Source organism: Bradyrhizobium quebecense (assembly GCF_013373795.3).
Taxonomy (GTDB): domain Bacteria; phylum Pseudomonadota; class Alphaproteobacteria; order Rhizobiales; family Xanthobacteraceae; genus Bradyrhizobium; species Bradyrhizobium quebecense.
The window spans coordinates 7,603,457-7,717,686 of sequence record NZ_CP088022.1 but is presented as its reverse complement, the minus strand read 5'-3'; the positions used below and the strand labels follow the sequence as shown (position 1 = coordinate 7,717,686).

Annotated in this window: 107 protein-coding genes and 1 pseudogene (2 of these 108 running past the window's edge); 59 read left to right on the top strand and 49 right to left on the bottom strand. The window is 64.0% G+C overall.

Going from position 1 to position 114,230, the window contains the following annotated elements:
- A protein-coding gene (locus HU230_RS36920) for a sensor histidine kinase (protein WP_176533977.1) crosses the window boundary here: on the top strand, positions 1-308 show its 3' end. Its footprint begins 1,081 nt before the window's first position; only the last 308 of its 1,389 coding nucleotides appear in the window; the start codon falls outside the window, past its left edge; it ends in the stop codon at positions 306-308.
- Positions 305-1,417, top strand: coding sequence for an ABC transporter substrate-binding protein (locus HU230_RS36915; RefSeq protein ID WP_176533978.1), 1,113 nt, complete (start codon positions 305-307; stop codon positions 1,415-1,417). Before HU230_RS36920 ends, HU230_RS36915 begins: the two co-directional genes overlap by 4 nt.
- Positions 1,418-1,496: 79 nt before the next feature.
- On the opposite strand, the gene HU230_RS36910 is transcribed toward HU230_RS36915, so the two are convergent.
- Complete coding sequence (locus tag HU230_RS36910; protein WP_176533979.1) at positions 1,497-2,447, bottom strand: aminoglycoside phosphotransferase family protein; 951 nt, start codon at positions 2,445-2,447, stop codon at positions 1,497-1,499.
- A 113-nt stretch (positions 2,448-2,560) separates the two neighbouring features.
- Positions 2,561-3,799, bottom strand: coding sequence for a sn-glycerol-3-phosphate ABC transporter substrate-binding protein UgpB (gene ugpB / locus HU230_RS36905; protein ID WP_234633902.1), 1,239 nt, complete (start codon positions 3,797-3,799; stop codon positions 2,561-2,563).
- Between the two features lie 263 nt (positions 3,800-4,062).
- Between ugpB and HU230_RS36900 the strand changes: the two genes are divergently transcribed.
- The 6 genes from HU230_RS36900 to HU230_RS36875 all read left to right on the top strand — a co-directional run bounded on the left by HU230_RS36900 (position 4,063) and on the right by HU230_RS36875 (position 13,665).
- On the top strand, positions 4,063-5,052 hold the full coding sequence (locus HU230_RS36900) for a TRAP transporter substrate-binding protein (RefSeq protein WP_176533981.1): 990 nt from the start codon (positions 4,063-4,065) through the stop codon (positions 5,050-5,052).
- A 34-nt stretch (positions 5,053-5,086) separates the two neighbouring features.
- Positions 5,087-7,153 (top strand): sensor histidine kinase, encoded by a 2,067-nt coding sequence (locus HU230_RS36895; RefSeq protein ID WP_176535248.1) that lies wholly within the window; start codon positions 5,087-5,089, stop codon positions 7,151-7,153.
- Positions 7,123-8,871, top strand: a complete 1,749-nt coding sequence (locus HU230_RS36890) for an ATP-binding response regulator (RefSeq protein WP_176533982.1) — start codon at positions 7,123-7,125, stop codon at positions 8,869-8,871. Before HU230_RS36895 ends, HU230_RS36890 begins: the two co-directional genes overlap by 31 nt.
- Positions 8,868-9,605, top strand: coding sequence for a response regulator (locus HU230_RS36885; protein WP_176533983.1), 738 nt, complete (start codon positions 8,868-8,870; stop codon positions 9,603-9,605). Before HU230_RS36890 ends, HU230_RS36885 begins: the two co-directional genes overlap by 4 nt.
- 131 nt (positions 9,606-9,736) lie before the next feature.
- A complete protein-coding gene (polA, locus tag HU230_RS36880) occupies positions 9,737-12,790 on the top strand; it encodes a DNA polymerase I (protein ID WP_176533984.1) in 3,054 nt (1,017 codons plus the stop codon).
- 239 nt (positions 12,791-13,029) lie between these two features.
- Complete coding sequence (locus HU230_RS36875; protein ID WP_176533985.1) at positions 13,030-13,665, top strand: LysE family translocator; 636 nt, start codon at positions 13,030-13,032, stop codon at positions 13,663-13,665.
- A 161-nt stretch (positions 13,666-13,826) separates the two neighbouring features.
- On the opposite strand, the gene HU230_RS36870 is transcribed toward HU230_RS36875, so the two are convergent.
- Positions 13,827-14,453, bottom strand: coding sequence for a glutathione S-transferase family protein (locus tag HU230_RS36870; protein ID WP_176533986.1), 627 nt, complete (start codon positions 14,451-14,453; stop codon positions 13,827-13,829).
- Between the two features lie 202 nt (positions 14,454-14,655).
- Between HU230_RS36870 and pyrE the strand changes: the two genes are divergently transcribed.
- Both pyrE and HU230_RS36860 read left to right on the top strand, forming a co-directional pair.
- Positions 14,656-15,219 (top strand): orotate phosphoribosyltransferase, encoded by a 564-nt coding sequence (gene pyrE / locus HU230_RS36865; RefSeq protein WP_176533987.1) that lies wholly within the window; start codon positions 14,656-14,658, stop codon positions 15,217-15,219.
- Positions 15,220-15,626: 407 nt separating this feature from the next.
- Positions 15,627-16,425, top strand: a pseudogene (locus HU230_RS36860) (DUF2865 domain-containing protein).
- A 111-nt stretch (positions 16,426-16,536) separates the two neighbouring features.
- Here the strand turns inward: HU230_RS36860 and HU230_RS36855 are convergent.
- The gene (locus HU230_RS36855; protein ID WP_176533988.1) at positions 16,537-16,968 is read right to left on the bottom strand and encodes a hypothetical protein; all 432 of its coding nucleotides are present in this window, start codon (positions 16,966-16,968) and stop codon (positions 16,537-16,539) included.
- A gap of 239 nt (positions 16,969-17,207) precedes the next feature.
- Here HU230_RS36855 and HU230_RS36850 point away from each other — a divergent pair, with 239 nt between their 5' ends.
- From HU230_RS36850 to HU230_RS36835, 4 genes are all read left to right on the top strand, one after another.
- Positions 17,208-18,371, top strand: coding sequence for a tyrosine-type recombinase/integrase (locus tag HU230_RS36850; protein ID WP_176533989.1), 1,164 nt, complete (start codon positions 17,208-17,210; stop codon positions 18,369-18,371).
- A 205-nt stretch (positions 18,372-18,576) separates the two neighbouring features.
- Positions 18,577-19,167 (top strand): ComF family protein, encoded by a 591-nt coding sequence (locus HU230_RS36845; RefSeq protein WP_176533990.1) that lies wholly within the window; start codon positions 18,577-18,579, stop codon positions 19,165-19,167.
- Between the two features lie 3 nt (positions 19,168-19,170).
- Positions 19,171-20,475 (top strand): hypothetical protein, encoded by a 1,305-nt coding sequence (locus HU230_RS36840; protein ID WP_224943973.1) that lies wholly within the window; start codon positions 19,171-19,173, stop codon positions 20,473-20,475.
- Positions 20,476-20,764: 289 nt separating this feature from the next.
- A complete protein-coding gene (locus HU230_RS36835; RefSeq protein WP_176533991.1) occupies positions 20,765-21,331 on the top strand; it encodes a hypothetical protein in 567 nt (188 codons plus the stop codon).
- A 120-nt stretch (positions 21,332-21,451) separates the two neighbouring features.
- Here HU230_RS36835 and HU230_RS36830 read toward each other — a convergent pair whose 3' ends face one another.
- The gene (locus HU230_RS36830; RefSeq protein ID WP_176533992.1) at positions 21,452-22,183 is read right to left on the bottom strand and encodes an AbiU2 domain-containing protein; all 732 of its coding nucleotides are present in this window, start codon (positions 22,181-22,183) and stop codon (positions 21,452-21,454) included.
- Positions 22,184-22,195: 12 nt separating this feature from the next.
- Positions 22,196-23,257 carry a hypothetical protein gene (locus HU230_RS36825; protein WP_176533993.1) on the bottom strand — a complete coding sequence of 354 codons (1,062 nt, stop codon included), beginning with the start codon at positions 23,255-23,257 and terminating at the stop codon, positions 22,196-22,198.
- 103 nt (positions 23,258-23,360) lie between these two features.
- Here HU230_RS36825 and HU230_RS36820 point away from each other — a divergent pair, with 103 nt between their 5' ends.
- Entirely contained in the window at positions 23,361-23,891 is a 531-nt protein-coding gene (locus tag HU230_RS36820; protein WP_176533994.1) for a hypothetical protein, read from the top strand.
- A 1,153-nt stretch (positions 23,892-25,044) separates the two neighbouring features.
- Positions 25,045-25,320 carry a hypothetical protein gene (locus tag HU230_RS36815; RefSeq protein ID WP_176533995.1) on the top strand — a complete coding sequence of 92 codons (276 nt, stop codon included), beginning with the start codon at positions 25,045-25,047 and terminating at the stop codon, positions 25,318-25,320.
- A gap of 292 nt (positions 25,321-25,612) precedes the next feature.
- Here the strand turns inward: HU230_RS36815 and HU230_RS36810 are convergent, their stop codons facing one another.
- From HU230_RS36810 to HU230_RS36770, 9 genes are all read right to left on the bottom strand, one after another.
- Positions 25,613-27,145 (bottom strand): DNA primase family protein, encoded by a 1,533-nt coding sequence (locus tag HU230_RS36810; RefSeq protein ID WP_176533996.1) that lies wholly within the window; start codon positions 27,143-27,145, stop codon positions 25,613-25,615.
- Positions 27,142-27,792 carry a hypothetical protein gene (locus tag HU230_RS36805; protein ID WP_176533997.1) on the bottom strand — a complete coding sequence of 217 codons (651 nt, stop codon included), beginning with the start codon at positions 27,790-27,792 and terminating at the stop codon, positions 27,142-27,144. The genes HU230_RS36810 and HU230_RS36805 overlap by 4 nt, the downstream gene beginning before the upstream one ends.
- Positions 27,793-28,466: 674 nt before the next feature.
- Positions 28,467-28,826: a hypothetical protein gene (locus tag HU230_RS36800; RefSeq protein WP_176533998.1), complete on the bottom strand. Its 360-nt coding sequence runs from the start codon at positions 28,824-28,826 to the stop codon at positions 28,467-28,469.
- Positions 28,823-29,011, bottom strand: a complete 189-nt coding sequence (locus HU230_RS36795; RefSeq protein ID WP_176533999.1) for a hypothetical protein — start codon at positions 29,009-29,011, stop codon at positions 28,823-28,825. Before HU230_RS36795 ends, HU230_RS36800 begins: the two co-directional genes overlap by 4 nt.
- On the bottom strand, positions 29,004-29,912 hold the full coding sequence (locus HU230_RS36790; RefSeq protein ID WP_176534000.1) for a hypothetical protein: 909 nt from the start codon (positions 29,910-29,912) through the stop codon (positions 29,004-29,006). Before HU230_RS36790 ends, HU230_RS36795 begins: the two co-directional genes overlap by 8 nt.
- The gene (locus HU230_RS36785) at positions 29,875-30,366 is read right to left on the bottom strand and encodes a hypothetical protein (RefSeq protein WP_176534001.1); all 492 of its coding nucleotides are present in this window, start codon (positions 30,364-30,366) and stop codon (positions 29,875-29,877) included. Before HU230_RS36785 ends, HU230_RS36790 begins: the two co-directional genes overlap by 38 nt.
- 18 nt (positions 30,367-30,384) lie before the next feature.
- Positions 30,385-31,041, bottom strand: coding sequence for a hypothetical protein (locus tag HU230_RS36780; RefSeq protein WP_176534002.1), 657 nt, complete (start codon positions 31,039-31,041; stop codon positions 30,385-30,387).
- A 181-nt stretch (positions 31,042-31,222) separates the two neighbouring features.
- Positions 31,223-31,606, bottom strand: a complete 384-nt coding sequence (locus HU230_RS36775; RefSeq protein ID WP_176534003.1) for a hypothetical protein — start codon at positions 31,604-31,606, stop codon at positions 31,223-31,225.
- Positions 31,607-31,874: 268 nt separating this feature from the next.
- Positions 31,875-32,150: a hypothetical protein gene (locus HU230_RS36770; protein WP_176534004.1), complete on the bottom strand. Its 276-nt coding sequence runs from the start codon at positions 32,148-32,150 to the stop codon at positions 31,875-31,877.
- A gap of 454 nt (positions 32,151-32,604) precedes the next feature.
- Here HU230_RS36770 and HU230_RS36765 point away from each other — a divergent pair, with 454 nt between their 5' ends.
- On the top strand, positions 32,605-33,111 hold the full coding sequence (locus tag HU230_RS36765; RefSeq protein WP_176534005.1) for a hypothetical protein: 507 nt from the start codon (positions 32,605-32,607) through the stop codon (positions 33,109-33,111).
- Here the strand turns inward: HU230_RS36765 and HU230_RS36760 are convergent.
- From HU230_RS36760 to HU230_RS36750, 3 genes are all read right to left on the bottom strand, one after another.
- On the bottom strand, positions 33,088-33,687 hold the full coding sequence (locus HU230_RS36760) for a hypothetical protein (protein ID WP_176534006.1): 600 nt from the start codon (positions 33,685-33,687) through the stop codon (positions 33,088-33,090). The genes HU230_RS36765 and HU230_RS36760 overlap by 24 nt on opposite strands.
- On the bottom strand, positions 33,677-33,907 hold the full coding sequence (locus HU230_RS36755; protein WP_176534007.1) for a hypothetical protein: 231 nt from the start codon (positions 33,905-33,907) through the stop codon (positions 33,677-33,679). The genes HU230_RS36760 and HU230_RS36755 overlap by 11 nt, the downstream gene beginning before the upstream one ends.
- 409 nt (positions 33,908-34,316) lie before the next feature.
- Positions 34,317-34,502 (bottom strand): helix-turn-helix domain-containing protein, encoded by a 186-nt coding sequence (locus HU230_RS36750; RefSeq protein WP_176534008.1) that lies wholly within the window; start codon positions 34,500-34,502, stop codon positions 34,317-34,319.
- 449 nt (positions 34,503-34,951) lie between these two features.
- Here HU230_RS36750 and HU230_RS36745 point away from each other — a divergent pair, with 449 nt between their 5' ends.
- On the top strand, positions 34,952-35,242 hold the full coding sequence (locus HU230_RS36745) for a GIY-YIG nuclease family protein (protein ID WP_176534009.1): 291 nt from the start codon (positions 34,952-34,954) through the stop codon (positions 35,240-35,242).
- A gap of 287 nt (positions 35,243-35,529) precedes the next feature.
- On the opposite strand, the gene HU230_RS36740 is transcribed toward HU230_RS36745, so the two are convergent.
- On the bottom strand, positions 35,530-35,763 hold the full coding sequence (locus tag HU230_RS36740) for a hypothetical protein (RefSeq protein WP_176534010.1): 234 nt from the start codon (positions 35,761-35,763) through the stop codon (positions 35,530-35,532).
- Between the two features lie 209 nt (positions 35,764-35,972).
- Between HU230_RS36740 and HU230_RS36735 the strand changes: the two genes are divergently transcribed.
- From HU230_RS36735 to rocF, 3 genes are all read left to right on the top strand, one after another.
- Positions 35,973-38,519 carry a glycogen/starch/alpha-glucan phosphorylase gene (locus tag HU230_RS36735; protein WP_176534011.1) on the top strand — a complete coding sequence of 849 codons (2,547 nt, stop codon included), beginning with the start codon at positions 35,973-35,975 and terminating at the stop codon, positions 38,517-38,519.
- 176 nt (positions 38,520-38,695) lie between these two features.
- Positions 38,696-39,514, top strand: a complete 819-nt coding sequence (locus tag HU230_RS36730) for an acyl-CoA thioesterase (protein WP_176534012.1) — start codon at positions 38,696-38,698, stop codon at positions 39,512-39,514.
- Between the two features lie 167 nt (positions 39,515-39,681).
- Positions 39,682-40,659, top strand: a complete 978-nt coding sequence (gene rocF / locus HU230_RS36725; protein ID WP_176534013.1) for an arginase — start codon at positions 39,682-39,684, stop codon at positions 40,657-40,659.
- Positions 40,660-40,867: 208 nt separating this feature from the next.
- Here the strand turns inward: rocF and HU230_RS36720 are convergent, their stop codons facing one another.
- From HU230_RS36720 to HU230_RS36710, 3 genes are all read right to left on the bottom strand, one after another.
- A complete protein-coding gene (locus HU230_RS36720; protein ID WP_176534014.1) occupies positions 40,868-42,484 on the bottom strand; it encodes a phosphoenolpyruvate carboxykinase in 1,617 nt (538 codons plus the stop codon).
- Between the two features lie 180 nt (positions 42,485-42,664).
- Positions 42,665-42,982, bottom strand: a complete 318-nt coding sequence (locus HU230_RS36715) for a hypothetical protein (RefSeq protein WP_234633844.1) — start codon at positions 42,980-42,982, stop codon at positions 42,665-42,667.
- Between the two features lie 386 nt (positions 42,983-43,368).
- The gene (locus HU230_RS36710; protein WP_176534016.1) at positions 43,369-44,103 is read right to left on the bottom strand and encodes a HugZ family pyridoxamine 5'-phosphate oxidase; all 735 of its coding nucleotides are present in this window, start codon (positions 44,101-44,103) and stop codon (positions 43,369-43,371) included.
- 239 nt (positions 44,104-44,342) lie between these two features.
- Between HU230_RS36710 and HU230_RS36705 the strand changes: the two genes are divergently transcribed.
- The 5 genes from HU230_RS36705 (at position 44,343) to HU230_RS36685 (ending at position 48,339) form a co-directional block, all read left to right on the top strand.
- Positions 44,343-45,044, top strand: coding sequence for a response regulator transcription factor (locus HU230_RS36705; protein WP_016843287.1), 702 nt, complete (start codon positions 44,343-44,345; stop codon positions 45,042-45,044).
- Positions 45,045-45,154: 110 nt separating this feature from the next.
- Positions 45,155-46,963, top strand: a complete 1,809-nt coding sequence (locus HU230_RS36700) for a sensor histidine kinase (RefSeq protein ID WP_176534017.1) — start codon at positions 45,155-45,157, stop codon at positions 46,961-46,963.
- On the top strand, positions 46,960-47,400 hold the full coding sequence (locus tag HU230_RS36695; protein WP_176534018.1) for an HPr kinase/phosphorylase: 441 nt from the start codon (positions 46,960-46,962) through the stop codon (positions 47,398-47,400). The genes HU230_RS36700 and HU230_RS36695 overlap by 4 nt, the downstream gene beginning before the upstream one ends.
- A 214-nt stretch (positions 47,401-47,614) precedes the next feature.
- The gene (locus HU230_RS36690) at positions 47,615-48,016 is read left to right on the top strand and encodes a PTS sugar transporter subunit IIA (RefSeq protein ID WP_021076632.1); all 402 of its coding nucleotides are present in this window, start codon (positions 47,615-47,617) and stop codon (positions 48,014-48,016) included.
- Positions 48,013-48,339 (top strand): HPr family phosphocarrier protein, encoded by a 327-nt coding sequence (locus HU230_RS36685; RefSeq protein WP_173639261.1) that lies wholly within the window; start codon positions 48,013-48,015, stop codon positions 48,337-48,339. Before HU230_RS36690 ends, HU230_RS36685 begins: the two co-directional genes overlap by 4 nt.
- A 154-nt stretch (positions 48,340-48,493) precedes the next feature.
- On the opposite strand, the gene HU230_RS36680 is transcribed toward HU230_RS36685, so the two are convergent.
- The 3 genes from HU230_RS36680 to HU230_RS36670 form a co-directional block, all read right to left on the bottom strand.
- The gene (locus HU230_RS36680) at positions 48,494-50,107 is read right to left on the bottom strand and encodes a glycosyltransferase family 39 protein (protein WP_176534019.1); all 1,614 of its coding nucleotides are present in this window, start codon (positions 50,105-50,107) and stop codon (positions 48,494-48,496) included.
- A 174-nt stretch (positions 50,108-50,281) separates the two neighbouring features.
- Entirely contained in the window at positions 50,282-51,049 is a 768-nt protein-coding gene (locus HU230_RS36675; protein ID WP_176534020.1) for a M15 family metallopeptidase, read from the bottom strand.
- Positions 51,050-52,408 (bottom strand): YARHG domain-containing protein, encoded by a 1,359-nt coding sequence (locus HU230_RS36670; RefSeq protein WP_176534021.1) that lies wholly within the window; start codon positions 52,406-52,408, stop codon positions 51,050-51,052.
- 162 nt (positions 52,409-52,570) lie between these two features.
- Between HU230_RS36670 and lepA the strand changes: the two genes are divergently transcribed.
- From lepA to HU230_RS36650, 4 genes are all read left to right on the top strand, one after another.
- Positions 52,571-54,382 (top strand): translation elongation factor 4, encoded by a 1,812-nt coding sequence (gene lepA / locus HU230_RS36665; protein WP_176534022.1) that lies wholly within the window; start codon positions 52,571-52,573, stop codon positions 54,380-54,382.
- 201 nt (positions 54,383-54,583) lie between these two features.
- Positions 54,584-54,919 (top strand): hypothetical protein, encoded by a 336-nt coding sequence (locus tag HU230_RS36660; protein ID WP_176534023.1) that lies wholly within the window; start codon positions 54,584-54,586, stop codon positions 54,917-54,919.
- Positions 54,920-55,071: 152 nt separating this feature from the next.
- On the top strand, positions 55,072-56,298 hold the full coding sequence (locus HU230_RS36655; RefSeq protein ID WP_176534024.1) for an MFS transporter: 1,227 nt from the start codon (positions 55,072-55,074) through the stop codon (positions 56,296-56,298).
- Positions 56,299-56,445: 147 nt separating this feature from the next.
- Positions 56,446-57,618: an acyl-CoA dehydrogenase family protein gene (locus HU230_RS36650; RefSeq protein WP_176534025.1), complete on the top strand. Its 1,173-nt coding sequence runs from the start codon at positions 56,446-56,448 to the stop codon at positions 57,616-57,618.
- A gap of 56 nt (positions 57,619-57,674) precedes the next feature.
- On the opposite strand, the gene HU230_RS36645 is transcribed toward HU230_RS36650, so the two are convergent.
- Complete coding sequence (locus HU230_RS36645) at positions 57,675-58,199, bottom strand: DUF2867 domain-containing protein (RefSeq protein WP_176534026.1); 525 nt, start codon at positions 58,197-58,199, stop codon at positions 57,675-57,677.
- A 425-nt stretch (positions 58,200-58,624) separates the two neighbouring features.
- Positions 58,625-59,212 carry a YybH family protein gene (locus HU230_RS36640; RefSeq protein WP_176534027.1) on the bottom strand — a complete coding sequence of 196 codons (588 nt, stop codon included), beginning with the start codon at positions 59,210-59,212 and terminating at the stop codon, positions 58,625-58,627.
- A gap of 138 nt (positions 59,213-59,350) precedes the next feature.
- On the opposite strand from HU230_RS36640, the gene HU230_RS36635 reads away from it, so the two are divergent.
- The 4 genes from HU230_RS36635 to HU230_RS36620 all read left to right on the top strand — a co-directional run bounded on the left by HU230_RS36635 (position 59,351) and on the right by HU230_RS36620 (position 64,488).
- A complete protein-coding gene (locus HU230_RS36635; RefSeq protein ID WP_176534028.1) occupies positions 59,351-60,211 on the top strand; it encodes a LysR family transcriptional regulator in 861 nt (286 codons plus the stop codon).
- A gap of 195 nt (positions 60,212-60,406) precedes the next feature.
- Complete coding sequence (locus HU230_RS36630; protein WP_176534029.1) at positions 60,407-62,374, top strand: methyl-accepting chemotaxis protein; 1,968 nt, start codon at positions 60,407-60,409, stop codon at positions 62,372-62,374.
- 70 nt (positions 62,375-62,444) lie between these two features.
- The gene (locus tag HU230_RS36625; RefSeq protein ID WP_210284327.1) at positions 62,445-62,903 is read left to right on the top strand and encodes a DUF1801 domain-containing protein; all 459 of its coding nucleotides are present in this window, start codon (positions 62,445-62,447) and stop codon (positions 62,901-62,903) included.
- Positions 62,904-63,711: 808 nt separating this feature from the next.
- Complete coding sequence (locus tag HU230_RS36620; protein ID WP_176534030.1) at positions 63,712-64,488, top strand: hypothetical protein; 777 nt, start codon at positions 63,712-63,714, stop codon at positions 64,486-64,488.
- Between the two features lie 719 nt (positions 64,489-65,207).
- Here the strand turns inward: HU230_RS36620 and HU230_RS36615 are convergent.
- Complete coding sequence (locus tag HU230_RS36615) at positions 65,208-67,316, bottom strand: putative bifunctional diguanylate cyclase/phosphodiesterase (protein ID WP_224944269.1); 2,109 nt, start codon at positions 67,314-67,316, stop codon at positions 65,208-65,210.
- Positions 67,317-67,723: 407 nt separating this feature from the next.
- A complete protein-coding gene (locus HU230_RS36610) occupies positions 67,724-67,894 on the bottom strand; it encodes a L,D-transpeptidase family protein (protein WP_224943968.1) in 171 nt (56 codons plus the stop codon).
- Between the two features lie 249 nt (positions 67,895-68,143).
- On the opposite strand from HU230_RS36610, the gene mepA reads away from it, so the two are divergent.
- The 6 genes from mepA (at position 68,144) to HU230_RS36580 (ending at position 73,407) form a co-directional block, all read left to right on the top strand.
- Positions 68,144-69,091 carry a penicillin-insensitive murein endopeptidase gene (gene mepA, locus HU230_RS36605; RefSeq protein WP_176534032.1) on the top strand — a complete coding sequence of 316 codons (948 nt, stop codon included), beginning with the start codon at positions 68,144-68,146 and terminating at the stop codon, positions 69,089-69,091.
- Positions 69,092-69,238: 147 nt separating this feature from the next.
- Positions 69,239-69,748 (top strand): hypothetical protein, encoded by a 510-nt coding sequence (locus HU230_RS36600; RefSeq protein ID WP_176534033.1) that lies wholly within the window; start codon positions 69,239-69,241, stop codon positions 69,746-69,748.
- 191 nt (positions 69,749-69,939) lie between these two features.
- Complete coding sequence (gene modA, locus HU230_RS36595) at positions 69,940-70,725, top strand: molybdate ABC transporter substrate-binding protein (RefSeq protein WP_176534034.1); 786 nt, start codon at positions 69,940-69,942, stop codon at positions 70,723-70,725.
- Positions 70,726-70,729: 4 nt separating this feature from the next.
- On the top strand, positions 70,730-71,425 hold the full coding sequence (modB, locus tag HU230_RS36590) for a molybdate ABC transporter permease subunit (RefSeq protein WP_176534035.1): 696 nt from the start codon (positions 70,730-70,732) through the stop codon (positions 71,423-71,425).
- 2 nt (positions 71,426-71,427) lie between these two features.
- Positions 71,428-72,099 carry a molybdenum ABC transporter ATP-binding protein gene (gene modC, locus HU230_RS36585; RefSeq protein WP_176534036.1) on the top strand — a complete coding sequence of 224 codons (672 nt, stop codon included), beginning with the start codon at positions 71,428-71,430 and terminating at the stop codon, positions 72,097-72,099.
- Between the two features lie 93 nt (positions 72,100-72,192).
- Positions 72,193-73,407: a hypothetical protein gene (locus tag HU230_RS36580; RefSeq protein WP_176534037.1), complete on the top strand. Its 1,215-nt coding sequence runs from the start codon at positions 72,193-72,195 to the stop codon at positions 73,405-73,407.
- A 9-nt stretch (positions 73,408-73,416) separates the two neighbouring features.
- Here the strand turns inward: HU230_RS36580 and HU230_RS36575 are convergent, their stop codons facing one another.
- Positions 73,417-75,210 (bottom strand): potassium/proton antiporter, encoded by a 1,794-nt coding sequence (locus HU230_RS36575; RefSeq protein WP_176534038.1) that lies wholly within the window; start codon positions 75,208-75,210, stop codon positions 73,417-73,419.
- Positions 75,211-75,533: 323 nt separating this feature from the next.
- Here HU230_RS36575 and HU230_RS36570 point away from each other — a divergent pair, with 323 nt between their 5' ends.
- Complete coding sequence (locus HU230_RS36570) at positions 75,534-76,850, top strand: mechanosensitive ion channel family protein (protein WP_176534039.1); 1,317 nt, start codon at positions 75,534-75,536, stop codon at positions 76,848-76,850.
- A gap of 384 nt (positions 76,851-77,234) precedes the next feature.
- Complete coding sequence (map, locus tag HU230_RS36565; RefSeq protein ID WP_176534040.1) at positions 77,235-78,059, top strand: type I methionyl aminopeptidase; 825 nt, start codon at positions 77,235-77,237, stop codon at positions 78,057-78,059.
- Between the two features lie 12 nt (positions 78,060-78,071).
- Here the strand turns inward: map and HU230_RS36560 are convergent, their stop codons facing one another.
- A complete protein-coding gene (locus tag HU230_RS36560) occupies positions 78,072-78,791 on the bottom strand; it encodes a DNA-3-methyladenine glycosylase I (RefSeq protein ID WP_176534041.1) in 720 nt (239 codons plus the stop codon).
- Between the two features lie 124 nt (positions 78,792-78,915).
- On the opposite strand from HU230_RS36560, the gene radC reads away from it, so the two are divergent.
- From radC to HU230_RS36530, 6 genes are all read left to right on the top strand, one after another.
- Positions 78,916-79,629 (top strand): RadC family protein, encoded by a 714-nt coding sequence (gene radC, locus HU230_RS36555; RefSeq protein ID WP_176534042.1) that lies wholly within the window; start codon positions 78,916-78,918, stop codon positions 79,627-79,629.
- Between the two features lie 64 nt (positions 79,630-79,693).
- The gene (locus HU230_RS36550) at positions 79,694-81,058 is read left to right on the top strand and encodes a prenyltransferase (RefSeq protein ID WP_224943964.1); all 1,365 of its coding nucleotides are present in this window, start codon (positions 79,694-79,696) and stop codon (positions 81,056-81,058) included.
- A gap of 380 nt (positions 81,059-81,438) precedes the next feature.
- Positions 81,439-83,553, top strand: a complete 2,115-nt coding sequence (glgX, locus tag HU230_RS36545) for a glycogen debranching protein GlgX (RefSeq protein ID WP_176534043.1) — start codon at positions 81,439-81,441, stop codon at positions 83,551-83,553.
- 443 nt (positions 83,554-83,996) lie between these two features.
- Positions 83,997-85,862: a sigma-54-dependent Fis family transcriptional regulator gene (locus tag HU230_RS36540; protein ID WP_176535252.1), complete on the top strand. Its 1,866-nt coding sequence runs from the start codon at positions 83,997-83,999 to the stop codon at positions 85,860-85,862.
- A 231-nt stretch (positions 85,863-86,093) separates the two neighbouring features.
- A complete protein-coding gene (locus HU230_RS36535; protein WP_224943962.1) occupies positions 86,094-87,527 on the top strand; it encodes a hypothetical protein in 1,434 nt (477 codons plus the stop codon).
- A complete protein-coding gene (locus HU230_RS36530) occupies positions 87,527-87,931 on the top strand; it encodes a hypothetical protein (protein WP_176534044.1) in 405 nt (134 codons plus the stop codon). The genes HU230_RS36535 and HU230_RS36530 overlap by 1 nt, the downstream gene beginning before the upstream one ends.
- A 9-nt stretch (positions 87,932-87,940) precedes the next feature.
- On the opposite strand, the gene HU230_RS36525 is transcribed toward HU230_RS36530, so the two are convergent.
- From HU230_RS36525 to HU230_RS36510, 4 genes are all read right to left on the bottom strand, one after another.
- Positions 87,941-88,696, bottom strand: a complete 756-nt coding sequence (locus HU230_RS36525) for an SDR family oxidoreductase (protein ID WP_176534045.1) — start codon at positions 88,694-88,696, stop codon at positions 87,941-87,943.
- Positions 88,697-89,012: 316 nt separating this feature from the next.
- On the bottom strand, positions 89,013-89,567 hold the full coding sequence (locus HU230_RS36520) for a flavin reductase family protein (protein ID WP_176534046.1): 555 nt from the start codon (positions 89,565-89,567) through the stop codon (positions 89,013-89,015).
- Between the two features lie 79 nt (positions 89,568-89,646).
- Positions 89,647-90,747, bottom strand: a complete 1,101-nt coding sequence (locus HU230_RS36515; RefSeq protein ID WP_176534047.1) for an LLM class flavin-dependent oxidoreductase — start codon at positions 90,745-90,747, stop codon at positions 89,647-89,649.
- A 410-nt stretch (positions 90,748-91,157) separates the two neighbouring features.
- Positions 91,158-93,497 carry a mechanosensitive ion channel family protein gene (locus HU230_RS36510; RefSeq protein ID WP_176534048.1) on the bottom strand — a complete coding sequence of 780 codons (2,340 nt, stop codon included), beginning with the start codon at positions 93,495-93,497 and terminating at the stop codon, positions 91,158-91,160.
- 324 nt (positions 93,498-93,821) lie between these two features.
- Here HU230_RS36510 and HU230_RS36505 point away from each other — a divergent pair, with 324 nt between their 5' ends.
- The 4 genes from HU230_RS36505 (at position 93,822) to HU230_RS36495 (ending at position 96,148) form a co-directional block, all read left to right on the top strand.
- Positions 93,822-95,552, top strand: coding sequence for an ATP-dependent Clp protease adaptor ClpS (locus HU230_RS36505; RefSeq protein ID WP_176534049.1), 1,731 nt, complete (start codon positions 93,822-93,824; stop codon positions 95,550-95,552).
- 67 nt (positions 95,553-95,619) lie between these two features.
- Positions 95,620-95,802 (top strand): type II toxin-antitoxin system RelE/ParE family toxin, encoded by a 183-nt coding sequence (locus tag HU230_RS36500; RefSeq protein ID WP_338077326.1) that lies wholly within the window; start codon positions 95,620-95,622, stop codon positions 95,800-95,802.
- The gene (locus HU230_RS43895) at positions 95,781-95,870 is read left to right on the top strand and encodes a type II toxin-antitoxin system RelE/ParE family toxin (protein WP_338077325.1); all 90 of its coding nucleotides are present in this window, start codon (positions 95,781-95,783) and stop codon (positions 95,868-95,870) included. Before HU230_RS36500 ends, HU230_RS43895 begins: the two co-directional genes overlap by 22 nt.
- Positions 95,867-96,148 carry a helix-turn-helix domain-containing protein gene (locus tag HU230_RS36495; RefSeq protein WP_176534050.1) on the top strand — a complete coding sequence of 94 codons (282 nt, stop codon included), beginning with the start codon at positions 95,867-95,869 and terminating at the stop codon, positions 96,146-96,148. The genes HU230_RS43895 and HU230_RS36495 overlap by 4 nt, the downstream gene beginning before the upstream one ends.
- Before the next feature lie 36 nt (positions 96,149-96,184).
- On the opposite strand, the gene HU230_RS36490 is transcribed toward HU230_RS36495, so the two are convergent.
- On the bottom strand, positions 96,185-98,269 hold the full coding sequence (locus tag HU230_RS36490; protein WP_176535254.1) for a tetratricopeptide repeat protein: 2,085 nt from the start codon (positions 98,267-98,269) through the stop codon (positions 96,185-96,187).
- 322 nt (positions 98,270-98,591) lie between these two features.
- Between HU230_RS36490 and HU230_RS36485 the strand changes: the two genes are divergently transcribed.
- Both HU230_RS36485 and HU230_RS36480 read left to right on the top strand, forming a co-directional pair.
- On the top strand, positions 98,592-99,056 hold the full coding sequence (locus HU230_RS36485) for an Rrf2 family transcriptional regulator (protein WP_176534051.1): 465 nt from the start codon (positions 98,592-98,594) through the stop codon (positions 99,054-99,056).
- Positions 99,043-99,873 carry a class I SAM-dependent methyltransferase gene (locus tag HU230_RS36480; protein ID WP_224943961.1) on the top strand — a complete coding sequence of 277 codons (831 nt, stop codon included), beginning with the start codon at positions 99,043-99,045 and terminating at the stop codon, positions 99,871-99,873. Before HU230_RS36485 ends, HU230_RS36480 begins: the two co-directional genes overlap by 14 nt.
- A 34-nt stretch (positions 99,874-99,907) precedes the next feature.
- Here the strand turns inward: HU230_RS36480 and HU230_RS36475 are convergent, their stop codons facing one another.
- The 8 genes from HU230_RS36475 to HU230_RS36440 form a co-directional block, all read right to left on the bottom strand.
- Entirely contained in the window at positions 99,908-100,072 is a 165-nt protein-coding gene (locus HU230_RS36475) for a hypothetical protein (protein ID WP_176534052.1), read from the bottom strand.
- Between the two features lie 90 nt (positions 100,073-100,162).
- Positions 100,163-100,447 carry a hypothetical protein gene (locus HU230_RS36470; RefSeq protein ID WP_224943951.1) on the bottom strand — a complete coding sequence of 95 codons (285 nt, stop codon included), beginning with the start codon at positions 100,445-100,447 and terminating at the stop codon, positions 100,163-100,165.
- A 183-nt stretch (positions 100,448-100,630) separates the two neighbouring features.
- A complete protein-coding gene (locus tag HU230_RS36465; protein ID WP_176534053.1) occupies positions 100,631-101,044 on the bottom strand; it encodes a DUF3597 domain-containing protein in 414 nt (137 codons plus the stop codon).
- Between the two features lie 387 nt (positions 101,045-101,431).
- Positions 101,432-101,932 carry a Rab family GTPase gene (locus tag HU230_RS36460; RefSeq protein ID WP_176534054.1) on the bottom strand — a complete coding sequence of 167 codons (501 nt, stop codon included), beginning with the start codon at positions 101,930-101,932 and terminating at the stop codon, positions 101,432-101,434.
- Positions 101,932-103,683, bottom strand: a complete 1,752-nt coding sequence (locus HU230_RS36455) for an OmpA family protein (RefSeq protein ID WP_176534055.1) — start codon at positions 103,681-103,683, stop codon at positions 101,932-101,934. The genes HU230_RS36460 and HU230_RS36455 overlap by 1 nt, the downstream gene beginning before the upstream one ends.
- A 1-nt stretch (position 103,684) precedes the next feature.
- Positions 103,685-104,047, bottom strand: a complete 363-nt coding sequence (locus HU230_RS36450; protein WP_224924685.1) for a hypothetical protein — start codon at positions 104,045-104,047, stop codon at positions 103,685-103,687.
- Positions 104,048-104,206: 159 nt separating this feature from the next.
- The gene (locus HU230_RS36445) at positions 104,207-104,863 is read right to left on the bottom strand and encodes a response regulator transcription factor (RefSeq protein ID WP_176534057.1); all 657 of its coding nucleotides are present in this window, start codon (positions 104,861-104,863) and stop codon (positions 104,207-104,209) included.
- Between the two features lie 108 nt (positions 104,864-104,971).
- Positions 104,972-106,042 (bottom strand): sensor histidine kinase, encoded by a 1,071-nt coding sequence (locus HU230_RS36440; protein WP_176534058.1) that lies wholly within the window; start codon positions 106,040-106,042, stop codon positions 104,972-104,974.
- A 326-nt stretch (positions 106,043-106,368) separates the two neighbouring features.
- Between HU230_RS36440 and HU230_RS36435 the strand changes: the two genes are divergently transcribed.
- Positions 106,369-106,596: a hypothetical protein gene (locus HU230_RS36435; RefSeq protein ID WP_224943948.1), complete on the top strand. Its 228-nt coding sequence runs from the start codon at positions 106,369-106,371 to the stop codon at positions 106,594-106,596.
- Positions 106,597-106,633: 37 nt separating this feature from the next.
- Here HU230_RS36435 and HU230_RS36430 read toward each other — a convergent pair whose 3' ends face one another.
- Positions 106,634-107,587, bottom strand: coding sequence for an alginate lyase family protein (locus HU230_RS36430; protein WP_176534060.1), 954 nt, complete (start codon positions 107,585-107,587; stop codon positions 106,634-106,636).
- Positions 107,588-107,837: 250 nt separating this feature from the next.
- Here HU230_RS36430 and HU230_RS36425 point away from each other — a divergent pair, with 250 nt between their 5' ends.
- The 4 genes from HU230_RS36425 to HU230_RS36410 are packed head-to-tail and all read left to right on the top strand — an operon-like array spanning position 107,838 to position 110,454.
- Complete coding sequence (locus HU230_RS36425) at positions 107,838-108,290, top strand: MarR family winged helix-turn-helix transcriptional regulator (protein ID WP_176534061.1); 453 nt, start codon at positions 107,838-107,840, stop codon at positions 108,288-108,290.
- A gap of 40 nt (positions 108,291-108,330) precedes the next feature.
- On the top strand, positions 108,331-108,906 hold the full coding sequence (locus tag HU230_RS36420; RefSeq protein ID WP_176534062.1) for an isochorismatase family protein: 576 nt from the start codon (positions 108,331-108,333) through the stop codon (positions 108,904-108,906).
- Entirely contained in the window at positions 108,893-109,222 is a 330-nt protein-coding gene (locus HU230_RS36415; RefSeq protein ID WP_176534063.1) for a hypothetical protein, read from the top strand. Before HU230_RS36420 ends, HU230_RS36415 begins: the two co-directional genes overlap by 14 nt.
- A complete protein-coding gene (locus tag HU230_RS36410; protein WP_176534064.1) occupies positions 109,219-110,454 on the top strand; it encodes an MFS transporter in 1,236 nt (411 codons plus the stop codon). Before HU230_RS36415 ends, HU230_RS36410 begins: the two co-directional genes overlap by 4 nt.
- 153 nt (positions 110,455-110,607) lie before the next feature.
- On the opposite strand, the gene HU230_RS36405 is transcribed toward HU230_RS36410, so the two are convergent.
- The 4 genes from HU230_RS36405 to HU230_RS36390 form a co-directional block, all read right to left on the bottom strand.
- A complete protein-coding gene (locus HU230_RS36405) occupies positions 110,608-111,825 on the bottom strand; it encodes an acyl-CoA dehydrogenase family protein (protein ID WP_176534065.1) in 1,218 nt (405 codons plus the stop codon).
- An 88-nt stretch (positions 111,826-111,913) separates the two neighbouring features.
- The gene (locus HU230_RS36400; RefSeq protein WP_143046799.1) at positions 111,914-112,342 is read right to left on the bottom strand and encodes a phasin family protein; all 429 of its coding nucleotides are present in this window, start codon (positions 112,340-112,342) and stop codon (positions 111,914-111,916) included.
- A gap of 23 nt (positions 112,343-112,365) precedes the next feature.
- On the bottom strand, positions 112,366-113,316 hold the full coding sequence (gene phaZ, locus HU230_RS36395; protein WP_176534066.1) for a poly(3-hydroxyalkanoate) depolymerase: 951 nt from the start codon (positions 113,314-113,316) through the stop codon (positions 112,366-112,368).
- Positions 113,309-114,230, bottom strand: partial view of an alpha/beta fold hydrolase gene (locus tag HU230_RS36390; RefSeq protein WP_176534067.1) — the 3' portion only. 782 nt of this gene lie beyond the right edge of the window; the window shows 922 of its 1,704 coding nt (coding positions 783-1,704); the start codon falls outside the window, past its right edge; the stop codon is at positions 113,309-113,311. Before HU230_RS36390 ends, phaZ begins: the two co-directional genes overlap by 8 nt.

The window sequence follows — 114,230 nt, the reverse complement described above, 5'->3', positions numbered from 1 at the left end:
GCAACCTTCTGGACAATGCGCTGAAATATGCTCCGGGCGGCACCATCGATATCGATCTGCGCACGTCGCCCGATGGTTCGACCATCGAATTCGACGTGGCTGACCGCGGCCCAGGCATCCCCGACAGGGACAAAACCCGCGTGCTGGAGCGCTTTCAGCGCGGATTGGAGCAAACCCACGTCGCCGGAACCGGGCTCGGCCTAAACATTGCCAAGAACGCAGCCGCGGCCGCTGGCGGCAATCTCGCTTTGCTCGATCGCCCCGGGGGCGGCCTTCTGGCGCGGGTAATCCTGCCGAGGGCGACATGAGCGCCAAGCCGTCACCGCCCATCGCGCGAAACGCCATGCGATGCATCGCGCTCATCGTGGGGCTGTTTCTCGTCAGCGGCGGCTGCCGTGCCGACCAGTCAAAGTCGATCAACGAGCTGAACGTGTTCCACGCGCCTGCGAGCCCCACTGCTACGCTGCTCATTCATGGGACGGCGGATATCCTGGCTATGGGCCCCGTCATTGAGGGTTTCCAGAAGGAGCATCCGGACATCGAGGTCCAGTACCGCCTCTACGAGACGGTACCGCTTTATCAGGAGGGCGCCAGCGCGCCGAGCGACAGGCCCGTCGCCGATCTCCTGATCAGCTCGGCAATGGATCTCCAGGTCAAGCTCGCCAATGACGGGCATGTCCAGCGAGCCGCGATCGCCACACGCGGGCTGCCGGACTGGGCGGTCTGGCGCGACGAGATTTTTGGCTTCACCGTGGAGCCGGCGGTGATCGTCTACAACAAGGACATGCTCGATCGCGACGAGGTCCCGAAGTCGCATCAGGACCTGATCCGGTTGCTGGAGCGATCGCCGGAGCGATTCCGCCGGAAGATCGCGACTTACGACATCGGCGTCAGTGGCGTCGGTTATCTGTTCGCAACGACCGAGTCGATGCTGTCGGCCAACTTCTGGCGCCTGGCGCACGCACTTGGCACCACCAAGGCGAAGCTCTTCTGCTGCACGCAGGACATGCTCGACTCGCTCAGCCGCGGCGACACGCTCATCGCATATGACGTTCTCGGCTCCTACGCTCTGCGGCAGGCAGAGCGGCATCCGAACCTCGGCATTGTGGTGCCGGAAGACTATGTGACGGTCGTGTCCCGGACCATCGTCATCCCGCGACGGGCGCAACACCCCGCACTGGCCGGAACCTTCGTGGACTATGTGCTCTCCGAGCCCGGTCAGGCCGTGGTCGCCAACGGCTTCGGATTATCGATCGCCGGCGTGGGCACCGACCGCGAGCAAATGAAGACGCGATATGTCGCCGAGAAGCCCGGCTTGCTCAATTTTCCAACGCTCGGCCTTCCGGCGCTTGCCTATCTGGATCTTGTCAAGCGCGAGCAGTTCGTAAAGACTTGGCGCCAGATTGTGTCGCCCTAGAGCCGCTTCTTGACGCGGCTGCGTTGCGCGAAGGGGCATCCACTTCGCTCAAGACGCCTTGGCTCTCTGCGGCGAAAGATCACGGCCAGACCAACTCCTGCAACTGCACGAGATCGTCGACCCGGTCCGGCCAGCCCGCGACGCAGATGTGCCGGAGCGGATCGCTGGCCGAGTGCAGCATCAAGAGCGCCATCAACCGCCGCTTCAATACGAACGTCACCTCGCTGCGGGGGATGCCGAAGCCGTCGAACAGGCTGCGCACCCGGCGCGGATGCCCGGCGGCCATGAAGGCGCTCGGGCCGAGCAGATCATACTCGCCCCATCCGGTCCGGACGTCGCCGAAATCGAACAGGCCGGCGACGTGCCAACCGTCGGCCCGGCGGCCCAGCAGGAAATTCTCCGGGATGTACTCACCGGTCAGGATCACCGGCGGCGTGTGCATCGGGATCAATTCGGCGGCGTCACGCAGGAGATCATCGAGCGAGGTGAGCAATTTCGCCGGCAGGCCGAGCCGTTCATGCCGCGCCCGGCACTGCGCGATCTGCCCGCGCATGAAGGCCTCCCAGCGCGGCTCGATCGCAAGCAGGCGGCCGGGCGGCACGCGCTGCACCTCGGCGATCACGGCGCCGATCTCGGCGAGCACGCGCTCCCGCTCGGCCTCCGACAGCGATGGCCATACCTCCGAACCGACGGTGCCGGCGAGGTGCGTGATGACGAGATACGGCCAGCCGTCGCGCTCGCCCTCCGCGATGACGTCGGGGATCGGAATGCCGAGCCGTCCGCGCAGCTGCGCGAGCGCGCTGCGTTCGGACACGAATTGCGGCCGCAGAAACGGCGGGAACAGTTTCAGGATCAGGTCGCCGTCGAGCCCGACGACGAGGTTGGTGCCGGTCGAGAACACGTGCGGCGCGCCACAGGACAGCCCGTGGCGATCGGCAATATCGCGCACGACCGGCAGCCAGCGCGACGTGTCGCCGCGCCAGGCGCGGTAGGTGTCGTAGTCGGTGATGGGTGGCAAAAGCGCGGTCATATTTCAATCGTCATTGCGAGGAGCGAAGCGACGAAGCAATCCATGTTCGAAGCAGGCGGCGCGATGGATTGCTTCGCTGCGCTCGCAATGACGCAGGAGAGAGCGCACCACCCTCACCGATCCGGATTGGCGCGCTCGAACTGGCGCAGCAGACGGTTGCCACGTTCGACGGCGTTGTCCATCGCGGCCTGCGCCGAACGCTTGCCGGTGAACACCTGCTCGAGCTCCTCCTCGATCACGTCGCGGATCAGGACGAACGAGCCGAGCCGGATGCCCTTGGAATTGTCGGTCGGCGGCTTCAGCGTGACCTCCTCGATCGAGATCGAGGCACCGGGATTGCGCTCGTAGAATCCCTGCGTGCGACTGAGATCGAATGCGGCGCGGGTGATCGGCAGGTAGCCGGTGTTCTGGTGCCAGGCGACCTGCACCTCGGGCCGCGACAGGTAGGCGAAGAATTTCGCCACCCCGGCATATTCGGCGCGCGGCCGGTCGCGCAGCACCCACAGCGTCGCACCGCCGATGATCGAGTTCTGCGGCGCGCCCTGTACGTCGGGATCATACGGCATCATGCCGTAGCCGACCTCGAATTTCGAATTGGCCTTGATGTCGGCGCGGGTGCCCGACGAGCCGATGAAGATGCCGCACTCGCCCTTCTGAAAGCGCGGCTCGGCGGCCTGGCCGCGGCCGCTGTAGTCGAAGGTCTTGTCGGCCTGCCACTGCGCGAGCTGCGCGATGTGGCGCACCACCAGCGGGTTGTTGAAGATCAGCTGCGCGTCGAGCCCGGAGAAGCCGTTGGCCTTGGTCGCGATCGGCAGGTTGTGAAACGCGGAGAAGTTCTCGACATTGATCCAGGACGGCCATGACGTGGTCACGCCGCACATCGCACCCGCCGCACGCAGCCGCTTGGCCACGATGCCGAGCTCCGGCCAGGTCTTCGGAGGCTCGCTCGGATCGAGCCCGGCGGAGCGGAACATATCCTTGTTGTAGTACAGGATCGGCGTCGAGGCGTTGAACGGGAACGACAGCATGTTGCCGTCGACATCGGCATAGTAGCCCGCCACCGCGGGCAGATAGGCCGACGGCGCGAACGCCTCCGATTGATCCCGCATCAGCTCGAACACCGGATAGATCGCGCCGCGCGCCGCCATCATGGTTGCGGTGGCGATCTCGTTGACCTGAACGATCGCCGGCTGGCTGCGCGAGCGGAACGCAAAGATCGCCGCGGTGACGGTCTCGGTGTAGTTGCCCTTGTAGGCGGGCACGATACGGTAGTCGGATTGCGAGGCGTTGAAGTCGGCGGCGAGCTTCTCGAGCTGCTTGCCGAGCTCGCCCGACATCGCGTGCCACCACATGATCTCGGTCGCCGCTCGTGCCGGTGCCACAAGCAGAAGGGCCGCGACGACGAGGTGCAAGACATTCAAGGCGAGCTTCACAACCAACCGTTCCCGGATGCCAACACGCGGTCATAAGGCGCTACAACCATAGATTCAATCGACACCGCAGGTTGCAGCTCGGTTTTAATGTATGGCCGATGGGCGAACCATCGCCATTCTGCTAAAAGCGTTGAACCTTTTGCTCCCGCCCCGGACACAAATCACAAGGGGAATTGTAGCCAGTGTACCGCCGCGCCGGCCTTTCGCGGACAATAACGCTTGCCGTCGCGCTGTTATGCACAGCGGTCTCGGCGAGTGCTTTTGCGCGCGAATTCCGCACCGCCGATACCCAGAATGAAGACTATCCGACGGTCCAGGCGCTGAATTACATGGACCGCCTGATCGCCGAACGCACCGGCGGCCGGCATCGCATCGTGGTCTTCCATTCCCGCCAGCTCGGCGAGGAAAAGGAGACGCTGGAGCAGACCCGGGCCGGCGCCATCGACCTGAACCGGACCAATGTCGCGCTGATCGGAACCATGGTGCCTTCCGTGAACGTGCTGGCGATGCCGTTCCTGTTTCGATCCCTTGAGCACCTGCAGCATGTGCTGGATGGACCGATCGGCAACGAGATCCTGAACAGCCTCGAAGCCCACGGCTTCGTCGGGCTGACCTTCTACGATTCCGGCGCCCGCTCGATCTACAACAGCGTCCGCCCGGTGCGTTCGCTCGACGACCTCAAGGGGCTGCGGCTGCGGGTGCAGCAATCCGCACAGATGTCGGACATGATCCGCGCGCTTGGCGCCGAGCCAATCCAGATGGCCTACGGCCAGGTGCTGACCGGGCTCGCCAACCGGCTGATCGATGGCGCGGAGAACAACTGGCCGTCCTTCGTCACCACCGGCCACTACAAATACGCCGGCTACTATACCCTGACGCAGCACACCGTGAGCCCCGAAGTGCTGGTGATGTCGCGCAAGGCCTGGGCCAGCCTCACGCCGGATGAGCAGATCATCTTCCGCGAAGCCGCGCAGCGCTCCAGCATCTACATGCGCGAGAAGTGGCGGGAGCTCGAGGAGCGCTCGCGCAGGCAGGCGGAGCAGACCGGCGTCAAGGTCGTGACCGATTTCGACCGCAAGCCGTTCGAGGCGGCGATGGCCGGCATCTATGCCAAGGCGGAGCGCGATCCGGCGACAGCAGCGCTGATCGAACGCATCCGCAACATGGAGTGACCGGATCTTGGACGCGCCCAAACAGGACGGGACGATGCGACCGCGGGCGGCCTTTGGACCGCAGGGCCGCTTCCGCATCGTCCAGTTGCTGCGTGCGGTGCCGATCCGCTGGCGCATTCTTTCGATCGCGCTGCTCAATTCCGCCGTCGTGATCGTGCTCGCGGTGCTGATCTGGAACGGCTCGAAGGTGCTCGGCTCGGCCTGGGACGATGTCCGCCAGGTCCGGGAATCCGACAAGATCCTGGCCAAGCTCGAGAGCGAGACCAGCCGTCTGCAGAACCTGATCCATCGCTACATCAACCAGCCGAGCCCGGACCTGTTCGCGGAAATCCTGCTGCTGCGCGAGGCCGTGCTCGGCACGCTGACCAACCGAGCCTCGACCGACCCGATGCTGTCGGGCTCGGTCGAGCAGCTGGAGCGCGTCACCAGCCGCTTCCTCGACGGCTTCGGTGAATTGCGCACCGTGCAGACCAAGATCTCCAAGACCTATGACGAAGAGGTGCTGACCCCGACCAAGGACATGGCCGGGCTCTATTCGATCATCGAGGGCGCCACCGGCCATCGCGACGCGCTGATCTGGCCCGCGCTCGGCAAGTCGCGCGAAGCCTTCACCTCGCTCTTGGTCGCCGCCAACGCCTACTACCTCTCGCTTGCGTCCTCGTCGGCCGAGGAAGCCCGCCGCAACATCGATACGATCGAGAAGACGATTCCCGTCATGACCGATCTGGCCGAGAACGATCTGCAGCGCATGGCGCTGGCGCGGCTCAAGGTCAAGACCGCCGAGCTGCGCGACGGTCTCGGCAAGCTCAGCGAACAGCTCACCAACCGCACCGATCTGTTGCGCAACTCGATCGACGCCAGCCAGGCCGACGCGATCGGCGCGATCGACGAGCTCTCGGTGAAGATGCGCCAGCGCGAGCAGAAGGCGCAGGAGACGTTCGACAAGACGCTGACGTCGATCTCGCGCCGGGTGCTGTCGATCGCCGTGATCTTCCTCGGCGTCATCATGTCGGCCGGCGTCATGATCGCATTGTCGATCCGGCTGCCGCTGGCACAGATCATGGCCGCGATGCGCACCATCACCTCGGGCGACCTCGACCGGCCGGTGCAGGGCACATCGGCCAAGGACGAGGTCGGCGCCATGGCGCGTGCGGTCGAGGTATTCCGCGAAAACGCGATCGCCAAGCGCAAGACCGAGGACGAGCTGCGCACCGCCAAGGAGAAGGCCGAGAGCGCGCTGCTCGAGCTCAACGCCGCCCAGCAGAACCTGATCGATGCTGAGCGCCTCGCCGCGCTCGGCGGGCTCGTTGCGGGCGTCGCCCATGAGGTCAACAATCCGATCGGCATCAGCCTGACGGTCGCCTCGAGCTTTGCCCGCCGCAGCGAGATGTTCGAGAACGACCTGAAGACCGAGCCGCTGCGCCGCTCCAGGCTCGACGAATTCGTGCGTGCCTCGCGTGACGCATCGCAGCAACTAGTCTCGAATCTGCAGCGCGCCGGCGAACTGATCCAGTCGTTCAAGCAGGTCGCCGTCGATCGCTCGCACGCCGAACGCCGCCAGTTTGCCTTGAGCGAATCGACCGACCAGATCGTCGCGAGCCTGCGGCCGGTGCTGAAGAAGGCCGCGATCGCGCTGTCCGTCGACGTGCCCGATGGGCTCCTGATCGACGGCTATCCCGGCGCCTATGGCCAGATCTTAACCAATCTTTTCCTCAACGCCGTCAATCATGCCTTCGCCAACGGCCGCTCCGGCAACATCACGATCTCGGCGCGCGGTCGCGGCACCGATGATGTCGAGATCATCTTCGCGGACGACGGGGCTGGCATGACGCCGGACGTGCAGCGACAGGCGTTTGACCCGTTCTTCACGACCCGACGCAACGAAGGTGGTACGGGCCTCGGCCTCCATATCGTCTATAACCTCGTCACCCAGCAGCTCGGCGGACGCATGATGCTGGAGTCAAGGGTAGGACAAGGCACCACTTTTCGCATTATCATGCCCAGGATCGCCAAGGGGGCTGCCATGGGCGAGCCCACGATCACTGACGCAGCAGCCGACGGAACCAGTCAATGGCCGAACAGGACGATGTCCTCCAACTGATCGACGACACCGAGAGCCCCCCGGAGGACTCGCCGGTACGGAAATGGAAGATCGCCGTGATCGACGACGATCACGCCGTCCATGAAGGCACCCGATTTGCGCTCAGCGATTACAACCTGAACGGCGCGACGCTGGAGATCCTGTCGGCCTACTCCGCGGCCGAAGGCCGCACGCTGATGCGGGACAACCCCGACATCGCAGCCGTGCTGCTCGACGTCATCATGGAGACCGACGTCGCCGGCCTCGAGCTCGTCGAATACATCCGCAACGAGATCAAGAACGAGACCGTCCGCATCATCCTGCGCACCGGCCAGCCCGGCCAGGCGCCGGAGCGGCGTGTGATCGTGCAATACGACATCAACGACTACAAGGCGAAGACCGAACTCACCGCCGACAAGCTGTTCACCTCGCTGACTGCCGCGCTGCGCAGCTACCAGCAGCTCGAGCGCATGGTGCAGACAAGGCGCGGCCTCGAGATCATCATCGACGCGGCCTCGACGCTGTACGACTTCAAGTCGATGCAGCGGCTGGCCGAGGGCGTGCTGACGCAACTCGCCTCGCTGCTCAATGTCGACTGCGCCGGCATTCTGGTGCTGCGCGACGACGGCAACGCCGCTGCCGCCGATTTCTCTGTGCTGGCATGCTCGGGCTGCTACAGCCGCTTCATCGGCACGACGTCCTCGAAGGCGCTCGATCCCGACCTGCGGCACATGGTGGAGGAAGCGTTCCAGCGCCGCAAGAACGAGTTCGCCGACCACCGCAGCGTGCTCTATTCACGCACCGGCAGCGGCCGCGAGGTTGTGGTGCTGCTACAGGCCGAGCGCCAGCTCTCCGACACCGACCGCGCGCTGGTCGAGATCTTCTCGAGCCGGCTGTCGATCGCGTTCGACAACGTGATCCTCTACCAGCAGCTTCAAGAGGCCAACACCCAGCTCGAGGACCGCGTCGCGCAGCGCACCCGCGCGCTGATGCAGGCCAACCGGCGGCTGTCGGCACAATGGCTGCGGCTGCAGCGCGCCAACGGCTTCAAGAACGAAATCCTCGGCACCGTCGCCCACGATCTGAAGAATCCGCTCGGCGTGATCCTCGGCCGCACCGAGATGCTGACCGAATTGATCGGTGCCGGCTCGCCGAAGGAGAACGTCACCGCCCAGGTCGAGCACATCAGGGACGCCACCAAGCGGCTGACCTCGATGGTCGACCATTTGATCTCGGATGCGATGGCCGACGCCTTCGACATCACCATCCGACGCGAGGCGGTCGACGTCGCGGCCCTCGTCAACGAGGTCACCGAGGCCAACCTGCCCTCGGCCGTCAACAAGCAGCAGAGCATCTCGGTCTCGGGGCCGCAGCACTTCGTCACGATGTGCGATGGCGACCGGATCCGCGAAGCGATCGACAATTTGGTCAGCAACGCCATCAAGTACTCGCCGATCGGCGGCAAGATCACGGTCGCGGTCAGCCACGAGGGTGACGACACGGTGATCCGGATCGCCGACCAGGGCCCCGGCCTCAGCCCCGAGGACCTCGGCCGGCTGTTCGGCCGGTTCCAGCGGCTATCGGCCAAGCCGACCGCGGGCGAAAGCTCGACCGGCCTCGGCCTTTCCATCGTCAAGCGCATCATCGACATGCATGGCGGCCATGTGACCGCACAGAGCCCGGGCCCCGGACAGGGGTCGACCTTTACGGTTACACTGCCGGCGACAGAGACATCATGAACCAGAACCCGCATATCTTCATCGTCGACGATGAGGCGCCGGCCCGCGAGATGGTCGGCGATTACCTCAAGATGCACGGCTTCGGCGTGACGCTGTGCGATGGCGGCAAGAGCCTGCGCAAGGAGATCGAGAGCAGCACGCCCGATCTCGTGGTGCTGGACCTCAACATGCCCGAGGAGGATGGTCTGTCGATCATTCGCGACCTCAAGAGCAAGATCAACGTCCCCGTCATCATGCTGACAGCTACTGCCAGCCCGATCGATCGGGTCGTCGGGCTCGAGCTCGGCGCCGACGATTACGTGGCCAAGCCCTGCGAACTGCGCGAGCTGATGGCGCGCATCCGCTCGGTGCTGCGGCGGAGCGGGCCCGCGAAATCAGCTGCGCCGGAATCGGCGAGCACCAAGGCCGAAAAGGAGCAGCTGGTGCGATTCGGCACCAAATGGCTCGATCTCGAGGCCCAGGCGCTGCGCGACGACGAGGGCAATGAGCACCCGCTGACGGCCTCCGAATTCGGCCTGCTGAAGGTGTTCGCGGCCAATCCGAAGCGCGTGCTGTCGCGCGAGCGGCTGCTGGAACTCGCCAATGCGCGCGACGCGGAAGCCTTCGATCGCGCGGTCGACCTGCGCATCATGCGCATCCGCCGCAAGATCGAATTCGACCCGACCAAGCCGTCGGTGATCCGGACCATCCGCGGCGGCGGCTATCTGTTCTCGCCGACCGGGGACAAGGCGTAGCTCTCCTGATGTCGTCCCGGCCTAGTGCGCAATTGCGCACCGGGGCCGGGACGACGATTTGGTTGTGTGGCACCAGCCAATTCTATGACACTAAGGCTGTCAATCCGCGCAAAAATCCCTAAGTTTCGGCCATGCCGAAAACAGCCTCCAAAGACCCCGCCAAACCAGCCCCGAAGACCGCAACCATGCCCGTCGCCGCCAAGCCCGTGACAACCAAGGCCGCGGCGAAGGGCGACCACGTCTTCCTGGTCGATGGTTCGGGCTACATCTTCCGCGCCTATCATGCGCTGCCGCCGCTGAACCGCAAGTCCGACGGGCTGCAGGTCAATGCCGTGCTCGGCTTCTGCAACATGCTGTGGAAGCTGTTGCGCGACATGCCGGAGGACAACCGGCCGACCCATCTGGCGATCGTGTTCGACAAGTCGGAGGTCACGTTCCGCAACAAGCTCTATCCCGACTACAAGGCGCACCGGCCGCCGGCGCCCGACGATCTGGTCCCGCAATTCGCCCTGATCCGCGAGGCGGTGCGCGCCTTCGAGCTGCCCTGCCTCGAGCAGGCCGGCTTCGAGGCCGACGATCTGATCGCGACCTATGCGCGGCTCGCCACCGAGCGCGGCGCGACCACGACGATCGTGTCATCGGACAAGGATCTGATGCAGCTCGTCAACGACAAGGTCGTGATGTACGACACGATGAAGGATCGCCGCATCGGCCGCGACGAGGTGATCGAGAAATTCGGCGTGCCGCCCGAAAAGGTGGTCGAGGTGCAGGCGCTGGCCGGCGATTCCACCGACAACGTGCCCGGCGTCCCCGGCATCGGCATCAAGACCGCCGCACAACTGATCATCGAATATGGCGATCTCGATCAGCTGCTATTCCGCGCCGGCGAGATCAAGCAGCCGAAGCGGCGCGAGGCGCTGCTCGAGAACGCCGAGAAGGCGCGCATCTCGCGCCAGCTCGTGCTGCTCGACGACAAGGTCGATCTCGAGGTGCCGCTCGACGACCTCGCGGTGCACGAGCCCGACTCGCGCCGGCTGATCGCCTTCCTCAAGGCGATGGAGTTCTCCACCCTCACCCGCCGCGTCGCCGACTATGCGCAGATCGACCCCGCCGATGTCGATGCCGATCCCGGCAACAAGAGCGGCGCCAGCGTGTTCTCGCCGCTGCCGCCGTCGGATGTGACGCCGGCGCCGGGAGACGCTCCGACATCAGCCGCAGCACGACCTGCGAGGGCCAAGCCGACTGGCGCGCGCGACGACAAGAACTCCAGCCTGAAGGGCACGCCGGCAACGCTGGCCGAGGCCCGCGGCGAAGCGATCCGCAAGACCGGCTTCGATCGCAAGGCCTACCAGGCGATCGGCAGTCTCGATCAGCTCAACGCCTTTGTCGCGCGCGCGCACGACACCGGCTACATCGCGATCGAGGCGATGTCGGAATCGATCGACCCGATGCAGGCCGAACTGTCCGGACTGGCGCTGGCGGTGGCGCCGAACGATGCCTGCTACGTCCCGCTCAGCCACCGGCAGGCTGGTGGCGGCGCCGGGCTGTTCGATGCCGGCCTCGCGCCCGGCCAGATCAAGACCGCCGATGCACTGAAGGCCTTGAGGCCGCTGCTGGAGTCCGCCGGCATCCAGAAGGTCGGCTTCAACGTCAAGTTCACTTCGGTGACCCTGGCGCAGCACAGCGTCACGCTGCGCAACATCGATGACGCGCAGCTGATGTCATACGCGCTGGATGCCGGCCGCGGCTCGCATGCGCTGGAGGCGCTCGCCGAGCGCTGGTTCGGGCATGCGGTCGTCAGCTATGGCGGCCTCGTCGGCAGCGGCAAGGGCAAGCTGACCTTCGATCAGGTCACGATCGACAAGGCGACCGAATATGCGGCCGAGAGCGCCGACCTGATCCTGCGGCTGTGGCGGGTGCTGAAGCCCCGCCTCGTCGCCGAGCGGATGACGACGGTCTACGAGACGCTGGAGCGGCCGCTGGTGTCGGTGCTGGCGCGGATGGAGCGCCGCGGCATCTCGATCGACCGCCAGGTGCTGTCGCGGCTGTCGGGCGATTTCGCCCAGACCGCGGCGCGCGTCGAGGCCGAGATCCAGGAGATCGCCGGCGAGCCGGTCAATGTCGGCAGCCCGAAGCAGATCGGCGACATCATCTTCGGCAAGATGGGATTGCCCGGCGGCACCAAAACCAAGACCGGCGCCTGGTCGACCACCGCGCAGGTGCTCGATGAGCTCGCCGAACAGGGCCACGAATTCCCGAGGAAGATTCTGGAGTGGCGCCAGGTCTCGAAGCTGAAATCGACCTACACCGACGCGCTGCCGACCTACGTCAACCCGCAGACCCATCGCGTCCACACGACCTACGCGCTGGCCGCGACCACGACGGGACGGTTGTCGTCGAACGAGCCGAATTTGCAGAACATCCCGGTGCGGACCGAGGACGGCCGCAAGATTCGCCGCGCCTTTATTGCGACGCCCGGGCACAAGCTGGTGTCGGCCGATTACTCCCAGATCGAGCTGCGGCTGCTCGCGGAGATCGCCGATGTGCCGGTGCTGCGCCAGGCGTTCCGCGACGGGCTCGACATTCACGCCATGACGGCTTCCGAAATGTTCGGCGTGCCGATCAAGGACATGCCGAGCGAGGTGCGCCGCCGCGCCAAGGCGATCAATTTCGGCATCATCTACGGCATCTCGGCGTTCGGCCTCGCCAACCAGCTCGGCATCGCGCGCGAGGAAGCCTCCGCCTACATCAAGAAGTATTTCGAGCGCTTCCCCGGCATCCGCGCCTACATGGACGAGACCAAGGACTTCTGCCGCCGCAACGGCTATGTGACGACGCTGTTCGGCCGCAAGTGCTACTACCCCGACATCAAGGCGTCCAACGCCTCGGTGCGCGCCTTCAACGAACGCGCCGCGATCAACGCGCGCCTGCAGGGCACCGCGGCCGACATCATCCGCCGCGCCATGATCCGGGTCGAGGACGCACTCGCCGAGAAGAAGCTCTCGGCGCAGATGCTGCTGCAGGTGCACGACGAACTGATCTTCGAGGTGCCCGACAACGAGGTCGCGGCAACGCTGCCGGTGGTGCAGAAGGTGATGCAGGACGCGCCGTTCCCGGCCGTGATCCTGTCGCTGCCGCTGCAAGTCGATGCCCGCGCCGCGAACAACTGGGACGAGGCGCATTAGCTTTCTTCGCCTCTCCCGCTTGCGGGGGAGGCCGACGCGCTCAAAGAGCGCGGCGGGTGGGGGCTCTCTCCGCTCAAAGATTCTGCGCGGAGACACCCCCACCCCGCCCTCCCCCGCACGCGGGAGAGGGAGCCCTCGCATCTCGCTTGCCGAACCGCATTGCTCCGAGAGCAATTCCAACATGGCCGCGCGGCGGATGACACGCTAGACAGTGTGTGTATCCCCTTGCGAGACCCATCATGCCCCACACATCCGCGTTGCTCGGCTTTGCGCTCATCTGCCTCGGCATGGTGCTGACGCCTGGGCCGAACATGATGTATCTGATCTCGCGCTCGATCACGCAGGGGCCGGCGGCCGGCATCGTCTCGCTCGGCGGCGTCGCGCTCGGCTTCGTGTTCTACATGCTGTGTGCGGCGTTCGGCATCACCGCGCTGCTGTTTGCAATTCCCTACGCCTATGACGCGCTGCGTTTCGCCGGCGCCGCCTATCTGCTCTGGCTGGCGTGGCAGGCGCTGAAGCCCGGCGGCCGCTCGCCGTTCCAGGTCAAGGCGCTGAAGGTCGACGGCCCGCGCAAACTGTTCGCGATGGGCTTCATCACCAACCTGCTCAACCCGAAGATCGCGATGCTCTATTTGGCGCTGCTGCCGCAGTTCATCGATCCCGCCGGCGGCAGCGTGCTGACCCAGTCGCTCGCGCTCGGCTCGATCCAGATCGTGATCAGCGTCAGCGTCAATGCGCTGATCGCGCTAGCCGCCGGCTCGATCGCGGTGTTCCTCGGCACCCGCCCGACCTGGCTCCTGGTGCAGCGCTGGCTGATGGGCACGGTGCTCGCGGGACTTGCGATGAAGATGGCGCTCGAGGCGCGGCGGGCGTGACTTGCTCTCTTACCTCGCCCCGCTTGCGGGGAGAGGTCGGATCGCATCGTCAGATGCGATCCGGGTGAGGGGGAGCCACCGCGAATACAACTTCCAACTTCTTTGCCGAGAGAGCCCCTCACCCCGACCCTCTCCCCGCAAGAGCGGGGCGAGGGAGAAGATCAATCCAGCTTCGCCTCCATGCCCCGCTTCGTCGCCGGGCGGGCCATCAGCGCATCGTACCAGCGCTTGACGTTGGGGAAGTCGGCCAGGTCGACCTTGTGGCGCGGATGGCGCCAGGCCCAGCCGAGGATGGCGAAATCGGCCACCGACAGATCGCCGGCGACGAATTCACGGCCATCCAGCCGGCGATCCAGCACGCCGTAGAGCCGCCGCGTCTCCGCCATGTAGCGCTTGAGGCCATAGGCGCGGTCCTGCTCGTTCTCCAGCGCGATGAAATGGTGCACCTGGCCCGGCATCGGGCCGAAACCGCCCATCTGCCACATCAGCCACTCATAGACCGGGATCCGCTCCGCCAGCGGCTTCGGCAGGAACTTGCCGGTCTTCTCGCCGAGATAGAGCAGGATCGCGCCGGACTCGAAGATGCTGACCGGCTTGCCGCCGGGACCATCCGGATCGACGATCGCCGGGATCTTGTTGTTCGGGCTGATCGCGAGGAACGCGGGCGCCATCTGCTCGCCCTTGCCGATATTCACCGGGATCACCTTGTAGGGCAGCCCCATTTCCTCCAGCGCCACCGAGATCTTGCGGCCATTGGGCGTGTTCCAGGTGTGCAGCTCGATGGTCATTTCCGCTTCCCTCGCAAGTGTTTGGCGCTTGCTTTAGGGGGAAGCCGGGGGCCGCACAACCCGCGCTTTCCGCACACGGCTGCGCTGAAATGGCGGCGCGGGCACTGTTGACGGCGGGATTTACCCGCTGGAATGTGCGAGAGACCGCCGATAGATTGCCGGCCGCCTCAGAAGCCCCAAAAAACCCCCAAGGGAAAAGCCTTTGTCCAAATCAGCCTCCCGTGCCCGCCTCGCCGAGATCATCCGCAAGCGCTCGTTCGGCCGCGGCGAGATCACCTTGGCGTCGGGCCGCAAGAGCGATTTCTATTTCAACCTGAAGCCGACGATGCTCGATCCCGAAGGCGCAGCGCTGCTCGCCGAGCTCACTTATGATGCGCTGAAGGACGACCGGCTCGATTTCGTCGGCGGGCTCGAGATGGGCGCGGTGCCGCTCGCCGGCGCGATTGCACAGCTGTCATGGCTGAAGGGTCATCCGATCGCCGCTTTCTTCGTGCGGAAGAAGCCGAAGGAGCACGGCGCGCGGCTCGCCGTCGAAGGGCTCGCCAAGGGCGAGAGCCTGGCGGGCAAGCGCATCGTGATCGTCGAGGACGTCACCACGACCGGCGGCTCCGCGCTGAAGGCGGTGGAAGCCGTGCGTGAGGCCGGTGGCGAGATCGCACTGGTGTTCACCATGGTCGACCGCGAGGAAGGCGCTACCGAGACGTTCGCCGAAGCCGGGCTGCCGTTCCGCGCGCTGTACAAGGCCGGCGAGTTCTTGAAGGACTGAGGTCTTTTCTTCCCCCTCGCCCCGCTCTCTTGTCCGCCGAAGCCCGCCTTCGTGCGAAGGCGGATGCGGGGAGAGGGTCGGGGTGAGGGGCTGCTTCCATGAGCCGTGAACGCGGTGAGACCTGTACCCCCTCACCCGGATCGCATTTCGCTAATACTTCATGCGACATAGCCGAAGCCTTGCTTCGGCGTTCTTGAGGACGGCCGCCGGAGGCGGCCTATGCTCTCCCCGCAGGCGGGGCGAGGTGGAGAAGGTCCGCGCCATCTCGCCTTCCTGTGACGCCGTCACCCCTAATCAATCGCTCGTTTACCATCCCGCCTTAAGGTGAAGCCGCCGGGGCACCTTGTCGCCGCGGCGAGGCGCGTCGGGTGGAGTTGGCGTTGCGTACAGAGTTGAGTGATCGGCGCATGCGGCGCCGCGTGATGCTTGCCGCCGCTGCGTTTGCGGGTTCCGTCCTGGTCGTGCCCGCTCCCGTCTTGGCCGAAGGGCTGTTCGACTTCTTCTTCGGCGGTTCCCAGAGGCAGCAGGGCCGGCAGGCCCCGCCGCAAGCCAATTTCTTCGCCGATCCGTTCGGTCTCAACCAGCAGCCGGAACGGCAGACGTCCGCGCCGGTCTCGGCGCCGCGCGTGGCCGGTTCCGGGCCGGCCTATTGCGTGCGCAGCTGCGACGGCAAGTATTTTCCGCTGACGATGCGCGGCAACGCGACGCCGGCGCAGCTCTGCCAGGCGTTCTGTCCCGCGAGCGCGACCAAGGTCTATTACGGCGGCCATATCGACAGCTCCGCCTCGGCTACGGGTGAGCGCTACGCCGACAGTGAGAATGCCTTCGCCTATCGCAAGGCGCTGCGCGCCGACTGCACCTGCAACGGCCGCGACCCGGCCGGGCTCGCGCCCGTCGACCTCGCGCTCGATGCCTCGCTGCGTGCCGGCGACGTGATCGCGACCACCGACGGCCTCGTCGCTTACACCGGCGTCCGCGTCGGCAACGAGCAGTCCTTCGACTTCACGCCGATCGCCTCCTATCCCGGGTTGACCGCGGCGGTTCGCGCGCGGCTCGGCGAAATGAAGGTCGCTCCCGTCAGCGCCGAGATCGCCGGCGACGCCGCCGCTGCCGGAAACCAGCCGCGATGTCGCGCCATCGGCACCATCGCCCGGGGCGCCGAAGGGTAACGCCGCAAAGCCCGGCAAGCGGGCCGAGGCGAACTGACGGCTTGCGTTCGTCATTGCGAGGAGCTCGCGACAAAATTGCGAAGCAATCCACACTTGGGTTGCGGGACGCTGGATTGCTTCGCTGACGCTCGCAATGACGGAGGGATAGCTACCGCGCCACGATCACGCCGATCACATTCGGCGCGGCCATGTACTTCTCCTCGATCGCGGCCCGCGCGGCGGCGCGGTTCTCCGGATTGAGGAGGCCGCGCTTCTCGGCAAGGATCATCCAGCAATAGCCCCACCAGTCCGTCAGCATGCCGTGATCGTCGACGAGGTCGTAGCCCTGCTCGCCGGCGAATATGCGCGCATGCGCTTCATCGAGCGTATCGAGCCAGGCGTGATCCTCGTCCGAGAACAGCTCGTCGCTGAAATCATCCGTGGTGTAGCCCCAGATCGACATGCAGACCGCGTTGAACTCGCGGTCGAGCTGGTCATCGTCGATCGGCTGGCGCCGCGAGGCCTGGTGCAGCCGCGACAGCGACCGCGCGAAATCGGCAATCCGGGTCAGAGCGAATTGGTCAAAGGCGATGGTGGACATGTAGACCTCAGAACTTGATATCTCGGGATAACTCAGGATGACGCCGCACCACTAATCGCCTGATTTTGCTGTATTTTTATTCGTAGGGATTTGTTAGGATATCTCCAGATAGCTTGCCCGACGTAGGGAATTGCGTAGGGAAAAACGTATGGAGCACCCGATCTATCAGACCACCCACATGCGAACAAAGGGTAAACATTCTGAGTGCGTCGGGCGCGATTTGCAAGCGAGGATTTTCAATGCGTGACCATTTGCTCCCGACCGATAAGACAGGCGACAACGTGCATCCCTCACTGATGCGCGAGCCCGGCCGTCACTGCGACGGGGGCGGGCTCTATCTGGAGGTCGCCGCCCCGGGGCAGGCGTCTTGGATGTACCGCTACAAGGCCGGTTGGCGAAGCATTGGTTCCGCCAATGGCTACAGTATCCGGGAAGCCCGGGAGACGGCCGCCAAGCTGTGGCAGGCCGCCCGGCGCGGCGAAGACCCCTTCGCCCTCCTCGCTACTCTCCGGGCCCCCAAGTTCGCAGAGAAACCAAAAGGCAAGCTCTTCTCCGATGCGCTGGCCGAATACCTCGCCGCGAAGTCACCGCACTGGGCCGCCTCCAACCGGGCCCGGGAGCTTCGCCGCTACGAGTTCCTGTTCGACCAGATACCGGACTTCACGGCGCTGCGGCTGCCCGAGATAGATCAGGACGCCAAAAACAAGGCATTGGCGACATGGGACGGGCAAACCAAGGCGCGCCGGGATGTCGGCTTCTATATCGAGGCCGTCATCCGGTACGCCGAGACTGGCAAGCTCCGTGTGGTCAAGGTCGCCGATGAGCAAGAGCATCATGAGGCGATGCCGTGGCGCGACGTACCGGCCTTCTACGGTCGCATTGCTAAGCTCAACAGCGATGACGCTCACGCGCTGCGTTTCACCATCCTGACCGGCGCACGCACCGACGAAGTGATCGGCGCAGAATACAAGGGCAAGGAGACCAAGGCCCCGGCAACATGGCGAGAGATCAAAGAGGTTGATGGCGTGGTGACATGGGTTGTCCCGAAAGACCGGATGAAGGGCAAGCGCACACATCACGTGCCGCTCTCGCCGGCCGCCGTGTCGTTACTCGGCAAGCGCCGAGCCGACGATGTGCCACTGTTCAGCGTGAGCAGCCAGAACGCCATGCTCGACACCTTGAAGACCAACGACGGGAACGGTTTCACCGTGCACGGCTTCCGCTCATCCTTCTCCGATTGGGTCATTGACGCGACTAGCTACGGGGCCGATCTCGCCGACATGTGCATTGCGCATCTAACACGCGGCAAGGTCCGGGCGGCTTACCAACGGTCGCCACAACTGGAGAAGCGGCGCGAGATCATGGCCGCATGGTCGGACTTCGTGTGCGGCGGCCAAATATAGCGACTTCTGCATGAGCGCGGGCGTCTTCGAGACCACTCCGCATTGATCACAAAGTCTAATGCTCGCGATCCACCTCTCCCGAAAAGGTTGTGTCGCAACTAGAATGGGAGCCGACACACTGTCGGACAACATTGGGACTTTGTATAAGCACCCTTTTGAGGTTGCCTTCAAATACCCGGCAAAGCATTTGACAAGGACGCGCCGCATGAAAGTGCAGCTTAAGAAGCTCGAAGGCAGTTGGGACGGTGGATACGCGCTCAACAAACACACACTTTCGAGCGAGTTCATTGGGTATAACGAATACGGGCGTCCAATGTTTGACACGAAACGCTCAGAGCCCGGGGAGGCCTTGTTTCAATTGAAGTATCGCAACGATTGGTCTCAGGTCGCGCCGCTCGCCGCGCAGATCAAGGCGTCGCTGCTACCGATGTTCGGAACGGTCGGCCTCATAGTCCCTATGCCCGCATCAACGACGCGCGATCGGCAGCCCGTTAATGAAATCGCCAAAGAGCTTAGCAGAATTGCGGGCATGCCCGTATTCGACAACATCATTGTCAAAGCGCCAGCGCCGGAAGGTAGCCCGCAACTCAAGAATTTGAACACTCGTCAGGAGAAAGATGAAGCTCTAAACGGTCGCTTCAGCATTAATCCCGCCATCGCAAATGAAGGTTGTTGGAACGCCCTTCTGCTCGACGACTTGTTCGATACCGGCGCGACTATGGACGCAGTGGCTAAAACGTTGAAGACATACAAGAAGATTGGCAACGTGTATGCCGCTTCGGTAACTTGGAAATAGAGTATGACAACGGTCTTCATCGCTGGATCAATATCGATCAATCGCTTGCACAAAAAGGTGCAAGAGAGGATCGGTAGGATCGTATCTTCAGACCTCGACGTTGTGGTCGGAGACGCCGATGGGGCCGACACTTCGATACAAAAATGTCTGCATGCCTATCAAGCGGAGAAGGTCACCGTGTACTGCACCGGAGAATTGCCCCGAAACAACGTGGCCAACTGGCCAGTTCAAAACGTCACTTCGAAAGCAAAGCCCGGTAGTCGAGCCTATTTCACCGCTAAAGATTTGGAGATGGCTCGGACGAGCGACTACGGCTTGATGATCTGGGACTGCAAAAGCACGGGAACACTCAGCAACGTAATTGAACTTCTACGAGAGAGAAAGAAGTCGGTCGTTTTCGTAAATAAGAGTAGCGACTTCATCAACGTGTCAGACAAAGCTGGACTTCATCTCCTGCTCACGTTCATGTCGGCCCACGCCCGCGCGAAGGCCGAAGAGAAGATCAACCTCTCTTCGGTTATCGCAAGCATTTCGCAAGAGCAACTTTCTCTTGATGTCGCGGGCAACGCCCCTTCCTCGTCAAGCGAAAAGGCCAAACAACCGGGCAACGCGACTGGCCGCCTGCCGATGTCGCATCACGCCGTCCCCAAACTGTGGACCGAAGATTTAGCCGAAGCGCGACGGCTTGCCGCTGGTTTGAGCGCGAGCCTGCGGGACAAAATCGAAATTGCGGCGCTCGGCGTTCGGTCCAAGGCACCATTCCAACTTCTCACAGTTCGTGAAGCCCTAATTTGGCGCACCGAAGAGTTGGCGCGCGGTGCCTGCGATGCTCTTGAAAGGCAAGACTTCACGGTCGCAGCTTTACTCGTTCGCAGTATCGCCGAAAGCGCCGCGATGACGTGGTACTTGCTCGAAATTCTGGATAACCGGAAGGGCTACACGCCAGCCGCCCTCAATGACGCTCTCATGCGGATGTTCGCAGGTTCGAAAAATAGCTGGGCGGACGGGCCGGAGGCGATCAACGTCCTGACCTTTGTAAAGCGTTTGGACAAGAAGATACCGGGCTTTGAAGACGCCTATAACTCGTTGAGCGAGGCCGCGCATCCTAATTGGCTCGGCGTGTCGGGCCTATATTCGAGGATCGATCGTGAAAACTTCATTGTGCACTATGGTCGAGGCTTTCATACGGAGCGCAGCGGCAATCAATTGGTGAACGCGCTGATTGGGGGCCTGCTCACATTCAAAGATGGTTACAATAAGATCGCCGATGCGATGCCGGCGTTTCTAGCCGAGCTTGAAAAGCTGTGATGCCTTCTCTCGCCTCCATGCGAGTGCTTATCAGACTGCACTTTGGGGCCGCCACCGCTGCAAACAAACAAAAGCCGCCGCTACCGGGTTAAGAACGGCGCAACGGCGTCAGGCGGATACGCTGCCCCGCGGGAGTGCCGCCGAGACCGGTGAACAAACGGTATAGAGACAGCCTACACGAGCCACCGGCCTCTTGAGACTTAGGGGAAAGTTCGGCTAGGCTCGCTGCGCAATTGATCTCGTCTCTAACTGAGTGACCTAAATTCCTTCTGGGATAAAAGGACAGAACTTGACGCAAGCGGAGGTTTGGGACCTCTTACTGAAAGCGGCAGGCCTGTTCGGCGGCATTGGTGCTTTGACTGTTGCTGCGGCGGCGTTCGTTTCTAAATTGGTCGCAGACCGCTCTATCGAAAGCCATAAGGCCGAGCTTGGGCGAGAAACCGAAAAACTCAAAGGCGAGCTGGCCAAAAAGACGGAAACGCACAAACTCAACTTGAAGAAGCGTGAGATTTTGTTTCAGAAAGAGATCGAGGCCGCTTCTGCGTTTATTGCCCTACATCGAACTATCGAACCAGAACTCAACCCCCGCGTTTTATGGGAGGAAGCAATGGTTGCTGCTGCGCTGGACCTTGCCGGCATCGAACAAAAGCTACGCGACTACGTGGCTATGTTTGGAGCGGCACTAAGCTCAGAAAATCGACGCGAGATTGATGTTTGCATGATTTTGGCCGCGCGCCATAAATTCGCTGATCAGAAAGATGCGCAGGCAATCGATAAAGCTGCCGTAGTCGCTCACGATGTGCTCACTTCTCTAGGAGAGATCGAGCGGCGGTTCTTGGACGAGCTTCGAAGCTAGCGGTTTCGGTCAGTCGGGAAGAGCGACCAAGCTGCCAGACGGGCGCGTTCTCGTGACGCTTCTCGAACCGGCACGAGGTGCGCGACTTCAATCCGGCGCGCAAAGACGCCTCCGGGGCGGCTATCTCGGGTAATTTGGATGGCCTTCGGTTTGTTCACCACGTGCGCCAGCCCAAAAGAGTGTTGCATAATGCCGATAGACCCCGGCGAAGTCTTCGGGATCAAAAGCCGTTGCATTTACAAGCGAGCAAAGTACTTGGACTAGCTTCGCGCTATCCCGATAAAATTCCTCAATCTCGTTTTCGTATGGCGCGCTCTCGGCCGTTGCCGCAATTTGCCGATGAGCTAGCTGCTGATGCCGCAAGGTGGTGAGCTTTCTCCGTGCGGCGTGATGGGAGCCGCCCTCCATATACTTGCGCACGAGATTGATCACCTCGACCGCTTTCGCGTCAAGTTCTGCGCGCATGCCTTCAAATACTCCCGGCCAATGCCCAAAATTCTCCGCTCTAGCCAATGCTAGGGCGTCGATGACCTGTCTGTCGCCGACAGCGTCCGCGATCCAATCCATGCGAATATTTTTCTTGGCCTTGTCTTTGGATTTAACGTCCCAAAGGCGCATGAGCGCGAGCAACATCTCGCGACGGATGGCGGCTCGCGTGATGAGAAATGCGTGCGTGGCGAAGGACGTGCCCATACGAGCGTGAAGGTCCTTGTCGTCAGCGGCGATCTTCCACACTTCGTAGAACCTGACAGCCCAGTCGAATTCTTCCATCGCTGCGGTCACCATGGCTCGCAAAGTAACGATCTTAGGATCGTCAATCCTCATAGAAGTTACCGATTGCAGATCACTCATGTCAGGCTCTTTCTAACTGACCTTAATTTTCTGATCGTAGCGCCAACCTAACCGCCCGAGCCGATTTGCCGTTTGATCCGGCGAGCCAAGATTTTCAGTCCGTGCCACCGTTGGAGCAGGGATGAGCCACGGCTTTAGCTGAAAGAAGTGAGGGTAAGCCAGTGTCGTGATAGTCTTACCAGTCAAATGGGCGTCTTTCGACGGGCAAGGCAAGAATATCTGATAACTCACGTTCCCGAACGCGATGAAGAACGAAATGTAAGGAGCATCGATTTGAGAATTGCGTCTGAGCAAACAAACGACGGGTTGCTTGAATGGCTTGTGAGCTGGAACGAACGTTTTGTGCAAGATGTAAGAATTGCGGCCATAGACCATACCAGTCGTTACATCAGCCTGAAGAAGCCACTGTCGGAGTTCTTCGAAATTCATGAGCTCGTCATCGGGCAGCAGCGCGAATGCGGATTTGCATAGCGCCTTGTAAGCAGCGAGCGGACGATAGCGTTGCTCGTTATAGGTAAGCGTCAGCGTTTTATTCACCGGATCGTCAACGAGACCAACGTCGTCGCCAGCGTCATGTGAGAAGTTCAAGTTGCCGTCCTTGTGTTCCAAGGTGGGCTTCCGCATACCACTACGGCTTGCTAGCGGTATTTTCGGAATGCCATTCTTACCGATGACGCCACCGATGGCTCGCATTGGCAAAGTCATTTTGCCAAGGTCGTCTTCAAAGCCACCGAAGCGTTTGTTGCAGTCATCGCATTCGTAGAGCGACACTAAAATTCTGTTGCCGAGCAATTGCGAGACGGCATGAGCGGTTTTCTTGAACGTTTTTTCTGGAGGCTTTCCTCGACAATAGCGACACACAAAAGGTTTGCTCCCTAACACAATCCCCCTATTTTCCGATCCCAATCCAACAAACGTCAGCGCTGTGTAATTGCGCACGTAGAACTCCAACGCCTTAAAGGCCTCGGTTTCTACAAACATGCCATCGTTGGTGCTCGGCGGTTCGTCCATCACGATCTCCTGTCTCCAAGCCGTGCCGGGCGGCAGCACCACGAAGAGGGCGAGCGACTGCACGCAACATCACTTGGCCTTTTAGTCTGGGGCAACGTTGTGTCGTTGCGAATTTCCGATTTTACGACTAGCACCCGTAGCGTGAACAGTTGAAGGATCGATTTCAGTGCCGTGGGAGCCCTTTCAAACCGGAGACCAGACCTTCGACCTCAGTCATCTCGACGACCGTATAATTACGGTGCGGGTGGGCGACGCTGACGTTTCGATCTTCGTGACGTTTTCCGATCATTGCTTCACGGCGGACCCAGAGCCAGACGACAAGAGACCAGTTTTTCCCGGGTGCAGCCGGAAAGACGGACGCTTCTGCACGAAGCGATATGCCGCGTCGTTGGAGATGTGGGGATGCATCGAGCGCGCGATGCGCGGCAAAGTGTGGATGGGACAGGGCGACCGTTATCTAGTCATCACTGTGGATTTGGGTGAGGGCCGCCACCACGTCATTTCTTTGAGCTTAGAAAAACTGAAAGGCCGCGCAGACGCTAAACTGTGGATGCGGGTGCGCACAGGTTTCCATCGGACCGACGACAAGCACGTGGCCACCTATGGCGAAGTCCGCTTCGTTAACTTGGTTGGGCTGGTCTTGAAGGGAAAGCTTCCCCCACGCATCTACGCACAAAACCGCAGAACGCCGTGGTAGAAATAGAAACAGGCCCTTTCGGGCCTGCTCGACACCTAAGTGTCTCGGGGCGAACCTCTTGACCCCTTATTAGGGGGCTGCCCGTCTGTTCAGACGGTCCTAGTTTTCACTAGGCGGGGCTGGTTATGCTCACGCCCTATATCCAGCGATCTCTGGGAAAAATAGAACTTCCCCAGCCCTTTTGCAACGTTTTTCTAGGCTTCCGGTTCGATGGAACCAGCGATTTGACCTGAATTCAGGGCAAGTTTCTAGGCTATTTCCCGGGATTTTCTACGTGAGATTATGGACCTAATCAGCAGTAACAACGTGCCCTTGCGGGGGCATGGTGTTCTGGGCGATGTCCCAAAATGGGGCTCCTACCCGGTAGCTCCGCACCGCCGTTAACCATACCCCCCCCGTTCGCGTATGCGGTGTTATGACACATTTCCTGCATCGCGTTGATTACGCTGCACAATACGAGGTGGTAGCGAATACCTATGCAGCAGGGACATTAACCACGGTCCCACGTGGCGCATGCGCAGGTCATAGCATGTCAAGGGCGACCTAGCAGCGTAGTTAATCCCTCGGGAGAGCCCTAACGTGGGTTAGGGTTTAGAGTTTAGGTTAATACCGGCGAGGGCGAAGCGAGCGGCTTTAACACTTCATTAAGGTTAACAAAGAGTTAATCGCGCCTCAGACGAGCGATAAGCCTGAACTATTGGTCCCTTTGGTCCGATCTAGCGTGCAATTCGCGCTGAACCCCTCCCCGAGCCAACCGGCAGGGCAACATCATCGTGCCGGCCCGTGCCGGCGTGAGATCGATCCCTACCCCTCTTTATATTTCCTCCTAAAACGAACACTAACATAGGGGGAATAGACGGCACGGCCGGCACGGGCCTTGAGCGGAAGCCATGGGCCCCTCACCCCAATCAACATGTACACGGGACAAGCTCGCGCACGGTACAACGCGCTCGGCGTGGTTGTACCGTGCGAAATTTACCACATTAGCGGATATCGCTTCCAAGCCTCATTGCGCGCCGCGCTCGCTCGGCCTATCTCGCGGCCAAGTATCAAGACGCGGTCCCTAATTGGCATCGGCCGCGAGCGTCAGAGCATCCCGCTCAGTGCTGCCGACGATGCGAGCCGGAGAGCCGGCGACAATAGGGAGCTACCCGTGACTATGCAGGAGACGCTAAGCCGCTATCTCACGGAGCGCGAGGTCGATCATATAGAATTTATGCAAGCCGAGATGCAGCTCAAGGCTTTGGGCGGCAAGGGCATCGTTGATCTTGTCGCCATGGGATTTGCGCCCGATCGAGCATTGGAGGTCGCGGCCAACTTCTTCACCTCGATTGGCAAAGAAGGGAGCAACGAAAAAGTCCTCGATCACTACTCAGTTGGCGAACTGCGTGCCCGCTTCAATGCGATAGTAGACGAGGCGCGCCGATGACGAAGAAAACTTTGACGCGCCGGATTACCGGAGAAAATCTCATAAGGGCCGAGAGAGCTAGCCGCCCTCACCGTGGTAAGGCGGCTGACGATCCAAAGCTTATGCAGGCGATCGAGGAGCATCAAGCACAGCGTGTTATCTACCCGCCGCTTACGCGCCAGCCATACGACACTAAAAAGCGGCGCTGATCGACCGGGGCTTTTCGTATTCAGGAGGGTATCAGCCCGGAGCCGTCGCGCCGCCCCCCCCCGGCGCGGCGGCTTTTGTGCTCCTCGCGGACTATTGCGGCTCGTCAATACTCGAAGGCGGGCTCTCGGTCGTCTCGCAAGATCAGGTTGCCCGCCTCATCACGCAACAGCGGGTCGACGCCCAACTCGGCGAGCCCCGGATCAGTCTTGAACAACCGGGCCATCTCGGTGTCATTCAGCACGATGTTGCGATAGCAAGGCACCTTGCGCGCTGAGCCCGGCGAGTGCGTCCGTTTGCTCGCGTAGACGGAGGGGAAGAGGTCGGCGAGGCCTTCGGAGAAATCCTCCTTTGGCTTCGGTCTCACGCGGACATCGTCGCAATAGTCGAGATACCGGTCGTAGAGCACATCCTTGTCGATCGTCACTTCTCGCGCCACGGTGCAGCACTCGGCGACAAAGCCAACGATGGGGTTGCTCCGCAGCACGAGCCGCGCCTTCAACGTCGCGCAATCGGCGGGCTCGTCAAAGCGGCCTGTCAAGTTGAGATCGTCGAGGCCATCCAAGCACCAAAGGATGATACCGGCGCGCTCGGCGATAAGCTTCGCCGTCAAGTCGGCGTCCATACGATCTTGGAATGAGTTTTCGAACGGCACGATACGCAACCGGGTCGAGAGCGCCAACGTGTGTGCTCCGAAGTTCGGCAGGGCATTGGACACGAGCACGAAGCGCGTCGGCAGGTAGCCGCTCCACGGCTCGCGATACATGCGGCGGATCGTCTGTGGGTCTTCGCCGCTGATCGCGTTGATGTGTGACGCTGCGGCGCTGAGATGTTGCCGGTTGTCGGTCGCCATGTCTGTGATCATCGCGAGCGACTTTCCGATGAGACTTGACGGGCCGAACTCGCCAGCCAGGTTCTGCACTGTCGGTGCAGCCGTGTTTCGCTCACCGACGATAGAGCGCAACACGCGCAGCACCGTGCCCTTACCCGATCTGGGCTGCCCGTAGAAATGGAAGACCACTTGCTGCGAAGTATTGCACGAGATCAGATAGCCCATCATCTCCCGGATCAACTGCACAAGGGCGGGACGCGGAACGGGCTCGCCGTTCTCGCCCTTGCCGGCGGTGACCTCATCAAGAAACGCAAGCCATCGCTCTGGCTTCGCTGCGCCCGGATCGAAGTCGAACGGCAACGCCGAACGCGTGAAGAAACTTGCCGTTGCAGGGTAGAGTTTGCGCGTGGTGATATCGAGCAGTCCATTTTTGAATGCGATGATGTTGCGCGGGCTGAGCGCGGCAAGCTTTTTCGGCGCGCCGGGCAGCCATGACGGCGGAGCCATCGTGTTCGATGGAACATGACAGGCGTGCTTCAACAGCGTGTAGGCTTCTTTGACATCTTTCGACTTGGCGAAGTATGGAACGGCGATCAGATTGTTGCCCTGCGCTTGCCATCGCCTCGCGCCTTGCAAAAACTCGCTGATCTCACTCTCGATTGTCGCGTTCTCGATCGACTGATACACGCTGCCGTCCCACGAGAGCCATTCGTCTTGATGGTTGATCAACGTCGGATAGCGAGCGGCCTTGAACGCGCTCGCCGTCTCTGACGGCTTGCCCGGATCAATGATGCGATCATCGGTCATTGGATGTACTCCACGATTGGAATGCGCGCGCCGTCGAGGGACGTGTAACGGCCGGTGCGGTAGTAGGCGCGTCCATCGCTGTCGAATTGGACAGGACGCGAGCGGGGGCGGTCACGGAATGGTTTGCCTTGTCGCCGAGCGGCACGCGCGGCGCTGCGATACTTGCTCAGTGCGATCTCATAGAGATGTTCAGCGTGGATAGCCTTCGCCTTCGCGTCGATCGCCTCGCGCACGCTGGCGAAGTCTGGGCGACATCGTTCGATGATATCGAGGTGATAATTTGCATGAGCCATTGCCGTGAACAGCTCGGCGACGCGCTCGTGTGACGGCGTGCGCTTCGATTGTTCCGCCCTAACCTGCGCGAAATGGTCACGAGCGTTGACGGCGCGCGAGTATTCGATCTCCGCCTGATGCCGGCGGTCGCAAATCGCGTAGTAACGTTCAATGGGCATCGTGTCAGGTGAACCCCAATACGTTCCGCCGTCACCATCCCAGACGTGATCAGCGGCGTGCTCGGCGCGGTCCAGCACATCGCCAAGCTTCGCGATCGTCCTCGGCGTCGGCGGTCGCGGCAGCACAAAGTCGGGCTCGCGTCCAAACGGTGTCAGGCCGGCCGCTTCGAAAATCTGTTCGCTGATGTTAAGCATGGGGGGCCCTCCGGGTTGTGCTTCCGGGGGACGCGGTCGCGGTTGATTTTCGGTACTCGCTCCACAAAAGGCGAGCGGTCAGGATGGCTTCGTCGGATGCAGCATTGCGTCTCACGAGTGCGCGATAGAGATCGCACCACTCGACGATGCGAGGCGCGTTGTGCCGGCTCAGGATGTCACGGAGGGTTTCGAGAAGTCTGCCGCGCGGCGTCGTTTTATATGCGTGCAACGGCGCGATAAACGCGGCAAAGTCGCCGTGAGATTTTTCCAACTCGCACGAATGCGCGATTGAAGTCCCACGCTGGGTCGAGTAGATCGGGATCATGGCTGCCTCATACAGTCATCGCGCTGTCGGGCCTTGCCGGGCCGCGAGAGCACAATTTCGAACGGGCTGCCTTGTCGAGAGGCGGCCCGTTTCAACATCCGGTTGGGGGACAGCCGGGAACCGTAGACCGCACCATGGCGGGGAGTGGTTTGCCGACTGGCGCAGTTTTGCCTAAATAGTTAACAATGTCAATACTTTGACGGTACTATTGTCCTATAACATCGTTATCTGACGTAATCAGTCCGTTTCGGACTTATTGCAACCCTCTGAAAGCCTTTAGGAAGCCCGTGGAACGGCCTTCCGTTTGGCCGGTCCTTCCCTGCCGCGCTCCCGAAATAACGCACCATGCTCAGGATGCCGCGCCGGGGCCGTACAACCGAACCCACTCCCGATACTCGGCGACCGCGACCCGGTTAGCCTGCCACGCCGTGGCCTCTTCAACGGTCGGCGGCCGACCTTCCGGCCAGCCCATGGCAACCCGCCACCGTTCGGCGTGCTGCGCATCAGCCCAGTATTCCGCGCCGCTCTCATCGGTATCGACGAAAAGGCAGTCAATGAGCCGGCGGGCCTTACGCATGCGCTCCTCGTACTCCGCGACAGTGTCACCGGGCGACAATAACGGGACGACCAGCCCGGGCGCGCGCTGCGCTTCGAGCCCGGCCTCATCGTCGAGACTGAAAGCATCGTCGCTGTCGTCATCGTCAATCACTGGCGGACCTTATAGCGCTGCCACTCGGCAGCGTTCCGCTCCGCCGCGAACGCCGCACGACGCAGCGCGAGCGAGGTCGGCACGTCGAGATCAATTTCCGCGCAACGGTTGGCTTCGTCGTGAAGCTGGCGCGCTTGCGCTGTCCATGCCGCGACGCCGCGAGCTTTGAGGGCTCCATCAATCATATGCGGACCTCATCGGCTTCGTTGCCTTGATGCTCCCGACAGGATTGGCGGAACGCAACCCTACGGGACCGCGCAACCTAGTAAGCAAGTCCCGCGCCTGATCCGTCATCACAGGCTGATATTCCGGGGGCGGTGTTTCCCGGATCACGACCTCAGGCTTGGTCGGCTCTGGCATCGGTGCTGCGGCAAACTCTTCCTCAACCATCGGGGCCGTGTCGGCCGTCGCGTCCGGCTCACTGAATTCTGCATCAACGATCGCTTCCGGAACTGGCAGCGCTGCCGGCGGAGGCGTCACGTCAAGCACTGGGCGCGGAGGCGCGGGCGGGATGGCCGGCGGACCGTCCGCACGCGATGACATTCCAACGGCTTGAACACCGAGCGTGACGCCGCCGCGCAGGTTGATGTTCTGCTCAACGCGGTCCCCATATTGTTTGAAGTGTGCGGCGAGCACCTTAACGACAGCGGCGACAGGCGGCTGGATGTGCTGCTTCACCGGAATGCATTCGCCCCGCTCGTTGCGAAGATAGCCATCCCGATCGTAGCCAAGCATTTCTCTGATATCGGGGTCGAGCCCCACAGCACGCGGGTCCATTTGCCAAACAACCTGACCTTGGAAATGTACGATCTCGTCATGTCCGCGAAGTGCGCGAGCTTCAAATTCTGACCTGATATCGATCGCTGCCATCCGGCGAGCGCGAGCAATCGCGACATGGAAAGGACGCTTTTCATCGGTCGGAAACGCGATGAGGTACCGCTCATCTTCGCCGCGCTTGCTCTCCTCTAACCATTTCCAGAGGGAGCGCCGGGAGACGCCGTTCATCTCGGCAGCCCTCGACAACACGAGCACGCCGCTCGCCACGGTCTCACAAATCGCTACCATCATTTGTTCGCTGAGCAACATGGGTTTTGGTCCTGATTAGGTCATTGAGCAGTGCGGAATTCTGCCGTGCAACGTCGCGCCGTTCGTATTCGATCAGCGCACGACGTGCGGGAAACCGTCCGGGCCGATATCCAAACCGGGAATGAGCCGCCGCGACGTTCGCGACGTGCTTCTCTGGGGTGTTGTTACGGTGCGGGTAGACCGCGCTGAACTGTTGCGGCTCGGGAAGTCGTGGACGCATGACAGGCTTTGATGTGGTCTTTACACTCGCCCGACGTTTCGCGGCTTTAGCGCGTTGCTTCGCCTCGGCTCTGATGCGCTCGCATTCAACGCAACGCTGCCCACGACTGACATAGCGCGGAGATGCAGGATGATGCCAGCAAGGGCGGTCCGAGATGAATGTGCGCTCGCCGGCAGCGACAGCAGCCAAGCGCGCAGGATGATTTCTAAACATCGCCAGAACTTCGCGAGCCATCGGGACACCATCGCGAACTCAGCGAACGATGCTTCCGCGAACCGACGCGGCCGGCTGATAGGCGCGACGCGTCGAGCGTGCGACCTCCTTCTTCGCGGCGAATGCCTTCGCGATCGGAAGATCACGCGGGTCGGTGCTCGGCGGGCTGGCTTTCGCTGCGGCAAGCCGCTCTGCATTGGTGCGCTCGGCAGCGGCCCGGGCGAGATCAAGCTGTGTCAGCTTCCGAGTGTGGCGAGACCAAGCAACGATGGCGTCTGCATGGCGGGCGCGCACCGGATGAACAGCGGCCGACGCAGCGTAGTGCTCCGCGCGAATTTCGGCGAGCGCAACGACAGCGTCGTCATAGGTAGCCTGTGCGGCTTCGATCGCCTTGGCGCGCTCCAGTCTCACAAGAGCAGTCTTCAACTCCTTCCTGAGGTCGTGTTCTGCATCGAGCCCGGGACTGCCGGCCTTCTTCAACTCGGCATCGGCCTTCCGCGCCTTGGCTTGGATGGCAGCGTGCTCCGCTGTAAGCTCGGCGGTCGTGCTGTCGCGCTGAACCACGCCGAGATGCAGCATGGTGACTTTTTTGATGAGATCGACAGGATCGACAGGGCCGCGCAACGTATGAAGAGCGGCGAGAGCGGCGTCATGTTCTGCCGCTGTCGAAGCCATTTTCTTGCGGGCATCGATCACGCGCTGTTCTGCGGCCTGCACTGCGGCGTCCGTTTCGATGACAGTCGCGAGCGCAGTCCTCTCATCGGGCGTCAGCGCGTCGAGATCGGCCGCGCTGACAGCGGGATGGTCGATTGCGCCGAACTTATCGAAGATCACAAGGTCCGTCATTGGGACACTCCTCTGTCGAATTGGCGCGCCCTCACCACCGGGCATTTGGTGAGAGCGCTGCACTGATCGGTGTATGCGAGCACAGCGACCAATCTGGATTGAATGGCCGGACCGTCCGCGACGAACAATCGGATGACGGTCCGGCCTTGGTCCGCACGCCACGGACAACGGTTACGCACCGGACGCGGGTTAAGTGCGCGCCGAACTGATCAGCTTTGGTGCGAGCCGCGCGGAGCGATCTGCGAAACGGCCCGATTATTTCCCAGTGCGATACGCGCAGGATCGATGTTGCGATGACGCGCACCATGAGCTGCGGTTCCGGCTTGCCGGGCGTCGTGCTGAACGCGCCTTGATAGCCGTTCTGACCGAAAGAATTCTCAGGCTTGAATTTGCTTCCAACTACTTTGGTGGCCATGTGACCCTCCTATGATTGTGTTGATCAACAGCCCATCGGGCCGCCTGATGTGCCCGGCATCCAAGCCCCTGTGGTGGGCGGGCCATTGGCACCCGGAGCCGCACCGCTGCCCGGAGAGCCGGGAAGAACCTTTGCGGCCGGCATCTTCACGTCGAGCGGATGATAACGACCGCGACGGCCACGCTTTGAATGCGTGTGAACAGACTTCGCGTCAGCATGTCCGACAATTGGCTTGCGCGACCGCGACGCGGCGCTGATCTTGAGGTTCTTATGCGACATCTCGCTCTCCATTTTCTTGCGCACGCTTCACAAGCCACACCTTGCACGCGGTCGGACGATTTCCATCTCGGCATTCTGGAAACAGCGCGAACTTGACGTGATCGCCCTTGCCGAACGTATGCCGATCGATGGCGTTGCTATCGAGCGCGCCCTCGCCGAACCAAATCAACTCACCATCGGCGCGCCCAATGAAGCCCCAATATCGCCGTTTGGTCTTGTGCCGTTTCCATTGCACTATGACGCCGTCATGCGGTGTCCAATTCATCGGCTCGCCCTCGAAGCTTGCGCCCCCACTGCTCGACGGCCGGCGGCTTAGCTCCGTCAAGGATGATCCAAACTCCGCGTGCGTAAGCTGGCGCTTCTAGCTCGCGCACGATTTCAAACGACACACGATGACCCGCCAACGGCTCTGGGCGTCTGGGCATGTGGATGCAGTGCACATCGACAAGCTCACCACTGTCGGCCGTGATAATTCCGATCTCACCGTCAAATGCGGTCAACACACCCATGGTCATCGGGTAACCCGGATGTTGGACGCTCGTGTCCCTTGCGAAGTTACGATCCGTTCGTACTCGACTTCACGCCCAATGGGTCGCGCGCGTCCCCTACGAAATTCAGGCGGTAAATCATCCGCGTGAACGAAGCACGTCGGCTCTGAGCCGGATGTGGGCTCAATGAAGCCATGGTGGCCTTGCCACCGATTAATGATGCCGCGCGTCATGTCGTCACCGATCTCGACGAGCTTTCGACGCGGGCAGCGAAGCCGCCTTGCCGACCGTCTTCTGAACGAAGCTCGTGTCAAATTCGCCGACACGATCCTGTCGCCCGAGCACGCCTGCGGCGCGGAGATGACGACTGCCATCCTCGACATGAGCAACGATGCCGCGCTCATGTGCGGTTGCGCGATGCGTTCCCATGCCATCGTGGACGTTGACGCTGCGACCGTTGAGATGCAGCTTCACGTCCGTCTCGTCGTCGATCATCTGGCCGTGCAGATGAGGATGCAGCGCGCCTTGCGTCTGGCGCTTCATGCCCGGCTTGATCGGAGATGCAGCCATGTTCTTCGGCTTGCCGTCGGCTCGCGCAATGTCGGGCATGTTGGTTTGACGATATCCGGAGCCGTCGCCCATCACGTTGAGTTGTCCATGCTGAAAGATGTTACCGGTTGGCGTGCGGGTTCGGTGGGGATTGGGAGCCATTTGTTATTTTCCTTTCCGAAGTGGTGAACCATCGATCCGACAGCCGGCAGCCGCCGCGATCTCGGCAACGGTCTTCGCGCCCATTCCCTTGATCATGGAGGCGATCTTTGCGGAGCGGTCGCCCTTGAACGCTGGCGAGTACGCATTGTTGGCTTGATCGGCTTTGGCTTTCGCCTTCTCATCTACGGGACCGGGCTTGACGCCGGGCTTCGTTGATCCGGGCGTAGTGCCGTACAACGCGGCCTCCTCGGCAAGCGCGGCATTGGCGGCCTTGTCGTTGCCGAGGAAGCGCCGCAACTCGCGGAAGCGCTCGCCCTGCTTCGTCAAAGAGCCGCTGGTCCAGACATTATCAACGTCCTCGCTGGTCTCGACTGCCGGCACAAGCCAGTGCGGTCTAGTGCTTACAAGATGCTCTACGTACTCTTCGATGTTGCGGCCTTCGGGACCGATCGCGTTGGGACCATCCTGTATCCAGAGGCCCCGTGCGACCTCCTCGGAAATACGCTGGCTGAATTCCGCAATCGCGCTGTCTTGCAGACGCGGCACATAGGCTCTGGCCGCGTTGGTCGCGAGCCTCGGGATGTCGAGATACTCAAACGGCATGGGACGAGACTTTCTGTTTTGCTAAGGGGAAAGATTTAAACCACTGCTCGACGCCGCCGGGGCCGCCAATCCAGACGCGGCGTTTCCCGCGAACGTCGTGCACGATGAGCGCACCGCTCGCGATGCCCTCACGCACAGCGGCCGGGCTCACGCCGCAGGCTGTGACGATTTGCGTGGGGCTCAGCGCGAGCTTGAGAACTGGAGCGACGTGACGACGCATGCGAACTCCCGCGAGATCGGCGGAGAACGGTCGGCGCGCTCTTGGAAGAGCAGCGCCGACGTTGTCCTACTACGGAGATTTTCGAAAACCGCCATGCGGGTCGCGGACGGGCGGGCATGTGAAACACCGCGCGCCGGGATCGAAGATATTTACAGATCGGGGCGTCATCACCGCCGACCCTCGGGCCTATGTTCGATCGTGACTACAGGGTAGTCGAAGAAAATGTGGGGAACAACTAGCAATTGCGCCGGGGCGTATAGATCACGTGACCCGAAACGAAAAGGCCCGGTTGACCGAGCCTCTTCCGGATCATTTGCAGTGTGCGCGGCTCATCGGAAGTAGCTCTTGAGCGCGAGCGAGACCGCGCGGACAACCACTCGTGAATCTTTCGGGCCGAGTAGCTTCCGGCCTAAGAGGGGTTGACCGCGTTCGCATCGAGCATCCGTTCAATATCGGCGAGGCGAACGACAACGCGCCGACCAAGCTTCGAGGCTCGGAGCTTCTTTGCCTTGATCAGGCGATCAACGGTCTGGATATCAACGCTCAGCGCGTAGGCAGCTTCGTCACGAGAAACGGCAAGAGAGAGCTTAGACATGGGGCGGCGACCTTCCACCCCCGTGGCGGTTGATCGGTAGCGCGCTATCATCTGGTAGGTTCGTCCGACTGAGCGGCCGGGCGAGTGCTGTCCCGCGAGCTACGCCTCGCCCTCTCGCCCGTCAATGACCCTTAGCCGCGATATTTTCAGACGCTTCCCGATGGCTGGTGGACCGACGGACGTGGGGAAAGACGTAGGGCATGAAATCCGAAATTACAAAAACCCTTATGAAATGGGCACAACTTCTATTTTTGAGCGGACATGTAGCCCTCGCGGAGACTGAGAGACCATAGATATTGTGTCGGCGCAGGCGCCGAATCACAATGATATATCAAAGACTTGCTAAAGTGTTCTTAATTCGTTCTAGTATCATCGATGAGCGTCGCCCCGGCGAAGGCCGGGGCCCATAACCACCGCGATCGGACAGCTCACGTGATCGGTGCCCCGAAATGAATGCGGCAGTCTATTACGTCTACATTCTCGCGAGCCGCCGCCATGGAACGCTCTACATCGGCGTCAGCAACAATCTTTGCACTCGGCTTACGCTTCATCGCGCTGGACGCGGCTCACAATTCGTCAAGAAATACGGCGTCACGCGACTGGTTTACATGGAGGTCTACGCTTCACCACAAGAGGCGATCGCACGGGAAAAAGCGCTGAAGGAATGGCGCCGCGACTGGAAGGTGCGCCTGATCGAGCAAGACAATCCGGAATGGAGCGACCTGTCCCACCTTCTCTGACGGCTGTGGTTATGGGCCCCGGCCTTCGCCGGGGCGACGAATCGCGGTGACTGCCTTTGCCGCATAGGAAAAGCGGTCGCCATGTTCGCACAGCCCACAAAGCAATTCGGGCCGCTGACTAAGTCAGCGGCCCGTTGAAAAATTGCTTCGGAATGAAATGCGTCGGAGCTGGAAAAATGTGCCCGCCCCACGAGCGACAGCTGTGTTTGTAAAGAACTCGTTAAGCCTTGGAAATCCGTATCACCACGGTGTTTCCGATTGCGCGTGAAGGCGCGTTGTGCGGCGACCTAATTCGCTGCGGACAGCAGCTTGTCACCGCAAGCATTCGCGTCAAACTTGCCGCCGCATTGCCGCTTGATGGCGGCGCAGCGCGCGGCCGGCGAGGCATTCTGCGCCACGCTGAAGCTGCAGCTCAGGCCGTCGGCGCTGCGGCCAGGCTTGCCCGCCGCATAGGCTGCGCTGGTCGCCGTGATGCACACCATGAGCAACGCCGTGGCCGCGATCTCGATCAAGAGTCTCATCACGCATCCTCCGCCAAATTGCCGCAAAATCCCGGCCTTCACGGCCGATCGTAGCACCGGCTACGACGGTTCCGAAGGCATCTGAATCGGCCCGGTCCTTGCATAAAATGTCGGCAGCGCCAGGCACGGCAACGCTTCGGGCGGTTTCGATTGCCATGCAACGCGCGTATCATCGACTTGGGGCATGATCCGGACAATATGATCGCATCATGATCCGGAAGTCTGAACGGCAGGGATTGAGCGCTTTGCACGAACAAACAAACTACCCGGCATTGAACCAGCCGATCGACGAGCTGGCACTGACCGAGATCAAGGGCGCGATCCTCGCCAAGCTCCGGCTGGCGATCGGCAAGGACGCCACCGTTGCGACCAGGCGCGACTGGTACAAGGCGGCGGCGCTGGCGCTGCGCGACCGTATCGTGCACCACTGGCTGACGGCCGAGAAGCAGACCTACGACGCCGGCTCCAAGCGCGTCTATTATCTCTCGCTCGAATTCCTGATCGGCCGCCTGTTCACCGACGCGCTGAACAATATGGGATTGCTGCCGCTGTTCGAGGCCGCGCTCGGCGACCTCGGCGTCGATCTCTCCGACCTGCGCAAATGCGAGCCGGACGCGGCGCTCGGCAATGGCGGCCTCGGGCGGCTGGCGGCCTGCTTCATGGAGAGCATGGCGACGCTGGCGATCCCCGCGACCGGCTACGGCATCCGCTACGATTTCGGCCTGTTCCGCCAGATCATGAACCAGGGCTGGCAGCAGGAATATCCCGACGAGTGGCTCGCCTTCGGCAACCCCTGGGAATTCCAGCGGCCTGAGGTGGTCTACAACGTCCACTTCGGCGGCCATGTCGAGCATGTCGACGACCGCGGCCGCGACCGCGCCACCTGGCACCCGGCGGAAACCGTCGAGGCGATGGCGTACGACACGCCGATCGTCGGCTGGCGCGGCAAGCACGTCAACGCGCTTCGGCTCTGGTCGGCGCACGCGCCCGATCCGCTCCAGCTCGACGTCTTCAACACCGGCGACTACGTCTCGGCCAGCGCCGAGCAGGCGCGCGCCGAGGCGATCTGCAAATTCCTCTATCCGAACGACGAGAGCGCGGCCGGCCGCGAGCTGCGGCTGCGCCAGGAATATTTCTTCGTCTCGGCCTCGTTGCAGGATCTCGTGAAGCGGCATCTCGCCTCCGACGGCGGCCTGCGCAACCTCGCGCAGAAGGCGGCCGTGCAGCTCAACGACACTCATCCGAGCCTTGCGGTCACCGAGCTGATGCGCATCCTGGTCGACCTGCACAATTTCCGCTGGGACGAGGCCTGGAAGATCACGGTCGCGACGCTGTCCTACACCAACCACACGCTGCTGCCGGAGGCGCTCGAGACCTGGCCGGTCGAACTGTTCGAGCGGCTCTTGCCGCGGCATCTCGAGATCATCTACCGCATCAACGTGGCCCATCTCGCGCTCGCCGAGGAGCGCTTCCCCGGCGACATCGAATACCGCGCCTCGGTGTCGCTGATCGACGAGCGCAGCGGCCGCCGTGTGCGAATGGGCCAGCTCGCCTTCGTCGGCTCGCACCGCATCAACGGCGTCTCCGCGATGCATTCCGACCTGATGAAGGAGACCGTGTTCCACGACCTTCATCATCTCTATCCCCAGCGCATCGCCAACAAGACCAACGGCATCACCTTCCGCCGCTGGCTGATGCTGGCCAACCCGCGGCTGACCGCGCTGCTGCGCGAGACCTGCGGCGAGGCCGTGCTCGACGACTTCTCGCTGCTCGAACGGCTCGAGCCCCACTCGAGCGATCTGGAATTCCAGAAGCGCTTCCGCGACGTCAAGCATCACAACAAGCTGGCGCTGGCGCGGCTGATCGGCGAGCGCAACTACATCAAGGTCGACCCGTCGGCGCTGTTCGACGTGCAGATCAAGCGCATCCACGAATACAAGCGGCAGCTGCTCAACATCCTGGAGACGATCGCGCTGTACCACGCGATGAAGGACGAGCCGCAACGCGACTGGGTGCCGCGCGTGAAGATCTTCGCGGGCAAGGCGGCGGCGAGCTATCGCTACGCCAAGCTGATCATCAAGCTGATCAGCGACGTCGGCGAGGTCATCAACAACGACGCTTCGCTCGGCGGCAGACTGAAGGTCGTCTTCCTCGCCGACTACAATGTCAGCCTCGCCGAGGTGATCATCCCCGCCGCCGATCTCTCCGAGCAGATCTCGACCGCCGGCATGGAGGCCTCGGGCACCGGCAACATGAAGCTGGCGCTGAACGGCGCGCTGACCATCGGCACGCTCGACGGCGCCAACATCGAAATCCGCGACAATGTCGGCGAGGAGAACATCGCGATCTTCGGCCTCGAGGCCGGCGACGTCATGGTCCGCCGCAAGCAGGGGCTCGATGCCAGCGACGTGATCGGCAAATCGCCGCGGCTCGAGCGCGCGATCCGCGCCATCGAGAGCGGCGAGTTCTCGCCGGGCGATGCCGCGCGCTTCGCCTCGATCGGGCACGCGCTGCGCTACCTCGACCACTACATGGTCTCGGCCGATTTCGATTCCTACTACGACGCACAGCGCGGCATCGACGCGCGCTGGCAGGTGATGCCGGCCTGGACCCGCGCTTCGATCCTCAATGTGGCGCGCATGGCGTGGTTCTCCTCCGACCGCACCATCCGCGAATATGCCGAGGACATCTGGCATGTGCCGGTGCACCCGAGCGCCTCGCCGCAGCTCGGCAACCAGCGCGAGGCGAAGGGCTGACAGTCCCGGGACGTGGAAATCGATGACGTCCGACGTCATTGAATTCCGCCTCCTTGCCGGGATATTGCTTGTCCGGATAAGGGCGTCATTGCGAGGAGCAAAGCGACGAAGCAATCCAGACTTGCTTTGCGGCTTTGGATTGCTTCGCTTCGCTCGCAATGACGGAACCGAAGAATATGCTCACCAAGACCCCGCATTTGTTCGACGAAGCTACCGCCGTCACCGCCGGCGACAGCCGCTGGCAGGGACGAACCAGCCCGGATTACTGGGCGTTCGTCGGCCCGTTCGGCGGCTGCACCGCCGCGACGATCCTGCGCGCCCTGATGCAGCACCCGCAGCGCGCGGGCGATCCGCTGGCGCTGACCGTCAATTACTGCGCGCCGGTCGCCGAGGGCATGTTCGATCTCGACGTCCGCCTGGTGCGGAGCAATCGCTCGAGCCAGCACTGGTCGGTCGAGATGACGCAAGGCGGCGGCGAGGTCACGACCTTGGCGACCGCGGTGTTTGCCGAGCGCCGACCGTCGTGGTCGCATCAGCCCGCCGAGTTTCCCGGCGCGGTGCCGTTCGAAGAACTCCGGCCCTATCCGAAGCTCGCGATGACCTGGGCCAACCAGTATGATTTCCGATTTGCCGAGGGCGAACCGAAACTCGGCGGCGGCGCCGCGAAGCAGCCGTCGAGCCCCTATTCAAAACTCTGGATCGCCGACCGCGTGCCGCGCAAGCTCGATGCGCTGTCGCTGATGTCGATGTCGGACGCGTTCTTCGGCCGCGTGTTCCACGCGCGGCACGAACTGGTGCCGTTCGGCACGGTGTCGTTGACGACCTATTTCCACGTCGATGCAGCCGACATGGATGCGGAGGATACCACCCGCGTGCTCGCCACCGCCGACGCCAAGATCTTCCACAAGAGCTATGGCGACCAGCACGGCGAATTGTGGTCGCCATCCGGCCGCCTGCTCGCCACCACGACGCAGATCGCCTATTTCAAGGCCTAGCGCGTTTTCGAGCGAAGTGGGCACCGGTTCGCGGTGAAGAAAACGCGTCAAATCTGGACGCACAACTCAACTATCCACATGGCCGGATTGGACCGGGTTGCCTATTTCAAGGGTTGAGGGAACAGTGGCGCGTCGCTTCTGTTCCACGCCTTTGGGAGCCCTGCCGCATGTCCGAAGCCGACAACTCCAGACCCTCGCGCATCGCCCTGCTCGGCGTTCCCATCGAGATCGGCGCGTCGCAGCCCGGCCCGCTGATGGGCCCGGACGCGCTGCGCACCGCGGGCATCGCGCGCCTGCTCGAGCAGCTCGACTTCCGGGTTGACGACCACGGCAACCTTGCGATCCCCGCTGTGGTCGCCGACGGTCCGGCGCCGGCAAATACCAAGTTCTACGACGAGGTGAAGACCTGGACCCGCGCCCTCTCGGAGCGCGCCTACTGGCTGGCGCATTCCGGCGCGATCCCGATCTTCATGGGCGGCGATCACTCATTGTCGATGGGGTCGATCAACGGCGTCACGCGCTACTGGCAGGAGAAGGGCCGGCCGCTGTTCGCGCTGTGGGTCGACGCCCATGCCGACTACAACACGCCGGCCACCACCATCACCGGCAATATGCACGGCATGTCGGCTGCCTTCCTGTGCGGCGAGCCCGGGCTCGACGATCTGCTCGGCGGATTGCCGCGCGCCTCGATCCCGCCGGATCAGCTCGACCTGATCGGCACGCGCTCGGTCGATCCGCTGGAGCGAAAGCTGCTGCGGCAGCGCAACGTCTCGATCGCGGACATGCGCCAGATCGACGAGTTCGGCGTCGCGGTGCTCACCCGCCGTGTCATCGAGCGCGTCAGGGCCAAGAACGGCGTGCTGCATGTCTCGTTCGACGTCGACTTCCTCGATCCGGAAGTCGCGCCGGGCGTCGGCACCACCGTGCCGGGCGGCGCGACCTATCGGGAAGCCCATCTTATTATGGAGCTGCTGCACGATTCCGGACTGGTGCGCTCGCTCGATATCGTCGAGCTCAATCCGTTCCTCGACGAGCGCGGCCGCACCGCGCGCGTCGCGGTCGAACTGATCGGCAGCCTGTTCGGCCTGCAGATCACCGACAGGCAGACGCCGAGCAATGCGATGCTGCCCGAGATGGGCGAGTAGTCCCAATCCTGTCATCCTGAGGTGCGAGCGGAGCGAGCCTCGAAGGATGGACGGCCCCGGCTGGTGGCCGCCGACCCTTCGAGACGGCCGCTTCGCGGCCTCCTCAGGGGGACGGATTGAGGGAGTGTCGCGCGGATAGAGGAAGCGAGACTGCAACAAAAAGGCGGCCACGAGGGCCGCCTTTTCAAATCGCATACGCTTGCGCGAATTACTCGGCTGCGAGCTTCACTTCCGGCGCGGCGGCGCGGACTTCGGCGTCGACCTGCGCTTCGAACTTGGCGAAGTTCTTCTGGAACATGCCGACCAGCGCACGTGCGGTCTTGTCGAACTCGGCCTTGTCGGCCCAGGTCTTGATCGGATCGAGGATGTGCGGCTCGACGCCAGGCAGCGAGGTCGGCACCGCGAAGCCGAAATACTTGTCGGTGCGGAAGTCGGCATTGCGGAGCGAACCGTTCAGCGCCGCGGTGAGCAGCGCGCGGGTCGCCTTGATCGGCATGCGGCGGCCGATGCCGTACTTGCCGCCGGTCCAGCCGGTGTTGACCAGCCAGCAATCGACATTGTGCTTGGCGATCAGCTCGCGCAGCATGTTGCCGTAGACCGACGGATCGCGCGGCAGGAACGGCGAACCGAAGCAGGTGGAGAACTCCGGCTGCGGCTCGTTGCCGAGGCCGCGCTCGGTGCCGGCAACCTTCGCGGTGTAGCCGGACAGGAAGTGATACATCGCCTGCGCCGGCGTCAGCCTGGCGATCGGCGGCATCACGCCGAAGGCGTCGGCGGCGAGCATCACCACGTTCTTCGGATGCGGCGCGCAGCCGGTGCGCGAGGCGTTCGGAATGAAATCGAGCGGATAGGCCGAGCGGGTGTTCTCGGTCTTCGAGCCGTCGTCGAAATCGGGCACGCGATCATTGGCACCGAGCACGACGTTCTCCAGCACCGCACCGAAGCGCTTGCTGGCGGCATAGATTTCCGGCTCGGCTTCGCCTGAGAGCTTGATGCACTTGGCGTAGCAGCCGCCTTCGAAATTGAAGACGCCGTCGTCGCTCCAGCCATGCTCGTCATCGCCGATCAGCGTGCGCTTGGGATCGGCCGACAGCGTGGTCTTGCCGGTGCCGGACAGGCCGAAGAAGATCGCGGTGTCGCCGTCCGGGCCGACATTGGCCGAGCAATGCATCGGCATCACGCCCTTCTCGGGCAGGTAATAGTTCAGCGTGGTGAATACGCTCTTCTTCATCTCGCCGGCATATTGCGAGCCGCCGATCAGGACGATCTTGCGGGCGAAATCGATGGCGACGACGTTTTCCGACTTGCAGCCGTGGCGCTTCGGATCGGCGCGGAAGCTCGGCAGATCGATGATCGTGAGTTCGGGCACGAAGCTCGCGAGCTCCGACGTCTCGGGACGAATGAGCAGCGTGCGGATGAACAGCGAGTGCCAGGCAAGCTCGGTGAAGACGCGTGTCTTGATGCGATGCTTCGGATCGGCGCCGCCGTAGAGATCCTGCGCGAACAGCGTCATGCCTTCGGCATGCTTGAGGAAGTCGGCATGCAGCGTCGCGAACTGCTCCGAGGTGATCGACTGGTTGCCAGCCCACCACATGCTCTTGTCGGTGAGATCATCGCGGACCGTGAACTTGTCCTTCGGGCTGCGGCCGGTGAACACGCCGGTATCCGCGCAAAGCGCGCCATCGGCCGAGAGCACCGCTTCGCCTGATCGCAACGCGTGCTCGTAGAGCTGCGGCGCGCCATAGTTCCAATGCACGCCTTTGAGATTTTTTAAGCCGAATTTGTCGGCGCCGAAGGCACCGTTATGCACGCCCGTCTCTTGCACGAAGAACCTCCTCGAACCCGCGTATCCTTGTTCGCGCGAACATCGCTAGTCGCGCTCCGCCGCGGTGACCGTCATCAGAATAATATAGCCTCTCGGCCCCGGTCCGGCGACCTAATAGTGGGGATCGCCGGGCTTGCCAAGCCAGTCGAATGGCTTTTGGTTTATTCCAAGGCGGGCACATCATCGGGCGCAAATACCGCAGCGCGAAACGCTTTCGCTTTGCTTTCGCTTTCTCGTTGTTTTCGCGGCGATCGGGCGACGTTTCGTCGCCTTTCCCGCTGCGAGCAAGGCGTTGCAATGCACAAAGAGTGCCAGCGACTGGCGTGTATCCGCGCCGAGCAACGCGGCAGGCACGGAGAATGCCGGGTATGCGTTTCGCGCTGAGGATGTGTCGTTGCGAAGGACCGCCGCGAGTTGAAGCCGCGCTGCAGTGCCAGGCATGTCGTCCACGATCGTGTTGCACGCGGATTGCTCCACTGGGTCGGCATCGAGCTGCATGCGATTGAGCTCAACACCCGTCGTCGAAGCTGGATGACTGCAATGCCCGGCAGCAGCGAATGTTCCGCAACGCGGGCTGCGTTCGGCGGCAACACGATCACCGACCGTAGCGATCGATGGTAACGCAATCACCGCGTTGCACGTGCACGTCAGCGGTTGAAGCTCGCGATCCGAGCGATTCTCCGGAGCAGCAACGCCGGAAATTCTCGCAACCCGCATCGCGCCCATTGGCGATGATATCAGCGCCGGCACGAAATGATCGCGCTGTCAGAGACGCTGCGCCCGGCCTCGGCCAACGCGCGCGGAGCCGCACCGTGCGACACCATGCCTCGTCGCGCACAGCACCGCCGTTCGATGCCGACAGGTCGTCTCCCTATCCCTCCCCTCTATTCCTTGGCGCGCGCCTCGCCGGCGAGCCGCACCAACATCTTGCGCAGCTCGGTGCCGTTGCTGACCCGCTCGGGGAAATCGAGCCGCAGCGTGTCACGGCCGGCCTGCATGTCCATGCCGTCGGGGTCGCAGCCGGTGCACAGCCAGTCGGCACTTTCCGCAGCCAGCAGCCGCGTGGCGTAGAGGTTCATGGCCTCGCGGTGATCTTCGTTCATACGCGCCACCGCGCCCGGCTCGGCCTCCAGCAGCGCTTCGGCGCCGCCGAGGTCGGTCAGAAACTGCGCAGGCTTGAGGTCGACGATCCGGCCGAACCCGGCCACCAGATGGGCGCCGCTCGGCCGGATCACGAAAAACGAGAAATCCTTAAATTGTACAAAGGCTTCCGCTGACGGATGAGCGCCAAGGTAGCGCCGGCGGACGAGATCCTGCTCAGCCTCCGCGACCTCCTCCGCCCGGCCGGCCAGCATGATCCGGGCCCCCTCCAGTGGATCCCCCTCGGCGCGCTCGTCCAGCATCAGCGACACGCGGTTGTCGGCCAGGATATTCCTGGTGTGCAGCGCCAGCCGGGAAATCAGCAGGATCGGCGAGCCGTCGGGGTGGCTGGCCAGATTGACCAGTGAGCAATAGGGATCGCCGGAACCGGTCATCAGCGTGGCGAGCGCGCCCTGTCGGCTGCGGCGGAGCAGGGAGCGGGCAAGGTGGGCGGGGTCGAAGTCGGCGGTCGGTTGCATGGGCCTATCGGGTCATTTTGGAGGCGAATCGAGCCGGTTCCCGTTGAAAAAAGAGCCTTTTCTCACGGTCTCAGGGTGCTATATGGGGTTCAACGCGTGGGTCGCAGAGCGTTTTTTGCGGAACTCGGTCACACTTCAGCCCAGCTTGCATTGCTCGTTGACCGCGTTCGAAGCCCATATTCTACGGCGAGTCGCCAGAGTGCCCGCCGTCTAAGCCACTCTCATTGTGAAAGCAGCTCATGCCCACAATCGCCTTGGTCGACGACGACCGCAACATTCTCACGTCGGTCTCGATCGCGCTCGAAGCCGAAGGCTATCGCATCATGACCTACACGGACGGTGCGTCGGCGCTGGATGGGTTTCGCACGTCACCGCCGGATCTTGCGATCCTCGATATCAAGATGCCGCGCATGGACGGCATGGAAACGCTGCGCCGGCTGCGCCAGAAGTCCGACCTGCCGGTGATCTTCCTCACCTCGAAGGATGAAGAGATCGACGAATTGTTCGGCCTGAAGATGGGCGCCGACGATTTTATCCGCAAGCCGTTCTCCCAGCGCCTGCTGGTGGAACGCGTCAAGGCCGTGCTCCGCCGCGGCCAGCCGAAGGATCCGACCGCCGCACCGAAGGAGCCGGATGCCCGCGCGCTCGACCGCGGCCTGCTGCGGATGGATCCGGAGCGCCACACCTGCACCTGGAAGAACGAGCCGGTGACGCTCACCGTGACTGAATTCCTGATCCTGCAGGCGCTCGCCACCCGCCCCGGCGTCGTGAAGAGCCGCAACGCGCTGATGGACGCGGCCTATGACGACCAGGTCTATGTCGACGACCGCACCATCGACAGCCACATCAAGCGGCTGCGCAAGAAGTTCAAGGTGGTCGACGACGATTTCGAGATGATCGAGACGCTGTACGGCGTCGGCTATCGCTTCAAGGAAGCCTGATCTGCGCTTCCCGGGCGGCTTGTTAACTGACAGGCTCCGCACGGCTGGGGTAAGCTCGGGCGACTGTCTGCTTCGCGGGACGACATCCATACCAACCGGCAGCTTTGCCAGTGCTTGATCGAACGCAGCTCGAGCAGGGACTGAACACCGAGGACGCGTCACAGCTCCTCGATCAAGAGGCCGTGGCCGACGATTTGGCGCGGGACAAAGGCTGGCGCCGCCCGCTCGGCTGGGTGCGCCGCGCCGGTCAGTTCTTCTTCGCGCTGTCGTTCTCGAGCCTGACGCGCCGCATCGTCTCGCTCAATCTGGCCGGCCTCGTCGCGCTGGTCGCCAGCATCCTCTATCTCTCGCAATTCCGCGCCGGCCTGATCGAGGCGCGCACGCAGAGCCTCTTGGTCTATGCCGAGATCATCTCGGAGGCGATCGCGGCGTCTGCGACCGTCGAAGGCAACACCGTCACCATCGATCCCGATCGGCTGCTCGACCTCAAGCCCGGCGAGAGCTTCGGCCAGCCGGATGAATCGGCGGATTTCCCGATCAACCCCGAGCGCGTCGCGCCGACCCTGCGCCGCCTGATCGCGCCGACCAAGACGCGGGCCCGCATCTTCGACCGCGACGGCGGCCTGATCCTCGACAGCCGCAACCTGTTCGCGCGCGGCGACGTGCTTCGCATGGAGCTGCCGCCGCCGTCGGAGAAGACGTCGCTGTACGAGAAGACCAAGGCCACGATCAAGACCTGGCTCAACCGCGGCGACCTGCCGATCTACCGCGAGCTCGGCCCCGAAGGCGGCAAGGGCTATTCCGAGGTCGCGCAATCGCTCGAGGGCATGAAGGGCAGCGCGGTGCGCGTCACCGATCGCGGCGCGATCATCGTCTCGGTTGCCGTTCCGGTGCAGCATTTCCGCGCCGTGCGCGGCGCATTGATGCTGACCACGCAGGGCGACGACATCGACCAGCTGGTGATGTCCGAGCGCCTCGCCATCCTCAAGATCGGCGGGGTCGCCTCCGCAGTCATGATCATGCTGTCGCTGCTGCTGGCGAGTACGATCGCCGGCCCGGTGCGGCGGCTCGCCGACGGCGCCGAGCGCGTTCGTCACCGCATCCAGACCCGCGTCGAGATTCCCGACTTCACCGGACGCCGCGACGAGATCGGGCATCTCTCGGGCGCGCTGCGCGACATGACCAACGCGCTCTACAGCCGCATCGAGGCGATCGAGATGTTCGCCGCCGATGTCGCCCATGAGCTGAAGAATCCGCTGACCTCGCTGCGCTCCGCAGTCGAGACGCTGCCCTTGGCGCGCAACGAGAACAGCCGCGCGCGGCTGCTCGCCGTGATCGAGCACGACGTCAAGCGGCTCGATCGCCTGATCTCCGACATCTCCGACGCGAGCCGGCTCGACGCCGAATTGCAGCGCCAGGATATGGCACCCGTCGATCTGCGCCGGCTGCTGACCACGTTGACGAGCGTCGCCAACGAGACACGGCTCGGCCACGACGTCGCCGTCGAAGCCCGCTTCGAAGGCCGCGGACCGACCGACACGTTCTCGGTGCCCGGCCATGATTCCCGGCTCGGCCAGGTGATCTCGAACCTGCTGTCGAACGCGCAATCGTTCTCCAAGCCGGGCGACAAGGTGCGCATCATCTGCCGCCGCACCCGCGGCGAGGTCGAGATCGTGGTCGACGATGACGGGCCCGGCATCGGCGAGGACGCGCTGGAGCGGATCTTCGAGCGCTTCTACACCGACCGGCCGCACCAGGGCTTTGGCCAGAACTCCGGCCTCGGGCTCTCGATCTCCAAGCAGATCATCGAGGCGCATGGCGGCCGCATCTGGGCCGAGAACCGTCTGGGCCCTGCGGACGAAGACGGCAAGCCCACGGTCGCCGGCGCCCGTTTCGTGGTCAGGCTGCCGACCCTATGAGCGACAATTCAAGCGTGCACGCATCCGCCGTTCTGGTCGGCGAGCGTGCGGTGCTGATCCGCGGTCCGTCGGGCGCCGGCAAGTCGCGCCTGGCCTTCGACCTGATTCTCGCCGGGCGCACCGGAGCGCTTCCGCCGGCCATTTTAGTGGGGGATGACCGTGTCCATCTCGACACAGCCGGCGAACAATTGTGGGTTCGCCCGGCACAGCAATTGGCCGGTCTGATCGAGATCCGAGGCCTCGGAATCCGCCATTGTCCGTTCGCAGGTGAGGCCGTGGTCGGCCTGATCGTCGACCTTGCCGCCGACGATGCCGAGCGGCTGCCGCCGCCCGAGGCGCTCAAGATCCGCCTTAATGGTGTTTCAATACCGCGAATTCCTGTGCCGGCCGGCTTCCAACCCCTGCCGCTGGTTGTCGCTGCGCTGACAACAACCTGAAAGTTCATCCTCCCGTAATCTTGCGGACAATTGTGGGAAGGGAATTGGTAACCATATCACATCCACTATCGCGTCGGATTTTGCCGGCGCAGCCTCCCCTCTCTACCGCCAGGAACCGGGAGACTAGCCAAGATGCCCTCTTGCGCAGGGCCTCTGGATGGTCAAAGTGGCGCGTTCGTGCGGTGCACCAAAGGGCGCCCGCGAGGAGTTTCCGATGATTGGTCTAGTGCTGGTGACCCATGGGCGCCTTGCTGACGAGTTCAGAGCCGCGCTCGAACACGTCATGGGTCCGCAGAAACAAATTGAAGCAATTACGATCGGGGCCGAGGACGATTCCGATCTCTGTCGAAGCGACATCATCGAGGCGGTGAATCGCGTCGATAGCGGCGACGGTGTTGCGATCCTCACCGACATGTTCGGCGGCACGCCGTCGAACCTCGCGATCTCCTGCATGAGCCGCCCGAAGGTGGAAGTGCTCGCGGGCATCAATCTTCCCATGCTGGTCAAGCTTGCCAAGGTTCGCGAGGAGCGCTCGCTGCCCGACGCGATCGCGATGGCGCAGGAAGCCGGCCGCAAATACGTCACCATCGCCAGCCGCGTTCTCGCAGGCAAATGAGCGGCGAGGCCCCGGGCGAAAACCATGTCGGCCCGGGCGTGCCAGCGGGCGCCATTTCGCGCGAACTCCTGATCGTCAACAAGCGCGGCCTGCATGCGCGGGCGTCGGCCAAGTTCGTCCAGCTGGTCGAGCGCTTCAACGCCGAGATCTGGGTGACGCGCGGCGGCGAGACTGTCGGCGGCACCTCGATCATGGGCTTGATGATGCTGGCCGCAGGGCCCGGCACCACGGTCGTGGTCTCCGCGAAAGGCGACGAGGCGCAGCAGGCACTCGACGCGATCGCCGAGCTCGTCGCCAGCAAGTTCAACGAAGAAGGCACGTAAGTGCTGCCTCTCCCTGAGCGGCCGTGATCTATCCGTCCCGTCATTGCGAGCGAAGCGAAGCAATCCATCGCGCGGCAAGTACAGGGATGGATTGCTTCGTCGCTATCGCTCCTCGCAATGACGAGATGGCTAATTCGCGGCCTTTGAGGCGGCGCTACTCCGCTGGCGGCACCAGATAGACCTTCCACACCGTCGACGGGCCGGGATGGCCGTTGAAGAAGCGCATGGTGTTCATCACCAGCGGCTCGGCATCCTTGGCATGCTCCGCCATCCATGCCTCGCATGGCTGCAGGAACACCGGATCGGTGGTGTCGCAGACGCCGATGAAGCCGAGACGCTTGGCTTCGTCGAGCGACGTCAGCCCCGACGACCACGCTTCGCCCGGCACGAGCGAGGCCGGATGATCCGGACTGTAGAACGTCATCGGCTCGCCGATGTCGGAGCGTGCGACCACCACCGCCCAGCGCGAATGGAATCTGTCCTGCCAGGTCTGGGTGAGCTCGCGCGCCAATTCAGAGCGCGCGGCGTAGGTCGAGCCGCCGACACGGTTGGAGGCGATTTCCTGCGTGGCGATGCTGGGCGCGGCGATCAGCGTGACGATCGTGGCCACGAACCACACCGCCGTGATCGAGAACAGCGCCATGCGCGGGAAACGCAGCGAGGGGATCGCAACCAGCGCAAGCGGCACCAGGAAGAACAGAGGGATGCCCCAATCGGTCTTGATGTAGACGGTGAACGCCAGCGCGCCGAGCGGCGGCCCGATCGCGACGATCAGCTGGATGATCCAGATGTTGAGCGCCTGCGGAAGATTGACGGCCGGATTGGGTCCGCGCGACCAGATCCGCGCCAGCACGTCCGACGGCCGCCATGGCACCGACCCCAGCAGCAGCGCCACAAGGCCCAGTACGGTCGGAATCGCGAGCAGACCGAGATTGTGCACGATGTAGCCGATCACGAGCTGGACGTTGAGCTCACGGCTCGACAGCGCGTAGACGTCGCCGGCATAGGTGAACGGCACGAAGTTCACCTCCTCCAGCCACACCAGATGCGGGATCATCGTCACGATCATGGTGCCGATCGCAACCCACGGCGCCGGCGAGCGCAGGAATTGCATCCGCTGCGGATGGATCAGCGCGGCAAGGCCGACGGCGCCGATCATCGTCACCACCCAGTACTTGGTCATCAGCGCCAGCATGCCGGCAAAGCCGAGCCAGAGCCCCGATTTGAAGCTGCGCTTCTCGAACGCGTTCAGATAGGCCAGCACCAACAGCGGCAACGGCACCAGCTGCGCGAGGTCGGCGTTGTATTTGAAACCCTTGAAATTGAAGATCGGGTAGAGCGCGAGCATCACCACCATGAAGAACGCACGGCGGCGATCGACGACGCGCAGCGCGATCAGCCAGCACACCACCAGCGCGAAGCTGACGGTTGCCATCGCGAGCGCGTAGGTCGACCAGTTGGTGACGGGGAAGATCCTGAACCAGACCCCTGCAATCCAGCCCGACAGCGGCGGATGCTTGCCATAGCCGAGCAGGAAGCGCTGGCCCCAGGCATAGGCCTCCGCGACATCCATATGGACGTCCTGCGCAGCCTTGAGCTTGACCAGGATCAGCGTCCACAGCACCGCGTGAACCAATGCGAAGCCGATCACCAGCCACAGGCTGGTCTTGGGATCGGTGGCGCGCGAGGCAATCCAGGCGGCGATCCGCCGGATCGTCAGTCTGCGGGTCGTGCGCCTTGCGGCAGGGAGGGTGGTGGCGGTCGACATGGCCTGTGCCTGAGGCGTGACCCGGAAACGTGGAAAGCGGTTTCCCGGAAGGATCATGCCGAATGGAAGCGGAAGGGGCGATGAGTGAGTGCTCACCAGCATTTCATCGCGCTTTAGCGCGTTTTTGTGGCCAGTGTAATCAGCTTGGCGTGAGAACGCCTCCAGCCGGCCGGTTCATTTTTCGAGAAGCTCCGGCCGGTACTCGAAATGCATGGTATCGTAGTGATACCACTTGCCGCCCCAGATGAAGCCATGGCGCTCGAAAATGTCGACGATCTCGCGCGGCATCCGGTTCTTGTAGGGGATGGTTTTGCCCTTGCCCGCCCACAGCCAGTAATCCGAGACCTTCAGGTTGAGGTCGATCGCGGCCGCATAGCCATGCATGCTCATCCGCCCGGTATCGGCGACGGCGCGACAAGATAGCACACCCGCGATCGGAAAGGCCGCGGCGCGCAGCGCCGGATCGAGCGCGTCGATCTCGGCGGAGACCTGCTTGAGGCGCTCGGCGACGCCGTTGACCCGCGTGACCTGAACCGGCTTGGCCCAGGACCGCGGCAGCCAGGTGATGGTCACCAGGTTCCGCCTGACCTCCGCCGTGTTGCAATCGCCATACATCTTCTTGAAGAAGGCCTCGTTGCGGAAGCGGCCGGGATCGACGTTCGGGGCCGGTGGCGCCGATGGCCCGGACGGATAAGGCTGCCGCATCTGGTCGAAGATCGAGGCATTGCGCAGCATCTGATCGAACGGCTTGCCGGAGACGCCGTCATCGACCGGCATCACCGTGCCGTCGCGCCAGGTGATCGCGGTGTCGTCATGGCCGGACAGCGCATCGGGATAGGCGCGCACCAGGCGGTCAAGCAGCTCGCTTTTGCTCTGGGCGTGCGCAAACGGCGGCAGCAGCGCCAGCAAAGCAACAATGCAGGCCGTGCCGCGCGCGGCCATTCAGTGCTTTCCAGCCTGATCGATCAGCGCGACATTGGCCTCCTCGATCGCGTTCAGCTTCGGATTCCAGCTGTTCGGCGCATACCAGGGAAAGCGCGAAAAATACGCCTTGAGATCGGCGGAATCGAAATAGCGTCCCCTGCGGGCGAAGATCTCGTTGCGTGCGATCCGCAACTCGTCCCGCGACAGCCGCCGCAGATCGGCCGGGGTCAGCAGACGCCGGTCGGAATCCGGGAAGATGAAACCGCTCGGCGCAGCGCCGCCACCGGATTCGAAGCGATCGATCAGAGCGACATTCGCGCTCTCGATCGCGTTGAGCGGCGGATCCCATGAGCGGGGCACGTACCACGCGAACCTGCTGAATCGCGCGGTCAGGTCGGGCGCGTTGAAGTAGCGCCCGCGCCGCGCGAAGATTTCATTGCGCGCGATCCGCAGATCGTCCTTGCTGAGCACCCTGAGATCGCTCTCCGACAGCAGGCGGCTGTCGGAATCCGCAATGATGAAATCCGATTGCGTGCGCACCACCGGCGGCGCCGATGGCGGCAGATTTTGCTGCGGCGGGATCACCGTCGCCGGCGGATCGGCGGTCGCAACCTGAGCCGGCGCGTTGCCGGCGAAATAGAACGAGCCGTCGATCGGCGAGGTCGAGACCCAGGGCTGCTGCGCGCTGCCGGTCGCGCGTTTGACGACGAGGCCGACCTGATTGAACGCCTGCAGCACGTCGAGCCCGGGCTTCTGCATGGTGTCGACGAGAGCGCGTGTGTAGGGGCTGTGGCCGTCATCGCCGTCGAGCGCGACGTTGCCCGGCTGGGTCGCGTAGGACAACAGCGTGCCCTCCGGCGCGCGGATCTGGGCAAGGCCGCCGTCGGCGGCGCGCAAGCCGCGCCCGCCGAACGGATTGTTCCGGCAGGCGTCCAGGATGACGATGTTGAGCCGCGTGCCGGCGCCTTCCATCTGCCGTAGCACCAGGCCGACATCGACCATCTGGAAATCGACATCGGCCTCGCGCACAGGGTTCGCCGAGACCGGCACCAGATAATTCGTTCCGCGCACCTGGATGCCGTGGCCGGCGTAATAGAACAGCGCGACGTCCGCGCCCATCAGCTGGCTGCCGAAGCGCTGGATCGCGGCATCGAAACCGACCTTGTCCAGATCGACCTGGGCCTGTCCGCCGACCAGTGCAAAGCCGAGCCGCTGCAGCGTGTCGGCCACGAGCTGCGCATCGTCCTTCGGATTCTGCAGCCGCGACACGTTCTGATAGGTCGAATTGCCGACCACCAGCGCGACACGCTTGTCGGCGGCTGCGGGCGCTGCGAACAACACGGCGAGCAATCCGGCGGCGAGAAGGGTCCAGCGCATCGTCAGGTCCACGGTTTTGGGGCCGAAACACCTAGCAGAAACGTGCCCTAAAATCGATCATGGCGAATCTGACTGAAACACGGCCGTGATTCGCCGTCACATCCCTGCAAAATACCGCAATATGGTTGCCCGCGCGGGGGTGCGGATGCTATCCCGCGCCCCATGACAACTGCCCCGATTTCGAACATCCGCAACTTCTCCATCGTCGCCCATATCGACCATGGCAAATCGACCCTTGCCGACCGCCTGATCCAGATGACGGGCGGCCTGTCGGATCGCGAAATGGCGGGCAAGGAGCAGGTGCTCGATTCGATGGATATCGAGCGCGAGCGCGGCATCACCATCAAGGCGCAAACCGTCCGGCTGAACTACCGCGCCAAGGACGGCAAGGATTACATCTTCAATTTGATGGACACGCCCGGCCATGTCGACTTCGCCTACGAGGTCTCGCGGTCGCTGGCCGCCTGCGAGGGTTCCCTGCTCGTGGTCGACGCCAGCCAGGGCGTCGAGGCGCAGACGCTCGCCAACGTGTACCATGCGCTCGACGCTGGTCACGAGATCGTGCCGGTCCTGAACAAGGTCGACCTGCCGGCGGCCGAGCCCGAGAAGGTCAAGCAGCAGATCGAGGACGTGATCGGCATCGATGCCTCCGACGCCGTGATGATCTCGGCCAAGACCGGCCTCGGCGTGCCCGACGTGCTGGAGGCGGTCGTCACCCGCCTGCCGCCGCCGAAGGGCGACCGCGACGCGACCTTGAAGGCGCTGCTGGTCGACAGCTGGTACGACGTCTATCTCGGCGTGGTCGTCCTGATCCGCGTCGTCGACGGCGTGATGAAGAAGGGCAGCCGCATCCGCATGATGGGCACCGGCGCGGCCTATGACATCGAGCGCGTCGGCTTCTTCACGCCAAAGATGCAGCAGGTCGAGGAGCTCGGCCCCGGCGAGATCGGCTTCATCACCGCGGCGATCAAGGAAGTCGCCGATACGAGAGTGGGCGACACCATCACCGACGACAGGAAGCCGGTCACCGAAATGCTGCCGGGCTTCAAGCCGGCGATCCCGGTCGTGTTCTGCGGCCTGTTCCCGGTCGATGCCGACGATTTCGAGACGCTGCGCGCGGCGATGGGCAAGCTCAGGCTGAACGACGCCAGCTTCTCCTTCGAGATGGAAACCTCCGCCGCACTCGGCTTCGGCTTCCGCTGCGGCTTCCTCGGGCTGTTGCATCTGGAGATCATCCAGGAGCGGCTGTCGCGCGAGTTCGACCTCAACCTGATCGCGACCGCGCCGAGCGTGATCTACAAGATGAAGCTGACCGACGGCACCGAGCTCGAAATCCACAACCCGGTCGACATGCCCGACGTGGTCAAGATCGCCGAGATCGAGGAGCCGTGGATCGAGGCCACCATCCTCACGCCCGACGAATATCTCGGCAGCGTGCTGAAGCTGTGCCAGGACCGCCGCGGCGCGCAGAAGGAGCTGACCTATGTCGGCTCCCGCGCGATGGTGAAATACGACCTGCCGCTCAACGAGGTGGTGTTCGATTTCTACGATCGCCTGAAGTCGGTCTCCAAAGGCTATGCCTCGTTCGACTATCATCTGACCGACTACAAGCCGGCCGACCTGGTCAAGATGCAGATTCTGGTCAATGCCGAGCCGGTCGACGCGCTGTCGATGCTGGTGCATCGGACCCGCGCCGAGGGCCGCGGCCGCGCCATGGTCGAGAAGATGAAGGAGCTGATCCCGCCGCACATGTTCCAGATTCCGATCCAAGCGGCGATCGGCGGCAAGGTGATCGCGCGCGAAACCGTCCGCGCGCTGCGCAAGGACGTCACCGCGAAGTGCTACGGCGGCGACATCACGCGCAAGCGCAAGCTTCTGGAGAAGCAGAAGGAAGGCAAGAAGAAGATGCGGCAGTTCGGCAAGGTCGACATCCCGCAGGAAGCCTTCATCGCCGCGCTTAAGGTAGACAGCTGAGTCGACGACACGGACTGTCGCCAGCTTGACGACAGGCGCGCCGGCCCGGTCCTAGTCGAAAATCTCGAAAACAACCCCATGCAAAGTAGCCCGATAGCTGACACGCTGTCGCAGGCGCGCTTGTTGCCCATTCTTGTCCCGGCAACAAAACGCACCATGATTTGAATCGCCACGGCGCAGCGCGCCGACTAAGCTCCCATCATGTTGCGCATCCTGTCCCTTTCGATCGTCATCCTCGCCCTGCTGCAGCCTGACCTGAGCTCGGCCGCCTCCTCGAAGAAGCGGCACGGCTCTAGCCGCTGGCACGGCTATGGCTTCCTGCCCGGCTACCGGCAGCCGCCCAACGAAACCATTCCGGTGCTCGGCCCACGCGGCGCCGCCCGCGGCTACCCGGACTTTTCGCCGGAATATTACTATGGCGGGGATTGGCACTATTTCGGCCGCCCCGGATTCCACGGCGGCGGGCGCTACAATGGCGGCAGCTACGGCCCGTGCTGGAGCTGGACACCGATCGGACGCGCCTGGAACTGCGGCTAGCCGCGCGTCGCTGCGACGTCTTGCGCATGCAACGCACAATCCGCTTGATCCCGGAATAAGAGGCATGTTGCCCGTCATATTGCCCCTGGACCTCGGATAGGCCACCATCCTCCCTGCGCGCACCACAACAAACAACAGCGCCGGGGAAACGCATGAGCAAGGACGCTCGGTTCGACTATGGCTGGGTCGTCGTCGGCGCGGGCGCGCTGATGACCTGCGTCGGCTTCGGCACCATGCTGTCGCTCGCGGTGTTCCTGCAGCCGATCTCGGATGCGATGGGCTGGTCGCGCGCCGGCGTATCGGCCGCCGCGACGCTGGATTTCCTCTGCATGGGTTTTGCAGCGTTCGCCTGGGGCACGCTGTCCGACCGCTTCGGCACCCGAATCGTGGTGCTGGCGGGCAGCCTGCTGCTCGGGCTTGGCCTCGTGACGGCAAGCCAGGCGCAGAGCCTGTGGCAATTCCAGCTCTGCTTCGGCGTGCTGATCGGGATCGCCGCCGGGAGCTTCTATGCGCCGATGATGGCGCTTGCGAGCGCCTGGATCGACAAGCATCGCAGCCTCGCCGTCGCGCTGGTGTCGGCCGGCATGGGTGTATCGCCGCTGACGGTCGCACCATCCGCCAGCTGGCTGATCACGGCCTATGACTGGCGCTTCGCGATGCTCGTCATCGGCATCGCCGCATGGGCGCTGCTGATCCCCGCAGCGTTCCTGGTACGCCCGGCACCGCAGGGAACGACCGTCGCGATCCCTACGGCTGGCAATGCGCCGCAAGCGGAATGGACCGTAGCGCAGGCGCTGCGCACGCCGCAATTCATCACGCTGGCGTTGGCCCATTTCGCGTGCTGCGCGGCGCATTCGGGCCCGATCTTCCACATGGTGTCCTACGCCATGGTGTGCGGCATCGCGCCGCTCACCGCGGTCACGGTCTACAGCCTCGCCGGCTTCTCCGGGCTCGGCGGACGCCTGCTGCTCGGGGTGCTGGCCGACCGGCTCGGCGCCAAGCCGGTTTTGGTCGGCGGCCTCTTGGTGCAGGCGCTGTCGATCGCGACTTATCTTGCGGTGGCGCAGCTCGGCGAGTTCTACGCGCTGTCGGTGGTGTTCGGGCTCGCCTATGGCGGCGTGATGCCGCTCTATGCCGTGCTGGTGCGCGAGTTCTTCGGCGCGCGCATCATGGGCACGGTGTTCGGCGCCGTGTCGGCCTTTGCGAGCCTCGGCATGGCGCTCGGGCCGTGGGCCGGCGGTTACGTGTTCGACACGTTCCATGGCTACACGTGGCTGCACGCCGGTTCCTTTGCGATCGGCCTTGCCGCGGTCGCGGTGGCGCTGAGTTTCTCGACCAAGCGCCAGCCGTCGCTCGATCTCGGCCGCGCCGCCGCCTGAGCGCGGATGCATGCGTCGATCGCGCGCGCGACCGCGATGGATAGCTGATCTGCGTCGGCGCCGCCCCGCCTTGCCCTCTCCTGCCGGATGGGCCACCATCGCCCGCCCCGCCCAACAAGAACGTCAGAAGGGGCGCCGAGGACACGCATGAACAAGCCGCAGGCAGTAGACCTTGTCGAGCGGGCGCGCGCGCTGGCGCCGCTGATCATGAGCGAAGCCGACGAGATCGAACGGACGCGGCGGCTGACGCCTTCCGTCACCGCGGCCCTGGTCGAGAACGGGCTGTATCGCGCGCTGCTGCCGAAGCGCTTCGGCGGCGCCGAGGCGACGCTGGACGCGTTCATGCAGATGCAGGAGGAGATCGCCAAGGCCGATGCATCGACCGCCTGGTGCCTCGGCCAGTGCAGCGTCTGCGCCATGACCGCGGCCTATCTCGAGCCCGACGCGGCCCAGGAGATATTCAACACCGCGCCCGGCATCCTGGCCTGGGGCGCGATCGCCCATGAGGTGCGCGCCGAGCCCGGCGGCTACCGCGCCAGTGCGCGCTGGGATTTCGCCTCCGGCTCGCGGCAGGCAAGCTGGCTCGGCGCCCATGTCCGCGTCGTCGAGGCCGACGGCTCGCCACGCAAGAAGGCCGACGGCTCGCCGGAAATCCGCACCATCCTGTTTCCGGTGTCGCAGGCTGTGATGTACGACGTCTGGGACGTGATCGGCCTGAAGGGCACCGGCACCGATTCCTATTCGGTCGACAACCTCTTCATTCCGGAAAAGTTCGCCGCGTTGCGCGACGACCCGGCCGCGTGCCGCGAGCCGGGGCCGCTCTACACGCTCTCCACCAACATGGTGTTCAGCATGGGCTTTGCCGCCACCGCGCTCGGCGTGGCGCGCGCCATGCTGGATGCGGCAACCGAGCTTGCCCGCGCTAAGACCCCGCAAGGCCTCAAAGCGATGCGCGACAACAACGCCGTGCAGGGCCAGATCGGCCGCACCGAGGCGAGCCTGCGCGCCGCGCGCGCCTATCTGTATGCGACCGCCCACGACGTCTGGAGCGATCTCGCCCGCGGCGATCCGATCAGCGAGGCACATCGCATCGCGATCCGCATCGCCTCGACCTGGACCATCCACCAGTCGGCCGCCGTGGTCGACATCGCCTATCACATGTCGGGGGCAACGGCGGTGTTTGCGAAGAATCCGTTCGAGCGGCGGTTTCGTGACATGCATGCGATCGCGCAGCAGATCCAGGCCCGCGACACCCAGTATGAGGACGCCGGCAAGGCGATCCTGTCGGGCAATCTCTCCGTGCCCCCGACGACGCGCTAAAGCGCGACGACGTCAGATTGAACCGGGGCGTGTACTCATGAATCCGCCATGCAGCTCTACTGCAGTTGTGTTTGTGCACAGCGTGCCAGGTTGGCCCTGACCACGAGGTGATGAAAAGGCCTGATCGCGTTGAGATAGGTGAAGCCCAGGGCATTGTGGGTATGCACAACGGTTGTCGCGATGAGCAACGTGCCTGTTGGAGAATGGCGTCGGAGCAGCGATAGCCGGAAGTCCAGGTGCCGGTCATCCGTACCGAGCACAATTTCGTCCTTGCCCTCCCAGTGCACCGGGAAGAAGTCCACCCGTTCATGGCTGTCGGGGTACGTCCTGACGGTATCGGAGGTTTTGATGCCAAAGGGCGTAACCATGGCGTCGCGCAGCGCGATCAACGTCTTCTGCCACGCGGGTGGATTGACGAGTGTCCGCGTCGCCAGCTCGCGCATGCTCGGCTGTTCCGATGCACTCAAGTCGATGCTGTAGCTATCGAGTAAACTGGCGTTCTCGTACCAGCTCGCAACGACACTTTCCGACGGCGGCGTCGTCCGGCGTACCCGCGGTTTGCGGTCTAAACCCATGCTCATGACGATGTCACCTATGCGAGGGGGCAATAGGAAAAGCTATTCTCAATTCTAGACGCGGTGATTTCCCTACGCTGAGTTCGCAACTCGTCACCGGTTTGCAGGTCTTCAACTCTACGGTGATCGGCGCGGGGTCTCAAGGCCGATCTACGCGTCAAAGAATTGATGCCACGAACGATAGAGGGGTCAATGTGCGAGGCTTGTTCACACTCAAATCGCGAAGGACTGATTGCGGCTGGCCGCATTGAGAAGGACGCCCGCTTTGGATCAAAAGCCGTCGATCGCGACCGAACCCAGGGACTTCCGGTTCACTTCGGAGAGCCGACGTTCTCGAAGGTCATTCAGACCGTCAGCTACGGGCCAGAAGCGATCATCGAGCCATTTCTGGCCTAGTTAGCGCGAATAATTTGAGGCGAGTGCCGGCCCCGTTAGTGGATTTTCGCCGCTGCGGATCGTATTGCGCTTTGATAATCACCGAGAAGTTTGGAATCTTCGATTGATCCGTGATGATGCATCTGCCGCCAGCGGCCATCTACCAGTTGATAGATGCGAGTCGTGCGAATGTTGAGATCTTTTACGACATCACCCTCGCGATAGGTACCGCGTTCACGTCCAACGGCCCAAAATACATCGCCCGCGCGGTGTATGGTGTAGTCCCAAAATACAACATGAACGTCCGCCGGACTCTTGAAGACTCCCTCATACATCACGTGTGGCTGATCTGCTCCCCGCCGAATGCCTCCGAGAGGATTATCGATCGCGACCTCATCGGAACGAGCAAAGTTTTCGTCGATCATCTTGAGATCACGGGTATTGAAGCCGCGGTAGAATTGAGCCAATGCCTGTTGGGGTTGGCTCAGGTCTCCCAGATCTTCGTCACCTGTGATGGGATCTTGCACTGGTTTTTGCCCTCCGGATACGGCGGCACTGAGAGGCGTCGAAAACAATGCCAGGTTGGCTGCCAGGCCGAAAATGGCCGGGGTGAGTAGGGTCCCTTTGTATGGAATAGCCGACATAGCTCTCTCCTGCGTGGGTCCTTTCCGATACTTTCCAGAGATTTCCATTTCCGCCGGTCGCTGCGACGGCGCCTCACCGAACCTACAGCCGACAAAAATGCTGCTGGAGCGACAAGTTTGCTGTATTAAACTGCAAAAATGCAGGACCTGGATTGGAATGACCTGCGTTACATTTTGTTGCTGTCGCGCACGGGCCGCATTGCTGGCGCGGCGCGCGAGCTTGGGGTTAATGAGACCACGGTGGCCCGGCGAATTGCGCGCCTTGAGCGGCTGCTGGGCGTCCGCTTGTTCGAGCGCAATGCAGGTCATCTGACGCCGACCGACAGAGGGCACATCGTCATCAGTCGGGCCGAGCGCATCGAACTCGATGTCGAGTCTGTCAAGGACAGCGTAAGGAATGCGGACAGACTCGAGGTCGGCAAGGTTCGCGTGACGGCTGTGCCGCTGGTGCTAAATCATATTCTGATTCCGGCGTTGGCAGCCTTTCTCCAATCGCATCCGGGGTTGCAGATCGAACTGGTTGCCGACCCTCGCAATCTCAGTGTCACAAACCGGGAAGCCGATATCGCACTGCGTATGACCCGGCCCGAAAGCGAGCATCGCGTGATAGCTCGACGCGTCGGCACCTTCGAATTTGCGGTGTATGCCGCGTCAACGCAGCAGCGCGGCTTGCCATGGATTACCTATGATGCCTACTGGTCTAACTTGCCGCAGGCACGCTGGATGGCGGAAGCGATAGCCTCCGATCCGACCTCGGAAACGTTTGTCACCGTCAACGACTCGGAGTTGGCTTTCAATGCCGTCCGAGCCGGCCTTGGCCGGTCGCTGCTTCCATGCCGTATTGCGGATGGCTTTCCCGGACTTTCGCGCTTAAGCGGCGCAAAATCGATTCTCTCCCGTGAAATGTGGATGATCGTCCATCCTGACCTTAAGCATCTGGCGCGGGTCAGGGCGGTTATATCGTGGATCGAGCAGATCATGTCGGAGCGGCCGATCTAGTCGCATGTCAGGTAACCGTTCCTCGGGCGGCGGTCCGACTGCTTCAACCCAGTCTCATCGCGCTTTAGCAAACAGTACGAAAGTAGCACCGGCGACAACGATCGCGGTTCGGATACCGGCGGCAACAACATCCGGTTGTTAAGCTTTTTCTGGGACTTTGCGGCCGGCGCTAATGCCTGGAGTTCCACTGGCCCCATGTTCAAGCTTCGATCGATTGCCGCCCGCCTGATCCTGGCGATTTCACTGACCGTTGCAGTCGCCTGCGCCATCCTCGGCAGCTTCTGCATCAGCCAGCAGCGCACGCTGACGCGGCTCGCGCTCGATCAGCAGCTCAAGCTGCAATATGACAGCGTGATTGCAGCGATCGAATACGAAGGCCGCGCCGCGCTGGCGGTCTCGGCCGTGATCGCCGCCCTGCCGCCGGTCGAAGATGCCATCGCCAAAGGCGACCGCGAGGGCCTCGGAAAGCTGCTCGGTGCGCCCTGGGCCGCGATGAAGGCGCAAGGCATCCCGCTGATCTCGTTCTGGCAGGCGCCGGCGACGAGCTTCTACCGGGTCCATGCGCCGAAACTGTTCGGCGACGACGCCTCCACCCGGCGGACGACGGTGGTGGAATCGATCAAGGCAGGCAAGCCGATCGTCGGCGTCGAGCCCGGCCGCGAAGCGCTTTCGATCTTCGGCATGACCCCGGTCATGCATGACGGCAAGACGCTGGCCAATGTCGACGTCGGCGCCGCCTTCGGCAAGGAATTCGTCGACCGCGCCAAGAAGCGCTTCGGCATCGACCTCGCCGTGCATTCGTTCGACGGCCAGAGCTTCAGGCGGCTGTCCTCGACCTTCGGCGACACCGTGGTCGCGAGCCCGGACGAACTCAAGAGCGTGATGAACGGGGCGGCACTGCTGCGCGACGCCACGCTCGATGGCCATGCGGTGGAGCTCTATCTCGGGCAGATCAGGAACTATGCCGGCGAACCGGTCGCCGTGCTCGAGATCATCAAGGACACCAGCGACTATGAAGCCGCCGCGGCGAGGGCGCAGCGCAATCTGATCCTCGGCACCGTCGCGATCCTGGCCGCAGCCGTGTTGCTGGCGTTCCTGCTCGGCCGCGGCCTGTCACGGCCGCTCACCGCGATCACCGCGGTCATGAACCGGCTGTCCAGCGGCGACACCAGCGTCACGATCCCCGGCAGCGAGCGGCGCGACGAGCTCGGCACGATGGCCAAGGCGGTCGAATTGTTCCGCCGCGGCATGCTCGAAACCTCCTCGCTGCGCGATGCACAGGAGGCCGACAAGGTGAAGGCTGCGGCCGACAAGCAGGCGCTGCAGCGGCAGATGGCCGACCGCTTCGAAGCCGACGTCAAGGGCATGGTCGCCGCCGTCGCACAGTCGTCGAGCGCCATGCAGCGCGTCGCCAACGAGATCACCACCAGCGTCAACGGCACTTCCGAACGGACCGCAGCGGCGGCCGCCGCGTCCGAGGAGGCGTCGGCCAGCGTCAATGCGGTCGCAGCCGCCACCGAAGAGCTGGCCTCCTCGATCACCGAGATCGGCCGCCAGGTCAGCCATTCCAGCCGCGTCGCCGACAACGCCGTGGCCAAGGCAATGGAGACCACCGAGATGGTGACGAGCCTGGCCGCATCCGCGGAGAAGATCGGCGACGTGCTGCGCCTGATCAGCGCGATTGCGAGCCAGACCAATCTGCTGGCGCTCAACGCCACCATCGAGGCGGCGCGCGCCGGCGAGGCCGGCCGCGGCTTTGCCGTGGTCGCCGCCGAGGTGAAGGGGCTGGCGAGCCAGACCGCAAAGGCGACCGAGGAGATCGCCGGCCAGGTCGGCGCGATCCAGTCCGCCACCGGCAACTGCGTCAGCGCGATCGGCGACATCAGCGGCACCATCCGCGAGATTTCGGGCATCGCCACCGCGATCGCGGCGGCCGTCGAGCAGCAGGACTCGGCGACGCGGGAGATCGCCCGCAGCGTGCAGCAGGCGTCTTCCGGCACGGTCGAGGTCTCCGCCAATATCGCGGGCGCCAGCGAGGCCGCCGGCCAGTCCCGCGCCCTCACCGGCAACGTGCTGGATACGTCCAGCCAGCTCGGCGATCACGCCTCCGCGCTGTCGCACAGCGTCGATACGTTCCTCGCCGGCCTGCGCAACGCGGCCTGAACGGCGCGCCATGTGACGTTCAAGACGCTATGGTAGATTGGCGCGATACGTCGTCCTCGCGGAGCCCTCCATGCGCAAGCCGGCAACATCGACCAGCAAGGTGGCACGACGCCCGCAAGCGAAAGCGACGGATGCGCTGTTCGACGCCTACCCTGCCCCCGTCAAGGCCAAGCTGCTGGCGCTACGGCGCCTGATCTTCGAGACCGCGAAGGCCACGAGGGGCGTCGGCGCGCTGGAAGAGACGCTGAAATGGGGGCAGCCGAGCTACCTCACGCCGGAGACCGGCAGCGGCAGCACGGTCCGGATCGATCAGGTGAAGCCCGCCGCCGACCAGGTCGCGGTCTACTTCCACTGCCAGACCAATCTGGTCGAGACCTTCCGCGAGCTCTATCCCGAGCTCAGCTACAGCGGCAACCGCGCGATCCTGCTCGATGTCGCGGGCAGGCTTCCGGAGCCCGCGCTGCGCCACTGCGTGGCGCTGGCGCTGACCTATCATTTGAGGAAGCGGACGACAGATAGCGGAGCCTAGCTCCACGTCATTGCGAGGAGCGAAGCGACGAAGCAATCCATCTAGCCGCGCGTGAGGCTAGGGCGCGTATTTATCATTCCGGGATGTCCGCTTTCGAGAGGTAAGCGGACACGCGGCGTAGACCGCGGGGGTGTCGCCTTGTGACCCCGAAGCTGACGAAAGACGCTACAACTTGAAAAAGACGAACCAAAACGTCCCGGCGCAGAGCAAGAACGAACCGATACTAATTAGCGGAGCCAAGTACGCACCTCGTGTGCGCCGGTAGAACCAGAAGATCGGGGAAGCAACCTGCCCTATAACGAGCGCAGGAATTCCACCAAAATATGAGACGGCGAAGGCTGTGAAGGCAATTTTCCTAGTCGTCGGATCAGTCGGCCCAGCCTGAAAGCCAAGGCCTAGTGGGGACACAAACCAAACAAATGCGCAGACGCTCGCGAGCAGCGTAGTGACCACCAAGAAGCCTAAGTATAGCTGACGAGCCGCGGGTGCCGGGTCCAATTCCATCGTCTCCGTTGGCGTCTCTCGCTATCAAGCCAAGGGAAAATGTCAGTTGAGCACCACCTTGGTTTGGTTGCATCTTATCAAATCAAACTGCGGATGTCGCTGGTGGCCCATCGCGTCCGTTGACGCACTGCAGCGACATGTCCGAAGTTGAGGGTCGACCGGAAGTAGCTGGCCGGCTGTAAAGACGACGCGATTGACCCAAAGCGGAAACCGAACCCCGCCATTATTCGAAGTTTATCCCTCTGCGTTAAGAGTTGCTTCGGCTGTTTCATGCAACCTAAAGACGGTTTAACGAGTTCCGTCGATGAGCCCACGAACCAAGCGCGCTCTTACTATCTTGCTGACGGTTGTCGCCTTGTTGGTGTTGGGCTGGCAAATCAAGACCGGCTTCTTCGTCCACGACCGCTCCTTACGCTTACGACTAACGCTCACGGTGGAAACGCCGGAAGGGGTCCGAACGGGCTCAAGCGTGACTGAGCAGACTATAACTTTTGGTCCCTTTCAGTTGAGGTATGGTTCTGGAGGATGGGACATAGGATCGTTTTTGAGCGGCGAAGGTGTTGTTGTCGATCTGGGACAACGAGGACTGCTCGTTGCGACACTGGTTGCCCCTGGTTGGATACGCTCGCGCGGCTGGGGTGGAGGCGGCGGCTACGCAGTGGATCCATTTTTGGGACTGGTCACTTACATCAGCAACCCACCCGACCGATTATCAGCCGCCGAGAGGTACATGGTCCATCTTGATGAAGTAAAGCGACTGAAGCCGAAGGCGGATGTTTCTCTCAAACAGCTTCCGGTTCTCGTAGGATTTAGTGATCCAAACAACCCGACAAGCATATCCGTGGTTGACCCGTCGAATTTAGCTGGTGCTTTTGGTTCAGGTGTTAAGCTCAAAACAGCGACGGTTGAGGTTACCGACGATCCTGTCACTCACTCAATCGAGGTTCACTTGCCGTGGTTGAAGCAAAACAAATTGCCCAAGCTTGACGATCTGATTTTTCCGCCTCCACCGCCGGGATATGAATGGGTCGATCCTCACCCCCCGAATTTCCGCTACAGCGTTTTCGTTAAGCCGCAGTGATGCAAAATCTAGTGACGACTACTTGTGGCCCATAGCGACAATTGTCGCGGCGCAGCGGCATGTCCGGAGTTGTGGGTGAGGCAGCAGCTATGCCAGGGAATGGTTCGTCTATCGACTTGACCGGATCACGCGTAACGCTTGTTGCGAACGTGGGTGCGTTGGCAGTGGCACTAGTGGTCTTGGTGGAGGTAGCCATTATTGAGAACAAGCACTTCGGGCATGTCTTGGCTGCTGACCCGTTCCTTTGCTTATTCCCGGCCATGGTGATGTTTGCCGTTCGGAGTGAGCCATTCTCGTGCTTTTTCCTATCTTTCTATTTCCTTATTTCGATCCGATTACTGTTCGTAGCGTACGATGTAGTAGAGGGCGCCGACAGGATCGGGAAGGGGGACAACCCCCTTTTTGTGCTCGTCCTGTTCGGAATGGCGACGATTGTTTGCTTTGTTGTGTATGTCGTTGTTGCTCTAATTAGGTTGCTATTCACACGTGTCTCGTCAGAGGAATGAGGCAGGTGATGTCGCCTTTTGGCCCTTTGCGGCCATTCACTTAGGCATCGTCGATGTCTGCTTTTGAGGGCAACCAGGACCTCGCTATTCTCGCGCACGCGCGTACCGGCTTTGTGAGTACACGCCCTGGATGGATTGCTTCGCGGAGCCTGTCATCCGGCGGCGCTCGGCGCCGACCGGGTGGCTCGCGATGACGCGGTGGAGGCGGCTTCGCTACGCCGCCGTGGCGACGCGCTGCGCCTTCAGCAGGCTGATGACCTCGGTGTTCGGCCGCGCGCGGCTGAACAGGAAGCCCTGGCCCTCGTGGCAGCCCTCGGCGCGCAGGCAGCTCAGCTCCGCCTCGGTCTCGACGCCCTCCGCGGTGATGGTGACGCCGAGCCCTACGCCGAGGCTGACGATCGAACGCACGATCGCCTGCGCGTCCGGGTTCGCGCCGAGGTCGCGCACGAACGACTGGTCGATCTTGATCTTGTCGAACGGAAAGCTGCGCAGATAGCTCAGGCTCGAATAGCCGGTGCCGAAATCGTCCATCGACATCCGCACCCCGAGCGCGCGCAGCGCATGCAGCGTTGCCAGCACCTGGCTGCTCTTCTCAAGCAGCAGCGTCTCGGTGATCTCGAGCTCGAGCCGGCGCGCCGGCAGGCCGGATTGCCGCAGCGCGTCGGTGACCAGCGCCAGCAGGTTGCCGGTGCGGAATTGCAGCGGCGACAGATTGACCGCGACGCGGACGTCGTCGGGCCATTGCGCCGCGTCCATGCAGGCGCGACGCAGCATCAGCGCGCCCAGCGGATTGATCAGGCCGGTCTCCTCGGCCACCGGGATGAACTCGCCGGGCGAGATCATGCCGCGCTCCGGATGCGGCCAGCGCACCAGGGCCTCGAAGCCGGTGATGCGTCCGCTGGTGAGATCGACCAGCGGCTGGTAATGGGGCCGCAGGCCCTCATTCTGGATCGCGCCGCGCAGATCGATCTCGATCTTGCGGCGGCTCTGCGCGCGCGCATCCATCTCGGCCTCGAAGAAGGAGAAGGTGCCGCGGAATTCGCTCTTGGCGCGCGACAGCGCCATGTCGGCGCTCTTCAGGAGCTTCTCGGAATCTTCGCCGTCGCCGGGCGACATCGCGATCCCGATGCTGGCGCCGACCACCACCGAATGGCCATCGAGCAGATAGGGCTCGCCGATCGCATCCAGGATCCGCCGGGCCAGCAGCACCGCGTCCTCGGGCCGCATCACGCCGCCCTGCACGATGGTGAACTCATCGGAGTTGAGCCGGGCCAGCGCGTCTTCCTCGCGCAGCGTCGAGCGCAGCCGCTTGGCGACCCCGCGCAACAGCTTGTCGCCGATGCCATGGCCGAGCGTGTCGTTGACCGCCTTGAAATTGTCGAGCCCGAGCATCAGCACCGCGACCTTGTCGGTCGAGCGGCGGGTGTGCTGCAGCATATCCTCCATCTGCTGGCGCAGCAGATTGCGGTTCGGCAGGCCGGTGAGGCTGTCGTGCTGGGCCATGAAGGCCAGCCGCGCCTCGGCGCGCTTGCGCTCGGTGATGTCCATCAGCGCGAGCAGCATCGCCGGCTGGTCGCCATGCATCAGCTGACGCGAATAGATCGCAAGGTCGATCAGCGTGCCGTCCGCGCGCACATGCTTCCAGGTCCGCGCCGCCTGCTCGTCGCTGCTGCGGCCTGCGGCCCAGGGCAGTTCGGCATCGAACGCCTGCAGGCTCTTGATCGTCATCTTCTCGAATTCGGCACGAACATAACCATAGTGCGCGATCGCGGCGTCGTTGACCGCGAGGATCTTCTCGCCGTCGAGCGCGCACAGGATCATCGGCACCGGATTGCCGTCGAACAGCAGGCGGAATGACGCCTCGCGCTGCTTCAGTTCCGTGATGTCGACGCGCAGGCCGACGATGCCGCCATCCGAGGTCAGCCGCTCCTCGATCAGCACCACGCGGCCATCGGCCAGCACCTGCTCGTGGCGCTCGCCCGGCCGGTACATCCTCTCGAGCCGCTCGGCGATCCACTCTTCCTCGCGCCCGGCAGCCTCGGGATAGTCGCCGCGCGCGACGCCTACCCTGATGGTGTCTTCCAGGCGCGCCCCCTGCTCGAACAGGTCGGAACTGCGCTTGTAGATTTCCGAGTATTTCTTGTTCCAGAGGGTGTAGCGGCCTTCGGGGTCCAGGAACACGATGCCTTGCGGCAGGATGTCGATCGCCTCACGCAGCCGCGCATTGGACTTGCGGGCCTCGGCGATCGCGGCATCGGCCTGCGCGCGCTGGCGCACCAGTTCGCCGATCTCGACGGCGGTACGGCGCGAACTGCCGGACATCTTCGGCATCGGCCTCACCCGGCGGCCCCGAGGACCGGACAGTTTGGCCTGCTTCGGCTTCTTGGTCTTTTTCGGCCGCATCATCGGTATCGCACGCCCCACGCGCATTCCAGTTCGGCGACATGTCTGCGATAAGTGTCTGAAAAATTAGTATCTCTCGGCGAATAGCTGCGCTGCCTGAGAAAGCCGTATCTGCCCGCTTTGGAGGCGAGCTCACGCCGAACGCGAGTAGCTCGCGGTGCGCACGCGGCGAACAGCGCAGATTTGCGGCGTGGAAGCGCCGGAGCGTGGTGAAGGAAGGGTAAACCAACGTCCGCCTGCACAGGGAATGCACCGAAAACGCGGCAAGCGCATCAATGTTTGCCAGCGTGTGACAGGGTTATCACGAGGTAAAGGCACGACCGGATTCACGCCGTGCTGCGACGCCAGTTGGTGATCTCGATCCGCGTGCCGTAGCCGCGGCGTCCGGTCAACACCGGCCAGTTATAGCGCGTCGCGCCGTCGACGCTGACCGCCATGCGCTGCGATGATTTGTCGATATGAACGACGATGTCGGCTTGCGCCGGAGAGAGTGCCAATGTCGACGCGGCAATCACGGCGGCACATACCAGCCGTACGCAACATACGCTCGTCACAATAACGCCTGCCCTGAAATTATGCGCGCATGATGTCGCGAGCTGCGCGGTTGTAAAGTGGCGTAGCTCACATGCGAGCCGGGAAGCCGCAGGTCATCTTGATCCGCCTTGTGGGCGATCAAGCAAATGGGATGAAAGCGCGGTTGGCCTGCCTCGAATCCATGTTAGCCTTGCGCAGACAGAGTGATCCGAATGACACCCCGCCTGCGTCTGATCCCGCTCCTGATCTCCGCCCTCCTCGCCTGCACCATCTCCGCGCGTGCGCAGGACAAGGGCTCGCTCAATCCGCAGCCATTGCCGCCGCTCGCTAACCCCGACGATCCAAAGATCGGGGCGAAGCAGCTGTTCGCGCGCAAGGTGTTGCCGGCGGCGCTGCCGACCCAATCGATCGGTGGCTACACCAAGGGCTGTCTCGCCGGCGCCGCGCAGATGCCGCTCAACGGCGACACCTGGCAGGTGATGCGCCTGTCGCGCAACCGCTATTGGGGTCATCCCGACATGATCGCGCTCTTGAAGCGGCTGGCGGCTCACGCGCACAAGGACGCCGGCTGGCCCGGCATCCTGGTCGGCGATATCGGCCAGCCGCGCGGCGGTCCCGCGCTCTCCGGTCATACCAGCCACCAGATCGGGCTCGACGCCGATATCTGGCTGACGCCGATGCCCGATCGCAAATTGTCGCGCGAGGACCGCGAGGAGATGTCGGCGGTGATGATGGTGCGCGACGACCGGCTCGATATCGATCCGCGCGTGTTCACGCCGGCCCATGTGCTGGTCCTCCGCGACGCGGCGCGCGAGCCTGCCGTGCAGCGCATCTTCGTCAACCCGGCGATCAAGAAAGCGCTGTGCCGCGAGGCCAAGGGCGACCGCGGCTGGTTGTCAAAGATCCGGCCGTGGTGGGGCCACGACTACCACTTCCACATCCGCATGCGGTGTCCGTCCGGCAGCCCGGCATGCGAGGGGCAGAAACCGCAGAGGGAAGGCGAGGGCTGCAAGCCGTCCGATCTCGCCTTCTGGTTCAAGGACTCGGTGCTGCATCCGAAGCCTCCACCAAAGCCGCCGAAACCGCGCCCGCCGATGACGCTGGCGCAGATGCCGGCGGCCTGCAAGACGGTGCTGAACGCAGCCGACGCCAAGCAATAATATTCAGGGCAATAACACCTTCGTAGGCGGCTTTTCCGGCCGGCTCGAACTGCGTTATGTTCTCGCGTCGTCGCGCCGTAAGCGCGTTCGCGCGATGGATCGGGGCCGCTGATCTCTTTCATCCGTCACAATTGCATTGGACCAGTCATGCGCAAATCGCTCCTCGCCGCATCGCTCCTGCTTGCCTCAGTTCCCGCCTTCGCGGCGGAAGAGCCGAGCGGCTGCGACAAGTTCAAATGGTCGATCGACCGCGCACGCGCCGCGCTCACCGCGCCCGATCGCGCCAAGCTTGCTTCGGGCAGCGAACAGGCCGCACTGCCGCCGACCGCCATCACGCTGGCGCTGGTCGCGCCCGGCGAGGCCAAACTGCCGAGCCCGCCGGAGCGCGCACCGAAGGACGGCACGTTCGCCGGCTTCACCAGCTTCAAGGCCGCACCGAAGGCCGGGCTCTACACCGTCAGCCTGTCGGCCGGGGCCTGGGTCGACCTGGTGCAGGACGGGCATTTCCTGAAGCCGAAGGCGTTCAGCGGCGCGACCGATTGCGACGGCATCCGCAAGACCATGAAATATGACCTCACTGCGAGCCCGTTCGTGCTGCAGGTCAGCGGCTCAAAAGAGAACTCGCTGTCGATCGCGATCCAGCCGTCGGACGAATAGCACGACCGGTTAGACAAACGGTCGCCTTTACCGTAAATCCCAGCCTGCTATGTTTGCAGTGCGATATCCCCGAGGACCGTAAGTCCTTCGGGGACCCGCGGAACAGCGCTTTCCGTCCGTCGCGCCCAGAACCCACCCAACGCCTGATTCGCGCGCGCCCGTTTGCGCGCGAGCTCGCACGGAGCGCTTCCATGTCACGACTTGCCGGACTTTTCACTGCCTTCGTCATCCTGCTCGGCGCGATCCATTCGCCCGCGAGCGCCGAAGACAAGACGCTCACCGTCTTTGCCGCCGCCTCGATGAAGAACGCGCTTGACGAGATCGATGCGGCCTACACCGCCAAGACCGGCGTCAAGATCAACGCCAGCTATGCCGCGAGCTCGGCATTGGCAAGACAGATCGAGCAGGGCGCACCGGCCGACGTGTTCGTCTCCGCCGACACCGACTGGATGGACTATGCGATCAAGCAGAAGAACATCAATGAGCCGACCCGGGTAAACCTGCTCGGCAACTCGATCGTGCTGATCGCGCAGAAGGATTCCATGATCGGCAATGTCAGCATCGGACCCGGCTTCGATCTCGCCAAGCTCGCCGGCGACGGCAAGATCGCAACCGGCGACGTCAAGGCGGTGCCGGTCGGCAAATACGCCAAGGCCGCGCTGGAGAAGCTCGGCGCCTGGCAGGCGGCAGAGCCCAAATTCGCGATGGCCGAGAGCGTGCGCGCGGCATTGACGCTGGTGGCGCGCGGCGAAGCCGTGCTCGGCATCGTGTATTCGACCGACGCCAAGGTCGAGCCGGGCGTCAAGATCATCGGCACCTTCCCGGCCGACACCCATCCCGCGATCATCTACCCGGTTGCGGCGACCACGACCGCCAAGCCCGAGACCGCTGAGTATCTCGCCTTCCTGCGTTCTTCCGCGGCGAAGACGATCCTCGAGAAGTACGGCTTCAAGTTCCTGATCAGCCCGACGACGTAAGCACGTGCTGGAGATCTCGCCGACCGAATGGACGGCGATCCTGCTGTCGCTGCGGGTCGCCGTCATCGCAACGCTGGTGGCGACCCCGTTCGGGGTAGCGCTCGCCTGGCTGCTGGCGCGGCGCGATTTCTGGGGCAAGTCGCTGCTCGATGCCGCCGTGCATCTGCCGCTGGTGCTGCCGCCCGTCGTCACCGGCTATCTGCTGCTGCTGACCTTCGGCAAGCGCGGCCTGGTCGGCGGCTGGCTGGCCGATCATCTCGGCATCGTGTTCGCGTTCCGCTGGACCGGCGCTGCACTCGCCTGCGGCGTGATGTCGTTTCCGCTTCTGGTGCGCCCGATCCGGCTTTCGATCGAGGCGGTCGACCGCCGCCTCGAACAGGCCGCCGAGACGCTCGGCGCCGCGCCCTGGCGGGTGTTCGCAACGGTGACACTGCCGCTCGCGCTGCCGGGCGTGCTGGCCGGCATGGTGCTCGGCTTTGCCAAGGCGATCGGCGAGTTCGGCGCGACCATCACCTTCGTCTCCAACATCCCCGGCGAGACCCAGACCATTTCATCGGCGATCTACTCGCTGATCCAGACGCCAGACGGCGACACGGCCGCAGCGCGGCTCGTGATCATCTCGATCGTGCTCGCGGTTGGCGCGCTGGTCGCAGCCGAAGTGTTCGCGCGCCGCGCCACCGCCCGCCTGCACGGACAATAGCGATGCTGCGCGTCGACATCACCAAGCAGCTTGGAGAGTTCTCGCTGGCGGCATCGTTCACCAGCGAGGGCCGCGTCACCGGCCTGTTCGGCGCGTCCGGCTCCGGCAAGACGTCGCTGATCAACACCATCGCCGGGCTGGTTCGTCCTGATCGCGGCACCATCGTGATCGACGGCGAGACGGTCGACGATACGTCGGCCGGCATCCATGTCCCGACCTACCGGCGGCGCATTGGCTACGTCTTCCAGGACGCCCGGCTGTTTCCGCATCTCGATATCAGGCAGAACCTCGATTACGGCCGCCGCATGAACGGCCTCACCGAGGATCCTGCGCAACACAAACGCGTCGTCGATCTGCTCGACATCGGCGCCCTGCTCGACCGGCGCCCCGGAAAGCTCTCCGGCGGCGAGCGCCAGCGCGTCGCGCTCGGCCGGGCGCTGCTGTCCAAGCCGCGGCTGTTGCTGCTGGATGAGCCGCTGGGCGCGCTCGACGAGAGCCGCAAGCTCGAGATCCTGCCCTATCTGGTGCGGCTGCGCGACGAGGCCGGCGTCCCGATGGTCTATGTCAGCCACGACGCGGCCGAGCTTCGCCAGCTCGCCACCCAGATCGTGATGCTGCGCCGCGGCCAGGTCACCGCGTTCGGCGGTGTTAAGGTGTTGACGGGCGGCGCGTAGCTGGCCGTTTTTCCGAAAGTCGGCATAAGATAGCCCATCTTGTCTGCTAGGCCCCGATCGGGACATCCGATCGGGCATGGGGAAAGGTGCACTTTGCGACTGACTGGCTGGGTATTGCTGCTGATCGGCGGGCTGCTGTGCGCCACGATTTCGTGGGCGGCGCTCGGCTTCCTGCTGATGGGCATCGGCCTGATCTCGCTGCAGGTCGCCGAGCGCCGCCGACGCCTCGGTGATGACGCCGTGCCGGCCGCGGCTGGGGGATTTACCCCACCACGCCTCAGTGCCGGGCTACAGCCGCCGACCCTCGACCCGGTCAGCGGCCAAGACACCGGCCAGGACACCGGACCGCAGCGCCAGCCGCGCCGGGTGGCCTGGCCCGACAAGAACGGCGACGCGCCCTATGACCGGCACGCCTGGCGCCGGCTGGTCGAGAGCGATCCCGATCTCGCCCAGCTTGCCAAGGTGCTGGCCGATTACGGCCCGCAATATGTCGATGAGCTCGCGGCCAGCTATCTCGCCGCGCCCGACAAGAGCCGCCTGGGCGCGATCGTCGACGGCATCATCGCACGCGCCCGCGACGGCCAGCCGGCCCCGCCGCCCGCACCGGTCGAAGCGTCGCGGCCACTGCCGCCGCCCCGGCCGGAGCCAAAGCAGGTGGCCGCTCCGGCCGCCAAGCCGGCGACTTCGCCGAGCAATCCCGCCGATGCGCTGGAAGCGTCCCTACTCACCACGGTCGAGGAGGCTTCCGCCAGGATCGCCGCCGAACGCGCGGGTCTCTTCAAGCCTGCCAGGGAGCCGGGCAAGGAGCCGGGCAAGGCCACCGACACCCGGCCGTCGACGGCGAGCCAGCGAGAACCGCTGTTCGGTCGCGCACCCCGGGCCGCGAGGCCTGCCGAGCCGCCGCCAATGCCAGCGGCACCGCCACCGGTCCCGACCGAGACGCCCGCCGACCTCGAAGCATCGTTGATCGCCGCCGTCAGCGAGGCCGCCGCCAGACGGGCGGACACATTCAAGCCGGTGGCAGAGCCAACGCCGACGCAGCGCGAGCCCGAGATCCGCGCCGTCGCCCCGCCGAAGCCCGTTGCGCCTCCGCCCGCCAACACGCCACCTGCGAAGACACCGCCCGTGAAGACGGCGGCCGATCATCTCGACGAGACGCTGCTCGCAGCGCTGGCCGAGATTTCCGGCCAGAAGTTCAAGGACGAGCCGAAGCCGGACGCTGCGTCCAAGGGCCCGCCGGCGGAGGACGGCCTGTCCGACATGATCAAGAAGTTCGCCCCGGATTCGAGCTTCCTGCGCAAGCAGTGACGGCGCGGCTCACACGCCGGCGACCGACGCCCAGATATCGGCGAGCTTGCGCCGGACGGTCTGCATCCGCGTCTGCGGTGCGACCTCTTCGTCTTCCTCCGGCAGGCGCAGACCGACGACATTGACGCGGCCGCCGCTGATGCTGCGCGCCACCAGCACGATCTCGTCGAGCGCAAGCTCGGCGCCTTCCTTCGGCGCGCGGTCGAGATTGATGTCGAAATAATCCGCCAGCGTCAGCTTGGCCTGGTGCTCGTCGACCTTGACGCCGTAGATCTCGGCGAGCTCACCGAGCGTATGCTCGCCCGACACCATGAAGTCGCCGAGCAGATGCGGATCGGGCGCGCTCGACGGCGCCATGTCGACAAAGAAGCGATCGAGTGCCTCGGCGCGCTCCGGCGGCGCCAGCAGGTAGATGTAGTCGCCGGGCGCGACCGGATCGGCCTCGACAGGCGTCAGGATCCGCTCGTCGCGGATCACCAGCGTCGGCTTCGACCAGGACGGGATCAGCCCGCGGCGGAAATACAGGCTCTTCGGCCGCACCGGATAACCGACCAGCTGCTGCTCGAGCTGGCCGGGCAGGTCCAGTTCGACGCGGCGTGGGCCGCGTTCGGCGCGCGGCAGCGCGACGTGCAGCCGCCGTGCCGCCGGCGCCAACGTCCAGCCCTGCAGCAGCAGCGAGATGATGACCACGACGAAGGCGACGTCGAAATAGAGATAGGCCTTCGACAGGCCGACCAGCATCGGGATCGAGGCCAGGAAGATCGCGACCGCGCCGCGCAGCCCGGTCCAGGCGATGAAGATCTTTTCCCGCCAGTTGAACTTGAACGGCGCGAGGCAGATCAGCACCGCCAGCGGACGCGCCACCAGCATCAGCGCGAATGCCACCAGCACCGCGCCGCCGGCGCTGGAGAGCAGGCGATGCGGCGACACTAGGAGGCCGAGCAGCACGAACATCACGATCTGCGCCAGCCAGGTCGCGGCATCGAGGAACGTCACCACCGAATTATGCGCGCGGGTCGGCCGGTTGCCGATGATGATACCGGCGAGATAGACCGCGAGGAATCCCGAGGCATGCACGATCTGGGAGCCGCCGAAGATCACCAGCGCCGCCGTCGTGACGAACGGCGCATGCAGGCCCTGCGGCAGCGCGACGCGATTCAGCGCGATCACCACCAGCCGGCCGCCGATCACCCCGATGATGGCGCCGAGCACGGCCTCCTGGATGAACTCCAGCGCGATGTGCGAGGCCGAGCTCTGGCCGATCGAGATGAACTCGACCAGCATCAAAGTGAGGAAGATCGCGAACGGGTCGTTGGTGCCGGACTCCGCCTCCAGCGTCGCGCCGACGCGCGGCCGCAGGCGCAGGCCCTGGGTGTGCACCAAAAGGAAAACCGCCGCCGCATCGGTCGAGGCCACGACGGCGCCGACCAGAAGCGACTCGGTCCAGTTCAGGTCGAGCACATAGCGGGCGACCGGCGCCGTGATCAGCGCGGTGAGCAGCACGCCGGCGGTCGCCAGCATCATCGAGGGCGCCAACACCGTGCGGATGCTGGCAAACCGCGTCTTCAGTCCGCCGTCGAACAGGATCAGTGCCAGCGCCACCGAGCCGACCAGATAGGTGGTGCGGACGTCGTCGAACTGCAGCCGGCCCGGGCCGGAATCGCCCGCCAGCATGCCGACCAGCAAGAACACCAGCAGCAAGGGGGCGCCGAACCGCAGCGCCAGCAGGCTGGACAGGATGCCGGCCATGACCAGCACCGCACCGAGCAGGATCGCTATACTGACGGAGTCGAGGGATGCCATGCGCCTTCGGAGGTCTCAAATACTTGCAATTGCATCCTTATCGTCGCCACACTGGGACGCCAACCGATTTCTGCCCTAAGCGGCAATGTGCCCGGTCCCATCAGCCCCAAGAGCCTTTTCCGTTCCGATAAATCGGAACGGGGCTCTCGATTCTCGTTTTGACGCGTTTTCTTCACGCGAACCGGTGACCACTTCGCTCGAAAACGCTCTAACTCGCCCCGACACTGTGGTGTATCGATGGTCGCGCGCGCGCCTTTGTGGGAATCTCCCTGCATCTTCGAATCACATTTGCCTGACCCGCGCTTCAAGTTGAGACTTTGCCGATGGACATGAGCTGGAAGGACGTCCTGGAATCGATCCAAATGGCGGCGCGCTCGGTCGGCGCCGAGATCGCCTCGCCCTGGTTCTATCTGCAGTTCGGCATCATCCTCGCCGCCGCAGGCCTCGCCTACGCCGCCGATACCGCCATTCATGCGCGGGTCAACATGTCGTCGCTGGCGAGCCGCTGGCCGTTGCCGCTCCGGCACTTCGCTCGGGTAATGGTGACGAGCGCCTCCACCGCCGTGTTCGCGATCCTGATGGTGATCTCGCGCATCGTGATGTGGCACGCGACCTGGCCGAGCCGCAGCTATCTGATCGCGGTCTCCGCCAAGCTGGCGCTGGCCTGGCTCGTGATCCGCCTCGTGACCTCGGTGATCGACAACGCCTTCATCGTCAAACTGGTCTCGGTCGCGGCCTGGGTGGTCGCCGCCCTCAGCATCATCGGCCAGCTCGACTGGGCGGCCGATACGCTGGATTCGTTCGCGGTCGTCGTGGGCGGCCTGCGGCTGAGCCCGCTGCTGCTGCTCAAGGCCGGCGCGGTGCTGATCCTGGCGCTGTGGCTGAGCAATATCGCCAGCAATTTCATCGACGGCCAGATCACCCGCTCGACCGACCTGACCCCGTCGATTCAGGTGTTGTTGGTCAAGATCATTCGCATCGGCCTGATGGTGGTCGCGGTCGCCATTGCCTTGAGCGCCGTCGGGATCAATCTGTCGGCGCTGGCGGTGCTTTCCGGCGCCGTCGGCGTCGGCATCGGTTTCGGCCTGCAGAAGATCGTCGCCAATTTCATCTCGGGCATCATCCTGCTGGTCGACAAGTCGGTGAAGCCGGGCGACCTCGTCACCATCGGCGACAGCCAGGGCCGCATCAGCGCGATGAAGACCCGCTACATTTCCGTCGCCGCCGGCGACGGCCGCGAATTCCTGATCCCGAACGAGGACCTGGTGACGCAGAAGGTCACCAACTGGACCTACACCGACAAGAACACACTGGTGAAGATCGCTTTCGCCGCCAATTACGACGCCGATCCGAGGCTGGTCTGCAAGCTCGCGATCGATACCGCTACGGCCCACGCCCGCGCGCTCAAAGGCAAGCCGCCGAACTGCATCCTGACCGAATTCGCCGAGCTCGGCATGAAGTTCTCGCTGACCTTCTGGATCGCCGACCCCGACGGCATGGACAATGTGAAGAGCGACGTCATGCTGTCGCTGTGGGATGCCTTCAAGCAGCAGGGCATCAAGGTGCCCTACCCGGTGCGGGAACTCCGGATCCGCGGCGGCGCGCTGCCGGTAGAGAGCGCGGTCGAGGTCTCCAGCTAGAGCCTGGAGAGATCAAGCAGCGCTGGAACGGCGTCGGACGTTCACCTCTCCCTTGGGAGAGGTCGATTTGCGCAGCAAATCGGGTGAGGGGTTGCGGTCTAACGAGAGAGCAAGAGCCCTCACCCGGATTGCTTCGCAATCCGACCTCTCCCCAATGGGGAGAGGTGAACCAAGACCGCACCAAGCCGATTCAAACAAAACTCATCTGCTTTATGGCGCTTCAGAGGGACCTTTTTTGGGGTGACGGCGGCTGCTGTTCGGATTTGGCCGGAAAATCAAGCCGTTTGAGCATTGTCCCCATGCCCAACCTTGGCTTGCGCCGGGCGCGCCGATCATTAAATTAGAGCCTGAAATCAGCCCCCTGCCCGCAGAAACATCCCGACCATGAGCTATATCGACGCCACCGACACCTCGCTTCGCAAGACCGGCCAGATCAAGCTGCACGGACCGAGCGGCTTTGCCGGCATGCGCAAGGCAGGCGCCCTGGTGTCGAAATGCCTCGACGCACTCACCGACATCGTCAAGCCCGGCGTCCCGACCTCCGTGATCGACGACTTCGTCCGCAAGTTCGCCTTCGACCACGGCGCCTATCCGGCGACGCTGATGTATCGCGGCTATCGCTACTCGACCTGCACCTCGATCAATCACGTGGTCTGCCACGGCATGCCGGGCGACCGGCCGCTGAAGGAAGGCGACATCGTCAATGTCGACGTCACCTTTATCGTCGACGGCTGGTACGGCGATTCCAGCCGCATGTATGCGATCGGCGCCATCGCGCGGAAGGCCGAGCGGCTGATCGAGGTGACCTATGAGGCGATGATGCGCGGCATTGCCGCCGTCAAGCCCGGCGCCACCACCGGCGATATCGGCCATGCCATCCAGAACTTCGTCGAACCGCAGGGCATGAGCGTAGTGCGCGACTTCTGCGGCCACGGCCTCGGCCGCCTGTTCCACGACGAGCCGAACATCATCCATATCGGCCGCCCCGGCGAAGGCGCTCCGCTGAAGCCCGGCATGTTCTTCACCATCGAGCCGATGATCAATCTCGGCAAGCCGCATGTGAAGATCCTGTCCGACGGCTGGACCGCGGTGACCCGCGACCGCTCGCTGTCGGCGCAGTTCGAGCACTCGGTCGGCGTCACCGCCGACGGCGTCGAGATATTCACGCTGTCCGAGCGCCACGGCGAGAAGCCGTGGGTTCAGGTGTAAGCGGCGGCGCGATCAATAGTCGCTCCGGGTGCGCTCGATGATCTCCTCGGGCGTGTGGTTCTCGCCGATCGACATCGCGCAGATCCGCGACAGATGCAGATAGGACAGCCCGGTCTCCTCCGCCCAGGCGTTGAACTGCGCCTGCACCTTGGCGAGATCGCGCTTCGACTTGACCTCCTCGGCGATATCGAGGCCTGCATCGCGCAGGCAGGCGACGACGTCGCGCGAGGTGACGAAACCGTCCCAGCCGAGGAAGCGCAGCAGCATCTGCCCGGTGTTGCCGCCGAGCCGGCTGCCGCGCTTGGTCAGCAGATCGAGCAGCCCGATCTCGTTCGACGGCGGCCAGGCCGCGAGGAACTTGCCGAAGCTGCCGTGCTCGCGCGCGATCTCCTGCACGAAGCGGCCATTGTCGCGCACCGACATGATCTTGGCGCCGTTGCGCACGATCCTGGTGTCACCAGTCAGCTTCTCCCAATATTCGTCCGGTTTGAATGCGAGCTTGGCGGGCTGGAAGCCGAGAAAGGCGTCCTCGAAGCCGGGCCATTTGGCGTCGATCACGCTCCAGGCGAAGCCCGCGCAGAACACGCGCCTGGTCATTTCGGCCAGCACGCGGTCGTCGCCGAGCTTTGCCAGCGCCTTGGCGCCCGCCGGCGGCCGCAGCAGTTTCTCGAGCGCCTTCGGCCCGCCCTTGCGCTTCTCTGCGCGCGAGCGGATCACCTTGAATGATGTCATGCCGCCCTCCCCCTCTTCGATCCTGAACGTTGCAGCCGACGCTAATTCGCCCGTCGCATGGTGGCAAACCGGGACATTGCATCGCCCCTTGCAAAACGCAGCAGGCACGGCATGGTTGTGGCCGATGCCCGCCAAACCCGACGCCAGCAACGACGACACCGACGAGACGCCGCATTATCACGGCCATCGCGAGCGGCTGCGCGAGCGCTTCTACGCCGCCGGGCCGGACGCGCTGACCGACTATGAGCTCTTGGAGATGGCGCTGTTCGCCGCGATCCCGCGCCGCGACACCAAGCCCTTGGCCAAGGCGCTGTTGAAGAAGTTCGGCTCCTTCGCCGAGGTCGTGCATGCGCCGGTGGCGCGGCTGCGCGAGGTCGACGGTGTCAAGGATGCCTCGATCAATCAGCTCAAGCTGCTCGCCGCGGCAGCGGGCCGGATCGCCAAGGGCGAGATCAAGCGCAGCATCGCGCTGTCGTCCTGGAACGACGTCATCGACTATTGCCGCACCAGCATGGCGTTCGCCGACAAGGAGCAGTTCCGCCTGCTGTTCCTCGACAAGCGCAACCAGCTGATCGCCGACGAGGTGCAGCAGACCGGCACCGTCGATCACACCCCGGTCTACCCCCGCGAGGTGATCAAGCGCGCGCTCGAACTGTCCGCGACCGCGCTGATCCTGGTGCACAATCATCCCTCCGGCGACCCGACCCCGTCGCAGGCCGACATCCAGATGACCAAGGCGATCGTCGACATCGCCAAGCCGCTCGGCATCGCCGTGCATGATCACATCATCGTCGGCAAGAACGGGCACACGAGCTTCAAGGGGATGAAATTGATGTAGTCTCGCTGCATTGAGACCATCGCCCATTCCCGCCCTCCACCGAAGCGTCGACACGGAGAAGCCGATGATGTCGAAAGGTCCCAGCGCGATCCTCGCTTCCGATGAGGTCGACGCGATCGCACGTGGCGCCGTTGCAGAGGGAGAGGCGGGCCTCACGCAGGCGGCATCGCAAAAGATCCAACCGCTGCGAAAGGCCCAGCGCCACCAGGCTGAGGCCGCGATGGCATTGCTGTGGATCGTCGACAGGCGAAGTCTCACGAGGGAAGAGGCGGCCGACATTCTTGCGGAGATAGCCGACGCCCACGATGACAACATAGCTATCCTCTCGAGGCTCGGCCTGTGCCTCGAAGCCGTCCGCGACATCGACGATCTGAACGCACCACCGCCGGAGCACCCGGTATTTCGGGCGATGGTCGCAAAGCTGAGCCGCCTGGCCAGGCGCTACGAGGGGCAGCCTGAACAGGAGCAGGTCCTGCGCGGGCTCGCTACGGCGGCGCGAATGATGGCGCGCCAGCACGATGCGATCGCCGAGGACAGTCTTCAGAGACTGATCGAAATCGATCCGCAAAAGAGCGCACATCATTACAATTTGGGGCTGTTCTACAAGACGCGCGGCAGATTCGCAGAAGGCGTGGCGGCAAACCGCGCCGCTGCAAGCCTGTCAGAAGAGGCTGTCGACAGCACCGAATGGAACCTCGCCATCTGCGCCACGGGCGCAAGGGACGCTGCGACCGCGTTGGGCGTATGGAAGCGCATGGAGCAGAAGGTCGAGCCTGGACGCTTCGGGTTGCCGGAGGGTGGATATCCGGCTTGCAAGGTGAGGCTTGCCGCGCGTCCCCTCGCTGAGCGGACGGCGGATCGTGATGACCCAGGCGAAGAGGAGACCGTCTGGATCGAACGACTGAGTCCGTGCCATGGCATTGTCCGCAGCGTGCTGTACGGCAATCTCGGCGTCGACTATGGCGATGTCATCCTCATGGACGGCGCCCCGATCACGCATCACACCTACGGTGACGAGCAGATCCCGGTCTTCCCGCATCTGGCAACGCTGCTGCGCCGGAACTACCAGTTCTTCGCCTTCGCGGGCACACAGGAGACGGCACGGCAATTGGCCGACATCAGCGGAGAGTTGGACGGGGACGCCGTGATCTATTCGCACTCGGAGAGCCTCAAGATCATGTGCGCAAATTGCTGGCGCAACCCAGAGATCGATCACGCTGAGCACGAGACAATGGAAAAGCACGTCGTCGCCGGTCGCATTGCCGCGTCTCCCGACATCGCGCCTGCCCAGCTTCTGGACATGATCGACAAGGCGATCGCAGAACGCGGAAGCTGCCAGCTTTATGCACCCGATCTTTGCGCCGCAGCGGGACAATTGGCGCGCGAGCGGATCGACCGACGGCGGTTTGCGCTGCTGGCGGGCAACTAGTGCGATCATCCTGGCACGAACAGGCATGCGAGTTTGAAGGGGGTGCGGTTGATGCAAGCGCCGCCGTCGGCCTGGCGAAAGCCAGGACCCATTACCACCGCATTCGGTGATGAAGCGGATCTTGGTCCCGGCGTCGTGCAACAATTCAGATTTGGGGTAATGGGTCCTGGCTTTCGCCAGGACGACACCGAGTGTGTCGAACGGCCTGTGGATCAAACATCGGAATTCTCGCGACATGCCGCCCTCGGCCTGCCCTTGCGTCACACGATCCATGACAACTGCCACTGAACTAGCCAATGCAACGTTTTCCGCGCGGCAGCGTTTGTTGCAGGTTGATTTGCCAGTTCCAGGATGGCTTTGTCGCAAGCCTTGGGGGACCGATGTCCGATTTCGTGATCGAGGAAGGGCTGCCCTATCCGCTGGGCGCCCATTGGAGCGGCCACGGCACCAACTTCGCGGTGTTTTCCGCGAACGCCACCAAGGTCGAGGTCTGCCTGTTCGACGGCGAGCGCGAGACCCATCGCTTCGAGCTGCCGGAATATACCGACCAGGTATTTCACGGCTTCATCAACGGCGTGCAGCCCGCCACGTTCTACGGCTATCGCGTCTACGGCCCCTACCAGCCGGATGGCGGCCACAGGTTCAATCCGAACAAGCTGCTGCTCGATCCCTATGCCTGTGCCCATGCCGGCAGCCTCAGCTGGAATCCGGCGGTGTTCGGCTACAAGATGGAAACGGGTGACGATTTGACCTTCGACGAGCGCGACAGCGCGCCGTTCATGCCGAAATGCGTGGTGGTCGATCCCAATTTCGACTGGGTCCAGGAGGCGCAGCGGCAGGACGTGCACTGGGACGAGACCGTCGTCTACGAGACCCATGTCAAGGGTTTTACCAGGCAGCATCCGGGCATCCCTGAGAACCTGCGCGGCACCTATGCCGGCTTCGGCGCGGACGCGGCGATCGATCATCTGAAGGCGCTCGGCATCACCTCGGTCGAGCTGTTGCCGGTGCATTCCTTCATCAACGACAGCAACCTGCTGGACAAGCACCTCACCAATTATTGGGGCTACAACACGATCGGCTTCTTCGCGCCGGACCCCCGCTACGCCGCCGATGTGCCGAACAGCCTGCGCGAATTCAAGGAGATGGTGTCGCGGCTGCACGGCGCCGGCCTCGAAGTCATTCTGGATGTCGTCTACAACCACACCGCCGAAGGCAATGAACGCGGCCCGACGCTGTCGTTCAAGGGCATCGACAATGCGAGCTATTACCGGCTGCTGCCCGACAAGAGGCGCTACTACATCAACGACACCGGCACCGGCAACACGGTGAACCTGTCGCATCCCCGCGTGATCCAGCTGGTGATGGACAGCCTGCGCTATTGGGCCGGCCACATGCATGTCGACGGCTTCCGCTTCGATCTCGGCACCATCCTGGCGCGCGAGGTCTATGGCTTCGACGAGCAGTCCGGATTTCTCAAGGCGATGAACCAGGATCCGCTGCTCGCGACCGTCAAGCTGATCGCCGAACCCTGGGACTGCGGCCCCGGCGGCTATCAGGTCGGCGGCTTCCCGCCGGGCTGGGCGGAATGGAACGACAAGTACCGCAACACCGTGCGCGATTTCTGGCGCGGCGAGGCTGGGCCCGGCGCGCTGGCGCCGCGGTTGCTCGGCTCGCACGACGTGTTCAACCGCGAGGGGCGCCGCACCTGGGCCAGCGTCAACTTCATCACCGCGCATGACGGTTTCACGCTGAACGACTGGGCGAGCTACAACAACAAGCACAACGAGGCCAACGGCGAGCACAACAACGACGGCTCGTCCGACAACCATTCCTGGAATTGCGGCGCCGAGGGCCCGACCGACAATCCCGAGATCCGCACTCTGCGCGAACGCCAGAAGCGCAACATGCTGGCGATCCTGCTGGCCTCGCAGGGCACGCCGATGCTGCTCGGCGGCGACGAGTTCGGCCGCACCCAGCGCGGCAACAACAATGCCTACTGCCAGGACAACGACATCTCCTGGTTCGATTGGAATTTTTCCGACGACGCCAACAAACTGCTCGCCTTCACCACGCGGATGATCAAGCTCAGGCGCGACTATCCGATCCTGCGTCGCAGCCGCTTCCTTTCCGGCGATCGCGATTCCCAGCTTGAGATCCGCGACGTGGTCTGGATCAACAGTTCGGGCGTGGAGATGACGCAAGCCGACTGGACCACCGGCTGGATCAAATGCTTCGGCGTCGTGCTCGACGGCCGCGCCCGCAAGACCGCCATCGCGCGCAAGGGTGAAGACGACACCGTGCTTGTGATCCTCAACAGCTATGAGGGCGAGGTCGACTTCAAGCTGCCGGCGACGTCCGCGGGGCCGCAGTGGTCGCTGCTCGTGGATACCAATGCGCCGGAGAAACCGGCGGGCGCGCCGTTTGGGTTCGACAGCACCTGCAAGGTGGCCGGGCGTTCGTTCGTGGTGCTCACGGCGGGTGAGGTCAAGTAGCTCCGTAGCCCGCACGAGCGATATGCGGGGCCGGCACGCCGCAAGCTCCCGCATGTCGCTTCGCTCATGCGGGCTACGAAGCCACGCCTTCATCTGGGCTACAAGCCCGCCTTCTCCTTCCCCTTGAAAGGGGGAAGGTCGGGATGGGGGTCAGCCACAGGCGACGCTCAATGTGGAGAGAGCAGATCCCCACCCGCTTTGCTCTGCCGAGCAAAGCGACCTCCCCTTTTCAAGGGGAGGTTAGAGCCGTTCGTCTCTACTCACACCGTGCAGCCTGAATGATCTTCGCCAGAACCGCACGCGGAATGGCGGATTACGCTTCGCTAATCCACCCGACGCTCCCCACGTCCACCCAACCTCCCTTCCCCGCGACCCCGTCGGCCAATTGACATTCGCTGTCGGGGTGCCAGACTTCGCGGAAAATTAGGGGTGGAGACCTCTGGATAGCCAATCTTTCGGCCTCGAATCACGTCGCCCGTGTTTTATCGGCGGCCAATCAGGTGGCCGGCGTCGACACCGAGGCGCGGATTGCTGCGTCCTGGCGGCGCTGCGTGGTCAATCACAACCTCGATCCGGCCCGGCGCGGGCCGCCGCAGACCCTGACCGAAGCCGAGGTCCGGCACATCGCCGAACCGATGGAGGATTTGATCCAGGTCGCGATCCCGGAGCTCGAGGATCTTGCCCGCCTGCTCCACGATAGCGGCTACTGCGTCAACCTCGCCGATCCCAACGCCACGATGCTGGTGAGCCGCCTGCCCGGGGGCGACTACGCGCGGATGTTCCTGGAGTGGAAAATCTACACCGGCTCGAACTTCGCCGAGACCTTCGAGGGCACCAACGGGCTCGGCACCGCGCTCGCCGAGCAGCGGCCGATCATCGTGCATGGCGACGAGCATTTCCGCGAGCAGTGGCACATGTTCACCTGCGCGGTGTCGCCGCTGTTCGACCATGCCGGCCGGCTCGCCGGCGCCGTCAACATCTCCTCCTGCCGCAGCGATCTCGGCCGCAGCGCGCATGAACTGGCGCTCGCCGTCACCGCGGAGGCGACGCGGCGGATCGAGCAGTCGTTCTTCCGCCGGCGCTACCGCGCCTCCTGGATCGCGACGCTGCCCGGCGACGGGCATGGCATGCTCGCCTATGACGACGACCGCCGCGTCGTCGGCGCCTGTCGCACCGCGCGCGGCGAGTTCGGGCTGACCGATGCGATGATCGATGACGGCATCGACCTGTCGCATCTGATTCAACTGGACGATCGCGCGGCGCGTTCCGCGGACGAACCGGTCACGCTGCGCCGGGCCGACGGCACGCCATGGGGCCGCGGCCGCGTGGCGCCGCCGGTGCGCGCGCGTGTCTCCCGCCCGCTGCCGGCACCGTCGCGCGAGGCGCCGGCCGGACAGTTTTCCGGCCTGCACCGGCTGGCGGGGCGCGATCCCGTGCTGACCAAGGGCGTGAAGCGGCTGATGACGGTCGGCAATCTCGATCTGCCGATCCTGCTGCGGGGCGAGACCGGCGCCGGCAAGGACGTGTTCGCGCGCGCCATTCACGCGGCCAGCAATCGCGCCGGCCGCAACTATGTCGCCCTGAACTGCGCGGCGATGCCGGAGAGCCTGATCGACGCCGAGTTGTTCGGCTACGAGGCCGGCGCCTTCACCGGCGCGCGGCGCGAGGGATCGAAGGGGCTGATCGTGCAGGCCTCTGGCGGCACGCTGTTCCTCGACGAGATCGGCGACATGCCGCTGTCGCTGCAAACGCGGCTGCTCCGCGTGCTGGAAAATCGCGAGGTCTGGCCGCTCGGCGCGCTGAAGCCGGTCGCCGTCGACATTCGCCTGATCAGTGCGACCCATCGCGACCTCGCGCGGATGGCCGAGGACGGCAGCTTCCGCTCCGATCTGTATTACCGGCTGCGCGGCATGGAGATCCGGCTGCCCGCCTTGCGCGAACGCGCCGACCGCAGGGACATCATCACGCAGATCGCCGACGAGGAAGCGCCGCACTGCCGCATCTCGGCCGATGCCTGGGCACAGTTGATCGCCTATCCGTTCCCCGGCAACATGCGCCAACTCCGCCACGTGCTGCGGCTCGCAGGCGCCACCGCCGAGGGCGGCGTCATCACCGAGGCCGATCTCGACCTGCCGCCGGTCGGCACGCGCAACGTGGGGGCCGATCATGCGGCGGCCGAGCGTACCGCGATCGTCGAGGCATTGCGCACCAATGACGGAAGAGTGACGGACGCTGCCAAGGCGCTCGGGCTCAGCCGCGCGACGTTGTACCGGAAGATCAAGGCGTTAGGGATCGAGCTGGACAGCTAGACCGGAAGCGCACCTCCTGTTCCGGCGGCGCGGGAACGGTGTTATCATACGCCTTTCATTCAACGCCACGGAGCGGGTCCCATGACACGGTTTCCCCTCGCTGTGGTCGTTGGCTTGGTTGCCGCGACCATTTCGCAGCCTGCCGCCTCGGATTCTACTGAACAACGATTGGGCAAAGTCCATTTTGCGACATCCTGCAAACCGGAAGCGCAGGAGGCGTTCGATCGCGCCATGCTGTATCAGCATTCGTTCTGGTACAGCGCATCGCGACGCACCTTCGAGGAGGTGCTCGATGCCGACCCGCAATGCGCCATCGCCTATTGGGGGATCGCGCTCAGCTATCTCTACAATCCACACGGGCCGCCGCCGCCGGAGAACCTTCCGCTCGGCCTCGAAGCCGTGAAGAAAGGCCAGGCGCTGGGTGCGAACACCCCGCGCGAGCGGGAATACATCGACGCGATCGCCGCGATGTATGTCGACTATGACAAGGTCGATCACCGCACCCGCGTGCAGCGATTCCTCGCGGCCGAAGAGCAGGTCGCGACGCACTATGCCGACGATGACGAGGCCCAGATCGCCTATGCGATCACGCTCAACGTCGCAGCATCCCCTACCGACAAGACCTATGCCAACCAGCTGAAGGGCGCGGCGCTGCTCGAGCCGATCTTCAAGCGCCAGCCCGAGCACCCCGGCATCGCCCATTATCTGATCCACCTCTACGACTATCCGGCGCTCGCGGAGAAGGGTCTCCCCGCGGCGATGCGCTATGCCAAGATCGCCGAACGCGCGCCGCATGCACAGCACATGCCGTCGCACATCTTCACGCGCGTCGGCTACTGGAAGGAGTCGATCGCTTCGAACAAGGAATCCGCGCGCATCGCCAAGGAAGACGGCGAACAGCAGGATCAGGCGCACGCGATGGACTATCTGGTCTATGCCTATCTGCAGCTGGGGCAAGACAAGGAGGCGCGCGCGGTGGTCGACGAGCTCGGCAAGCTCGAGTTCAAGCAGGATCGGTTCGCCGGGCCTTACGCGGTGGCGGCAAGCCAGGCCCGCTATGTGTTCGAACGCGGCGACTGGAAGGGAGCCGCCGCGCTTGAAGTGCGTCCGACCAAATACGCCTATGCGGACGCCATCACCTATTTCGCGCGGGCGGTCGGCGCCGCGCGCTCCGGTGATCCGGCGGCCGCCAAGGCCGATGTCGCCAAGCTCGCCGAGCTGCGCGACAAGCTGAAAGACGCCAAGGATGCCTATTGGTCCAACATCGTCGACATCCAGCAGCAGATCGCGAGCGCCTGGGTGCTGTACGCCGAAGGCAAATACGACGAGGCGCTCGGCGCGATGAATGCCGCCGCGGAGGCGGAAGACAAGACCGAGAAGCATCCCGTCACGCCCGGGCCGCTCGCGCCGGCGCGCGAGCTCTACGCCGCCATGCTGCTCGATCGCGGCAAGGCCGCCGACGCGCTCGCCGCCTACGAGGCCGTGCTCAAGAAGGAGCCTAATCGGCTCGCGGCCTATGTCGGGATGATCAAGAGCGCCAGGGCGGCCGGCGATCAGGCCAAGACCCGGGAATGTGCTGATCAAATCGCCCGGCTCACTGCGGATGCGGATCTGTCGAGGCCGGAGCTGATCGAATTGCGCCAGACAACCGGAAGCAAGCTGTGATGCCGCGGACGACATGGCGCAACGGTGGTGCGGCGCTGCTCGGCGCCGTTGCGCTCTGTCTTTGCCACGTGCCGCCGCTCGGTGCGATGGAGATCCTCGGCCAGGCCGGCGTGCTCGGCGAATGGGAGCTGACCGGGCATCTCACCGAAAGCGGACCGGATGCGCGCAAGCAGTTCTCCGGACCGCTGAAGATGAAGCATGTCGGAATCTGCGCCCAGGATGGACCCGAGGAACGCGCCGGAGAGATCCGGCTGCAACTCACGGGTGCGGATTCGCAGGTGACGGCCGAACTCGTGCTGGACGGCGCGCCCTGCACCTACAGCGCCCGCAAGACGCACAACTACGAGGGCACGCTGTCCTGCGAGGGCCGCGCGCCCGTCCCGCTGCTGGTGTGGCTCAAGTAGCTGCTCCCGTCAGGCTGCCGGCCGCGAGCGGCGCAGCCATTCGCTTAGATCGATGCGGCCGAGGCGCGCCTCGCCCAACGGCACCAGCGAGTGCTCCTCGACCCGGCCGCCCCAGTAGAGCGCGTCAGGGTCTCGCACCACCTGACGCGGGTCGCCGATCGTCTTCAGGTAGCGGGCGACGATTTCGTTGAATGGCGCGCGTTCCGGTCCGGCAATCTCGACGATACCGTTGCGTGGCGGCTCGAGCGCCACATCGGCCACAAGGGCGGACACATCCTCCGCCGCGATCGGCTGGAACAGGCCGGGCGAGAGCCTGATGGTGTTTCCAACTGCACCCGCATCGGCGATGGCTCCGACGAATTCCATGAACTGCGTCGCGCGGATGATGGTGTAGGGGATGCCGGACGCCTCGATGAGTTTTTCCTGGGCGACCTTGGCGCGGAAGTATCCGTTCTCGGGCGTGCGGTCGGTTCCGACGATCGAGAGCGCGACATGGTGCTTGACGCCGGCCGGCGCCTCCGCCGCCAGAAGGTTGCGTCCGGAAGTCTCGAAGAACGCCATCACCGCCTTGTCCTCGAATGATGGCGAGTTGGCCAGGTCGATCACGACAGCCGCGCCGGCCAGTGCCTCCTTGAGCCCCTCGCCGGTGATGGTGTTGACGCCGCTCTTGGGCGAAGCGGCGACAACGTCGTGGCCGCGTTGACGCAGAATGGCAACGGTCCTGGAGCCGATCAGTCCGGTGCCGCCGATCACAACGATCTTCATGATTTGGTCTCCCTTGTCGATGACTAGAGATTTGGCGATCTCGGGACGCGCTTGTGCTTCAAGCTTGCTGGCGGCAAGCGCGATGAGCGCAGCGGTTGATCGACATATCGACGAACGTTGCGGGCTCGCAAAGCGAGATCGCGCGGACGTGCGGCTGACGAGGAGAGTTGAAGAACTCGCGCCGCCGTATCGATCGCTCCTGCATGCGCGACGGCAATTATATCATGCCGCTCGCATTGATGGCGCGTTCGTGAAGTTGATCAGGATTGGTCAGCAGTGCTGATTGACTTGGGGAGCCGTGCCGCTCGTCGCGGCTTCAGGAAAACTCGTTCCAGCTCACGCGCCGCGCGTCGACGTCGCCAAGCGTGATCGGATCGTGGATGTTGCGCACGCTCTGGAAGCCGCTACGCAGATAGATCAGCGGATCGACCGTGGTCACGGCGCGGACATGCTGGACTTCGCCGATGAAGATCGAATGGGTCTTGGTCTCAAGCTCCTGCGCCAGCACGCAATCGAACGCCGCGACGGCATCCTCCAGCACCGGGGCGCCGGTGGCGCCGGTGGTCCAGCGGCCGAAGCCAAAGCGGTCGTCGCCGTTGACGCCCTTCTGGCCGGAGAAGGTCAGCGCCAGCAGCGCGTGGTCCTCGTTCAGGAAGTTGATGACGAAATGGCGCTCCGCGCGGATGCGCTCATGCGCGCTGGCATTACGGTTGACGCAGACCAGCACCGAGGGCGGATTGTCCGACAGGGAGCAGGCCGAGGTCACCGTCAGGCCGGTGCGCTGCCCCGGCTCGCGGCCGACCGTCACCAGCGCCACTGCGCCTGCGCAATGCCGCATCGCCTGCTTGAAACTCTGTGCGTCGACCGTCATGCCCTGACCCTGATGCGAAAAACCACGCTTAAGATATGCGAGGCAGGGTGCGAGGCAAGCCCCGCACCCCGCCTATCTGTCATGCAGCCTTCTCGAACTCGGCGCCGAGATGCTTGAGCCGCGGCATCACCTCGTTCTTGAGCAGGTCCAGCGAGTGCCGCCAGGCTTCCGGCTTGTGCTTGTAGTCGAAGCCGAACACGCAGAGCACGCCGAAGCCGCCGACCTCCCGGTAGATCTTCTCGATCTTCTCGGTGACGGTCGCGGGCGAGCCGACGATCCAATTCCGGCGCGCGCAATATTCGACGGTGACGTCGCTGTCGGGCACGTCGGGGGCGTGCTTCAGATAGTCCTTGAAGCCGAAATGGCCGAGCAGCGGCAGGAAATACTCGCCCATCATCCGGCCCATCATGTCGCCGGTCGACAGCCTCCACGCCTCCTCATCGGTATCAGCCACGAACACCTCGCGCACCAGCCGCCAATCCTTGCGGCTCGGCTTGCGGCCGGTCTTGGCCGCGCCGGCTTCCACCGAGTCCCAGTGGCTGCCTACATAGGCCGGGTTGAGGTTCAGGCTCATCGGGATGAAGCCGCGCTCGCCGGCGAGCTTGAGCGTGTCGGAATTCTTCGACAGGCCGGCGACGCCGATCGGCGGATGCGGCGCTTGCTGTGGCTTGATGTGCGGCTTGAGGAAGTCGAACATCGTGTCCGGCTTCGACACCGTCCAGTACTTGCCCTTGTGCGTCCACGGTCCGGGCTCGGACCACATCTTCAGGATGATCTCGAGCGCCTCGCGGGTCATGTCGCGGTTCTGGCCCGACATGCCGTCGACGTTGAACATCGCCCAGTCGCTCGGCAGGCCCGAGGCCGCGACGCCGAAGTTCAGCCGCCCGTTCGAGAGATGGTCGAGCATCGCCACGCGGTTCGCGAGTTCGGCCGGGTGATGATACGGCAACAGGAAGCCGCCGGGTCCGATGCGGATGTTCTTGGTCTGCAGCAGCGCCTGCGCGACCAGGAGATCGGGCGACGGGTGCGGCTCCCACGGCGCGGTGTGATGCTCGCCGATCCAGGCTTCCTGATAGCCGAGCTCGTCGAGCCAGCGCAGCGTCTGCAGGTCCCAGTCGTGGCCCTCCTTCAATCCGCACTCCGGCGGGTGCGAGGGCATGGTGAAGTAGCCAAGCTCCATGTGCGTTTCCTTCCTTCCCTTGAGATTCAGTCATGCAATGCGTCTTGCCGCGCATTCGAAGATGCGTTGAGCAAGCGCTGTGCCAGCGTGGAAATCGCAGGAGAGGAGGAGAAAGGCGGCGTTTTCGGCCAAGTGCGAGCCATGCCTCGGGTCCAGCGAGGCCCTTTGTCGTCTCATCGTCGCGAGACGGTGTCGCAACCGTGAGACGCGCAACACGCTCAGCAGTTACGGCGAACTGGGATCAAGCTGGAGCGGCCGCCGCCAAGGGACTGTGCTCCCTCTCCCGCTTGCGGGGTTGGGGTGGCGGTATCTCAGCGAGTCACATCGTGGAAAGAGTCCCCACCCGGATCGCATCTGCGATGCGATCCGACCTCCCCCGCAAGCGGGAGAGGTGGAGCAAGATAAAGGGATCAGCCCGCGGCGCGGCGCGGCAGCTTGTTTGTATCCAGCTCGGAGGGCGCGGGAAGCTGCATCAGGATGGTCTGGCCCATCGAGGCGATCTCAATGCCTTCCTCCTGGAAGCGCCGCTTCATGCGGCGGTTGAACTCGCGCTGTACCGACCAGCGGCCGCCGTCGGTGCAGCGGATCTGGCCGACGATGGTCACGACCGAGCCGTCGACCTTGTCGACGCCCCACAATTCGAGATCGCCGCGGATCAGCGCGCGATACGCCGTCTCCTGGCGCATCCCGGCGACGATGTCCTTCAGCACCTCGCCGGCGCGATCGGTGTCCTCCTTGTAGGACACGTTGACGCTGACCGCGGCATTGCCGGCACCGCGGCTGGCATTGGTGATCGTGGTCACCGCGCTGAACGGCACGATATGCACCGAGCCGTCGCCGGCGCGCAGCCGCATGGTGCGGATCGAGACGTTCTCGACCACGCCCGACAGGCCCGACACCGTGACGGTGTCGCCGACTTGCACGGTGTTCTCGAGCAGCAGGAACAGCCCGGTGATGAGATCCTGCACCAGCTTCTGCGAACCGAAGCCGATCGCGATGCCGACGATCCCTGCGCCGGCGAGCAGCGGCGCGACATTGACGCCGATCTCGCTGAGCGCGGTGAGCCCGACCACCGCGACGATGATGCAGAACAGCGCGGTGCGCAGCATCGGCTGGAAGGTGCGCAGGCGTGCGGCGCGGGCGAAATGCCCGTCGCGCGACAGCGTATCGATCTGCCGGTCCATCAACGCATTGGCGACTTCCCAGATCACGGCCGCGGCGAGCGCGGCAATGCCGATCGTCACCAGGGCCGAGATCAGGCGAGAGCCGATCTGGCCGCCATAGAACCAGACGACGGCATCGACGCCCCAGACCTCGAGCAGCGCGACGAAGCCGACCACGGCGATCACCGCCGTGACCACCTTGCGCAGCAGCGGCAGATAGCGGTTGGCGCGGGTCTCGAGCCCCGGGAAGCGCTGCATCAGGTCCGGGCTGATGCGGAAGCCGCGATCGATCAGGCTCAGCACCACCATGGTGACGAGGCGGGTGACCAGCAGCACCGCGACGGTGCCGACGAAATATTGCAGCAGCAGCGAATAGCCGTTGCGGATGTTGAGCGCCCACACCGCCCACAGCGCGAGATCGAGCGCGATCGCCAGCACATGCCACAGCGAAGCGAGACGATTGCGCGTCCGCGCCGCAAGGCCGGTGCGATCGGCCGGCGCGCGGATGACGTCGGCGACCTGGCGGCGGCATTGCAGGATGATGACGACGATGAAGAGGTGCACCACCAGCATCACAAGCCGGAGCAGCGCGGCGTAGCCGGCGTGGGACAGCCCAAGCAGCAATGCGACATTGGCCAAGCAGATCCCCGAGACCCCGACGGCGACGATGCGCCGCGCCCATATCTCGATATAGGCCGCGGTCTCGGCACGAACGCGGATCAGGCCGAACGGGCCGGCCAGCGCGCGCACCGCACAGATCAGCGCGCGCGAGAAGGCATAGGCGTTGATCACCGCGAGGATCACGAGCCGCGTGGTCGACTGATTGCCGATCTCGGTGCTGAGCAGCGCGGCGGCCACGCTGAGGAACACGACCACCGGCAGCAGCTCGAGCACGAGGCGCCCGAGCACGAAAGGCAGCCGGACCAGCGACTGCCAGGCCCGCGCCAGGCTGAGCCGGCGGCGATGCAGATCGCCCTCCGGCGTGACGTCGGCAACCGACGACGGCGGATCGGCGCTGGCGAGCGCCTGCACCGGCACGCGCGCGGTCTGCGGCAGCCGCGCTTCAAGGAACGCGACCGGCCGCTTGATCAGGCGGAACACCACCCATTCGGCTGCCAGCGCGCAACCGAGCACCAGCGCCAGCTTCCAGGCGATGTCGATCATGAGGCCATAGGCGGCCGGATCGTTGGCGGTGCGCAGGAACCAGTAATAGAACGCCGGGAAATGCGTCAGCGTGCGCGCCACGTCGGCGACCTCGCGCGACATCTCGCCGACCTGCTCCGAGACCATCAGCAGAAGCTGCGCGCCGAGGCTGTCCGCGCTGAGCGGGATCGGCGAATGCTGCTCGGACGCCGGCTGCGCGGCCGCCTGCGGCGAGGCATTGGCGATGGCGCGCAGCGTGTTGATGATCTCGCCGCGCTTCTTGTCGTCCTGCAGCGTCTCGAGCGCACGCTTCGCCTGCTCCGGCGTCAGTGCGTCGCTGGTACTCGGTTGCGGCGGCGCCGGCTTGGCAGCCGGCTGCGCAAGCGCGGGCGAGACGAACAGGGTGAGGATGAGGAGAAGCGCAAAGCGAAGTTTGTGCGACACGAGGGCCTCTTATTAAAATAATTGCGCGACCGCAGATCCCCGGGGGGACTCTGCTCTCGCGCTCGCGCCATGTCGGATCGCCCCTTTTCGCCTTGATGATGTGTCGGAAGTTTGCTGCTGCGACGACCATCTCTTGGCATTTGCCGCAACACAATCGTCACAGGTGTTGAGCGGCGTTTACGCATGCGGGCGTTCGGGGCCGAGCCGGCCGATCGGCGCGCCACACGCCAGGGCTGAGGCGGGATAATCTTTCGCTTGACGCACAGCCGCCGCCATGATGTTCTTATTTTGTTCTTATGGTTTCAGTTGCGTTTCGGAGGCCTCATGCACGACGTCTTTGCCGATGACGGTCCGGTCCAGCTCTTCATTCACGACGACGGCGAGACGCCGCTGGAGTTCGTGCAGGACCTGCTGCGCACGGTATTCGGGAAATCCCAGCAGGAAGCCATCGCTACCGCTGCACTGATCGAGGCCAGGGGCGCTGTTCCGTGCGGCCCCTATCCGGGCGCCGTCGCTCGAGCAATGTTCAACAGCGCCAAGTGGCTGATCCGCTCCAACGGCCACCCGTTGATGATCACGAGCGAGTCCGCCGATGCCAGCCGCCCCTGCGATCTGTGCGAAGCCCCGAAGGCCGTGACGGAGATTATTCTCTCCGGCACGACGGCCTCGCTATGTACGGACTGCCTGCTCGCCGCGCGTCGCAGCTCGGAAGAATTGCCGAGCCACGAGTTTCGATACGCCTTTGTTGCGCTCGACTGGCATTTCGCCGGCGTGTCGCGCAACCTGATCGTGACGCGGGCACGCCAGTTTCCAGGCCACATGCGTGCCGACGTTCAGGTCGCGATCGACAGACTGCTCACCGACCCGATCCACTTCTTCGGGATCCATGAGGAATACCGCTACGAGACGATTGGATTTGCGTCCTTGATGAAGGACAGCCGCAATGCGCCGGCGATCGCACCTCCTCAGTACCAGGACGTCGATATCGGCGAGCCCGAGCCGGTGAAATGTCTCGTCAACGGTTTGTGGCTGTGCCGGTCCGGCACGCTACGCTACGCCGTGCTGCTGACCTATCATCGGGAATATGACCGCGAACCCGCCGTTCGGATCGAGATCGCTTTGCCGGCGGGCACGGCCGGCGATGCCTTCGTACAGCCGACCTTTGCCGCGCTGGAAGCCGCTGTCCACGCCGCGCGATCCTACCGCGGCAAGATACTCTCGCTGGAGGGTGGTTCGGACTATCGCGGCCGTTCGCGCGGCGTGACCGTGCATCGCCTGCCGACAGTTGCACGCGATGACGTGATCCTGCCGGAGCGGACACTGCGGCTGCTCGACCGCAACGTGCTCGGCTTTGTCGAAAGCCGCGATCTGCTGCGCAAGCTCGGGCAGTCGACCCGCAAGGGCATCCTGCTCTACGGCCCGCCCGGCACCGGCAAGACCCACACCATTCGTTATCTCGCCACCAACCTGCCTGATCACACCACGCTGATCATCACCGCCGAGCAGGTCGGCCTGCTCGGCGCTTATATGAACCTGGCCCGCCTGCTGCAGCCGACCATGGTCGTGATCGAGGATGTCGACCTGATCGCACGCGACCGCGAGGACATGGGCGGGCCGTGCGAGGAATCCCTGCTCAACAAGCTGCTCAACGAGATGGACGGCCTGAAGGAGGATTGCGACATCCTGTTCCTGCTGACCACCAACCGCCCCGAAGAGCTCGAGAGTGCGCTGGCCGGCCGGCCCGGCCGCATCGACCAGGCGATCGAGGTGCCGCTGCCCGACGAGACCGGGCGCGGCAAGCTGATCCGACTCTATGGCAAGGGCCTGCCGCTCGAACAGCCCGTCATCGACGAGGCCGTACGACGCACCGAAGGCGTCAGCGCCGCCTTCATCAAGGAGCTGATGCGCCGTCTCGCCCAGGCCAGCATCGCTGGCAATGGCGGCGGGCACGTCACCGCCTCCGACCTCGACGGCGCGGTCAGTGAAATGCTGTTCGACGGCGGCCGGCTCAACGCCAAGCTGCTCGGCGGCGCGCAGGGAATGAGTGCGGGGTGACGAAGGCACAGCGCATCCAAGGCGGATTGCCGCTTTCCCCTATCTCAAAAATGAGATATCCTCCGCGATGTCCTGGAGCGTCGAAATCCTCAACGAGGTCGTCGTGGAAGATATCGCGGCGCTACCAGCCGACATGCAGGCGCGTTTCATCCGCCTTTCAGAGCGCATTGCTGCCGCTGGGCTGGAAAGTCTGGGTGAACCGCATGTGAAGCATTTGGTCGGCGCGTTGTGGTCGTCCGCGCGTTCGTGAAGAAGTCCCAGAAGACGCCACCGGGTGAGGTTGAGTTGGCGCTGCGGCGGGCAAAGGAAGTCACATGACGATACCGTTCGAAAAGCTCAAGGCGCGCCTGTTGGCCAATCCGAGGGTCCGGGCGGAATACGATGCGCTCGCGCCTGAGTTCGAAATCGCTGCCGAGTTGCTCAAGGCGCGTCAGCGTGCGGGACTGTCGCAGTCCGAGCTAGCAGCCAAGATGGGCACTAGCCAATCAACCATCGCCCGGCTCGAAAGCGGCCAGACGCTTCCAAGTACCAAGACGTTGTTGCGATTTGCCAAGGCAACCGGCAGCAAGTTCCAGATCCGGCTCTTGGCAGCGTAACGCTCTGCCAAGGCGGCAGACAGCACGGCTAGCCGATCACTTCGCCGCTGCCGGCAGCAGCAGGTCCCGCTCCCCCCGCGCGACGCGTGCAAGCTCGTCGGACATCCGCGTCAGCACGCCCTCCCAGGCCTGCGGTCTGTCCTGGCGGAACAGCCGCATGGTCGGATACCACGGCGTGTCGGCGCGATCGCGCAGCCAGCGCCAGTCGAGCGCATAGGGACACAGCATCCAGACCGGACGGCCCAGCGCGCCGGCGAGATGCGCCACGGAGGTGTCGACGGCGATGACGAGATCGAGCGCGCAGACGGCCGCGGCGGTGTCGGCGAAATCACCGAGCGTCGGTGCGAGGTCGACAACATCAGCACCAAGACGGCGCAGAACCGGGGCATCCTCCGGCCGCGGCTCCTTCTGCAGGCTGTAGAGCTGCACGCCTGGTGTGACCAGCCGCGGCAGTACGGCATCGGCCGGCAGCGAGCGCTGGCGGTCGCCCTTGTGCCTGGCATTGCCGGCCCAGACCACGCCGACCTTCAGCGCGGACACGCCGGCGAGCGCCACGCGCCAGCGCGCGAGCTTGAGGGCGTCCGCCTGCAGGTAGGAGACCGCCGATGGAATGGTCTCGACGGTGGTGCGGAAGATCCGCGGCAGGCTCAGCAGCGGCAGTTGCAGGTCGAACGGCGGCAATGGCTCGCCGCGCGCGAACACCGCGACATCGGGCAGCATCGGCCGCAGCAGCGAGACCAGCGCCGGCTGTACCTGCAGAATGATCCGGCCGCCTCTGCCCGCCAGCATCGGCACATAGCGGACGAAATTGATGGCGTCGCCGAGCCCGTATTCGGCAAACAGCAGCAGCGTGCGTCCCGCCAGCGGCTCACCCTGCCATTCCGGCTCGTCGAACACCGGATCGCCTTCGCTGAGCATCCTGGTCTTGCGGCGCCACTGATACTCCTCAAAACCCTCCTCGAACTCGCCGTTCATCAGGAGGAAATGCGCGTGGTTGTAATGCGCCAGCGGCTGCTCGGGATCGAGCGCGATGGCGCGGCGCGAGGCCACCAGCGCCGCATCGATCTCGCCGGCATTGCGCAGCGCGACCGCAAGATTGGCATGGCCCTTGGCGTAATTGGGTTCGAGGTCGATGGCGCGCCGATGCGCCGCGACCGCCGCCTCGACCAGATTCTGCGCCTCGAAGATGATTCCAAGATTGGTGTGCGCGGCGGCATAGTCCGGCTTGAGCGCCAGCGCCAGTTCGGCGCAGGCGATGGCGTCGTCGACCTGTCCGAGCTCGAACAGGCAGGCGCCGAGATTGTTGAGGATGACGTGATCGGACGGATCGCGGGCCGAGACCTGCCGATAGATGCGGACCGCCTCCTCGCGCTCGCCCAGTTCGTGCAGCACCATGGCCAGCAGGCGTCGCGGCGCGAAATTGTCGGGCTCGACCGCGATCGCGCGGCGATAGTGCAGGACCGCGTCCTCCAGCCGACCCAGGCGGTAGAGGGCCGCACCGAGGCCACTATGCAGCCCGGGATGATCGGGATCCGCGCCGAGCCCGCGGCGATAAGCGGTGGCGGCGGCGTCGTGCTTCTTCTGATCGGTCGCATTGCCAAGGTTGAGCCAGACGCCGCGATAGGCCGGATCGCGCGCGATCACCTCGCGATAGGCCTGCTCCGCCTCGACCGGCCGCTGCTGCCCGGCCAGCGCAACAGCGAGGTTGAACCGCGCCCGCGTCAGGCCGCCATCGAGTGCGATCGCGCGGCGAAACGCCGCCTCGGCCTCGTCGAAGCGTGACAACTCGCACAGCGCAACGCCGAGCTTGATGTGCAGGCCGGCATCCTTCGGCCGCAATGTGACGCCGCGCTGGAACGCCGCCACCGCGCCCTCGTGCTCGCCCTTCACGGCGAGCGCATCGCCGAGCGTGGCGAACGCCGGTCCGTGATGCGGATCGAGGCTGAACACCCGGTTCAGCAGCACCGCGCCCTCCGCAGCGCGATCGGTCACGAAGGCGATGACGGCGGACAGATGCAGCGCCGGAATATGGTCGGGATCTGATGTGAGGATGTCGCCGCACAACGTGCCGGCCTCCGTCGCGCGGCCCGCACCATAATGCGCCACCGCATCCAGCAACATCCGATCAACAGCCACACTGCCCACGATACCGCCCCCGCCTCTCAAGACCCCGATGGGGATTAAACGGGCGGCGCCGCCAAATCCGGCACGCGAATCCCCATTGAAGAATCATGACCCGGGTGCAAGCCCTGATCTCCTCTCCTTCCCCCTGAAACGAGGAAGGTCGGGATGGGGGTCAGCCACACGCACTGCTGCTCGCGGAGAGAGTCGATCCCCACCCGCGTTGCTCTGCCGAGCAACGCGACCTCCCCTTTTCGAGGGGAGCTGACGCCCGCCATCGCCCCTCTTGACGTCTGGCTCATCATGTAACATGTAAAGTTACATGATACGCGATAGCCGTCTATCTGGTGTCCTGCATGGCCTGCTCCACATGATCGGAGCGGGCGAGCCGGTCACATCGGAGCAACTTGCCCAGGCGATGGCCACCAACCCGGTGGTCGTCCGCCGCGTGATGGCGGGCCTGCGCGAGCAAGGCCTGGTACGCTCCGAGAAGGGCCATGGCGGCGGCTGGACGCTGGCGCGCGATCCCGCCGACATCACGCTGGCCGACATCTATCGCGCGGTCGGCGCGCCCACGATCGTCGCGATGGGCCATCGCTCGGAAAATCCCGGCTGCCTGGTCGAACAGGCCGTCAACGATGCGCTGTCAGATACGTTTCGCGAGGTCGAGGCGATCTTCCTGAAGCGGCTCGGCGCGGTGACGCTCGACGCGCTCGCGAAGGATTTCAAGCGCCGGCTCGCCAAACACAAACAAAGTCTCGAGGACCAGATTCATGCAGCAAAGTGAACAGGCGAAACCGCTTCCGTTCAACGATCCCGCGCACTGGGACAAGATGGTCGCGACCTACGAGGCGCAGTCGCAGCCGTTCACGACACACTTCGCCGAGGCCGCCGTCGCGATGCTCCCGATCGGCCCGTCATCGAAGGTGCTCGACGTCGCCACCGGTACGGGGGCCGCGGCGCTTGCGGCCGCGCGCAGGGGCGCCGACGTCACCGCGATCGACTTCTCGGCCGGCATGGTGGCACGGGTCCGCGCGCATGATGTGGCGAATATCGCGGCGCGGCAGATGGACGGCCAGGCGCTCGATCTGCCGGATGCGGCCTTCGACGCGGCGGTGTCGGTGTTCGGCGTGATGCTGTTTCCGGATTGGCGCGCCGGACTGCGCGAGATGGCGCGGGTGACACGATCAGGCGGATCGGCGGCGATTGCGGTCTGGAAAAGCGCCGACGGTGCCGCCGTGCATCTGCGGCTCTCGCAGATCATCCGGCGGCTCTATCCCGACAACGTCACGCCGATGCCGTGCACGGGCCTCGCCGAACTCGCCGATCCCGGCCGCCTCAGTGCGGCGGTCGTCGCGGCCGGCTTCTCCGATCCTGTCGTCGCCGAGATCACCCACGACTTCAAGCTCCATGTCGCCAATCCTGCCGACGTCGACAAATTGTTCGAGTTCATGCCGCATTGGAGCGGGCTCGATGCAGAGCAGAGCGCCGCCGTTGCACGCGCCTTCCGGAGCGAGATCGAGCGAGGCCGGATCGGAGACACCTTCGCGATTCCCTCGACCGCACTGATCGCGACGGCGCGGCGGCGCCAGCGCCACGCGTAGCAATCGCCGCAGATCAATTGCGGATTGGAGCACGCTAGTGCTTGTCGTCGTCCTTGTCTCCGTCACTCGGCGGCTGCAGGCCGGGGCTGTTGGCCCAGCGGTCGAGGTCCTCGATGACCCGCCGGTGGCTCGGCCGCAGCGACGGCGGACCGCCGGGCTCTTGCGACAATTTCCGGGGCAGCTTGACCTGTTCTGGCATGATGAGGCTCCAGAGCTGGGTGGCGTGCGGGCCATTCGCAGCGACCGTGACGCGATGCGTGGATCGCCGGCCGCGACGGAGGCGCGAAGATTATTTGTGATCTGACGGCTTCGCTGATGTTGCGACCGGCTGCGCAGGCGCCGCCTGCTCCCACGGTGCCGGCAGGATGACCCGCGCCGGCGGCAGGGTCTGTGCGGCACGCTGTACACCGGCATTCACATGCGCCGGCTGCGGCTCGTCGCCGGCGTTATCGGCGCGCGCGACGGCGATGGAGATGCCCAGCGCCAATACCGCGAGGCCGAGTCCCGCGCCAATCGAGGCAGCAACGACGCCGGTCCGCAGCCTCTTCAGGATGGCAAGATGAGATGAGGTCATCGCAACTGCTCCTCACGCAATACACATGGTTCGGAGCCGTGCGCGACGCTAAAGCGCGATGTCGCGCTTTAGCCTTTTGCTTGAGCACGATCTCCGCGCAAACGCTACGCGTTTGTCGCGAGGGAAAACCGCTTCGCACTTTTCCGCATCATGCTTAGCGCCGCGCACGGCTCAAGGCGGTGATCAGGTCTTGATGTCGGCCGGCAGCTTGCCGCCATTGGCGGCGAGCTTGGCCATCACCTGCTGATGCAGCCAGACATTCATGGTGGCGGTGTTGTTGGTATCGCCGGTGTAGTGCAGCTCCTTGGCGAGCTCCTTGCGCGCAGCAAGGCTGCTGTCGAGGCCAAGCGCCTTCAACAGGTCGACGATCGAGGTGCGCCAGTCGAGCTTCTCGCCGGTGGCAGCCGCCGCCTTGTCGACGATCGCCGCGACGTCGACCGTCTGCGCCGCGGATGTGCCGGATGCCGGCGATGCAGATGCAGACGTTGACGTCGATGCCGGCGAGGTGCCGGGTGCTGCCGTCGCTGTGGTCTCAGCGGTTTTAGCCTGGGCACCGTGGCCGAAGATTGCACCCATGATGCTTCCAAAAATGCTCATGTCCTCTCACTCCGTACGCCCGGGACACCGTTGGTCCCGTGACTGGTTCCAGTGACGCGTGGACGATAGGCAGGCCATTGGCCGAGCGGAAGATGACCATCGTCACTATCGGAGTGTGGGACGGCGTGGTGCATTCGGGGAGAGATTCGTGCGGTCATGCACCGCATGTCGCGCGCGTTTCATCGTACGCCCCACGTGCGATGAAGTCAGCCGTCCCGGCCCGATTCGCCAGCCCCGAGAAGTCGGGACGGCTGACACAAACCTGTGCGGAGTTATGTGAACCAGAGCGTTTTCGAGCGAAGTGGACACCGGTTCGCGTGAAGAAAACGCGTCAAAACAAGAATCTAGAGCATTTTCGGTTCTGATTCAATCAGAACCGAAAATGCTCTAGAGCTGACGGCGGCGAATGGTCTGGGCGAGCTCGACAAAGCATTCGGCAATGCCGACGCCGGTCTTGGCGCTGACCGGCTTGACGCTCGACTTGGCGAGTTCGGCAATCGCGCCGGCGCTGCCGGCGGCTTCCGGCAGGTCGATCTTGTTGAGCAGCGCCCGGTAGGGCCGGCCCGGGAATCGCTCCTCGAAACCGCGGACCAGCTCGACCATGCGGGTCACGGTCTGCGGCCGCGTGACATCGGACACGATGATGGCGGCGGATGCACCGGTGACATAGACGGTGTCGAAGATCTGCGTGCCGAAATCGCCGTCGGTGTCCCACAGCACGAGGCGCATCGGATCGCTGCCATCCGCCGGCGCCACATCATGGCTCAGGATCTCGACGCCCAGCGTCGATTTGTACTGGCCCTCGAACCGGTTGTAGATCAGCCGATAGAGGATCGACGTCTTGCCGACCCCCATATCGCCGAGCAGCATGACTTTTGCGGTGAGCATCAGCGGGCCATTTCGCCTCGATAGACCGTCTCGAACGCCACGCGGCGGTTGCCGCCGGCGGTGGCGTCGAGCCGGTCGGTGATCGGCATCGTCGCAGCGCGCGACACCAAAATCAGCCGCGACGGGTCGACGCCGAGCGCGGTCAACCTGCGCTGCACCTGCTCCGCCCGCTTGCGCCCGAGCGTCTTGTTAGTGCCTTCGGTGCCGCTCTGATCGGCGTAGCCGACGATCCGCAGCCTGAGATCATTGTTCGTCAGCAGCCCGGCGAGCTCGCGCAGCTGCTGCTCGGCCTGGTCGTTGTCGAGGAATTCGTCTGAATTGTTGACGAAGAAGACCGCGGTCGAGGCGATGAAGCGGTCGAGCCGCGCCGCCGGACCGTCGGCGACGGATTGCAGCTTCGCAGCCTGCTCGCTCAACTTCGCGTACTGCTCGCCGAGCTTGTCATACTGCGCGGCGAGAGCGGCATATTTCTGGTCGCCCGACTTCGCCTGCGCGCCCGTCGCTTCGCGCATCTGGTCGAGGCTCGCCTGCAGGCGCGTCAGGCTCTGCTGCAGGCCTGCAATGCCGGCCTGCGATGCCGCCGCCTGGTCCGGCGTGGACACCAGTCCGATGCGGTCGATGACCTTGTACGGCGCCGCGGCCGCAGCGAGCGTGTCGATCAGTGGCGCTGTCTCAAACTGACTGGGCTCGAGGCCCGACACGGCCACGCTTGCGTTGCCGTGATCGAACTCGAGCCGCAGCGGGAACGTGGCCAGCAGGGGCTGCTTCGCGGCGAGCTGCTCCAGCGCGGCATGGGTCCGCCGCTCCAGCAGCGCGCGCGTCACCGAGGTCACGGCAAAATAAAGCAACAGCGCGGCGACAGCGGCGAGCACGGCGAACAGGATCACCTTGCCGCGCCGGCTCGCGATCCGCCGCGGCGTATCGTCGGTCTCGATCGCGGTTGCGAGCGAGGCGAGCATCGGCCCGTCGCAATCCGCGCCGCGGTCGATGCGCTCGATCGCATCGAAGAACAGCGAGTTGATCCTGGCGTTGTCGGCGGGACGCAGCGGCCCCAGGCACTCCGCCGCCAGGATGAAGCGGGGCGAGGCGCGCAGCGCGAGCTGCCGACCGCCGAAATCGAGCGTCTGCAGATTGCCTTCGCCGGCCAGCGCCTGCACGGAGAATTCGAGGATTGCCGCAACCATGGCGCTGAGCAGGTCGGCGCGCTCGTCGACGGTCGCCTCGCGCTTCCAGTCGGCGACCAGGCGGCCATTGCCGCGTTCGATGATCAGGAGCCGGTTGATCTGCGGCGGACCATCGGCGAGCACGAACTCGCTGATCGGACGTCCCGTCACCAGCGACTTCACCCGCCCGACCCACAATTGCGCCGAGGTCAGCGCATTGATGCGCTGCTCGAGCGAGGCAACCAGTTCCCTGAAAGCATTAGCGACCGCGGCGCTGACCAGCCGGCCGACGATCGGATAGAGCGCCTCGATCATCTGCTCGCGCGAATTCTTGATCTCGCTGCGGATCGCGGAGACCACGACCGGCGCAATCGCGGTGGCGAGCTCGCGCGGCCGGTTGACCTCGGCGCGCTCCAGCGCCTCCACCAGAATGCCGGCAGTTGCCGTCTCCAGGCGATCGGCGTTGCCGACATAGCGCTGCAGCGAGTCGAGGTCGGCCTCCAGCGACGTCAGACGCGTCGCCTCGGGCTGAAACAGCAATGTCCTGAGCTGCTCGATCTCGCGATTCTGGCCGGCAGCGGCTGCCATGCTATTTGCCCGTGCGGCCGGATCCCAATCCGCTGATCGCAGCGCCGAGCTGGGTGATGGCCGCACCGACATCCTTCAGCGAGTCGAGGCGCTTCTGCTCGGTATCGCGTTCGAGGTCGGAGAGCCGCGCCTGCAGCGCGGTGAGCTCGTTGGTGAAGTCCGCCTGCATCTGCTTCAGCGAGGCCTGCATCTCCTCGCGCAGACCCGAGAGGTTGGTCTCAATCGAGCGTTGCGCGCCGCCGAACAGGAGATCGCGGACCTGATCGATTGCCGCCATGCCATGCGCCGCGGCGTCCGCGCCGTTGCCAGCCGCCGCGTTTGCCAGTCCATCGGTATCCTTGGTCTGGCGCTCGATACCCTTCATGGTCATTCCCTGTTTAGTCAAAGCCGCGCAATCCGGACCTGCCGTGTCAAAAAGCAAATCCGAAACAACCCTATAGCCAATTTTGTCGGCGCGGCCCAGAGAAACGCGAGCAATCTCAGCCGGATCAACCGCGTGGTGTGCGATTGGAGGCAATTGTTTTTAGTAAGTTATTGCCTTTATTGCCAGTTCCGTACGGTTCTTGACCTGGCATTTTTCCAAAATGGTGCTGACATAGTTCTTCACCGTGCCCTCGGCCAAATGCAGCCGTTCACCGATCTCGGTATTGCTCTTGCCCTCGACGATCAGCGTGAGAATTTCATTCTCCCGCGCCGTCAGCCCGTCGCGAACCGGCAGCTTCGCCGAGACGCGCGGGCCGCGCAGCCGCTTGAACTCGTCGAGGATGCGCGCGGCGACGCTGGGCGACAGCCCGGACTGGCCGTTGATCACCGCGCGGATGGTCGATGCGATCTCCTCCATCCTGGCGTCCTTCAGGAGATACGCCTTGGCGCCCGCGCTGACCGCCTCGAAGATCAGATCGTTGGTCTCGAATGTCGTCAGCACGACGATATGGGTCTGCGGCAACTCGCGCAGAATCCGCTGGGTCGCCGCGATGCCGTCGACACGCGGCATCTGCAGGTCCATCAGGATGACGTCCGGCCGATAGCGCCGCGCGAATTCGATGGCCTGCTCGCCGTCGGACGCACCGGGAAGGATCTCGAAATCGTCGTTCTGCTGGGCAAGCAGTGTGGCGATACCTTCCCTGATCAGGGTCTGATCCTCGGCGATCAGCACCCGCACCTTCTCAATTATGCTCACGGGCTTCAGTCATCCTCTCGAAGGTCCAGTTGTCTTGCTGGTCGCGTTTTCTTGACGCGAACCGGTAGCCACTTCGCTCGAAAACGCTCCGAATGCGCGGCAACGACATCAATCGGCCAGCAGGCCGGCAGACGCTGCCGGCGGCACCGCCACGGGGAGCGATATCCGGACCAGCGTTCCCTGTCCGGGCGCGCTCTCCACCGCGCAGCTTCCGCCGACGAGTTCAGCAAATTCGGCCATCCCGATCAATCCGAAATGTCCGGGAGTGGGCACCGCGAGATCGAAGCCGCGGCCGTCGTCGCGGATCTCGACAACGAGCTTGCGACCGACCGCGGCCGGCGCCTCGAAGGCGTGAAACGAGACACGGTGTGCCTGCGCATGTGCCTGAACATTGCGCAATGCCTCGCTGAGGATGCGTTGAACCGTCAAGCCGCAATCGCGCAAGCCCGGACGCGCCTCTTCGTCGATCTGGATCGACACCCTGACGCCGCTGCGCGCCGCGAAGTCGCTGAGCAGTCCCTCGACGTCGGGATCAAGCTTCAAATCGTCGGGCGTGCGCAGGCGATCGATGGCCTCGCGGGCACGCGAGAGTCCGCTCGCTGCTGCGTCTTCTGCGGTTGCAAGGCTGTCCGCCACGCGCGCCGGGTCGGCCGAAAGATAATGCCTGATCAGCCGGATCTGGGTCAGCAGCGCCACGATCGAATGCACCAGCGTATCGTGCAGGTCGCGCGCCAGCCGCAGCCGCGTCCGCGCCAGCGAGGCAAAACGCACTTCCGCGCTCGCCGCCTCGAGCTGCTGCTCCATCAGGCGGCGGGCCCTGCGCTCGCTGCCGAGCAGCGTTTCGACCTGACGTCCCGCGAAGTCCGGCATGGCGATGACGAAGTAATGCGACTGCGCGCCGTTCCACAGCACGACCGCCGTCATCGGCTGCGCGATGTCCGGCGAGGCACCGCGGACACCGGCCAGTGCGATCATGTCCCGCTGGCCTGCGGCAAGCGCCGCCAGCTCGGCCTCCATGCCGACCAGCAGCATGCATGCGCAACAATCGACGCCGATCGCGGGAAGCCATTCGACCAGCCGCCCGATCTTCCGCTGCATGCTTCGGTCGGCACCGATGACGGCGAGACCGATGACGTCGGCTCCTGCCGCCGCAAGCAAATCCGCGCTCAAATCGATCATGCGTTGCCCATCAACTCAGCGAGCAGCCCACTCTGCCGTAAGCCGGCAGCGGCCGCAAACGAATATGACTTTCGTCATAACTGATCCTGACTTTCGTCAGATGCCGCCGCCGCTCGAAATGCGGTTCTGTCGTACGAATGAGCAACAGCGCAAGCCATGATGTGCCACATGCCGGCGTCCATGGCGATGCCGGCCGGGCGCCGCGCCTCGCGGAAGGTCGCGCCAGTCGGCCGGAGTGTGAGCTGACAATGAAGGCCGCGCCACGGAAATCGTTGGGTATCGAGCTCATGTTGGCGGAAGCGGAAAAGCCTGCGCGGCGCCGGCGCATGAGCGCGACCCAGAAGCTGGCGTTGCAGGAAGCGCTCGCCGGCCGCCTGCAGCTCTACCCGCGCGGATATGCCGCGAGCAAGACCGGCCCGTTCCATTCACGCCGCGCCATCCTGGGACTGGTGCGCGCCGGCCTGATGACCCTCAGCGCGACCGCGCGCTATGCGGCGGTGACCAAGCGCGCACGGGACATGTACGCGGCGCCGGCGACCAGCGAGAGCGAATAGCACGCGTCATCGAGGTACTGCGCACCTCCGACCGAGCCTAGTCCGGCAGGGGCGCGCCCCAGGTCGCCGTCACGTTGCCGCCAAGCCTCGGATTATTCAAAGGCCTTCTCGAGCTGAGAATTGGCGGCAAGCGCGGATCGTGAAACCGGGCGTAATACGGCTCCATCCAGGCAAGGTCTCCCTGAAACGTCCAGGGGAAGAGCTGCTGCGGAACGTTGGTGAGAGCGCCGAAGCTGCGCTCGTCCTGCACCGCGCGAACGACCAGGTCCGCGAGCCGACGGATCGCTCCGTTGTTCTCCGCATAGAGGTCGACCTTCCGGCGGCTTGCCAGCTCGGCGCAGAACACCAGCGGGATCAGCGCGAAGTTGTGGTAGTGCAGCGCGCGCTCGCCACGCTTCAACTCGCGTTCCAATTCGCCGTGGGCGCCGATGTCCCTGATGCCCTGACGCGCCCGGGAAATGCCGGCATCGACCAGATCACCGCGATCCGTCAGGGTGCCGATCGACATCAGATCGAGCCCTGCCCAATAGACCAGATTGTTGTCGAGATGGTTGATGCGATCGGCATCGCGGGTTTCCTCGGCAATCCGGATCAGCCATGGTTTGATTTGCTGGAAACGGTGATCGGCCTTGGTCGACGCGTTGGGGAAGCGCAGCAACGCCAGCGCGAAATCGGTCCCGGCCCAGGAGCGTTCGAAATCGCCCTGATAATTCGCGCCGATCGTCAGCAGCGCACTTCCGTTGGCCCAGCCTGCGAGCAAGTCCATGACGCAATCCAGATCGCGTTCATCGGCGGCCTTGTTGACCTGCGCAATGAACGCATGCAGCGGCTTGATGGCTTCCGCGTAACCGCCTGCATCCCGGTAGAAGCCGGGCGGGTCGACCGATGTCAGCGCCGGTGGCGCCTCGCATGTCCGGGCCACTGCCGGCTGCGCGAGGCAAGCAAGGACGATCGATACGCCGACCGCCGTTAAACGAACATCAAACTTCATTCCAAACAACTCCGCGAGCCACCGCGGAGACGAGACGCCGCGTCGTGAGCGCCGGCGCAGTCATCGACATACGCGCGCAACAGACAACCAAATCTAATGTGATGCGCACCAGAACCGAGTTCAGCTGCGGTTCAGATCTTGAAGCATCGTCCAACAATGCTCTGCCGGGCGCTGACGATCACGGGAATATGAAGGTAATCTGCGAAGACAATCTTTACAGATTACCTTCATATATGCAAGGATGACCGGCATGAACAATTCAGCGGCCCGTAACGGATCAGCGCGCACATCGGCGCTCGCCGAGGATCTTCGTTTGTTGATCGGAACGCTGAAGCGCCGGCTGCGTGAGCAGGGGCAGCGTGAGGATCTTCCGCCGTCCCAGGTCGCGGTCCTGCTGCGCCTCGAAAGGGACGGCCCCGCGACCGTGTCCAGTCTGGCGCGGTCTGAAGGGATGCGTCCGCAGTCGATGAGCTCGGCGATATCAGCGCTCGAGGCCGCGGGCCTGGTGCGCGGCGCGCCCGATCCGGACGACGGCCGGCAGACCATCATGTCGCTCACCGATAGCTGCCGCGAGCGGCTGCGCACCGGCCGTGCCGCGCGGCAGGACTGGCTGTCGCGCACCATCGCCGCGCGGCTGTCGGCGCGGGAGCAGGATGAACTCGCCGCCGCCGTCGGCCTGCTGAAACGGCTGGTCGCGGATTGATGCCGGCCGCGCCGCGCAATTGTGGAAACAGGAAGCGATCATGGCTCTGACGACGCTCGATCCGATCACCGCCCTCATTGTCGTCGATCTGCAATCAGGGCTCGTCGGAGCACCGTTCGTGCATCCGTTCGGAGACGTCGTGGTTCGCGCCCGCGCCCTCATCAATGCGTTTCGACGGCATGGACTGCCGGTCGTGCTGGTCAATGTCGACGGCACGGCACCCGGACGAACCGAGCGGCCGCGCCACAGTGGGCAATTTCCCGACGGCTGGACCGATCTGATTCCGGAGCTCGACCGGCAGCCGGGCGACATCGTCGTGACCAAGCGGACGTGGGGTGCGTTCGCCAGCACCGATATTGAGAAGCAGCTGCGCGCCCGCGGCGTCACGCAGGTCGTGGTAGCCGGCGTTGCGACCGGCACCGGCGTCGAATCCACGGCACGGCAGGCCTACGAAGCCGGCTTCAACGTCACGCTTGCGATCGACGCCATGACCGATGCGCGGCCGAACGCACATGACTACAGCATCGAACAGGTGTTCCCGCGGCTCGGCGAAACCGGCTCGACGCAGGCGATCATCGATCTGCTTGAAAGGACCAATGCGCATGAACTGGCTTGACCTCGTCGCCTACTTTTTCGGCGGCGCCTTCCTCACCAACGCGATCCCCCACGTCGTCGCCGGCATGATGGGCGAACCGTTCCAGAGCCCGTTCGCGAAGCCGCCCGGCGAGGGCCTGTCGTCATCGACCGTCAACATCGTGTGGGGCTTCTTCAACCTCGCCGTCGGATATCTCCTGGTCTGCCGCGTCGGCGACTTCGGCTTGAGAACGACAAGCGACGTCGCAGCGCTCGGTCTCGGCGGCCTGCTGATCGGCCTGTTGCTGGCGCGGCGGTTCGGACGGTTTCACGGCGGCAATGAACCACAGAGACCATGAGACGCGTCTTTCGATCGCTCACAAGCTTCAACTACCGTGTCTGGGCGGCCGGCGCGCTGGTGTCCAACATCGGCACCTGGATGCAGCGCGCCGCCCAGGACTGGCTCGTCCTCACCCAGCTGACGCAGCATAGCGCATCCGCCGTCGGCATCGTGATGGCGCTGCAATTCGGGCCACAGCTATTATTGATGCCGTGGAGCGGCTTTGCCGCCGATCATTTCAACCAGCGTAAGCTCTTGATGGCGACCCAGGCGACGATGGGCGCGCTCGCGCTGGCGCTTGGGATTCTCACTGTCACCGGACTGGTGCAGCTCTGGCACGTCTATGTGTTCGCGTTCCTGTTCGGCTGCGCGGCAGCGCTCGACGCGCCGGTGCGCCAGACCTTCGTGGCCGAGCTGGTCAGCGACACGAACCTGTCGAACGCGATCGCGCTGAACTCGACCTCGTTCAATGCCGCGCGGATGATCGGCCCCGCCGTCGCCGGCCTCATCATCGCCTCCGTCGGCACCGGCTGGGCGTTCCTGTTCAACGGCGCTTCGTTTCTTGCGGTGCTGACCTCGCTGACCCTGCTGCGCACCTCCGAGCTGCGTCCGAATGCGCGGGCCCATCCCACCAAGGGCAGCGTCATGCAGGGTTTCCACTATGTGTGGTCCCGCCCCGATCTCCGGGCGACGCTGATCATGCTGTTCCTGATCGGGACCTTCGGACTGAACTTTCCGATCTTCATTTCCACCATGGCGGTCGGCGTGTTCCACACCGATGCGCGCGGCTTCGGCCTGCTGTCGTCGGTGATGGCGCTCGGCACGATGTCGGGCGCGCTGCTGGCCGCGAGCCGCGATCAGCCGCGATTCTCTTCCCTGATGCTGGGCTCTGCGATCTTTGGCCTCGGCTGCACGCTCGCCGCACTGGCGCCGAGCTATTGGCTGTTCGCCGCCGCGCTCGTCGTGATCGGCGTCGCCGCGCTGACCGTCACCAACACCTCGAACGCGCTGATGCAGCTCTCGACCGAGCCCGCGATGCGCGGCCGGGTGATGGCGCTGCGGCTCGGCGTGGCGCTGGGCGGCACGCCGATCGGCGCACCGATCGTCGGCTGGGTCGCCGATCACCTCGGCCCGCGCTGGGCACTCGGGGTCGGCGCCGCCGCCGGCTTTGCCGCCGCGATCGTGGCCCTCGGCATGCTGTCGCGGGCAACCGCCGAAGCCGGCCATGGCAGCCTGCCCCCGGCGGAGTGAACCAGGGTCTCCTTCGGACGTGTGACCAGTCGCGTGGCAGTATCTGCGTCATTGCGAGCGAAGCGAAGCAATCCATCTCACCACTTGTGGAAACGTGGATTGCTTCGTCGCTAACGCTCCTCGCAATGACGGTATTAGACGCCTTGCAACACATCAGACGAAGGCGCTCAGTCCCGTGATCGACTTGCCGACGATCAGGGTGTTCATCTCGCGGGTGCCCTCATAGGAATAGATCGCCTCGGCATCGGCCACGAAGCGGCCGATATGGTTCTCGAGCAGGATGCCGTTGCCGCCCAGCAGCTCGCGCGCATAGCCGACCGTCTCGCGGCATCTGACGGTGCAGAACGCCTTCGCCAGCGAGGCATGCTCGTCCAGCATCACGCCCTCGTCCTGCATCTGCCCGAGCCGCAGCATCATCGCCTGCGTCGTGGTGACGTTGCCGAGCATCCGGACCAGCAGATCCTGCACCAGCTGGAAGCCGCCGATCGGCCTGCCGAACTGCTGCCGCTCGGTCGCATAACGCAGCGCGTGCTCATAGGCGCCCATTGCGCAGCCGACGGCAAACCACGCCACGCCGGTGCGGGTCATGCGCAGCACCTTGGCGGTGTCCTTGAAGGAGTTGGCGTTCTGCAGCCGGTCCGCCTCGGGCACGCGGCAGTCCTTCAGCGTGATCAGGCCGTTCTGCACCACGCGCAGCGCCATCTTGGTCTTGATCTTCTCGACCGAGAAGCCCGGATTGTCCTTGGCTACGACAAAGCCCTTGACCTGGTTCGAGCCTTCCTCGCGCGCCCAGATCACGTTGATGTCGGCGAAGGTGGCGTTGCCGATCCACTTCTTCTGGCCGTTGAGGATCCAGACGTCGCCCTCGCGCCGGCAGGTGGTCAGCATCCCGCCCGACGTCGCTGAGCCGACCAGCGGCTCCGTGAGACCAAACGAGCCGATCTTCTCGAAGCGCATCATCGCAGGCAGCCAGCGCTGCTTCTGCGCCTCGTCGCCGCACAGATAGATCGAGCCCGCCGAAAGCCCGGTGTGCACACCCCAGAAGGTCGCAACCGAGGAATCGACCCGCGCCAGCTCCATCGCGACAAAGCCGTTCAGCAGCCAGCTGCCGCCGGCCGCGCCATAGCCCTGGTAGCCGACGCCGCCGATGCCGATTTCGGCCATCTTCGGAATGATCGCGAACGGAAATTCGTCGCGGCTCCAGAACTCCTCGATGACCGGCGCGACCACGCCCTCGGTGAATGCGCGCACGCGCTGCACCAGCGCGCGCTCCTTGTCGTTGAGGACGGTGGCAATCCCGTAGAAATCACCATTGATCGGCGGCGGCGCGTAATCGGGCTTGGGTGGCCGTGTCGCCTGCGCGTTAGCCATGGTATGCTCCCTGATGCATGGCGATGCTTCGCCCTTATCGCGCTCCCGACAGGACCCACGCCCTGCCGGGATTCATCTCAACGTGACGTCAGGTTGGCTTGTTCGGGCGGACGCTGGCGCGGAACTCCTCGAAATTCTCCTTCATCCGGTCCTGGATGATCTTCACCGCTTCCGTGGTCGACTGCCGCGCCGTCGACGCGCTGTCCTGCGCGCCCTTGACCGCGATATCGAACACCTTTCGCGCGAACTCGGTTTGCAAGGCGAGGTTCTCATGAATCTTGCCGAGCGGTTTGTACTCGCGCGCCAAGGTCGAGGCCTCGCGCAAGCCCGCCTCAATCACCTCGCGCTGCTTCTGCGCCACCGATTGCGCGCCCTGGGCCGCAACCTTCGCGCTCTGGCCGAGCGCCTCGAGGTTCTTCTTCTGCGCCTGCAGCAATTCGTCCACGTTCAGCTTCGGCAAGCCGAGATCACTGCCGAACTTCCGCAGCATATCGATGTAAGAGGTATTGTCGGTCACGATATCCTCCCTGGTGGCTGTGTTTAAGGCTTCTGTCGCCCGCCTCCGGACGTTGGAACGAGATCCCTGAAGTAACTCGTCGTTCGCGAGAGCAGGGATGACGACACGGCCTGACGGCTCTCGTCGGCCAGAAACGCTTCGATCAGGTCGGCGGTTTCCTTTGGCCGCGTCACCATGAACAGGTGTCCGTCGTCGATCAGGCGCAGCTCGGCGTTCGGGATCAGGCTCGCCATGATCTGACCGTTGACCGGAGGAACCAGCGGATCGTCACTGCCCATCAGGATCAGCGTCGGCTGCGGCAGCGACCACAGCCAGGGCAGGCTGGTCCAGCCGGTCATCGCGAGCAGCTGATAGAAGTAGCCCATGCTGCGCGCGCCGTGCATCGCGGCCGCATGCCGGCCGATCAATGACGGATCGTCGCGAAACGCCCCGCCATAGATCTCGGCGGCGATCGTTTTCATGTAGCCCTTGTCGGTGTAGCGGCGCGGCGTCGCCATCTTCCACAGCACCGACGGGCTTGCCGGCACCATGGTGAAACCGGGCGCGGTCGCGGCGAGCACCAGGCGGCGACAGCGCTTTGGAAACTGATGCGCGAATTGCTGCGCGATGCCGCCGCCCCAGGACACGCCGGCGACATCGACCTCGGCATAGCCCAGCTCCGCGACGAGCCCGGCGGCAAGCCGCGCCAGGGTCGACGGACGATAGGGCCATGCCGGCCTTGGCGATCCGCCGACCCCGGGCACGTCGAAGATGATGGCTGTGGTGCCCGTGAGCGCGTCGAGGAACGGCTTCGCCAGCTCCCAATTAGCGCCGATCCCGTTGAACAACAGTAATGGCGGCCCGCTACCGTCGCCGTGCCGGATCGCGACCTGAAGCAGCTGGCCGTCGATCGCGATTTGCCGCGTCTCGATCGTGCCGCGCTGCCTAACTGGCGCCGGCCCGACCTTGTCAGCGCTGGTGAGATCGTCAGTCAAAGACGTAGGTCCCCGGTGCGGCGCCAAGGGATGGATAGCGCGCGCTGCCGAGCGAGGCGGGCGCCGCCACCTCGTCACCCGAACGCGCCTGCAGCCAGTCGCGCCAGTCGAGCCACCAGCTGCCCTTGCGCTTCTCCGCCGAGGCCATGAACGCATCGGGTTTGTCCGTGGAGATCGGCCCGATCATGAAGGACGCCTTCGGATTGCTCGGCGGATTGAGCAGGCTCTGCAGGTGCCCGCTGTTCGACAGCACGAAGGTGGTGCCCTCGCCCAGGATCTGCGCGGTCTTGTAGACGCCCTTCCACGGCGTGATGTGGTCGGTCACCCCTGCGACGACGTAGCTGTCGGCTTTGACCTTGCTCATGTCGATGGTCTTGTCGTTGAGCGTCAGCTTGCCGGCGTTGACGAACGGGTTGGAGAAATAGAGATCCAGATAGTCGCCGTGCAGCGCCGCCGGCAGGCGGGTCGTGTCGGCGTTCCAATAGAGAATGTCGAACGCCGGCGGCTGGTTGCCGAGCAGGTAGTTGTTGACCCAGTAGTTCCAGATCAGGTCGTTGGGCCGCATCCAGGCGAACATCCGCGCCAGGTCGTGGCCATCGACGATGCCGCGCAGCTGCGACGTCGCCTTGGCCGCGCGCATGGTCTCCGGCGTCATCAGGCAGCCGAACGTGCTCTCCTCGGCCGAGTTGGGATCGAGCAGGCAGACGGCCAGCACCAAATTCTTGATCTTCTTTTCAGTGGCGCTGCCGAGCGTCGCGAAATAGGCCGTCGAGGTGATGCCGCCGGAGCAGGATCCCATCATCGAGATGTCCGCGCTGCCGGAAATTTCGCGCGCCGCGTCGACCGCCTCGTCGAGCGCCGCGACATAGGTGTCGAGCCCCCAGTCGCGATGCGCCGCGGTCGGGTTGCGCCAG

Coding starts and splice junctions, on each gene's coding strand:
- HU230_RS36915 (WP_176533978.1), top strand. CDS start 305: ATGAGCGCCAAGCCGTCACCGCCCATCGCGCGAAACGCCATGCGATGC.
- HU230_RS36910 (WP_176533979.1), bottom strand. CDS start 2,447: ATGACCGCGCTTTTGCCACCCATCACCGACTACGACACCTACCGCGCC.
- ugpB (WP_234633902.1), bottom strand. CDS start 3,799: ATGTGGTGGCACGCGATGTCGGGCGAGCTCGGCAAGCAGCTCGAGAAG.
- HU230_RS36895 (WP_176535248.1), top strand. CDS start 5,087: ATGCGACCGCGGGCGGCCTTTGGACCGCAGGGCCGCTTCCGCATCGTC.
- HU230_RS36890 (WP_176533982.1), top strand. CDS start 7,123: ATGGCCGAACAGGACGATGTCCTCCAACTGATCGACGACACCGAGAGC.
- HU230_RS36885 (WP_176533983.1), top strand. CDS start 8,868: ATGAACCAGAACCCGCATATCTTCATCGTCGACGATGAGGCGCCGGCC.
- polA (WP_176533984.1), top strand. CDS start 9,737: ATGCCGAAAACAGCCTCCAAAGACCCCGCCAAACCAGCCCCGAAGACC.
- HU230_RS36875 (WP_176533985.1), top strand. CDS start 13,030: ATGCCCCACACATCCGCGTTGCTCGGCTTTGCGCTCATCTGCCTCGGC.
- HU230_RS36870 (WP_176533986.1), bottom strand. CDS start 14,453: ATGACCATCGAGCTGCACACCTGGAACACGCCCAATGGCCGCAAGATC.
- HU230_RS36855 (WP_176533988.1), bottom strand. CDS start 16,968: ATGTCCACCATCGCCTTTGACCAATTCGCTCTGACCCGGATTGCCGAT.
- HU230_RS36850 (WP_176533989.1), top strand. CDS start 17,208: ATGCGTGACCATTTGCTCCCGACCGATAAGACAGGCGACAACGTGCAT.
- HU230_RS36845 (WP_176533990.1), top strand. CDS start 18,577: ATGAAAGTGCAGCTTAAGAAGCTCGAAGGCAGTTGGGACGGTGGATAC.
- HU230_RS36840 (WP_224943973.1), top strand. CDS start 19,171: ATGACAACGGTCTTCATCGCTGGATCAATATCGATCAATCGCTTGCAC.
- HU230_RS36830 (WP_176533992.1), bottom strand. CDS start 22,183: ATGAGTGATCTGCAATCGGTAACTTCTATGAGGATTGACGATCCTAAG.
- HU230_RS36810 (WP_176533996.1), bottom strand. CDS start 27,145: ATGACCGATGATCGCATCATTGATCCGGGCAAGCCGTCAGAGACGGCG.
- HU230_RS36805 (WP_176533997.1), bottom strand. CDS start 27,792: ATGCTTAACATCAGCGAACAGATTTTCGAAGCGGCCGGCCTGACACCG.
- HU230_RS36795 (WP_176533999.1), bottom strand. CDS start 29,011: ATGATTGATGGAGCCCTCAAAGCTCGCGGCGTCGCGGCATGGACAGCG.
- HU230_RS36790 (WP_176534000.1), bottom strand. CDS start 29,912: ATGTTGCTCAGCGAACAAATGATGGTAGCGATTTGTGAGACCGTGGCG.
- HU230_RS36785 (WP_176534001.1), bottom strand. CDS start 30,366: ATGGCTCGCGAAGTTCTGGCGATGTTTAGAAATCATCCTGCGCGCTTG.
- HU230_RS36775 (WP_176534003.1), bottom strand. CDS start 31,606: ATGGCCACCAAAGTAGTTGGAAGCAAATTCAAGCCTGAGAATTCTTTC.
- HU230_RS36770 (WP_176534004.1), bottom strand. CDS start 32,150: ATGAATTGGACACCGCATGACGGCGTCATAGTGCAATGGAAACGGCAC.
- HU230_RS36765 (WP_176534005.1), top strand. CDS start 32,605: ATGTCGTCACCGATCTCGACGAGCTTTCGACGCGGGCAGCGAAGCCGC.
- HU230_RS36760 (WP_176534006.1), bottom strand. CDS start 33,687: ATGCCGTTTGAGTATCTCGACATCCCGAGGCTCGCGACCAACGCGGCC.
- HU230_RS36755 (WP_176534007.1), bottom strand. CDS start 33,907: ATGCGTCGTCACGTCGCTCCAGTTCTCAAGCTCGCGCTGAGCCCCACG.
- HU230_RS36750 (WP_176534008.1), bottom strand. CDS start 34,502: ATGTCTAAGCTCTCTCTTGCCGTTTCTCGTGACGAAGCTGCCTACGCG.
- HU230_RS36745 (WP_176534009.1), top strand. CDS start 34,952: ATGAATGCGGCAGTCTATTACGTCTACATTCTCGCGAGCCGCCGCCAT.
- HU230_RS36740 (WP_176534010.1), bottom strand. CDS start 35,763: ATGAGACTCTTGATCGAGATCGCGGCCACGGCGTTGCTCATGGTGTGC.
- HU230_RS36735 (WP_176534011.1), top strand. CDS start 35,973: ATGATCCGGAAGTCTGAACGGCAGGGATTGAGCGCTTTGCACGAACAA.
- HU230_RS36730 (WP_176534012.1), top strand. CDS start 38,696: ATGCTCACCAAGACCCCGCATTTGTTCGACGAAGCTACCGCCGTCACC.
- rocF (WP_176534013.1), top strand. CDS start 39,682: ATGTCCGAAGCCGACAACTCCAGACCCTCGCGCATCGCCCTGCTCGGC.
- HU230_RS36715 (WP_234633844.1), bottom strand. CDS start 42,982: ATGCAGCTCGATGCCGACCCAGTGGAGCAATCCGCGTGCAACACGATC.
- HU230_RS36710 (WP_176534016.1), bottom strand. CDS start 44,103: ATGCAACCGACCGCCGACTTCGACCCCGCCCACCTTGCCCGCTCCCTG.
- HU230_RS36705 (WP_016843287.1), top strand. CDS start 44,343: ATGCCCACAATCGCCTTGGTCGACGACGACCGCAACATTCTCACGTCG.
- HU230_RS36695 (WP_176534018.1), top strand. CDS start 46,960: ATGAGCGACAATTCAAGCGTGCACGCATCCGCCGTTCTGGTCGGCGAG.
- HU230_RS36690 (WP_021076632.1), top strand. CDS start 47,615: ATGATTGGTCTAGTGCTGGTGACCCATGGGCGCCTTGCTGACGAGTTC.
- HU230_RS36685 (WP_173639261.1), top strand. CDS start 48,013: ATGAGCGGCGAGGCCCCGGGCGAAAACCATGTCGGCCCGGGCGTGCCA.
- HU230_RS36680 (WP_176534019.1), bottom strand. CDS start 50,107: ATGTCGACCGCCACCACCCTCCCTGCCGCAAGGCGCACGACCCGCAGA.
- HU230_RS36675 (WP_176534020.1), bottom strand. CDS start 51,049: ATGGCCGCGCGCGGCACGGCCTGCATTGTTGCTTTGCTGGCGCTGCTG.
- HU230_RS36670 (WP_176534021.1), bottom strand. CDS start 52,408: ATGCGCTGGACCCTTCTCGCCGCCGGATTGCTCGCCGTGTTGTTCGCA.
- lepA (WP_176534022.1), top strand. CDS start 52,571: ATGACAACTGCCCCGATTTCGAACATCCGCAACTTCTCCATCGTCGCC.
- HU230_RS36660 (WP_176534023.1), top strand. CDS start 54,584: ATGTTGCGCATCCTGTCCCTTTCGATCGTCATCCTCGCCCTGCTGCAG.
- HU230_RS36655 (WP_176534024.1), top strand. CDS start 55,072: ATGAGCAAGGACGCTCGGTTCGACTATGGCTGGGTCGTCGTCGGCGCG.
- HU230_RS36650 (WP_176534025.1), top strand. CDS start 56,446: ATGAACAAGCCGCAGGCAGTAGACCTTGTCGAGCGGGCGCGCGCGCTG.
- HU230_RS36645 (WP_176534026.1), bottom strand. CDS start 58,199: ATGAGCATGGGTTTAGACCGCAAACCGCGGGTACGCCGGACGACGCCG.
- HU230_RS36640 (WP_176534027.1), bottom strand. CDS start 59,212: ATGTCGGCTATTCCATACAAAGGGACCCTACTCACCCCGGCCATTTTC.
- HU230_RS36635 (WP_176534028.1), top strand. CDS start 59,351: ATGCAGGACCTGGATTGGAATGACCTGCGTTACATTTTGTTGCTGTCG.
- HU230_RS36630 (WP_176534029.1), top strand. CDS start 60,407: ATGTTCAAGCTTCGATCGATTGCCGCCCGCCTGATCCTGGCGATTTCA.
- HU230_RS36625 (WP_210284327.1), top strand. CDS start 62,445: ATGCGCAAGCCGGCAACATCGACCAGCAAGGTGGCACGACGCCCGCAA.
- HU230_RS36620 (WP_176534030.1), top strand. CDS start 63,712: ATGAGCCCACGAACCAAGCGCGCTCTTACTATCTTGCTGACGGTTGTC.
- HU230_RS36615 (WP_224944269.1), bottom strand. CDS start 67,316: ATGTCCGGCAGTTCGCGCCGTACCGCCGTCGAGATCGGCGAACTGGTG.
- mepA (WP_176534032.1), top strand. CDS start 68,144: ATGACACCCCGCCTGCGTCTGATCCCGCTCCTGATCTCCGCCCTCCTC.
- HU230_RS36600 (WP_176534033.1), top strand. CDS start 69,239: ATGCGCAAATCGCTCCTCGCCGCATCGCTCCTGCTTGCCTCAGTTCCC.
- modA (WP_176534034.1), top strand. CDS start 69,940: ATGTCACGACTTGCCGGACTTTTCACTGCCTTCGTCATCCTGCTCGGC.
- modC (WP_176534036.1), top strand. CDS start 71,428: ATGCTGCGCGTCGACATCACCAAGCAGCTTGGAGAGTTCTCGCTGGCG.
- HU230_RS36575 (WP_176534038.1), bottom strand. CDS start 75,210: ATGGCATCCCTCGACTCCGTCAGTATAGCGATCCTGCTCGGTGCGGTG.
- HU230_RS36570 (WP_176534039.1), top strand. CDS start 75,534: ATGGACATGAGCTGGAAGGACGTCCTGGAATCGATCCAAATGGCGGCG.
- map (WP_176534040.1), top strand. CDS start 77,235: ATGAGCTATATCGACGCCACCGACACCTCGCTTCGCAAGACCGGCCAG.
- HU230_RS36560 (WP_176534041.1), bottom strand. CDS start 78,791: ATGACATCATTCAAGGTGATCCGCTCGCGCGCAGAGAAGCGCAAGGGC.
- radC (WP_176534042.1), top strand. CDS start 78,916: ATGCCCGCCAAACCCGACGCCAGCAACGACGACACCGACGAGACGCCG.
- HU230_RS36550 (WP_224943964.1), top strand. CDS start 79,694: ATGATGTCGAAAGGTCCCAGCGCGATCCTCGCTTCCGATGAGGTCGAC.
- glgX (WP_176534043.1), top strand. CDS start 81,439: ATGTCCGATTTCGTGATCGAGGAAGGGCTGCCCTATCCGCTGGGCGCC.
- HU230_RS36535 (WP_224943962.1), top strand. CDS start 86,094: ATGCTGTATCAGCATTCGTTCTGGTACAGCGCATCGCGACGCACCTTC.
- HU230_RS36530 (WP_176534044.1), top strand. CDS start 87,527: ATGCCGCGGACGACATGGCGCAACGGTGGTGCGGCGCTGCTCGGCGCC.
- HU230_RS36525 (WP_176534045.1), bottom strand. CDS start 88,696: ATGAAGATCGTTGTGATCGGCGGCACCGGACTGATCGGCTCCAGGACC.
- HU230_RS36520 (WP_176534046.1), bottom strand. CDS start 89,567: ATGACGGTCGACGCACAGAGTTTCAAGCAGGCGATGCGGCATTGCGCA.
- HU230_RS36515 (WP_176534047.1), bottom strand. CDS start 90,747: ATGGAGCTTGGCTACTTCACCATGCCCTCGCACCCGCCGGAGTGCGGA.
- HU230_RS36505 (WP_176534049.1), top strand. CDS start 93,822: ATGCACGACGTCTTTGCCGATGACGGTCCGGTCCAGCTCTTCATTCAC.
- HU230_RS36500 (WP_338077326.1), top strand. CDS start 95,620: ATGTCCTGGAGCGTCGAAATCCTCAACGAGGTCGTCGTGGAAGATATC.
- HU230_RS36495 (WP_176534050.1), top strand. CDS start 95,867: ATGACGATACCGTTCGAAAAGCTCAAGGCGCGCCTGTTGGCCAATCCG.
- HU230_RS36490 (WP_176535254.1), bottom strand. CDS start 98,269: ATGTTGCTGGATGCGGTGGCGCATTATGGTGCGGGCCGCGCGACGGAG.
- HU230_RS36485 (WP_176534051.1), top strand. CDS start 98,592: ATGATACGCGATAGCCGTCTATCTGGTGTCCTGCATGGCCTGCTCCAC.
- HU230_RS36480 (WP_224943961.1), top strand. CDS start 99,043: ATGCAGCAAAGTGAACAGGCGAAACCGCTTCCGTTCAACGATCCCGCG.
- HU230_RS36475 (WP_176534052.1), bottom strand. CDS start 100,072: ATGCCAGAACAGGTCAAGCTGCCCCGGAAATTGTCGCAAGAGCCCGGC.
- HU230_RS36470 (WP_224943951.1), bottom strand. CDS start 100,447: ATGACCTCATCTCATCTTGCCATCCTGAAGAGGCTGCGGACCGGCGTC.
- HU230_RS36465 (WP_176534053.1), bottom strand. CDS start 101,044: ATGAGCATTTTTGGAAGCATCATGGGTGCAATCTTCGGCCACGGTGCC.
- HU230_RS36460 (WP_176534054.1), bottom strand. CDS start 101,932: ATGCTCACCGCAAAAGTCATGCTGCTCGGCGATATGGGGGTCGGCAAG.
- HU230_RS36455 (WP_176534055.1), bottom strand. CDS start 103,683: ATGGCAGCCGCTGCCGGCCAGAATCGCGAGATCGAGCAGCTCAGGACA.
- HU230_RS36450 (WP_224924685.1), bottom strand. CDS start 104,047: ATGAAGGGTATCGAGCGCCAGACCAAGGATACCGATGGACTGGCAAAC.
- HU230_RS36440 (WP_176534058.1), bottom strand. CDS start 106,042: ATGATCGATTTGAGCGCGGATTTGCTTGCGGCGGCAGGAGCCGACGTC.
- HU230_RS36435 (WP_224943948.1), top strand. CDS start 106,369: ATGAGCGCGACCCAGAAGCTGGCGTTGCAGGAAGCGCTCGCCGGCCGC.
- HU230_RS36430 (WP_176534060.1), bottom strand. CDS start 107,587: ATGAAGTTTGATGTTCGTTTAACGGCGGTCGGCGTATCGATCGTCCTT.
- HU230_RS36425 (WP_176534061.1), top strand. CDS start 107,838: ATGAACAATTCAGCGGCCCGTAACGGATCAGCGCGCACATCGGCGCTC.
- HU230_RS36420 (WP_176534062.1), top strand. CDS start 108,331: ATGGCTCTGACGACGCTCGATCCGATCACCGCCCTCATTGTCGTCGAT.
- HU230_RS36415 (WP_176534063.1), top strand. CDS start 108,893: ATGAACTGGCTTGACCTCGTCGCCTACTTTTTCGGCGGCGCCTTCCTC.
- HU230_RS36410 (WP_176534064.1), top strand. CDS start 109,219: ATGAGACGCGTCTTTCGATCGCTCACAAGCTTCAACTACCGTGTCTGG.
- HU230_RS36405 (WP_176534065.1), bottom strand. CDS start 111,825: ATGGCTAACGCGCAGGCGACACGGCCACCCAAGCCCGATTACGCGCCG.